Annotated in this window: 110 protein-coding genes, 6 pseudogenes and 1 riboswitch (1 of these 117 cut by a window edge); of the genes and pseudogenes, 59 read left to right on the top strand and 57 right to left on the bottom strand. The window is 62.6% G+C overall.

Going from position 1 to position 112,522, the window contains the following annotated elements; translation table 11 throughout:
* The 4 genes and pseudogenes from ASPU41_RS20445 to ASPU41_RS20435 all read right to left on the bottom strand — a co-directional run.
* On the bottom strand, positions 1-222 hold the 5' portion of the coding sequence (locus ASPU41_RS20445; RefSeq protein ID WP_083266736.1) for a hypothetical protein. The gene continues 54 nt to the left of window position 1, outside the view; only the first 222 of its 276 coding nucleotides appear in the window; its start codon is at positions 220-222; its stop codon lies off the left edge, out of view.
* Positions 216-434, bottom strand: coding sequence for a hypothetical protein (locus tag ASPU41_RS20440; protein WP_069952916.1), 219 nt, complete (start codon positions 432-434; stop codon positions 216-218). The genes ASPU41_RS20445 and ASPU41_RS20440 overlap by 7 nt, the downstream gene beginning before the upstream one ends.
* A 96-nt stretch (positions 435-530) precedes the next feature.
* Positions 531-750, bottom strand: a pseudogene (locus ASPU41_RS23600) (aldehyde dehydrogenase family protein); the annotation flags it as partial.
* 104 nt (positions 751-854) lie between these two features.
* Positions 855-1,754: a helix-turn-helix transcriptional regulator gene (locus ASPU41_RS20435; protein WP_069952915.1), complete on the bottom strand. Its 900-nt coding sequence runs from the start codon at positions 1,752-1,754 to the stop codon at positions 855-857.
* Between the two features lie 591 nt (positions 1,755-2,345).
* Here ASPU41_RS20435 and ASPU41_RS20430 point away from each other — a divergent pair.
* From ASPU41_RS20430 to ASPU41_RS20410, 5 genes are all read left to right on the top strand, one after another.
* Entirely contained in the window at positions 2,346-2,564 is a 219-nt protein-coding gene (locus tag ASPU41_RS20430) for a hypothetical protein (protein ID WP_069952914.1), read from the top strand.
* 77 nt (positions 2,565-2,641) lie between these two features.
* Positions 2,642-3,688, top strand: coding sequence for an L-glyceraldehyde 3-phosphate reductase (gene mgrA / locus ASPU41_RS20425; protein ID WP_069952913.1), 1,047 nt, complete (start codon positions 2,642-2,644; stop codon positions 3,686-3,688).
* A gap of 154 nt (positions 3,689-3,842) precedes the next feature.
* A complete protein-coding gene (locus ASPU41_RS20420; protein ID WP_069952975.1) occupies positions 3,843-4,688 on the top strand; it encodes an aldo/keto reductase in 846 nt (281 codons plus the stop codon).
* A 479-nt stretch (positions 4,689-5,167) separates the two neighbouring features.
* Positions 5,168-5,560, top strand: a complete 393-nt coding sequence (locus tag ASPU41_RS20415; RefSeq protein WP_069952912.1) for a hypothetical protein — start codon at positions 5,168-5,170, stop codon at positions 5,558-5,560.
* A gap of 3 nt (positions 5,561-5,563) precedes the next feature.
* Positions 5,564-6,271 carry an RES domain-containing protein gene (locus tag ASPU41_RS20410; RefSeq protein WP_083266735.1) on the top strand — a complete coding sequence of 236 codons (708 nt, stop codon included), beginning with the start codon at positions 5,564-5,566 and terminating at the stop codon, positions 6,269-6,271.
* Positions 6,272-6,664: 393 nt separating this feature from the next.
* On the opposite strand, the gene ASPU41_RS20405 is transcribed toward ASPU41_RS20410, so the two are convergent.
* Complete coding sequence (locus tag ASPU41_RS20405) at positions 6,665-7,159, bottom strand: hypothetical protein (RefSeq protein ID WP_331712781.1); 495 nt, start codon at positions 7,157-7,159, stop codon at positions 6,665-6,667.
* A gap of 92 nt (positions 7,160-7,251) precedes the next feature.
* On the opposite strand from ASPU41_RS20405, the gene ASPU41_RS20400 reads away from it, so the two are divergent.
* Positions 7,252-7,944: an ArsR/SmtB family transcription factor gene (locus ASPU41_RS20400; protein ID WP_069952910.1), complete on the top strand. Its 693-nt coding sequence runs from the start codon at positions 7,252-7,254 to the stop codon at positions 7,942-7,944.
* A pseudogene (locus ASPU41_RS20395) lies at positions 7,914-8,212 on the top strand (integrase core domain-containing protein); the annotation flags it as partial. The gene ASPU41_RS20400 and the pseudogene ASPU41_RS20395, both read left to right, overlap by 31 nt.
* 66 nt (positions 8,213-8,278) lie before the next feature.
* Here the strand turns inward: ASPU41_RS20395 and ASPU41_RS20390 are convergent.
* The 4 genes from ASPU41_RS20390 to mobC form a co-directional block, all read right to left on the bottom strand.
* Positions 8,279-8,527 (bottom strand): SCO4226 family nickel-binding protein, encoded by a 249-nt coding sequence (locus tag ASPU41_RS20390; protein ID WP_069952909.1) that lies wholly within the window; start codon positions 8,525-8,527, stop codon positions 8,279-8,281.
* 420 nt (positions 8,528-8,947) lie between these two features.
* A complete protein-coding gene (locus ASPU41_RS20385) occupies positions 8,948-10,180 on the bottom strand; it encodes a hypothetical protein (protein ID WP_069952908.1) in 1,233 nt (410 codons plus the stop codon).
* 29 nt (positions 10,181-10,209) lie between these two features.
* The gene (locus tag ASPU41_RS20380; protein WP_069952907.1) at positions 10,210-11,826 is read right to left on the bottom strand and encodes a relaxase/mobilization nuclease domain-containing protein; all 1,617 of its coding nucleotides are present in this window, start codon (positions 11,824-11,826) and stop codon (positions 10,210-10,212) included.
* 2 nt (positions 11,827-11,828) lie between these two features.
* Positions 11,829-12,221 carry a plasmid mobilization relaxosome protein MobC gene (gene mobC, locus ASPU41_RS20375; RefSeq protein ID WP_197515871.1) on the bottom strand — a complete coding sequence of 131 codons (393 nt, stop codon included), beginning with the start codon at positions 12,219-12,221 and terminating at the stop codon, positions 11,829-11,831.
* 222 nt (positions 12,222-12,443) lie between these two features.
* Between mobC and ASPU41_RS20370 the strand changes: the two genes are divergently transcribed.
* Positions 12,444-12,743, top strand: a complete 300-nt coding sequence (locus tag ASPU41_RS20370; protein WP_069952906.1) for a hypothetical protein — start codon at positions 12,444-12,446, stop codon at positions 12,741-12,743.
* Between the two features lie 336 nt (positions 12,744-13,079).
* Here ASPU41_RS20370 and ASPU41_RS20365 read toward each other — a convergent pair whose 3' ends face one another.
* The 5 genes from ASPU41_RS20365 to ASPU41_RS20355 form a co-directional block, all read right to left on the bottom strand.
* Positions 13,080-13,370 carry a helix-turn-helix domain-containing protein gene (locus tag ASPU41_RS20365; protein WP_083266733.1) on the bottom strand — a complete coding sequence of 97 codons (291 nt, stop codon included), beginning with the start codon at positions 13,368-13,370 and terminating at the stop codon, positions 13,080-13,082.
* A 120-nt stretch (positions 13,371-13,490) separates the two neighbouring features.
* Positions 13,491-18,413: a DEAD/DEAH box helicase family protein gene (locus ASPU41_RS20360; protein ID WP_231941550.1), complete on the bottom strand. Its 4,923-nt coding sequence runs from the start codon at positions 18,411-18,413 to the stop codon at positions 13,491-13,493.
* A gap of 182 nt (positions 18,414-18,595) precedes the next feature.
* A complete protein-coding gene (locus ASPU41_RS23595) occupies positions 18,596-18,907 on the bottom strand; it encodes a hypothetical protein (RefSeq protein WP_231941542.1) in 312 nt (103 codons plus the stop codon).
* A 189-nt stretch (positions 18,908-19,096) separates the two neighbouring features.
* A complete protein-coding gene (locus tag ASPU41_RS24140; RefSeq protein WP_197515870.1) occupies positions 19,097-19,312 on the bottom strand; it encodes a YfbU family protein in 216 nt (71 codons plus the stop codon).
* A gap of 24 nt (positions 19,313-19,336) precedes the next feature.
* Entirely contained in the window at positions 19,337-20,149 is an 813-nt protein-coding gene (locus tag ASPU41_RS20355) for a DDE-type integrase/transposase/recombinase (RefSeq protein ID WP_069952972.1), read from the bottom strand.
* 315 nt (positions 20,150-20,464) lie between these two features.
* Here ASPU41_RS20355 and istA (ASPU41_RS20350) point away from each other — a divergent pair, with 315 nt between their 5' ends.
* Positions 20,465-21,931: an IS21 family transposase gene (gene istA / locus ASPU41_RS20350; RefSeq protein ID WP_083266303.1), complete on the top strand. Its 1,467-nt coding sequence runs from the start codon at positions 20,465-20,467 to the stop codon at positions 21,929-21,931.
* Entirely contained in the window at positions 21,928-22,659 is a 732-nt protein-coding gene (gene istB, locus ASPU41_RS20345; protein WP_197515653.1) for an IS21-like element helper ATPase IstB, read from the top strand. Before istA (ASPU41_RS20350) ends, istB (ASPU41_RS20345) begins: the two co-directional genes overlap by 4 nt.
* 241 nt (positions 22,660-22,900) lie before the next feature.
* Here istB (ASPU41_RS20345) and ASPU41_RS20340 read toward each other — a convergent pair whose 3' ends face one another.
* The 3 genes from ASPU41_RS20340 to ASPU41_RS20330 form a co-directional block, all read right to left on the bottom strand.
* Entirely contained in the window at positions 22,901-23,329 is a 429-nt protein-coding gene (locus tag ASPU41_RS20340) for a hypothetical protein (protein WP_157357156.1), read from the bottom strand.
* Positions 23,330-23,386: 57 nt separating this feature from the next.
* Positions 23,387-23,974 carry a YfbU family protein gene (locus ASPU41_RS20335; RefSeq protein WP_069952903.1) on the bottom strand — a complete coding sequence of 196 codons (588 nt, stop codon included), beginning with the start codon at positions 23,972-23,974 and terminating at the stop codon, positions 23,387-23,389.
* 105 nt (positions 23,975-24,079) lie between these two features.
* A complete protein-coding gene (locus ASPU41_RS20330) occupies positions 24,080-25,492 on the bottom strand; it encodes an aminotransferase-like domain-containing protein (protein ID WP_069952902.1) in 1,413 nt (470 codons plus the stop codon).
* On the opposite strand from ASPU41_RS20330, the gene ASPU41_RS20325 reads away from it, so the two are divergent.
* On the top strand, positions 25,491-26,426 hold the full coding sequence (locus tag ASPU41_RS20325) for a DMT family transporter (protein ID WP_069952901.1): 936 nt from the start codon (positions 25,491-25,493) through the stop codon (positions 26,424-26,426). The genes ASPU41_RS20330 and ASPU41_RS20325 overlap by 2 nt on opposite strands.
* A 127-nt stretch (positions 26,427-26,553) precedes the next feature.
* Here the strand turns inward: ASPU41_RS20325 and ASPU41_RS20320 are convergent, their stop codons facing one another.
* Complete coding sequence (locus ASPU41_RS20320) at positions 26,554-27,807, bottom strand: hypothetical protein (RefSeq protein ID WP_069952900.1); 1,254 nt, start codon at positions 27,805-27,807, stop codon at positions 26,554-26,556.
* A 382-nt stretch (positions 27,808-28,189) separates the two neighbouring features.
* Between ASPU41_RS20320 and ASPU41_RS20315 the strand changes: the two genes are divergently transcribed.
* Positions 28,190-29,185, top strand: coding sequence for a PIN domain-containing protein (locus ASPU41_RS20315; protein ID WP_069952899.1), 996 nt, complete (start codon positions 28,190-28,192; stop codon positions 29,183-29,185).
* 129 nt (positions 29,186-29,314) lie between these two features.
* Here the strand turns inward: ASPU41_RS20315 and ASPU41_RS22350 are convergent, their stop codons facing one another.
* From ASPU41_RS22350 to ASPU41_RS20295, 6 genes are all read right to left on the bottom strand, one after another.
* On the bottom strand, positions 29,315-29,569 hold the full coding sequence (locus ASPU41_RS22350; RefSeq protein WP_231941575.1) for a helix-turn-helix domain-containing protein: 255 nt from the start codon (positions 29,567-29,569) through the stop codon (positions 29,315-29,317).
* A 68-nt stretch (positions 29,570-29,637) separates the two neighbouring features.
* The gene (locus tag ASPU41_RS20310) at positions 29,638-30,183 is read right to left on the bottom strand and encodes a DUF3800 domain-containing protein (protein WP_083266729.1); all 546 of its coding nucleotides are present in this window, start codon (positions 30,181-30,183) and stop codon (positions 29,638-29,640) included.
* 131 nt (positions 30,184-30,314) lie between these two features.
* Complete coding sequence (locus ASPU41_RS22345; protein ID WP_083266728.1) at positions 30,315-30,536, bottom strand: DUF2188 domain-containing protein; 222 nt, start codon at positions 30,534-30,536, stop codon at positions 30,315-30,317.
* 367 nt (positions 30,537-30,903) lie between these two features.
* On the bottom strand, positions 30,904-31,476 hold the full coding sequence (locus tag ASPU41_RS20305) for a recombinase family protein (protein WP_069952970.1): 573 nt from the start codon (positions 31,474-31,476) through the stop codon (positions 30,904-30,906).
* A gap of 352 nt (positions 31,477-31,828) precedes the next feature.
* The gene (locus ASPU41_RS22865; protein ID WP_069952898.1) at positions 31,829-32,494 is read right to left on the bottom strand and encodes a hypothetical protein; all 666 of its coding nucleotides are present in this window, start codon (positions 32,492-32,494) and stop codon (positions 31,829-31,831) included.
* 118 nt (positions 32,495-32,612) lie between these two features.
* Entirely contained in the window at positions 32,613-33,380 is a 768-nt protein-coding gene (locus ASPU41_RS20295; RefSeq protein ID WP_069952897.1) for an NlpC/P60 family protein, read from the bottom strand.
* A 3-nt stretch (positions 33,381-33,383) separates the two neighbouring features.
* Positions 33,384-33,579: riboswitch (cyclic di-AMP (ydaO/yuaA leader) on the bottom strand.
* 530 nt (positions 33,580-34,109) lie between these two features.
* Between ASPU41_RS20295 and ASPU41_RS20290 the strand changes: the two genes are divergently transcribed.
* The 7 genes from ASPU41_RS20290 to ASPU41_RS20260 all read left to right on the top strand — a co-directional run bounded on the left by ASPU41_RS20290 (position 34,110) and on the right by ASPU41_RS20260 (position 39,211).
* Entirely contained in the window at positions 34,110-34,577 is a 468-nt protein-coding gene (locus ASPU41_RS20290; protein WP_157357161.1) for a hypothetical protein, read from the top strand.
* A 153-nt stretch (positions 34,578-34,730) separates the two neighbouring features.
* Complete coding sequence (locus ASPU41_RS20285; RefSeq protein ID WP_069952969.1) at positions 34,731-35,363, top strand: DUF305 domain-containing protein; 633 nt, start codon at positions 34,731-34,733, stop codon at positions 35,361-35,363.
* Positions 35,364-35,447: 84 nt separating this feature from the next.
* Positions 35,448-36,323, top strand: a complete 876-nt coding sequence (locus tag ASPU41_RS20280) for a F510_1955 family glycosylhydrolase (RefSeq protein WP_069952895.1) — start codon at positions 35,448-35,450, stop codon at positions 36,321-36,323.
* A 43-nt stretch (positions 36,324-36,366) separates the two neighbouring features.
* A complete protein-coding gene (locus tag ASPU41_RS20275; RefSeq protein ID WP_069952894.1) occupies positions 36,367-36,867 on the top strand; it encodes a hypothetical protein in 501 nt (166 codons plus the stop codon).
* Positions 36,868-37,019: 152 nt separating this feature from the next.
* Entirely contained in the window at positions 37,020-37,433 is a 414-nt protein-coding gene (locus ASPU41_RS20270; protein WP_069952893.1) for a four-helix bundle copper-binding protein, read from the top strand.
* 161 nt (positions 37,434-37,594) lie between these two features.
* Positions 37,595-38,230: a DUF3105 domain-containing protein gene (locus ASPU41_RS20265; RefSeq protein ID WP_069952968.1), complete on the top strand. Its 636-nt coding sequence runs from the start codon at positions 37,595-37,597 to the stop codon at positions 38,228-38,230.
* Positions 38,231-38,596: 366 nt separating this feature from the next.
* Positions 38,597-39,211, top strand: coding sequence for a recombinase family protein (locus tag ASPU41_RS20260; protein WP_069952892.1), 615 nt, complete (start codon positions 38,597-38,599; stop codon positions 39,209-39,211).
* Between the two features lie 287 nt (positions 39,212-39,498).
* On the opposite strand, the pseudogene ASPU41_RS20255 reads toward ASPU41_RS20260, so the two are convergent.
* Positions 39,499-40,502 (bottom strand): annotated as a pseudogene (locus ASPU41_RS20255) (TerC/Alx family metal homeostasis membrane protein).
* A gap of 102 nt (positions 40,503-40,604) precedes the next feature.
* On the opposite strand from ASPU41_RS20255, the gene ASPU41_RS20250 reads away from it, so the two are divergent.
* The 3 genes from ASPU41_RS20250 (at position 40,605) to ASPU41_RS20240 (ending at position 42,018) form a co-directional block, all read left to right on the top strand.
* Positions 40,605-40,943: a helix-turn-helix transcriptional regulator gene (locus tag ASPU41_RS20250; protein ID WP_069952891.1), complete on the top strand. Its 339-nt coding sequence runs from the start codon at positions 40,605-40,607 to the stop codon at positions 40,941-40,943.
* Positions 40,944-41,073: 130 nt separating this feature from the next.
* The gene (locus ASPU41_RS23145) at positions 41,074-41,394 is read left to right on the top strand and encodes a hypothetical protein (RefSeq protein WP_197515880.1); all 321 of its coding nucleotides are present in this window, start codon (positions 41,074-41,076) and stop codon (positions 41,392-41,394) included.
* 141 nt (positions 41,395-41,535) lie between these two features.
* The gene (locus ASPU41_RS20240; RefSeq protein WP_197515879.1) at positions 41,536-42,018 is read left to right on the top strand and encodes a universal stress protein; all 483 of its coding nucleotides are present in this window, start codon (positions 41,536-41,538) and stop codon (positions 42,016-42,018) included.
* 68 nt (positions 42,019-42,086) lie between these two features.
* On the opposite strand, the gene ASPU41_RS20235 is transcribed toward ASPU41_RS20240, so the two are convergent.
* Together ASPU41_RS20235 and ASPU41_RS20230 are read right to left on the bottom strand one after the other, a co-directional pair.
* Positions 42,087-42,389, bottom strand: coding sequence for a P-II family nitrogen regulator (locus tag ASPU41_RS20235; protein ID WP_069952889.1), 303 nt, complete (start codon positions 42,387-42,389; stop codon positions 42,087-42,089).
* A gap of 5 nt (positions 42,390-42,394) precedes the next feature.
* Positions 42,395-43,339, bottom strand: coding sequence for a sodium-dependent bicarbonate transport family permease (locus tag ASPU41_RS20230; protein ID WP_069952888.1), 945 nt, complete (start codon positions 43,337-43,339; stop codon positions 42,395-42,397).
* 352 nt (positions 43,340-43,691) lie between these two features.
* On the opposite strand from ASPU41_RS20230, the gene ASPU41_RS20225 reads away from it, so the two are divergent.
* The 3 genes from ASPU41_RS20225 (at position 43,692) to ASPU41_RS22860 (ending at position 47,549) form a co-directional block, all read left to right on the top strand.
* Complete coding sequence (locus tag ASPU41_RS20225) at positions 43,692-44,567, top strand: DUF6671 family protein (protein WP_157357159.1); 876 nt, start codon at positions 43,692-43,694, stop codon at positions 44,565-44,567.
* 82 nt (positions 44,568-44,649) lie between these two features.
* Positions 44,650-46,353, top strand: coding sequence for a dihydroxy-acid dehydratase (ilvD, locus tag ASPU41_RS20220; protein ID WP_069952887.1), 1,704 nt, complete (start codon positions 44,650-44,652; stop codon positions 46,351-46,353).
* An 806-nt stretch (positions 46,354-47,159) separates the two neighbouring features.
* A complete protein-coding gene (locus tag ASPU41_RS22860) occupies positions 47,160-47,549 on the top strand; it encodes a DUF7793 family protein (RefSeq protein WP_157357158.1) in 390 nt (129 codons plus the stop codon).
* A gap of 478 nt (positions 47,550-48,027) precedes the next feature.
* Here the strand turns inward: ASPU41_RS22860 and ASPU41_RS20215 are convergent, their stop codons facing one another.
* From ASPU41_RS20215 to ASPU41_RS23585, 3 genes are read right to left on the bottom strand one after another with little or no spacing between them, the layout of a single operon-like run.
* Complete coding sequence (locus ASPU41_RS20215; RefSeq protein ID WP_069952886.1) at positions 48,028-48,546, bottom strand: hypothetical protein; 519 nt, start codon at positions 48,544-48,546, stop codon at positions 48,028-48,030.
* Positions 48,547-48,583: 37 nt separating this feature from the next.
* Positions 48,584-49,570, bottom strand: a complete 987-nt coding sequence (locus ASPU41_RS20210; RefSeq protein ID WP_231941082.1) for an IS3 family transposase — start codon at positions 49,568-49,570, stop codon at positions 48,584-48,586.
* 17 nt (positions 49,571-49,587) lie between these two features.
* A complete protein-coding gene (locus ASPU41_RS23585) occupies positions 49,588-50,091 on the bottom strand; it encodes a transposase (protein ID WP_197515666.1) in 504 nt (167 codons plus the stop codon).
* Positions 50,092-50,325: 234 nt separating this feature from the next.
* Here ASPU41_RS23585 and ASPU41_RS20200 point away from each other — a divergent pair, with 234 nt between their 5' ends.
* Both ASPU41_RS20200 and ASPU41_RS23820 read left to right on the top strand, forming a co-directional pair.
* Positions 50,326-51,033 (top strand): hypothetical protein, encoded by a 708-nt coding sequence (locus tag ASPU41_RS20200; protein ID WP_069952885.1) that lies wholly within the window; start codon positions 50,326-50,328, stop codon positions 51,031-51,033.
* A gap of 20 nt (positions 51,034-51,053) precedes the next feature.
* Complete coding sequence (locus tag ASPU41_RS23820) at positions 51,054-51,176, top strand: hypothetical protein (protein WP_269450087.1); 123 nt, start codon at positions 51,054-51,056, stop codon at positions 51,174-51,176.
* Between the two features lie 482 nt (positions 51,177-51,658).
* Here ASPU41_RS23820 and ASPU41_RS20195 read toward each other — a convergent pair whose 3' ends face one another.
* Entirely contained in the window at positions 51,659-52,969 is a 1,311-nt protein-coding gene (locus tag ASPU41_RS20195; RefSeq protein WP_069952884.1) for a competence protein CoiA family protein, read from the bottom strand.
* Positions 52,970-53,260: 291 nt separating this feature from the next.
* Positions 53,261-53,587, bottom strand: a complete 327-nt coding sequence (locus ASPU41_RS20190; RefSeq protein WP_069952883.1) for a histone-like nucleoid-structuring protein Lsr2 — start codon at positions 53,585-53,587, stop codon at positions 53,261-53,263.
* Between the two features lie 351 nt (positions 53,588-53,938).
* On the opposite strand from ASPU41_RS20190, the gene ASPU41_RS20185 reads away from it, so the two are divergent.
* Positions 53,939-54,487, top strand: a complete 549-nt coding sequence (locus ASPU41_RS20185) for an AAA family ATPase (RefSeq protein ID WP_069952882.1) — start codon at positions 53,939-53,941, stop codon at positions 54,485-54,487.
* A 607-nt stretch (positions 54,488-55,094) separates the two neighbouring features.
* Entirely contained in the window at positions 55,095-55,598 is a 504-nt protein-coding gene (locus ASPU41_RS23140) for an abortive infection family protein (RefSeq protein ID WP_197515878.1), read from the top strand.
* Between the two features lie 149 nt (positions 55,599-55,747).
* On the opposite strand, the gene ASPU41_RS20175 is transcribed toward ASPU41_RS23140, so the two are convergent.
* From ASPU41_RS20175 to ASPU41_RS20165, 3 genes are all read right to left on the bottom strand, one after another.
* Complete coding sequence (locus ASPU41_RS20175; RefSeq protein WP_069952880.1) at positions 55,748-56,320, bottom strand: AAA family ATPase; 573 nt, start codon at positions 56,318-56,320, stop codon at positions 55,748-55,750.
* Positions 56,321-56,418: 98 nt separating this feature from the next.
* On the bottom strand, positions 56,419-59,385 hold the full coding sequence (locus tag ASPU41_RS20170) for a Tn3 family transposase (RefSeq protein ID WP_069952879.1): 2,967 nt from the start codon (positions 59,383-59,385) through the stop codon (positions 56,419-56,421).
* 274 nt (positions 59,386-59,659) lie between these two features.
* Positions 59,660-60,247 (bottom strand): recombinase family protein, encoded by a 588-nt coding sequence (locus tag ASPU41_RS20165; protein ID WP_069952878.1) that lies wholly within the window; start codon positions 60,245-60,247, stop codon positions 59,660-59,662.
* A gap of 1,246 nt (positions 60,248-61,493) precedes the next feature.
* Between ASPU41_RS20165 and ASPU41_RS20155 the strand changes: the two genes are divergently transcribed.
* On the top strand, positions 61,494-62,045 hold the full coding sequence (locus tag ASPU41_RS20155) for a flavin reductase family protein (protein WP_069952965.1): 552 nt from the start codon (positions 61,494-61,496) through the stop codon (positions 62,043-62,045).
* 459 nt (positions 62,046-62,504) lie between these two features.
* Here the strand turns inward: ASPU41_RS20155 and ASPU41_RS20150 are convergent, their stop codons facing one another.
* Positions 62,505-62,939: a hypothetical protein gene (locus ASPU41_RS20150; RefSeq protein ID WP_069952876.1), complete on the bottom strand. Its 435-nt coding sequence runs from the start codon at positions 62,937-62,939 to the stop codon at positions 62,505-62,507.
* 241 nt (positions 62,940-63,180) lie between these two features.
* Here ASPU41_RS20150 and ASPU41_RS20145 point away from each other — a divergent pair, with 241 nt between their 5' ends.
* From ASPU41_RS20145 to ASPU41_RS22330, 8 genes are all read left to right on the top strand, one after another.
* Positions 63,181-63,411 (top strand): hypothetical protein, encoded by a 231-nt coding sequence (locus ASPU41_RS20145; RefSeq protein ID WP_069952875.1) that lies wholly within the window; start codon positions 63,181-63,183, stop codon positions 63,409-63,411.
* A 218-nt stretch (positions 63,412-63,629) separates the two neighbouring features.
* Complete coding sequence (locus ASPU41_RS20140) at positions 63,630-63,950, top strand: YegP family protein (RefSeq protein ID WP_069952874.1); 321 nt, start codon at positions 63,630-63,632, stop codon at positions 63,948-63,950.
* 465 nt (positions 63,951-64,415) lie between these two features.
* A complete protein-coding gene (locus ASPU41_RS20135) occupies positions 64,416-66,911 on the top strand; it encodes an ATP-dependent Clp protease ATP-binding subunit (RefSeq protein WP_069952873.1) in 2,496 nt (831 codons plus the stop codon).
* A gap of 516 nt (positions 66,912-67,427) precedes the next feature.
* Positions 67,428-67,589, top strand: coding sequence for a hypothetical protein (locus ASPU41_RS22850; protein ID WP_157357157.1), 162 nt, complete (start codon positions 67,428-67,430; stop codon positions 67,587-67,589).
* Positions 67,582-69,330: an AAA family ATPase gene (locus ASPU41_RS20130; protein WP_069952872.1), complete on the top strand. Its 1,749-nt coding sequence runs from the start codon at positions 67,582-67,584 to the stop codon at positions 69,328-69,330. The genes ASPU41_RS22850 and ASPU41_RS20130 overlap by 8 nt, the downstream gene beginning before the upstream one ends.
* A gap of 34 nt (positions 69,331-69,364) precedes the next feature.
* Positions 69,365-69,793: a hypothetical protein gene (locus tag ASPU41_RS20125; protein WP_157357156.1), complete on the top strand. Its 429-nt coding sequence runs from the start codon at positions 69,365-69,367 to the stop codon at positions 69,791-69,793.
* Positions 69,790-70,797, top strand: a complete 1,008-nt coding sequence (locus tag ASPU41_RS20120) for a DDE-type integrase/transposase/recombinase (protein ID WP_083266726.1) — start codon at positions 69,790-69,792, stop codon at positions 70,795-70,797. The genes ASPU41_RS20125 and ASPU41_RS20120 overlap by 4 nt, the downstream gene beginning before the upstream one ends.
* Positions 70,752-71,402 (top strand): AAA family ATPase, encoded by a 651-nt coding sequence (locus ASPU41_RS22330; protein WP_083266725.1) that lies wholly within the window; start codon positions 70,752-70,754, stop codon positions 71,400-71,402. The genes ASPU41_RS20120 and ASPU41_RS22330 overlap by 46 nt, the downstream gene beginning before the upstream one ends.
* A 209-nt stretch (positions 71,403-71,611) precedes the next feature.
* Here ASPU41_RS22330 and ASPU41_RS22325 read toward each other — a convergent pair.
* From ASPU41_RS22325 to ASPU41_RS20095, 4 genes and pseudogenes are all read right to left on the bottom strand, one after another.
* A pseudogene (locus tag ASPU41_RS22325) lies at positions 71,612-71,941 on the bottom strand (integrase core domain-containing protein); the annotation flags it as partial.
* A gap of 90 nt (positions 71,942-72,031) precedes the next feature.
* Complete coding sequence (locus ASPU41_RS20105; RefSeq protein WP_069952869.1) at positions 72,032-73,072, bottom strand: tyrosine-type recombinase/integrase; 1,041 nt, start codon at positions 73,070-73,072, stop codon at positions 72,032-72,034.
* Positions 73,069-74,028: a tyrosine-type recombinase/integrase gene (locus tag ASPU41_RS20100; protein ID WP_069952868.1), complete on the bottom strand. Its 960-nt coding sequence runs from the start codon at positions 74,026-74,028 to the stop codon at positions 73,069-73,071. The genes ASPU41_RS20105 and ASPU41_RS20100 overlap by 4 nt, the downstream gene beginning before the upstream one ends.
* Positions 74,028-75,230 carry a tyrosine-type recombinase/integrase gene (locus ASPU41_RS20095; protein ID WP_069952867.1) on the bottom strand — a complete coding sequence of 401 codons (1,203 nt, stop codon included), beginning with the start codon at positions 75,228-75,230 and terminating at the stop codon, positions 74,028-74,030. The genes ASPU41_RS20100 and ASPU41_RS20095 overlap by 1 nt, the downstream gene beginning before the upstream one ends.
* Positions 75,231-75,491: 261 nt before the next feature.
* Here ASPU41_RS20095 and ASPU41_RS20090 point away from each other — a divergent pair, with 261 nt between their 5' ends.
* The 3 genes and pseudogenes from ASPU41_RS20090 to ASPU41_RS22320 all read left to right on the top strand — a co-directional run.
* Positions 75,492-75,782, top strand: coding sequence for a transposase (locus tag ASPU41_RS20090; protein ID WP_069951590.1), 291 nt, complete (start codon positions 75,492-75,494; stop codon positions 75,780-75,782).
* Positions 75,783-75,802: 20 nt separating this feature from the next.
* Positions 75,803-76,672, top strand: a pseudogene (locus ASPU41_RS20085) (IS3 family transposase); the annotation flags it as partial.
* A gap of 47 nt (positions 76,673-76,719) precedes the next feature.
* Positions 76,720-76,968 (top strand): annotated as a pseudogene (locus tag ASPU41_RS22320) (integrase core domain-containing protein); the annotation flags it as partial.
* Between the two features lie 154 nt (positions 76,969-77,122).
* Here the strand turns inward: ASPU41_RS22320 and ASPU41_RS20080 are convergent.
* Both ASPU41_RS20080 and ASPU41_RS20075 read right to left on the bottom strand, forming a co-directional pair.
* Positions 77,123-78,466 carry a ParB/RepB/Spo0J family partition protein gene (locus ASPU41_RS20080; protein ID WP_069952866.1) on the bottom strand — a complete coding sequence of 448 codons (1,344 nt, stop codon included), beginning with the start codon at positions 78,464-78,466 and terminating at the stop codon, positions 77,123-77,125.
* Between the two features lie 345 nt (positions 78,467-78,811).
* A complete protein-coding gene (locus tag ASPU41_RS20075) occupies positions 78,812-79,240 on the bottom strand; it encodes a hypothetical protein (protein ID WP_069952865.1) in 429 nt (142 codons plus the stop codon).
* A gap of 510 nt (positions 79,241-79,750) precedes the next feature.
* Between ASPU41_RS20075 and ASPU41_RS20070 the strand changes: the two genes are divergently transcribed.
* Positions 79,751-79,987, top strand: a complete 237-nt coding sequence (locus tag ASPU41_RS20070; RefSeq protein ID WP_157357155.1) for a hypothetical protein — start codon at positions 79,751-79,753, stop codon at positions 79,985-79,987.
* A gap of 274 nt (positions 79,988-80,261) precedes the next feature.
* Positions 80,262-80,960, top strand: a complete 699-nt coding sequence (locus ASPU41_RS20065) for a PAS and ANTAR domain-containing protein (protein ID WP_069952863.1) — start codon at positions 80,262-80,264, stop codon at positions 80,958-80,960.
* Between the two features lie 188 nt (positions 80,961-81,148).
* Here ASPU41_RS20065 and ASPU41_RS20060 read toward each other — a convergent pair whose 3' ends face one another.
* Positions 81,149-82,354, bottom strand: coding sequence for an IS110 family transposase (locus ASPU41_RS20060; RefSeq protein ID WP_231941568.1), 1,206 nt, complete (start codon positions 82,352-82,354; stop codon positions 81,149-81,151).
* Between the two features lie 599 nt (positions 82,355-82,953).
* On the opposite strand from ASPU41_RS20060, the gene ASPU41_RS23135 reads away from it, so the two are divergent.
* Complete coding sequence (locus ASPU41_RS23135; protein ID WP_197515877.1) at positions 82,954-83,112, top strand: hypothetical protein; 159 nt, start codon at positions 82,954-82,956, stop codon at positions 83,110-83,112.
* Between the two features lie 221 nt (positions 83,113-83,333).
* Here the strand turns inward: ASPU41_RS23135 and ASPU41_RS20055 are convergent, their stop codons facing one another.
* Entirely contained in the window at positions 83,334-83,927 is a 594-nt protein-coding gene (locus tag ASPU41_RS20055) for a DNA-binding protein (protein WP_069952862.1), read from the bottom strand.
* Positions 83,928-84,144: 217 nt separating this feature from the next.
* Between ASPU41_RS20055 and ASPU41_RS20050 the strand changes: the two genes are divergently transcribed.
* Positions 84,145-84,699: a helicase-associated protein gene (locus ASPU41_RS20050; RefSeq protein ID WP_157357153.1), complete on the top strand. Its 555-nt coding sequence runs from the start codon at positions 84,145-84,147 to the stop codon at positions 84,697-84,699.
* A gap of 45 nt (positions 84,700-84,744) precedes the next feature.
* On the opposite strand, the gene istB (ASPU41_RS20045) is transcribed toward ASPU41_RS20050, so the two are convergent.
* The 4 genes from istB (ASPU41_RS20045) to ASPU41_RS23580 all read right to left on the bottom strand — a co-directional run bounded on the left by istB (ASPU41_RS20045) (position 84,745) and on the right by ASPU41_RS23580 (position 88,610).
* Positions 84,745-85,476 (bottom strand): IS21-like element helper ATPase IstB, encoded by a 732-nt coding sequence (istB, locus tag ASPU41_RS20045; protein ID WP_197515653.1) that lies wholly within the window; start codon positions 85,474-85,476, stop codon positions 84,745-84,747.
* Positions 85,473-86,939: an IS21 family transposase gene (gene istA, locus ASPU41_RS20040; protein WP_083266303.1), complete on the bottom strand. Its 1,467-nt coding sequence runs from the start codon at positions 86,937-86,939 to the stop codon at positions 85,473-85,475. Before istA (ASPU41_RS20040) ends, istB (ASPU41_RS20045) begins: the two co-directional genes overlap by 4 nt.
* 163 nt (positions 86,940-87,102) lie before the next feature.
* Entirely contained in the window at positions 87,103-88,089 is a 987-nt protein-coding gene (locus tag ASPU41_RS20035) for an IS3 family transposase (protein WP_231941082.1), read from the bottom strand.
* A gap of 17 nt (positions 88,090-88,106) precedes the next feature.
* Positions 88,107-88,610, bottom strand: coding sequence for a transposase (locus ASPU41_RS23580; protein WP_197515666.1), 504 nt, complete (start codon positions 88,608-88,610; stop codon positions 88,107-88,109).
* Positions 88,611-88,781: 171 nt separating this feature from the next.
* On the opposite strand from ASPU41_RS23580, the gene ASPU41_RS23895 reads away from it, so the two are divergent.
* The 5 genes from ASPU41_RS23895 (at position 88,782) to ASPU41_RS20010 (ending at position 90,505) form a co-directional block, all read left to right on the top strand.
* Positions 88,782-88,955 (top strand): helicase associated domain-containing protein, encoded by a 174-nt coding sequence (locus tag ASPU41_RS23895; RefSeq protein WP_331712783.1) that lies wholly within the window; start codon positions 88,782-88,784, stop codon positions 88,953-88,955.
* Positions 88,956-89,183: 228 nt separating this feature from the next.
* Positions 89,184-89,516, top strand: a complete 333-nt coding sequence (locus tag ASPU41_RS20025; RefSeq protein ID WP_069952860.1) for a hypothetical protein — start codon at positions 89,184-89,186, stop codon at positions 89,514-89,516.
* A complete protein-coding gene (locus tag ASPU41_RS20020; protein ID WP_231941562.1) occupies positions 89,497-89,808 on the top strand; it encodes a hypothetical protein in 312 nt (103 codons plus the stop codon). Before ASPU41_RS20025 ends, ASPU41_RS20020 begins: the two co-directional genes overlap by 20 nt.
* A gap of 6 nt (positions 89,809-89,814) precedes the next feature.
* The gene (locus tag ASPU41_RS20015) at positions 89,815-90,189 is read left to right on the top strand and encodes a hypothetical protein (protein WP_069952859.1); all 375 of its coding nucleotides are present in this window, start codon (positions 89,815-89,817) and stop codon (positions 90,187-90,189) included.
* Positions 90,190-90,232: 43 nt separating this feature from the next.
* Positions 90,233-90,505, top strand: a complete 273-nt coding sequence (locus ASPU41_RS20010; protein ID WP_069952858.1) for a hypothetical protein — start codon at positions 90,233-90,235, stop codon at positions 90,503-90,505.
* 270 nt (positions 90,506-90,775) lie between these two features.
* Here the strand turns inward: ASPU41_RS20010 and ASPU41_RS20005 are convergent, their stop codons facing one another.
* From ASPU41_RS20005 to ASPU41_RS19995, 3 genes are all read right to left on the bottom strand, one after another.
* Positions 90,776-92,188, bottom strand: a complete 1,413-nt coding sequence (locus ASPU41_RS20005) for a DUF2130 domain-containing protein (RefSeq protein WP_069952857.1) — start codon at positions 92,186-92,188, stop codon at positions 90,776-90,778.
* A gap of 207 nt (positions 92,189-92,395) precedes the next feature.
* The gene (locus ASPU41_RS20000; protein WP_069952856.1) at positions 92,396-93,052 is read right to left on the bottom strand and encodes a DUF4352 domain-containing protein; all 657 of its coding nucleotides are present in this window, start codon (positions 93,050-93,052) and stop codon (positions 92,396-92,398) included.
* A 42-nt stretch (positions 93,053-93,094) separates the two neighbouring features.
* The gene (locus tag ASPU41_RS19995) at positions 93,095-93,754 is read right to left on the bottom strand and encodes a PspA/IM30 family protein (RefSeq protein ID WP_069952855.1); all 660 of its coding nucleotides are present in this window, start codon (positions 93,752-93,754) and stop codon (positions 93,095-93,097) included.
* Positions 93,755-93,991: 237 nt separating this feature from the next.
* Here ASPU41_RS19995 and ASPU41_RS19990 point away from each other — a divergent pair, with 237 nt between their 5' ends.
* From ASPU41_RS19990 to ASPU41_RS19970, 5 genes are all read left to right on the top strand, one after another.
* Positions 93,992-96,055, top strand: coding sequence for a hypothetical protein (locus ASPU41_RS19990; protein WP_069952854.1), 2,064 nt, complete (start codon positions 93,992-93,994; stop codon positions 96,053-96,055).
* Positions 96,055-97,683, top strand: coding sequence for a type I restriction-modification system subunit M (locus ASPU41_RS19985; protein ID WP_069952853.1), 1,629 nt, complete (start codon positions 96,055-96,057; stop codon positions 97,681-97,683). Before ASPU41_RS19990 ends, ASPU41_RS19985 begins: the two co-directional genes overlap by 1 nt.
* Positions 97,680-98,783, top strand: a complete 1,104-nt coding sequence (locus ASPU41_RS19980) for a restriction endonuclease subunit S (protein WP_197515876.1) — start codon at positions 97,680-97,682, stop codon at positions 98,781-98,783. Before ASPU41_RS19985 ends, ASPU41_RS19980 begins: the two co-directional genes overlap by 4 nt.
* 94 nt (positions 98,784-98,877) lie before the next feature.
* On the top strand, positions 98,878-102,072 hold the full coding sequence (locus ASPU41_RS19975) for a type I restriction endonuclease subunit R (RefSeq protein WP_269450086.1): 3,195 nt from the start codon (positions 98,878-98,880) through the stop codon (positions 102,070-102,072).
* Between the two features lie 215 nt (positions 102,073-102,287).
* Positions 102,288-102,881 carry a hypothetical protein gene (locus ASPU41_RS19970; protein ID WP_157357152.1) on the top strand — a complete coding sequence of 198 codons (594 nt, stop codon included), beginning with the start codon at positions 102,288-102,290 and terminating at the stop codon, positions 102,879-102,881.
* A gap of 218 nt (positions 102,882-103,099) precedes the next feature.
* Here the strand turns inward: ASPU41_RS19970 and ASPU41_RS19965 are convergent, their stop codons facing one another.
* Positions 103,100-103,912, bottom strand: coding sequence for a hypothetical protein (locus tag ASPU41_RS19965; RefSeq protein ID WP_069952849.1), 813 nt, complete (start codon positions 103,910-103,912; stop codon positions 103,100-103,102).
* A 680-nt stretch (positions 103,913-104,592) separates the two neighbouring features.
* Between ASPU41_RS19965 and ASPU41_RS19960 the strand changes: the two genes are divergently transcribed.
* Both ASPU41_RS19960 and ASPU41_RS19955 read left to right on the top strand, forming a co-directional pair.
* Positions 104,593-105,297 carry a hypothetical protein gene (locus ASPU41_RS19960; protein ID WP_157357151.1) on the top strand — a complete coding sequence of 235 codons (705 nt, stop codon included), beginning with the start codon at positions 104,593-104,595 and terminating at the stop codon, positions 105,295-105,297.
* Between the two features lie 17 nt (positions 105,298-105,314).
* Complete coding sequence (locus ASPU41_RS19955) at positions 105,315-105,632, top strand: DUF6804 family protein (RefSeq protein WP_069952847.1); 318 nt, start codon at positions 105,315-105,317, stop codon at positions 105,630-105,632.
* Positions 105,633-105,898: 266 nt separating this feature from the next.
* Here ASPU41_RS19955 and ASPU41_RS22315 read toward each other — a convergent pair whose 3' ends face one another.
* The gene (locus tag ASPU41_RS22315) at positions 105,899-106,000 is read right to left on the bottom strand and encodes a helix-turn-helix domain-containing protein (protein WP_083266720.1); all 102 of its coding nucleotides are present in this window, start codon (positions 105,998-106,000) and stop codon (positions 105,899-105,901) included.
* A 4-nt stretch (positions 106,001-106,004) separates the two neighbouring features.
* Positions 106,005-106,523 (bottom strand): hypothetical protein, encoded by a 519-nt coding sequence (locus tag ASPU41_RS19950; protein ID WP_069952846.1) that lies wholly within the window; start codon positions 106,521-106,523, stop codon positions 106,005-106,007.
* Positions 106,524-107,404: 881 nt separating this feature from the next.
* Here ASPU41_RS19950 and istA (ASPU41_RS19945) point away from each other — a divergent pair.
* Together istA (ASPU41_RS19945) and istB (ASPU41_RS19940) are read left to right on the top strand one after the other, a co-directional pair.
* Entirely contained in the window at positions 107,405-108,871 is a 1,467-nt protein-coding gene (istA, locus tag ASPU41_RS19945) for an IS21 family transposase (RefSeq protein ID WP_083266303.1), read from the top strand.
* Positions 108,868-109,599 (top strand): IS21-like element helper ATPase IstB, encoded by a 732-nt coding sequence (istB, locus tag ASPU41_RS19940; protein WP_197515653.1) that lies wholly within the window; start codon positions 108,868-108,870, stop codon positions 109,597-109,599. The genes istA (ASPU41_RS19945) and istB (ASPU41_RS19940) overlap by 4 nt, the downstream gene beginning before the upstream one ends.
* 138 nt (positions 109,600-109,737) lie before the next feature.
* On the opposite strand, the gene ASPU41_RS19935 is transcribed toward istB (ASPU41_RS19940), so the two are convergent.
* The 3 genes from ASPU41_RS19935 to ASPU41_RS19925 all read right to left on the bottom strand — a co-directional run bounded on the left by ASPU41_RS19935 (position 109,738) and on the right by ASPU41_RS19925 (position 111,693).
* On the bottom strand, positions 109,738-110,286 hold the full coding sequence (locus ASPU41_RS19935) for a recombinase family protein (protein WP_069952845.1): 549 nt from the start codon (positions 110,284-110,286) through the stop codon (positions 109,738-109,740).
* Positions 110,287-110,567: 281 nt separating this feature from the next.
* Positions 110,568-110,828 carry a hypothetical protein gene (locus ASPU41_RS19930; RefSeq protein ID WP_069952844.1) on the bottom strand — a complete coding sequence of 87 codons (261 nt, stop codon included), beginning with the start codon at positions 110,826-110,828 and terminating at the stop codon, positions 110,568-110,570.
* 502 nt (positions 110,829-111,330) lie between these two features.
* On the bottom strand, positions 111,331-111,693 hold the full coding sequence (locus tag ASPU41_RS19925; RefSeq protein ID WP_069952843.1) for a cupin domain-containing protein: 363 nt from the start codon (positions 111,691-111,693) through the stop codon (positions 111,331-111,333).
* Positions 111,694-112,522 lie beyond the last annotated feature (829 nt).

Here is a 112,522-nt window from a genome sequence, read left to right as displayed (position 1 = left end):
CACCAATCGGCGGGGACGGATTCCTTCCTGTGCAAGCCACAGAATACATCCGTCCTCGGTTACGGCTTCTACTCTGCCGTGGTCAATGAGCTTTCCGTTTTCATGAATGTCGACACTCAGTCCTTCGAGGAGCACCCATTCATCGGCGGGTTGCCACGTCGTGGCGCCGTCCGGCATGTCGCCGGCCGTTTCGACGTATCCGTTGCCGGGCTTACTTACCACGCCTGTTTCTCTCTCGTAAGGCCAAACGGGACATCCTCGTGGAGGGCAACGGTGAAGCGGCCGGGTGCCTCATGAGTGACGAGGATTCCTCGAAGGCCTTCCGTTATGGCTTTTTCCTGGGTCAGTTTCACAACATGGTTGAGCTCGCGTTCCAGTTCGTCCTTGTTGGTTGCGGTGATGGTAATGGGGCGGTCCTGGGTGTTTTCGTTCATCGTGCTTCCTTTCCGTATGGCTGTGACTGAATGCTTCCGTATCTCCAAATCACTTCGTAGAGCCAGTCCTCGCAGTTCCCGGGGTGTTGGCTGGGTTCATGATTCGGACCGCCAGGTCCATGGTGCGCTGTTCGGCCAGTCAGCATAGGGGTCCGCGGTCCCGATGTAGTGCAGGTGGTGTATTCGGCGATGCGTTGGGAGCCGCCCTCGCGGCCCGGTCCGGAGGGCTTTTGACCCCGCCGAACGGGGCGGCCACGTTGGAGATGATTCCGGGTCGGAAGCACACCACGCCGAGTCCGATCTGTTCGGTCACGCGCCGGACCCCCATTGAAAGCAGACTGAGTCATTTGCTCCAGAACCGGGTTAGCGGCCGGAGGGATTCAGCCGTGGGTTCCGTGACGGGCGGGCTTGCAGGCTATTTCAGTGGGTCTGGGTGTCGGATGCTTTGGTGATTTCGAGTACGTGGGAGGCTTCCGGGGCGGGGCTCTGTCCAGCGCCGTAGCTGCCAAGCAGTGCCAGGGAATCGGCCGAGGGTGAGCCGGGTTTGGCGGAGAACACCCGCAGCACCTGGTCGGGGTCCTCACGCAGGGCCAGGTCTTCAAAGTTCAGTTCCAGGTCACCGACGACCGGGTGGTGGAGTCGCACAGTGCCTGCGGACGCGGCGGCCACGCGGTGTCCGGCCCACCACCGGCGGAAGTGTTCGCTTTGTACTGCGAGTTCGCCGACGAGCTGGTTGGCTTGGGCGTCGTTGGGGTGTCGTCCGATATCGGCGCGCAGGCCTCCGACTGCTTCGGAGGCGACTGTTTTCCAGTCCCCGAAGAGTTCCCGCGCCCTTGGCTCGAGGTGGATCCAGCGGGTGAGGTTCCGTTCGGCCGCGGGCATGGCGGTGAAGTCGGCGAGCAGGAGGAAGGCCAGGCGGTTTCCGGCCAGGACATCGGTGCGGCGGCCCAGGACCAGGGCGGGCACGTTCCCGACGGCGTCCAGGAGCTGCTGCAGCGCTGGGCGTACGGTCTGGGCCGGGTTGGAGGGCCGGGAGTTGGCACAGTTTTCCAGGAGATCAATCATGTGTGACTGTTCCCCGGGGTCCAGGTTCAGTGCCCGGCCCACTGAACCGAGCACGGCCCGGGAGGGGCGGATGTTGCGGCCCTGTTCCAGCCTGGTGTAGTAGTCGGTGCTGACGTCGGCCAGCCGTGCGACCTCTTCACGGCGCAGCCCGGGGACCCGCCGGGCTGCGCCGCTGGAGGGCAGCCCAACCATCTCAGGCGTGATGCGTGAACGCATTGCCTTCAGGAACTCCCCGAACTCTGCACTTTGACCCATATCTCCCATTCTCCATGCCCACGCTTCCGCTTTCCATGGGTGAGGGTAGGACTGCCAGTCCTAGGAAAAGCAGGGCGTGGCGTACCTGCTTACATGGCGGGCGCAGGCGCATAGTCTTTATCGCGTGGCCGGTCAGGTAGTCCGGCGCTCCGCCGGACTTATCCGGTCGGCGGGTTTTGTGGCTGAACAATCGTTTCCCTGCGGCTAATAGAGCCGGACACGTTAAGATAAGAAGACAACTATGGACTTTTCCTTTGTGATGGCAGCCCACGTCAACAGGACAATGAACCACGAGGGCTACAGTGCATTACCGGACGCGCCGGTTGTTGCACCCCAAACACCCCGGCGGCCAAGCCGAAGCGTCGCGTTCGCACGCAGACGCCTCGCGCCGCTGAAGGGGTGGTTGGCGGGTGCTCTGCACCGGGCCGCCTGGGCAATTGAGCCTGACCTGCGGGCTGTGACCGGTCCGGAATGTTTGAGCGCAGCTGCCGCGCTTGCGGCGGCCCGGCAGAGTGACACCAGACCAGGCAACCGGTGACAGGGGATGCCCTGAATCCCGCAAACGCCGTTCAGTCGGAGGGGTAGAGCTCGTTGGGCGGGGCGATCGAAGTCCTCGGCTCGTCGTTGTTGGTCCAGCTTGTGGTGGGCGCTTACGCAGGCCTCGTCAGCCGGGGCTGCTTAATTGCCAAGGGCCGGGTGGACCTTGCGGCAGCAGATGGGAATACCGCGTGGGTCTGGCTCGACGGGGGAGTTGGGCGCCGCATCGTGCAGGCCCAGGACGGGATCGGCCTCACCGTCCTGGAGGAATAGATCCGAGGTCGCCCACATCCACGCTGCGAGTATCCAACCCCCCGGAATCGAGACAACAACTAAAGGACACTGAACACATGAGCTATGCCCCAGCGCAGGACCGATACGATTCTATGCCGTACCGCAGGGTCGGGCGCAGCGGACTGAAACTTCCGGCCGTTTCGCTTGGCCTCTGGCACAACTTCGGCGATGACAAGACCTTCGAAACGCAAAGGGCCATCCTTCGTAGGGCTTTCGACCTTGGCGTCACGCACTTCGATCTGGCCAACAACTACGGCCCGCCGAGCGGCAGCGCGGAAACGAATTTCGGCCGGCATCTGGCGGATGACTTCAAACCGTACCGTGACGAACTCGTCATCTCCACCAAAGCCGGATACCGCATGTGGCCGGGGCCCTACGGGGAGTGGGGATCGAGGAAGTACCTGCTGGCCAGCCTGGACCAGTCACTGGAACGCATGGGCCTGGATCATGTGGATATCTTCTACAGCCACCGCCCGGACCCGGACACACCGCTGGAGGAAACCATGGGCGCGCTCAACACAGCGGTCCGCTCGGGCCGGGCACTGTACGCCGGCATCTCCTCATACTCACCCGAAAAAACCATCCAAGCCGCGGAAATCCTCGCCGATCTCGGCACACCGCTGCTCATTCACCAGCCCTCGTACTCCATGCTCAACCGGTGGACCGAACACGGTGACCCCAACCTGTTCCAGGCCCTCGAACAGGTCGGGGCGGGGTCCATCGCCTTCTCACCGCTGGCCCAGGGATTGCTGACCACACGCTACCTGGACGGCGTCCCGGAAGACTCCCGGGCAGCGGCGGGCAAGTCATTGGCAAACAGCCATCTCTCCCGGGAGAACCTGGCCCGAATCCGCGGCCTGAACGAGATCGCCGCCCAGCGGGGGCAGAGCCTGGCCCAGATGGCCATTGCATGGGTCCTGCGCCCTCAGGAGAAGGGGACACCGGTCACCTCAGCCCTGATAGGAGCCAGCAGCGTCCGGCAACTCGAAGAGAACCTCGCGGCAGTCTCAGGCCCGGAATTCACCAGCGAAGACCTTCAGAAGATTGACGAATTCGCGATCGAATCCGACATCAACCTCTGGGCTGGAGCGCTCCAGGCCTAGAGTCACGCATTCCTCCAGAGCACGAACCCACCAACAGCGGCACGCAACTACCCGGTCACATCAAGGACGGGCTCTGCCACACCCGTCCGGGTTACCCGGGCACCGGGAGCGCCCGGGTAACCCGATGCCGCCCCCACCGACGAAAGAACTGATGATGTCCCAGACGCAAGAAACAACCATCCCCACGGTCACCCTGAACAACGGCGTCAAGATCCCTCAACTCGGCTTCGGCGTGTTCCAGGTCCCCGAAGAGGACACCCAGCGCATTGTTGAGGACGCTCTGGAATCCGGCTACCGCCACATCGACACCGCGGCCGCATACCGGAACGAAGCCGGCGTGGGCGCCGCGATCGCCGCGTCGGGGATTCCGAGAGAGGAAATCTTCGTCACGACCAAACTCCGCAACGGCGAGCAGGGGCTGGTCTACGAGGCGTTCCAGAACAGCCGAAACGCATTGGGCCTGGATTACGTGGATCTGTATCTGATCCACTGGCCGGTCCCGTCCCAGGGGCTCTTCACCGGAGCCTGGAAGGCCATGGAAAAACTGTACGGCGACGACCTGACACGTGCTATCGGGGTGTCCAACTTCCTCGAACCACACCTGGACACCCTCCGCGCGTCGTCAGACATCATCCCGGCCGTCAATCAGATTGAAATCCACCCCACCTTCCAGCAGCGCGACCTCGTCGCCACGAGCCGATCCCGGGGCATCGCCGTCGAGGCATACAGTCCCCTGGGCCAGGGCGCGGATCTGGACTGCGGCACCGTGAAGGACCTTGCTGCCAAGTACGCGGTCACGCCCGCCCAGATCGTGCTCGCGTGGCACCTCGGCACCGGAAACATCGCCATCCCGAAAACCTCCTCGGCTGACCGCATGCGGCAAAACTTCGAGGCCGCTGCGATTATTTTGAGCCCCTCGGAACTGACAGCCGTCAACGCACTCGAAGAGGGCGCACGGATCGGGACGGACCCCGCCACAGCCGCCTTTACGCAGTTCTAAGACGCCTGCGGCGATGCCGGGGTGTGAGGACCCGCGAAGCGACTTGCCCCAATGACAACGAACCAGCCAGCTCCCGGTGGCGCCAGTTCTCGGGTTCGCAATCGACCAGCCGCACGCGGACTCCCACAATCGAATCCGCACCGGCTGCCGCCTCGGCTACAGCTTGTTCTATATTCGCATTCTGTCGACTCCCGCCATCCGCACAGCGACGCCCTCCAGTCGCCGGAGTGCCCCAGCCTGAAGAAAGTTACACTATCGGCCAGATAAATCGGCGCAGAACATCTTCGCGCGGTCAGAAAGAACTTGCGGCCCCGGGAAAGTTTAGAATTCTTCTTCATTTTCGGGCGTCTGCCTAAACGCCGATAATGGACCTTCCGTCAACCTAGGTTGACGTAATCGCTGTTATCGGTGATTGAGCATGTGATTTAGGATGTGTTCGGACCCTTGATCCAGTAGGCCTTTTCGTGGGACCATGAACTATGACTGCAGTGACAGGCGCCCGCGGCGGGCTGAAGGCGCACCAGAATTCCATCCGCTTACCCGACGACGTGCTGGTCCGGGATCTGAGGGACCTGCTGGGAGCAAAGCTGGTCGCCTACATCGGTTCCGTGAAGGAAACCCGGGCCGTCCGGCAATGGGCCGACGGGGAACGGAAACCGTCCGCCGACGTGATGCATCGGCTCCGCACGGCCTACCATGTGGCGGCCCTGCTCGCGGAGCGGGATTCCCGGGCCGTGGTGCAGGCCTGGTTCCAGGGGATGAACCCGCAGCTGGATGATGTCCCGCCGGCGCGGCTGCTCCGCGAAGGCCAGCTCGACGACGCCGGTCCGCAGGTGCTGGCCGCTGCACGCGCGTTCGCGGCCGCAGGCTGATCGGTGGTTTCTGCAGAACTGACCGCGGCCGAGGCCGCCGGGAGGGTCTGGCGCGTCGGTTTCCGGCCGGAACCGTGGGCCTGGAGCGGCTGGGAATGGGCCACCGACGGCCGGTTCCCCGGACGGTGGGATGACCTGCACGGCAATTTCCGCACCATCTACGCCGGCTCGAGCCTCTTGGCGTGCCTGTTGGAGGTTCTGGCGCATTTCCGCAAGGATGCCAGGCTGAGCGTGGAGCTGGACGAGATCGTTGAGGACGACGAGGACAAGGTTCTTCATCCCACCATCGCCCCGGGACAGGTCCCCAGGGAGTGGCTTGAAGTGCGCGCCGCAGCGTCGGCGGAGCTGTCCGGGCGGTATTGTGCCGTGACCGCCTCAGGCAGCGTCGCGGCCCTGTACCCGCACTTCATCGGACTGGCCCTAAGCCTGGGTCTGGCTGACTTTGACGCCGCGGCACTGAAGGACGCCCGGCCACGTCACCTGACCCAGGCTGTAGCCTCCTGGCTCTACGAGATGACAGACTTCGATGGCGTCACTTTTGCCTCCCGTCACGGTGACGATCTCCAGCTCTGGGCCGTCTTCGAGCGCCCCGGCGACCCAGCAATCGCGCCGAACATCCAAGATGTAATCGGCGAAGAACCACTGCAGTACAACAGCCCGGAAATCAGCAACGCCTTCCGCCTCCTCGGGCTGCAGTGGGAGAACGACTAAGGCGCCTTTTTCAACGGGCCCACTTCCACCCCGAAGCCCTTTCCCGCGTGGAAGCCCTATGGCTGGCCTGGGAACCGGCTCCTACATTGGGGAGGGCTTTGACTGTCCGAAGCTGAACACCTTGTTCCCTGCGGCACCTACTTCCTTCTAAGTCAGGCTGGTCCAGGGGTCCTTTGGTCCCTAAGTGTGCACGAGTTTTGACGAATTGGCCCTTTCGGAGGTTTGTTTTGATGGCTGCCGCGCTGTGACGGGGTGGCTCCTTCCCAGAGCTCTGGACGTCCGTGATTTACTGCTTCATGAGTCGCGCAGGGCCTGGGCAACATGAACTGATTCGCCCGGTGCATGACAGAGCGCCAGGCTGGATCAAGGGATTCAGTCCCCGTAGGGTGAGTGTCAGTGGTGTGTCATCGCGGGGCTTCGCATTCCGCTGTAGGCTGCCACCACCCCTACCAGGAAAATGAGAACGGCGAGGTAGATCAGGCCGAGGTGCCCAAGCGTGGCCAGACCCCATGGGTAGTGCGCGGGTAGGGCCACGGCGAGACCGACGACCGGGACGATAACGGCTGTGGCGAAGGCCCACCGTTCTCCACGGCGCACCCCATACCAGGACAGGCCTGCGACGGCCAGGACGGTCGCAGCGATGAAGCCGCTGACCGCGATGTGCAGATGGCTGATGTAGTGATACAGCTGCGGGCTGAACGCCTCGATCTCCGCCTTCCCCTTGTCCACTTGATCGGGGCCGATGCCCAGCTCGAGAAAGGCGTCCGTGAAGTTGAGTACCAAGAAGATTATGGAGTACCCCACGAAGGCCAGCCCGGCCAGCGTCATGAGAGCGGCTCCTGTCCGGAGGCTGGACTGTTTCCCTTGGGGAGTTTGGATGGTGGACACAGCCACCGCCCCCTTTCTTATTTAAGTGGGTACTTGAATAAGAATCCCCTGACGGTAGGCTTGTCAAGAGAACTCTTGAATAGGAGACGCGAGTGGGCGACCAGCAGGAAAAGGATGCGCTCTTCGACGCCCTCGTGGAAGCTGCCAAGGCGTTGGGGAACGGCAGGAGGGCGCAGCTGATCGATATCCTTGCCCAGGGCGAGCGGTCGGTTGACGAGCTGGCCGCAGAGATCCACCAGAGTATGGCCAACACATCCCAGCACCTGCAGCGCTTGCTGCGAGCCGGCCTCGCCTGCTCCCAACGCTCGGGGACGCGGATCTACTACTCTCTTGCCAGCCCGGCAGTGGAGCGGCTATGGCGAACACTTCGGGAGACAGCCGAAGCGCACTCGGGGGAGCTGGGCGATCTCGTCCGTGCCTACGTCGGCGATCGCGCCGACCTGAGCATGATCACGCGCGACGAACTGCTGCTGCGGCTGCGGCAGGGCGACGTCGTTGTGCTGGACGTGCGGCCGCAGCCAGAGTACGAAGCCGGACATATCCCGGGTGCACTTTCCGTGCCCTTCTCGGACGTTAAGTCTCGACTGCGCGAGGTTCCCCCGGGGAGCGAAATCATCGCCTACTGCCGCGGACCATACTGCCTGTATGCGGACGAGGCCGTGCGGCTGCTCACGGACGAAGGGCGCGTCGCCACAAGGCTTGAGGAGGGCTTCCCCGAGTGGAAAGCGGCAGGGCTCCCGATAGAACAGTCGGCCACGGCCCGGAATTCACCGCCGCAGCACTGATCGAGTGGTGCAACACCGCCGGCGTGGACAACGCGTTCATCGACCCGGGAGCACCCTGGCAGAACGGCTTCATCGAATCCTTCAACGCCCAGTTCAGAAGGGAACAACTCTCCGGAGAAATCATGGACTCCATGCCCGAAGCAAAGTATTTGGCCGAGGAATGGAAAGCTGTCTACAATCGTGAACGGCCCCACGGATCCCCGGACGGCATGACGCCGAAACGCTACAGGGAAACTGGACGCAAGCAAAACAAATAGCTATCGCATAAACGCTTAACAGGGGCAGCTTGGCCTGCCCCGGGGATTGGCAGGTTCAGCAGTCCGCGGCGGACGCACTACACCGCGAGCGGAACGGGATGTACCTCGTCCGCAGGGTGACCCGTGCGTTCATGAATGCGCTTCACAGCGTCCGCGGATGGGGCTTCCGACAGGCAATAGACAACGCCCGCCTCAGGGTCAGCCCAGGCGCTCTTGAAAACGACGTTTTCCTCGCCCTGAATGGCAAGGTCGGCATCGTGCGCTGCCTTCAGATCCTCCTTGGTTAGCCCCTTCATATTGCGGTGAACGTCCATAAATTCAGGCATGAAAATGCTCCTCAATCGTGGTCGATATTGGCCACAGTGGTGTAACGCAGACGTTAGACGCGTGGGTGTCAGTTCGTCAAGAGGCCCGCCCTGGGCGGATTCGCGAACGATTGCTCGGCTACTGGGGCGTGTCTCCTAACCTTCGCTTGGTATTCGGGGCGGGTCCCGGGACCCGCGGGGATGGGCGCGCCTGCCAATAGGGCTGCGAAAAACGAACCAGATAAGTCTGCGACTCGCAGCCCGTCCGAACCCGCCCGCCGTGTCTCATGAGTGGTGTGTCCACGACCTATGTAAAGGACGAGGCGATTGCGCTGCTTGCCCAAAACACGACGCGTCCCATATGCCGGTCCGCCGTAGAGCCACCAACAATGAAGGAACTTCAGACCTCCAGCGCCTGGTGATCTTAGAACCTCGCCCAGGTCAGCGGGCAGGGCCGCCTTTGGCCCTCCCCGCGCCCACAGTTGCACCTGTGCGCGACTTCCCGGCCTTGGCGGCGCCCTTGCCCATGGTCACCGCTGCGCTGGGGTGTGTGCCTTCGCTGCGGGCTGCGGCGAGGCGTCCGCGTATCTGGGTCTCATTCGCGCCGGTGTTTACCAGGGACTCAGCGAACTTCTCGTGGTGTTCGGCCGACCCGTAGCCGGCGGCCGACGTGCTTTCTGCTTTGAGGCCCTGGTCTTTCAAGCGGCTGCTGTCATTGCCGGTGACGCGGTTCTCAATCTCGCGACCGACCCTTTCCATGCGGGCGAAGAGTTCCTTCTCGGCTTGCTCGTACCGCTGCTCAATCGGCGTCCGTTCGGAGCCGTTGAAACCGCCATCAGCCAAAAGCTTGGCTTCGTGCATCTCCTTGGCGGCTTTGACGAACGCGGGATCCTCGAAGTGCGAATCGCCGGCGCCGTTGACGTTCGCGGAGGTTTCTTTGCGCAGCTGGTCAAGGTCGGGACCGTTGATGCCGTCCTTGCCGATGAGGAACATGCGTTCCTGCACGGTGGCATCTGCGGCCGCCACCGCTGCGGGGGTCTTGGCGCTGTGTGCAGTCTGCAATGCCTGGGCCAGTTCGGGGTTAGCCAGATACTCCGCGGGCACCTGGTGGCGTTCCATTTCCGGGGCCAGCTCGGCGGCTTGTGCGCGGAGTTCTTCGGCGCGGGCCGCGGCGAGCAGGCCCATGGCCTTCTCGTGTTCGGCGGCGGCCTTCCGTGTTTCTTCCTGGCTGCGGGCCAGCCCGTCCTGCCGGGCCTTGTCCATGGCTGCGGTCTGGATCCCTGACTCCAAGTAAGCGGCGTCCGTGCCGACGTCGTGGGTGTCGATGCCGTAGCGGGTGAAGACTTCCTGACGAATCCATTCTGAGGCCGCCAGGGCGGTCGGGTCGTGGTCTTTCCAGCCTTCAGCGACGGCGTGTGCCGTGGCGATGTCGTGGGGCTGGGCCTTGTCCCACCACTGGTCTTTGTTTATCGGTGCCAGTGCCGCGTGTGCGGCGCTGCGGTCTGCCGTGAGGCGGGCCTGCGCTTCGTGCGCTGCCTGTGCATCCTGGTGTTCCTGTTGCCGTTGGGACTCCTGCCGGCGACGGGCCAGCGTCTCGGCAATGCGGGACGCGATCATGAGGGACTGCCGCATCCCGCCGTCCAGAAATTCGTCCATTCCGTCTGATTCACTCATCGTGCTCCCCTTGCAGTTGGTGGTGGTCTTTATCGGTCCAGCACGGGCCCGGAATCACGGCCCGTGTGCTGGCGGGTCCTGGCCGGCGTTGGTGTGGTCGGTACCGCTGACCCTGGACGGATGGGTGCCATGCCGCGCAGTCCAAGCTCGACGGAGTTAGGAGCCGCGGCCTGTTCCGGTGCACCGACGGAGACCGGGCGGGGCATGGTGGCCGCGAACGGTTTCAGCTGCTCTGTGACGACGGCCCGGAGCCGCTGCGCTTCCCTGGTTCGTCCGGATTGTTGGTGCATTTCGTGAATGGCGAAGGCAGTGTTGACCAGCTGCAGCATGAGCGCCGATTGGGCGGCCGTCTTGTTCTTGCTGGACGCGGCCATGAACAACATGGCAGTGCCGGCAATGGACGGCAGGGCAACGGGCTTGCTGTGCTGCCGTGGCGACCGGAGCTGGGCGGTGCGGGACAGCTCGGCGGCGGTGGCCGCCAGCGGACCCGGCGTCGGTTCGAGCCGATGGGACCATGCCGCGAACGCGCCGGATACTTCCCTCGCTGCTTTCGCCCAGGTGGCGTGATCGTCACGGGGCAGTGTGCGCAGCTGCTCAACCAGTGCGGTCGCGTTCCGGGTGTATTCGACCCACATTTCCGCCGGGGGTGTTCCGTTCTCGGGCCCGGTCCTGGAGACGGTGCGCCTGTTGCGGGCGGCTGCGTTCCATTCCGCTGCGGCTTCGGTTGCCAGGTGCGGTGAGTCCATCCACTCTTCACGCAAGGCACCGAGTTTCAGATCGGACGCGAGGGTACCGCCGCCGAACCAGATAGGACGTTCGCCCTGCTTGGGCCGCTCCGCTACGGAGTACCCGACAATGACGTCAGTGGTGTTCTTCGCGTAGCGAGGACGAACCAATATGCCGGTGTCGCGGGCGCGCCGGACGAACTCACCCTCGGTAGCCGATGCACTGGCGCTGGCACGGACTTTCCGGGCCAAAGAGGACCGGTGCATCTCCCGCTCGTCCCGGACAGCGGTGGCTTTCTCGGCCCGGTCGTAGCCGCGGGTGGAGTGCACGGTGGAAAGCTGTTCCAGCCCGTACTTGACCTCCAGTTCGCGGCACGATTCCTGCGCCCTCTTGTAGTCCCCGTGCGTAGATGCTTTGGTGCCGTCTTCGCGGACAAGGGATACGGCCAAGTGGATGTGGTGGTTGCCGTTCTCACTCGTGCCGTGGTTGACCGCGACCCACCGGCAGCGCGCCTTGCTGCTGGTTTCGGTGAAGCCCATGGAGTCCACGAAGTCATTCGCGATGTCGCCCCACTGCTGGTCCGTCAGGGCGCCTTCTTCGGCGCGCAGGCTCAGCGAGCAGTGCCACACGCTGGCGTCCTTGTACCCGACGTGGACGCGCTCCTTCTTGGCCACGTCCCACTGCATGTCTTTGATCTGAACCGATACGCCATAAGCCTTACGCGGACGGTCAAGATGCTTGGCAATTGCCAGGGCATCGTGACGGTCCAGGACACCGTCGTCGTACCACGCCATGATCGCAGCGTCACCGGCCACCAGGTGCGGATCGGAGTGGGCGTTCTTCGTCTTGTCAGCGTCCGTCGAGGCCAGGTATACCATGAGACCGCCCATGCGAGAACCGCGGGTGATGTTCGGAATCATCCCTACATCAGCCCGTCTATGACGTCGTCAATGCGCATGGCAACGGAGCGGATATGTTTCAGTGCTTCATGCGCCTCGGCGGGGAACTCGCTCGTAGCGTTGGCCTGCCGTGCGAGCTGGTTGATGTTGTTCGAAGAACGGGCCAGCAGATTGTGCAGAGACATCAGCTCCGCAGCAATAGCACGCCGTTCCGTTGTCGTCTCCTGGGTCTCAGACAATGCCGAAGTAATCAGCAGATTCGGGACAGTGACCTTCTCCCGCTCGGCCCTCGCGACCAGCGCGGCTTCCTCTTCAACAGTGACCCACAAGTCACGGCGCTTCTTGCTGCCGGCAGGAGTGTTCTCCCGGCGTCGGCGCGACAGATTGAAACGGTGAGTCAATCCCTCATCCGACATTCAATCCATCCCTTCAAGGCCCAGCGCAGCGACCCCGGAACCGGGGACCACACTGACCAGTGTGCCGCACACGAACGCCAGAGTCGAGCGCGATAAGCCACTTACACCCGAGTAAATGTATAGCTTGCTCCGAACGGTCTTCTTTGAGGGTTTTTCGCCTTTCGCGCTTGATCACCGAAAACCTGCTTTGGGGGTGTCGGTCCTGCCCGATAGGGTTTGGGTATGGATATCAACAACATTGCCGCTAAAGCCGCCGCGAAGATCGACGCCGCCAGGGACACCAAAGTGAACGCCGTCAAGAGGGCCGCCGCCAGCGGAGTTGAAGTTCAGGAGGCCGCCCAGCTGCTTGCCGCAGCAGAGCAGAAGTACGCCAAGGAGTATCAGGCAGCGTTGCGCGCAGACTGGACCGAATCGGACCTGCGGGGCTTCGGTCTGGACGCTCCGGCTAAGAAGGCCGGCGGGCGTCCGCGTGGCCGGAAAACCACGCAGGAGTCCGTTCCGGTTGCCGGCGGACCTGAGTAGTAGCCCCTCGCCCCCATGGGTACGGCAAAAGCCCAATCGCTCCGCTGCTTTTCCCGCACACATGGGGACGACGGGACCCAGCTGATCGGCTGCACACAACCGCCAGGGAACCTCTGCCTCGCACCTCACCAGCGAGACCGGCGGCCATGCACAGCCTGGAAACTGGCCGGTCACCAACGGCAACGTTTCCCATGGTCCAAGACATGCCGCTTCCGACGTCGGCAGAGCGCTGTGGCTGGCTCTTTTCAGCCATAGACCAGATGCGGCTCCGGTGGGCAGATACGACGAAGGCCGGCACCTTTTCGAGGTGCCGGCCTTCGTCGTAACCGTGTTCTTTTAGTCTTCCGCGGTGACGTCGTCATCCTTGATCTGACCGGCCGCGATGCGCTCTGCGGTCTTCGCGAACGCGGCCTCGATGTACGCCGCGAGGTCACTTTCCCGGACCCTCCACACACCCCGTCCACCGAACTGCCCGGCGGGGAGCTCACCGCTGCGAACGAGCGAATAGACCAGTGCACTTTTGACGTTCAGGACCTCCTGAACTTGTTCCAGGGTCAGCATCCTGGGGAACACCGGTACCGTCGTCGACGCAGGTTCCTCGGTCACGTCCTCTGTCCGTTTCGGCATTCTCAGTCCACCTCGTTCCGGTGTTGCAGTTCGTCCCTGGCGCGATGTCCGCGGCAGAGGGATCCGGCCGCCGTGGAGCTTCCGGAGTCATTCCAGCCCAGCTCTTGACGGACGGATGATCTATCGTTCCAGCCCTCCGCTTCTCTCGTGGTGTGGATGTCTGGTTGAAGGCGCCTGGGTTGACGCCGGCGATGGCCGGCTGGGGCTGGGGCCTGTAGGGAAGCTGGCGTCGTGAAACTTTCTAAAGCGTGCCAGTGCAGGATCGACGACATCCGCAACGTCAGGCGCGTCGGCGGAGTTCTGCTTCGGTGGCTCAATGGAGGCCCTGAGCTTCCCGTCCAGTTCCGCGCACTTCGCGCGGGCGGTGACAAGTTTGGCCTCGTACTTGAAGGGTTTCCCGGCCTGGCTCTCGACGTCGGCAAGCACCGCCTGTTTGTCCGTGATGGTTTGGCGCAGCTGGGCTTCGTAATCGGGAAGCCCCGCTACTTTGTTTTCCAGCCGGGTGATGATCCCGGCACTTCCTTCCAACAGCTCCAGTCGGGTAAAGACAAGCGGTGGTGCCGGCACGTCTTTGAGGGTGACAGCGAGGTCCTGGTAAGAGCCGAGCCGGGAGTCGTCGGCCGCGTTTCGGACCTGCAGCTCGTGGCCGCCGAGGGTGGCCATCGTGCCGTGGTCCTGTTTTTGGCGGTAGTAATTTCCGTACTCCGGTGTGTGGGTACGGACCCATTCAGATATAGCCGTGACGGCCTCCGGACGTTTGGTGTAGCTCTTGCCGTCGATGGTCGCGGTGAAGGCATCCCCGGCCGTCGGGGTGATGCGCGGGAGAGCGGCCTGCAATGCGGGCAGCTTGCTTTCGGCTTTGGTGATGCTGGTTTCGGCGGCGGCCCGTGTCCAGGAGAGGGTGCTCTGTCCTTTCTCGTGGGCTCGTTTGAGCCGTTCGAGTTTGGTCCGGGCGGCGTCGGCCTCGATCTTGTCCATCACCAGCGGGTTGCCGCTGGTCGCTGCCTTGATCTGTGCGGCGTTGAGGGCAAGGTCTCCAACGTCCTCGATCTCGCGGATATCGAGTCGTCCGCGAAGGACCTGCTGGATCATGGTGGCCTTGCGCTGGATCCCGTCCCAGGCGGCACTGTCGTAGCTGCCGACGGTTGCGTATTGGAAGTTGTGGACCTCCGCGTTGGCGTTACGTTGACGGATGATGCGCCCGTCGCGCTGGGTCAGGTCAGCGGGCCGCCAGGGACACGTGACGTGGTGGATCGCTTTGGCGCGGAGCTGGACGTTGGCGCCGGTTCCCATCATGGCGGTGGAGCCGATCAGCACGGCCACCTCCCCGGTACGGCATTGGGCGAAGAGCTGGGCTTTCTGCTCGGGTTTGGGCGCGTCCTGGATGAACCGGATCTGATCTGACTGGATGCCTCCGGCGACGAGTTGGTCCTTGATCTGCTGGTAGGCGGTCCAGACCGGTTTGCCGTCGGGACCGGTGTTCTTGGAGGGCGTGCTGAGGTCGCAGAAGATGATCTGCAGCGCACCCTTTTTCGCCGAAGGGATCCCGGATTCGAAGCTGGTTTCGTACTCGTTCTCCCGGTTCTCCTCCCAGACTTTCAGGGTCTTGGCCACAACATGGTCCAGCTTCGTCCCGGATTCGGGTTCGATGCCGACCATGCGCAGGTCCAGCGCTGCTTTGCGGCCGTCGTTGTAGACACTCAGGGCGTTGTCCGCGCCTTTCTCAGCCCAGCCGGAGAGGGAGTCCAGCCGGTCAGCGAGGCCCTTCATGTATTCGGCCAGTTCGGGCGGCTGCGGGATCAACACCAGTTCCGGCTGCCGTTCCCCGTCTCCGGGCCGGCGGGCGAGGTCCGGCTTTTCGAGGTAGGTCAGGTCTTCGGAGAGCTTCACGTCGGCGAAGACGTGGAAGGACCGCAGCATCTCGGGGACGTTCTTGAATTTCGCGAAGCGCGGCTTGTTCTTCAGCCGGCCTCCGGCGTCCATCTCGATGGCGGTGACGGTTTCCCCGAATGTCGCTCCCCAGACGTCGAAGTTCTCCACACCGGCAGCCTGGAGCAGGTCCGGGCGCAGGTAGCGCTGCATGACGTGGGCTTCGGTGATGGAGTTGGCAATCGGTGTGCCGGTCGCCATCGTCACGACGCGTTCCCCGTGGGTGCTGCGCAGGTATTCCAGCTTCAGGTGCATGTCGGTGGCCCGGATGGAGCCCGCGATTTCTGCGCCCTTGATGTTGGTGACCGTGCGCAGGTTTTTGTAGTCGTGCGCTTCGTCCACGAACAGGTAGTCCACCCCGGTGTCCTCGAAAGTCAGTCCAAGATCCGGCGCGGTGTCCATGAGCTTCTTCATGCGCTCTTCTTCGGCCTGGAGCTTGGTTTCAAGCTTCTTCACCGTGGTCCGGTCTTCGCCTTCGGCCTGGGCGTTGACGATGGTCTGCCGGACGTCGGCGATGATCGACTCCTGGTAGGCCTCAATGGTTTCGGCTTTCACGCCGATGCTCTTGAAGGCCTGCTGGGTCATGATGATGCCGTCCCAGTCGTTCGCCGCGGCACGGGCGACGAACTGCCGGCGCGCGGCCAGGTCTCCGCTCTTGGTCTTGATGTCATCACTGCCGGCCGAGAGCAGGCGGGCCTGCGGGTACAGTTCCAGCCACTCACGGGTGAACTGCTCCAGCATGTGGTTCGGGACGACAACCATGGGCTTGGAGGCCATGCCCAGGCGTTTGAGTTCCATCGCTCCAATCACCATTTCGGCGGTCTTGCCGGCCCCGACTTCATGGAAGAGGCCCACAGCCGGTTCGGAGATGATGCGCGCCACGGCAGTGCGCTGGTGCGGGTGCGGAACGAAGGTCTTAGCCAGCCCCGGCAGGGTCAGCCGGCCACCTTCCTTGGTGTAGTCGCGCAGGGCCAGGGAGTTGAAGCGGCGGTTGTATTCGTCAATGAGCCGGCTGGCACGTTCGGGGTCTTCCCAGACCCACTCGGCGAAACGTTCCTGCAGGGCCTCGGCCTTTTCCTGGGCCGCCTCGGTTTCTTCGAGGTTGGCGACGGGTTTGCCGTCCTCGTTCTTGTCCTCGACCTGAATGCTCTTTTGTTCCAGGATGCTTTGCAGCAGGTCCGGGGCGGGCCGGCGGCCCGTTCCCCACTCGTTCGTGGAACGGACTGTTCCCCGGTTGGCTTTGACCCGCCAGATGCCGCTGCCGACGCTGGTCACGCTGGCGTTGGGATCGGCCAGGATGTCCTGGACGAAGCGTTGGTGTTCCTCGGGGGAAATCCAGACTGCACCGATGCGCGCCTCGACGTCTTCCATGCCGACCCGCGGCGGCTGGACTTCCTCCAGGGCAGTGACGTTCTCACTCAAGCGCTCGTCCTCGGCCGCCGCAGCGCGGGCAGCGTCGAGCTTGGTCCGGACATTCCCGGACAGGTATTCCGGTGCGGTGACGAGCTTGCCGGTTTCCGGGTCATCGAACACGGACGTGCCCAGCTGCTCGCGGGCTTCCTCTTCCGTGACGCCCAGCAGGTCCGCGATCTGATCCAGCTCCGGGGCGCCGTAGGTGTCCAGGGCGATCGCGAGGGCTTCGTCAACGGTGTCCGCGCCCATCAGGGGTTTGCGCGCCACCACCTGCCGGTGCTGAAGCAGGCCAGCCGGTGTCGCCGTCTGCGTTTCGTCATTGAATTTTTCCAGAGCACCGGGAAGCGCACCGAAAGGGTCCTCGGACATCAGCAGCCGGAATGCAGGCGATATGCGTCGGGTGACAACGTCATCGCCGGTCTCTTTATCCGTGCGAACCGATTCGGTGTAGCGGTTCACCGGCCCGTACTTGCCCACATAGGTGGCGTAACGGGCGGTCAGATCGGCCCGCAGGGCTTCCAGTTCCGGGGTGTCCTCGTTGTCCGATGCTTCCATTTCCAACAGCGACCGTGCACCGTCGCGCAGCCCCAGCAGGTCCCGCATCTCTGCAGCATGCTTCTTGGGCACGGGGAGTTCTTCTTGTTCCCCGCTGCGGGTGATGGTGAAGGTTCCGTCGGGTTGGGCGGTGATGGTGCCGTCCCATTGCTGCCCGGCGGCCGGCAGCAGAGCCACCGGGGTCTTCCCCGGGGCCGGCTCGGCAGGGGCATGGTTCAGGCCGCGGTCCAGCGCTTCCTGCACAACGACGTCGAGCCGCTGGGCGAGCAGCTGCGGGACAGCAGCGAGGTCGTCGACTTTGACGCTGACGGTTTCCTCCCCGTACATGCCGTTCCCAATGGTGATCTGCCCCAGGACATTTTGCGGGTTCAGATCAAAGTAGTTGTTGATCTTCACGTTACGGCCGTCGATGATGACGGGCCCGACAGATTCCCAGTCCGTGTTGGCAGGCTCCCGGCCCGGCTCGCGCTTGCGCAGCAGCAGCAGGTCAGTGAGTGCTTCGGTGCCGGCAGCTCGCCGGTGGGCGCCGGTGGGCAGACGCACGGCGCCCACCAGATCCGCCATGGCGCTCATCTCCCGCCTCGAGGTGGGGTTGGTTGCGTCCATGGTGAAGCTGGAGGTCAGCACGGCTACGTATCCGCCGGGTTTCACCGCGGCCAGGCCCTTGAGGATGAAGTGGTTGTGCATGGAATGCCGGGAGTCGGCATTGTGGGTCTTGTCGTACAGCGTGTTCTTGCTGAACGGGACGTTGCCGACGGCGAGGTCAAAGGAATTGGATTTGATCGGGGTGTCCGCGAAGGACTCGCTGCGGATCGTCGCGTCGGGATACAGGCCACGGGAAATTGAGGCTGTCAGCGGATCAAGCTCCACGCCGGTCATCCGGGCACCTTCCGGGGCGAAACCAATGAAAGTTCCCGCGCCGGATCCGGGTTCCAACACCTCTCCCCCGGTGAAGCCAAGCCGGTCAACGGCGGACCAGATCTCCTTCACCAGGGCGGCGTCGGTGTAATACGCGTTCGTCGTTGTCCGCGACGCTGCGGCGTACTCGCGCTCGCTCAGGACTTCCTGCAGCTGAGCGCGCTCGGCCGCCCATTCGGCCTTGTCGAACAGCTGGGGCACCGCTCCCCAGCTGGACCACCGCGCCAAGGAACGCTGCTCTACCTCGGTGGCCGGCCTCTGCTGGTCCTCCAGCTCCCGGACGATGCGGATTGCTTCAACGTTTGCTGCGAAGCGGGCCTTCTGTCCCGATGGTGCTAGGTCAGCCTGGGATGCTGGGTGGAACCGTCCAGCCGGCGCACCCGCTGACGGCTCCGGCTGAGGTTCGGTCTCTAGCTCTCCTCGTGCTCCTGGGCCCCGTAGGTCGGCTCCATCTCCTCCGGCTCCGCGGGAAGGCTGGCGTAGATCATCTCCTGATACACCATCTCGCGTGCCCGTAGCTTGGCCATGTTCACCATCCCGATGAACTCCATTGGCTCTTCCTGGCCCCGCATGGGTATCAGTTCTGCGCTCAGAGCCACGATCGCTTCCTGGATCTCCCTGCCCAAGGTCGAAAAGTGTGTCTCGGGGTCCGCTATCTGCGCGAAGCTCTCCGGGTCGTGATTCTTCATGGTTTCCATGGCGTGTCTGCCGTGCTCGTTCATTGACTACCTCTTCCGGTTCGGCCCACAATGACTCCAGACTCAGCTGACCCTCAATGTGGTTTTTAGATTTCCTCGGTGCCATGTGCGCCGTCCCCCTCCGTTTGCCTCCACGCTAGCGAAGGCACCGATGGATTAACAGCCGCACCCCTACTTACTGGAGCCGCTGCTGCGCTTCAAAGAGGCCGGCGGCTAGCGACGTGAAGGGTGAACCCGGGAAGCCGCAATCCTCCGGAGCTCTTCTTCGGTCAGGAGATAACTCTTCCTACCCGTTTTTCGGGACCTGTTTTGCTTCACTTCGCGGTACTCGGTCAACATCCGAGAGTAAATGGGAACCGACTGGTGATGAGAGTTCCCGCGATCCGGCCCAAGTACGAAGGCCTCCTGTTCCGTCCCGGAATCTGTCAAGCCGATTGAGACACCGTGTTTTGGTTAGGCGTGTGCAGCGACCTCGCTTTGCTGTGGCTGGTTGATCCACGCAGCTGAGGGGCCTGCCGGCGGCAGTGGCGTTCTGCTGAAGCGGTGCGGGGTGGCGGTGTAGGCATTCTGCAGGACAGTGGCGCGGCGGGCGTGGATCGCCATGTAGGTGCCGTCAAAGACCGAGGCCGGGGTGTGGAGCCCGATCCCGGAATGGCGGTGTTCGAAATTGTAGTAAAGGAAAAAACCGTTGGCCCAGGCGATGGCGTCCTGGCGGGAACCGAACCGGCCGGGGTAGGTGTGGTGGTACTTCGTGGTCTTGAACGCCGCCTCGGAGTACGGGTTGTCGTTGGACACGCGGGGCCTGGAATGGGACCGGTCGATGCCAAGGTCGATCATCAGGTCGGCGACCGGTTTGGACGTCATGGACGTCCCCCGGTCGGCGTGGATGACCCCGGGCGTGCCGTGGATCATCACGGCATCGGCGATGAACTCCTTGGAGCCCAGCCCGGACTCGCGGGTGGTGATGTGCCAGTGCACGACGTAGCGGGAGAACAGGTCGATGATGACCATCAAATCGTAGTAGACGCCCCTGATCGGGCTGGGGAGTTTGGTGATGTCCCAGGACCAGACGTCGTTGGGTTGCGCCGCGACGAGTTCGGGTTTCTTCTTTGCCGGATGGGTGGCCTGGCGGCGGCGTTCACGCACCTGGCCGTGGCCGCGCAGGATGCGGTACATGCTTGATTCCGAGCACAGGTAGGTGCCCTGGTCCAGCAGGATCGCCCCGACCTGGGCCGGGGCCTTGTCGGCGAATTCCTCGCTGTTCAACCGGTCCAACACCTGTACGACCTCTTCATCGGTGAGCTTTGTGTGTGATCGACTATCTGTAGGCCGTTTCAGCCAGGAATTTGAGCCATGTTGGTGGCTCGTTTCAGGCCAAAAGAGCGGTAAGAATTAGGCCAGTTTTTTCTTCCCGGAATCAGGTTTCGGGGGCTTGCCTGAAGTTAGAGATCACCCGGGTGGTCGGGGGCCTTTCCCAGAGTGTTGGGGACATGGGCCCGCCACCCCCAGATAGGTTCCTTACGGTGCTGCCATTGCGAAGCGTATGCGCCGGAAGGGCTGGAAAGTGAGATGACGGTACCCATGTCCGTTCAAGAAAATATCAGAAGACTCGACTCCCAGGGAGTCCCGGTGCGTCAGATCGCCCGAAGGCTTGGAGTGAGCCGGACCTCGGCGGCCAAGTACGCCGAGCAGGAGGACTTCTCCCCGGCGCCGCGGGCACCGCTGGCCAGGCCGGGGGCCTCGGTGCTGACCGGGTTCGAGCACATCATTGAGCGGTGGCTCATCGAGGATCAGCGCCGGAACCGCAAGCAGCGGCATACGGCGAAGCGGATCTTCGACCGGCTCGTTGACGAGCATGGTTTTACCGCCACCTATTCACCGGTCCAGCGGTACGTGAAGAAATGGTTGGCCGCCCACCGGCAGCCCGGTGAGGGGTTTACCGAACTGGTCTGGCCTGCCGGCACCGTGCAGGTCGACTTCGGTCAGGCCGAGGCCATCGTTGCCGGGATCCGGCAGGTCCTGCATATCCTGGTGGTGACCTTCCCGTTCTCGAACATGCGCTTCGTGCAGGCGTATCGGGGCGAGACCGCCGAATGCGTGGCCCACGGGCTGCGGAGGGTGTTTGAGCACATTCGGGCTGCGCCGCGGCACATGGTCTTTGATAATGCCACGGGCATCGGAAATCGGGTGGGAACCCGGGTGACCGAGACGAAGCTGTTTGGCGCCTTCAAACTCCACTACAGGTCCGAGTCACGCTATTGCAATCCGTACTCGGGCCATGAGAAGGGCAACGTGGAGAACGCGGTGGGGTTCCTGCGCCGGAACTTCATGGTCCCCGAGCCGGAGGCCGCCACCCTGGAGGGGCTGAACAAGGACCTCATGGCGCGCTGCGACGCGTTGGCCACCACCGTGCACTACCGCAAGGGCCTGCCCCTGGGTGAGCTGTTCGCCCAGGACGTTGCGGCGTCCATAGACCTGCCGGGGATCGGTTTCGATGCCGTGCGCTACGAATCGCGCAAGGCCGACAAGACCGGGAACCTGCTCATTGACGGGAACACGTACGCCGCCGGGCCCGCTTTCCACGGGCGAATGCTCACGGTGGGGTTGGGACACGACGTGGTGCAGATCCTTGATGAGCATTCCGAACCTGTCCGCACGTTCCCGCGCGTCTTCGGCAAGCAGGCCGAGACGGTCTTTGACCCTGCTTCCCTGGTGCCGTTGCTGGTGACGAAGCCCGGGGCGTGGTCCCATTCGCCGCTGCGGGCCCTGGTGACGGACCCGGTGCGTGACTGGTTGGACCGGGCCACGGCCACGGATCGGCGCCGGCTGCTCAACTCGGTGGATGCTGCCTCATCGGTGGCGGGATTCGATGCCGCGGTGGCCGCTGCCGACACCCTGATCCAGCGCGGGGATGCACCGGACATGGCCATGCTGGGCATGCTGGCCCGCCGTCTGGCTGATGGCACCGAACCGGAGGCAACGAACGTGGACCTGAGCGTCTATGACACCTTCACCACCCTGAACACCACCACAGGAGAAATAGCATGAGCACGATCACCGTCCAGGACCTCCTTGAGGCGGGCAAGCACGCCTCGCTGACCGGCAGCGTGTTGACCGATTGGGCCGAGAAGGGCACCCCGAAGCAACGTGAATACCTGCACGGGGTGCTGGTCGCCGAGCACGAATCCCGGCAGGAGTCACGGCGCCAGCGGCTGTTGAAGGCCGCAAGGTTGCCGGCCATGAAAACACTCACCGGGTTCGACTACAGCAGTGTCAGGTTCCCGGAGGACTACGGCCGCGGACCTCTCGAATCCCTGGATTTCATCAACCGGGCCCAGGACCTGGTCCTCTACGGCGACGTGGGCACCGGCAAAACTCACATGGCCACCGCCCTGGTGGCCGCCGCCTGCCGGCAGGGCATCCCCGCCAGGTTCTTCACCACCTCCGCCCTGGTCATGATGCTGCGCCGCGCCAAGGACGAAGACCGCCTCGACAAGGAACTGGCCTCCCTGGCCAAGAACCGGCTCCTGGCCATCGACGAGCTGGGCTACCTCCCGATCGACGCCGAAGGGGCCAGGCTACTCTTCCAAGTGATCGCGGACGGGTATGAAAAACGAAGCCTGATCATCACAACAAATTTGGAGTTTTCCCGCTGGGGCACCGTGTTCGGAGACGACAACATGGCCGCCGCCGTCATTGACAGATTGGTCCACCACGGGCGGCTTCTGCAGTTCCGCGGCGAGTCCTACCGGGTCAAAAATGCCCTCATGAAATAGCCAACCGCTGAAATGGACCAGAAAAGAGCCGACGTGGCCTAATTCTTAGCGCTGAAACGGCCTACTTAAACTTGACGAAACACAAGCTTGTTTACCGGTGCCGGGCGCCGGGGTTTGGGTCCGTGTACCCTCGGGGCCAGAGAGCGGTAGTGTGTGGCCGGGGACCGTCCCGTGAGGGCACAGATGGCCCTTACGGGCAACAGCCCATCAAGTCCGACGAAGGCCCCGTCCACGGCGGCGCTCACGGCTTCTCGTTGTCCGCTCTCGAGGAGATGCCCTCCAAGAGAGCGTGTAATTTTCCCATCACGCTCAACGCCTCCTCAGTCCGTGCGAGTTTCGCTTCGGCCCGTTCGGCGCGGGACTTCATGGCCTCAAGCTGGGCCTCGGGGCTGTGCTTCTTTGCGGGCCTGGCGGCGGTGGCGAGGCCGGTAAGGGCGACGGCGTCCCGGGCCCGGCGCCAGGTGGTGATCTGGGAGGAGAACAAGCCCTCGCGGCGCAGGAAGGCGCCCTTGGCCCCGGGTCCGTCGAGGGACTCGTAGGTTTCCAGGATCGAGAGTTTCTCCCCCGGGGTGAAGGAGCGGCGGAGGGGCCTCTCTGCCCTGGGTTTTTCGGGATCGGCCATGGCTCCACCATCGGTGATGGCAGTGGGGGAAGCAAGTGCGGTGGTCACAGGAAATCGGTTTCCAAATCTCGCCCTTAAGGAGTCAGTGGGAAAAGTGGCGGTGTCTCACCCAATGCTGACAGACAGGGTCCACTTATCGTCCTTCACAAGGAAACGCACGTAGTCGGACATCTGGCCTTCCAGCGCATCATTATGATCGAAACCGTCGAATCTCAGTGCTCGCTGAAGCGATTCATCAATCACTACCCCCTGCTCCTGCAGATCGTTGATGCTGTAGAGCGCTATCCGGAACATTTCGAGAACGTCCATGACGAACTCGCTGTTGCGTGGGCTCAACTCGGGGCGAAGGCCGGCGAACTCCACCCAGTACTCCTTGGTGAATCCACGCTCAAGAACTTTCGCCCGCTCAAGCTGGTACTCCCGGTCACCATCCACGTCGTTCGCGTCCTCGGGCAAAACCCGACCGAGAATTCGGTGCAAGAGTGACAGAGTGTGTCGGTCGAGAGCGGACAGCGTGTCAGGTCCCAGTTCCTTATCCCTCTCGCCCTTACCCCGTTCATCGTCTCGGAATGCAAACACTGCGTCCTGGAGACGGTCTCGAACAAAGTCGCTCAGTGTCTGGTGTTCCTCCTCCGCTTTAGCCTGCAAGGCGTCCCTTACTGCGTCGTCAATGCGCACCGTGATCGTAGCCACCAATTTTCCTTCCATTAGTCGTGTATTACAAAACATACTACACGTAAGACACGAATACGTGAGCTGCGATCTTGCGGAGGTCGTCTTCTTCGTTGGTGCCTGATTTTAGGGGCTGTTGCGTTCGATGGACTGGCCGAGGATGCGCGCACCTTCCGGGAAGGCGGCGGGGTTGGGCCCGGCGTAGTTGAGCCGGATGAATGGGCCTGCTGGTTCGGCCGGGAACCATTCGGTGCCGGCGGCGATGATGACCCCGGCGGCCTCGCAGTCGCGGGCCAGCTTTTCAAGGTCGGTCCCGTCGGGCAGGCGGGCCCAGAGGTTGAGCCCTCCTTTTGGGACGTGGTCGATGTGGGCCTGCGGGGCATACTGGCGGAGGCTGGTGAGCAGCAGGTCGCGGCGTGATTGGAGCTGATGGCGGAGGCCGCGCAGGTGGGTCTGCCAAGCAGGTTGTGTAACGACATCCAGTGCTGCGGCCTGGAGGAGGCCGCTGACGTACATCGATTCAGCTCCACGATCGGCGAGGATGCGTTCACGCGCCGGGCCGCGGGCGATGACGGCGGCTACGCGGATGGCTGGGGACACGCTCTTGGTCAGTGAGCGGAGGTAGACAACGTGGCCGGAATCGTCACGGGCTGCAATGGGCACGGGGGTGGTGGTGATGCCGAAGTCGTGCGCCCAGTCGTCCTCGACGAGGAACGCGCCGTTCTGACGTACGACATCCAGGACCTGTTCGCCACGCCGGGCCGGCCATTGCGCTCCGGTGGGGTTCGCGTAGTTGGGTTGTGCGTAGAACAGGCGTGCGCCGGTTTCCGCGAATGCCCGGGCCAGCTCTTCCGGGTCGGGGCCGTCTGGTCCGCTGGGCACCGGGACGATACGGACACCGGCCTGCGCCGCGGCGATGATGGCTCCCCAGTAGGTCGGGGATTCCATAAGCAGGGGCTGCCCCGTGCCGACCAGTGCCCTGAAGATGGAGCTGAGTCCGCTCTGGCTTCCTGGCAGCACGATGACATCGCCCGGTGTTGGCGGGGTGACCCCTGCGGGGGTCGAGTCGCCGAGTTCGTGCGCGAACCAGGACTGCAGTTCGGGAAGCCCCGCAGCCGGCGGGCGGAACAGTGCGGCGTCGCCCCGCGCTGCCCTGATCAATGCCGCGCGCACCAGGCGCTCCGGCAGGAGTTCCCGGTCCGGATAGCCGGAATGGAAGGCAATGGCATCGTTCGGTGCGGTGCGCATCGCGGTGGACATCGAACGAGGAGGCCCCTGAGGTGAACGCAGAGCCGCGGTCTGCCAGCCGTAATCTGACGGGCGCGCAGTCCGGACGGCCCGCACAAAAGTCCCGACGCCGGGCCGGCTCTCGATCAGCCCCTTCGCCGTGAGCGTCTGCAGGGCCTTCTGCACCGTCACCGGGCTTACCTGGTACTCGGCCACCAGCGACCTGGTGGAGGGCAGCTGTGATCCCGGCGAAGCCCCTGCGATCCATTCCTTGAGGCGCACCGAAATCCGGGAACTGCTATCGTTGTTCATGAGAGACAATAGTAGCGCTACTACGCTTATCCGCCCAGTGATACTGTCCCGTCATCCCAGCGGCCTGTGGTGGGGTCTTCTTGGAGTAGCGGCATTCTCGTTCACAGTGCCCTTCACACGGCTGGCTGTCGGAGGATTTTCTCCGTTGTTCATTGGCTCCGGCCGGGCGGTCCTGGCCGCAGTTCTGGCCGTCCTGGCCCTCGCACTGACACGCCAGCACCTTCCTCACGGCACACAGTGGGCCCGGCTCGCGGTGGTCGCTGGCGGAATCGTCGTCGGTTTCCCACTGCTCACCTCCTTCGCGCTCACCACCGCGCCCGCCAGCCACGGCGCCGTGGTTATCGCCCTGCTCCCGGCCGCGACGGCAACGGCTGCGGTTCTGCGCGGGCGGGAGCGTCCGCCGGCAGCCTTCTGGGTCATTTCCGCGGTGGGCGCGGTGGCAGCACTGGTCTTTGGCTTTTCCCAATCCGGCGGTTTCGGACAGGTGCATTGGGCGGACCTGCTGCTGCTCGGTGCCGTGATGGCCGCGGCCATCGGCTATGCCGAAGGCGGCCTGCTCGCCCGTGAGCTCGGTGCCTGGCAGACCGTGTCGTGGGCTCTCGTGCTTGCATCTCCCCTGATGGTGTTCCTGACAGCGCTCTCCATCGCCCAGCAGCCCCCGTCAGGAACACCGGTACAGTGGGCCGCCTTTGCCTACTTGGGCCTGGTGAGCATGTTCCTTGGCTTCTTCGCTTGGTACCGCGGCCTGGCCATCGGACCCATGACCCGGGTCAGCCAGATCCAGCTCCTCCAGCCCGTGCTGAGTATCTGCTGGGCAGGGCTTCTGCTGGGAGAGACCCTGACATGGCTGACCTTCGCCGGCGGCCTCGCCGTCATCCTCTGCGCCGGCACCGCGGTCCGCGTCCGGCTCAACCCGCACCCTACCGGAACATGAGCTTTTCGCCGTCGGGGCGCAGCTCCCCGGTGGGTGAAACGTGCCGGTAGAGGATAGGCTTACGGGACGGTCTGAGCGGGCGGTGTTCAAGGACTGTTTCGCGGTCTTTCGTGGCCAATGCGTATGGTCAGTCGCGGCGGAATGCGCTGTTAAGCGGAAGCCCATTCAATGCTTCCACGACCACTCGCCATTCGGGCCCCAGCCTCGTGGTTGATACAACTCGCCCGAGCACGGGCCAGCCAGCTTCGTCCCGGGCAAAGTGTCGCTGAAGTGATAAGCGTCTGCCATCGCTGGTTGCTGCCACGACCAAGAGAACTTCACCCCGGTCGGGTTTGACGTCATAGAACGTGCCCTTATGTTGGTGGACAGGGCGTTTGACGCCTGGGTGCCATGTTGTCCAAGCCTCAGCTGTGAAGAGGAAACCATCGGCTCCGGTCGCGCGGACCCTTTCAGCCATACCGCTAAACATGGCGAGCAGAGTCGGTTTCGAGACCGCACCAATTTGGAAAGTATCAACCAGGTTGCTGCCCTTGTACAGCAGCATCCAGGGCATCGCTTCGCTGTCGACCGTTAGGTAGAGGGAGGCGCGGCGCATCTGTTGTAAGGACTCTTTGATGGGGTCTCCGTCCAACTTGAAGAAGCGGCCATAGCGCTGCTCTAAGTCCTGTTGGCTCACAGATGGATCCCGCTTGACGGACATTATTTCCATGGCGAGTTCGTGGCGCGTTGAGAGGTCAACGGCTCGACTGATCGGCGCCTGGCCTCCCCACGCCATGCATTTTGGCTTGCTGCTGTCCCGATTTTGGTTGCAATCACGCTCCGGCAATCCGAGGTCAGAACATAACCATTCATCGTCAGAGTGAAATGCGGCGACTAGTACGGCCAATCTTCCGTACAGGTGGCTGGCTACCTCAAGCAGCTCCTTGTCAGGCAGGGAGTTATCTACCCATTTCCTGGACACTTTCACTACCCCTGACCGGATGCTCTCCGGCTTGTTCAAGAGGTATGCAGACAACAAATCGTCAGCGCTGGACTCAGGTGCCGCTTCCAGCTTCCCGCCGTACCTGCTGTGGTCTAACGCCGCATGCTCGACCCATGCGAGGCTGTGGAGGGACAGGTCGGCCTCGTGAACGACCAGGTTCCGAGCCTTCACCGCCCACTTGTAGAGGCGGTCGCCCTTGACCGTTGTTTCCCATTGCTTAAGCGTTTCCTCGCCTCCAGTTATGATCCGTTTTCGTCGGGCGATGGTGTCTATGGTGCTTTGAAACGAGGCGAGGAACGAGTTGAAGCTGCGCCGGAACCGATGAGGATCGAAGTAGGCATCGAGGGCATCGTGCCATTCCGCATGCGCGTCATCGAGGCGGCGGTGGGCATCAGGCACGGGGCAACTCATGAGTCCAGTATCCCGTGACCTCGGACTCCGCCGTCGGGTTGATCAGCAGACCATCGGTTGCTGAACCGCCTGCCAGCCCTCCGGTTCCTTGCCTACAGGTTCTTCGTTTTCAACGAAGAGCTGGCTTCCGACCCGGACTTACCTCCGACGCCCGGGGAAAAGGCTGACATGGCGGAGGTGCCACGCCCGGCAGTCAGGTAAGTCGGGACTGACATCGATTCGGTGACTCCCTGCCGGCGTGGCTGTCTGCCTCGAGGTGTCCCGTAGAGGGATCCGTACACGCATGCAATTGGGTCGCAACTTGGTCACGCTTGTGGCGTTGTGAGCGGACGATCGGGACGTACGAGAACGCTCCCCGTAGGCTGGCCTCGTGCTGCACCTCCTCATCGACACCTCCACATGTCTCGACCTTGCGCAACGTCGAGACGGCCAGCGCTGGATCGTCGCTCTGCGGATACTCATCCGCGAGGGGAAGCTAAAGCTGCTGGTCCCTCCCGTAGTCATTGAAGAATTCGACCGCAACGAAGCCCGCGTACAGGCGGCGATGACGTCCAGTATCGCGGGCCGGTTTAGGCAGATCCGACAGGATCTCGTGACCTACGGCAGCGACGACGATGGTCATGCCGTGGAGGTCATCGAAAACCTCGGCCGGCATCTCCCGCTCGTCGGAGCGATGACGACCCGGAACTTCCGGGAAGTCCGTGAGCTCCTCGTCACCGGTCAGGTCGTCGAGCAATCGGAGGTCGAGACGAACCGCGTCGTCGAGCGTGGGTTGAAAAAGGCCGCGCCATTCCACAGCGGGAAGAACAGTGTCGCCGACGCCGTCATATTCGAGCTCTACCAAACCGCCGCACAGGAAGCGGACCTCGCAAAGCACCCGCACGCCTTTATCACCACCAACCACACCGACTTTTCTCGGGCGAATGGCGATAAGCGGAAGCCACATGACGACCTTGCGGATGCGTTCGACGGAACCGGTAGCCGATACGCCCTCGGGGTGGATGGCCTCAACATGGTCCTGCGCGACCACTTCGGTGAGGAAATCGAGGAGCTCTTCGAGGAGACTGACTTCCAAGAAGAGCCCCGCCGACTGGACGAGATTCTCGCCGCGGAGACGGAGATGTTCGACCGTATCTGGTACCACCGATCCTTACAGCACGACTACCGTGCCGAACGGGAAGGGAACGCAAAGGAGCTTGAGCGCCACCAGGCCATCGCCGGCCCCGCCCGTGCGCGCGTCGAGGCTACCTATACCAAGTCCGGGCAGCTCGGGCCGTACACGGACTTCGAGATCGGGATGCTGAACGGGAAGATGAGCGCGCTGCGGTGGGTGCTAGGTAGCGAGTGGGACTTTCTCGACACCTGATCCGCCGTCCGTAAGCCGGTCGGCTAGCGGAACGCACCCCGCACTGACCTACTACATAAGAAATTCCGGGATTCACAGGAAGGTTGTGACTCGCAGCGATAAATGGCGGTCTTTTTGCGGCGCTATTTGTCACCTCGGCGGCGCGGTCGTTGCTCGTTGGATCGCGCGGTAGACCGTCGATCGAGCGATGCCGAATAGCTCGGCGATCTCGGTCGTGGTGTGGACCCCGCCCTGGTGGAGGCTAATAAGGGTACGCCTCTTGGGCTTTCGAGAGCTTTGGTTGTTCCCTCGGCGCCGGCCCTTGGCCTTTGCTACGTCCGAAATTCCTGCAACCGGCGGCCGCCTTTCCGAGGTCTTCCCTTTGAGGTAACATCGATGTTGCAAGGGGCAGTAGCCCTGAGAAGTGGGCCTGGCAGTCTTCCGGATGGTATGACGAGCCGGGCTTGCGTTGTTTAACCGTCGCAGTCAACGATCTCCTGAACCAGCGGGGCGGCCTTGCGGATCCAGTCTCCGCCCTTCTGGTAGCACCACGCTACGGCGTCGCTGACCCACAGAAGAGGCTCCTCGTGGGGTTTGCAGTGCATGTACTGCAAACCCTCACCACCGTGAGATTTCAGGTGCTGTGCGATGATCCGCCGGTCAGCCTGCTCCAGGGATTCGTCGCTTTCGAGCACAAGCTTAGTAGCGCCAGCAGCCAGTAGATCATCGAGCAGTCGCTCCAAGCACAAGGGCCTGGCAACCTTGTCAGGCATGTTCCTGGCGACATACACCCTAGTCTGGAGCCCGGATTGGATGGCGCCATTGAGGAACGTGTTCCTGGAGCTGTCGCTTTCGCTTTTGAAATGGACCCGGCGTTGCCCTGAACGTCGCAGGGTGGCGATCGCACGCCTTGCACCAGCAATGTCGGCGGGCGCAATCACAGACGCAGCCACGTAATAGGCCTTCGACTTCGATTCGTCCACGAAGACGTGCGCACCGGACGGGATCAGCGAATTCACTCACTGAACTCTAATCGAGGACCTGCACAACGGCTTCCAAAGCGGCAGGCATCCTGCGTCGAAGGACATCAGCAGCGAGGACATTGGCCCTTATCGTAAGACCGTGGGTCCTGGGAGGCGCCAGGCCCCTGCTATCCCCTTGTATTCCGTGGGTCATTACCCGGGTAGATCGTGTCCTTGGCCCTGATGGCACCGTTCATGCCGTGGATATTGAGCTCACCGCCACCATTCGCCGCCAAGTAATCCCGCGCAGCGTCCCATGCAGCGTCCTGCGTGAAATGACGTGAACGCTCGACGCTGTTGACCTTCACGAGCCACATCGAACCACTCGGAACCACATGTGCTGAAGCCATGACTACCCCCTGTAATCGGTACGGAAGTTCAGCCTACTTCAGCGCCGTCGACCGGGATAGCAATGAGAGCGACCATTTGCGGAGCGGCATGATCGCCGAGGCCGGGGATGTCTTCCTTGCCGCCGGTCGGGCGGGAGGGGCATCCTGTTCCGGCGTAGCTTCGGTGCCGGAACATGGGAGCGCCCCGATGCTATTGGGGGATACATCGAGGCGCCTGACAAAGCATATTAGGAGGATTTTTTCAAGTCAAACTTCCTTTGGCCGCGTCGGGAAGGGCCAGAACATTCCGATCCTGCAGGATATCTGGAGAGGGCTCTCGTCTCACGGATATTCCGGGGCGTCGTGTTCCACGACCGGGGCCGGCAGGTCATGGTTTCGCGAGGTGCCTGTAGATGGTGGGACGGGTGACACCGAATTCCTGGGCAATGTGTTGCACCGTGTGAGCCCGCTTCCCGTCTGCACCCTTTTCTTCATACATTTCCCGCGCCAGCTTTACTTGGCGCGGGCCGAGCTTGGGTTTCTGCCCGCCGGTCCGCCCCCTCGCACGCGCCGCGGCCAGACCATCACGGGTACGTTCGGACATCAGGGCATGTTCGAACTCGGCTATGGAGCCAAGGATCTGGAAGAACATCCGCCCCATCGCAGTGGACGTATCAATGCTTTGATCCAAAACCACCAAATCAACCCCGCGCTCCTGCAGAGTCTTGGAGACCTCGATGAGGTTCTCCAACGACCGACCCAGTCGGTCGAGTTTGGTCACCACGAGTTGATCCCCCGCCCGGTTAGCCGAGAGCAGGGCCTTGTCCAGTTCAGGTCGGCGGCCAAGCTTTCCCGAAGCCACATCCACGAACACCTGATCACAGCCAGCCGCGGTCAGAGCATCATGCTGAGCCTCGGGGTGCTGATCACGGGTAGAGACCCGCCCATATCCAACGCGCATCACCACAACGTATCACCAACCCTGCAAGGCATTACATAGGCGCGTACACGACAAACATTACAAATGTTGGACCGGAACTGCGCGGTCGGCTGAACACGTCCATAGATGTCTCGCGAACGTTCGTTGCCGGACGCAGCGCGTGCCTATACGCGGCCCTTCTGTGTCGCAAACGCATCAATGACGGATGCCAAGATCCGCTCATCCCAAAAGCTCCTCAACCAGGGAATACCGCTCCGGGAAGTCGCCGACACCCCAGGGGTCTCTGTGCCCACTCTCTACCGATGGGGCTTGGCAGCAGGCGGACCGAGGCGCCGGGCCCACGAATGTTCGGTTGAGCTTGCCGGGCTTGGCGTTAGTGGCTGTGCGACGTGTGGGTGTCGGGTGCGGGCGCCGCGGGGGCATCTGTCGGTTTGTCGAGGGTGGGGTCTTCGCTGGTCGGAGCCTCCGCGGGTGCCTGCGACGGTGCCGGCGTGGAGTCGTGGCTGTGGCCCTGGGAGTCGAGGGTGCTTGCGAGGGCGGACATGCCGAACCACGTCAGGCCGGCGACCAACACGACACCTGCGGCAAACGGGCTGACCAGGTGGCGCAGGCCGCCCTTGGCGTCCTTGGCGATGAACGCGACGTACGACATCAGCAGGCCGATCGGAGTCATCCAGGCGCTGCGCTCGGGGAACTGTTCGAAGTGCTGGATGCCGCCGCCGACCAGGCCAACGCCGAAGGAGAGCAGGAGCGAGAACGTGACGAGCGAGATGGCCCGGCCCAGCAGCGGTCGCTCATCGACGAGCACGAACTCGTTGACGATGGTGCCGAGGAGGAACACGACCGCACCGACGACGCAGATGATCGCGTATAGGCCCGGGTTCACCGGATAGTGCACGACGGCGCCGGCGATAAGGGCCGCGCCCATGAAGTAAAGCATCGCGCCGATGTAGCGCGAGTAGAGCGAGGGAGTCCGTTTCGCGAGCTCTGCCTCATAGGAGGCAATGTCTTCGCGGCTGAGGTCGTTCTGAACGGTCATGTCTGGTGAGTCCTTCGTTTTCGGGTGCGTGAGACCAGGCAGCCGTAACGCCGACACCGGAGGTTGGTGCGGCGTGGCGCTGCGCGTGCTGCTCAGCAGGGCAAAATTCAGTGGTTTGTTAGCCCGCGCGGACGAAGGTGACGGCACCCTTGGACGTCATCCAGGTCAGAGGGTGCACAGCGGTTTCATTCTTCCCGTTCAGGCCTGAGCTGAGGACCTGGCCGTTGCCGACGTAAATTCCTACGTGGCCAGGCTGCATGACCATGTCACCGGGCTGGGGGTCGGTGACCACGGTGCCGTAGTTCATGAACTGCATCGGGCCCAGGTCCCCGACGGGGATGCCAGCGGCGTTGAGGGCGTTTTCGACCAGCCGCGTGCAGTCCTGGATCATGCCGATCTGAGCGTAGGCGGAGGACACCATAATGGAGTTAATGTCACCGGCTGCGGGGGCGGGAGCCGGAGCGGGCGCAGGCGGGGTGACGGTGACTTTGGCCGAGACGGGTGCAGACGTCGTTACGAAGACCGCGGGCACCGCGGCCTTCGCGGTTTCCACAGCAGGTTTCGGGGCTTCCGCTACGGGAGCGGGCGTGGTTTCTACGTCCGGGCGCTCGAAGGAAATCTGGATGGTGGCATCGGCGGTCAGCGGGGCCTGTATCTGGCTTGCGACTTCGAGGTTGGCGGCCGGTTCAGCTTCGCGCTGGGCGGGGGCGTCGGCTGCCTGGGCGGCAGCAATACCGCTGGTCAGCACGAGACCGGAAGCTGCTGCGAAGACAGCGGCCTGGCGGCCTGCGCCGCCGGCCTTCGCGGTAACGGACGTGGTTAGTGCGGCAAGAGTGCTGGTCTGGGGGACCGCGCGGCGGCGGCCGTGAGTTTTGCGCATGGGCATGTAGGGGCCTCTCCCACTGCCTGCGAGGTTAGCTGTCGGATTCGGGTGGGAGGCACCCGGCCGCGTCAGGCGCAAAAGTGCACCAGGCACGGCTTCACCCCAAGACCTGCAAGAAGCGGGCCAATAATGGGTTCCCCGTCTCTGCCGGACGAAAAGCGAACGGATCCCGGGCAGCGGCAGAGTTAGGCAATCTGTTCGGGAGTGCCGCCTCAAGGAGAAACCGGCACGACTTAGACCGTACTTCACCCCAGCAATGTTTGTCACATTCCGGTAACGGCGCATCTGACATGTGCGGAACTGAAATCCGTCCCGAACTGCCCCTCGCTGCGTCCACGGAAGCCCCTGCCCCCCGGCAGCTGCCGGTGCCGCTGTTGAGTTCGGTGTTGAGGGCCTCAGCCGGTAGGGAAGGCCGTCTCCGCCCTCGGGGGCGTGGAATCTGCCTCTGTGCAGCTCGTCCCGGGCGGCCGTTCGCTGGTGGTTGTGGACGGTACGGCCGGCAGCGCCGCGGTTGGCGGCGGCTGTCACAGCCGCCGGCTACACGTTGGCCAGCAACTGACTGTTTAAGACATCCGGGTCCACGATGATGATGGGACTGAGCGCGCAGCTGCTGCTGCGTCGGGGGAAACTCAATGCCTCCCAGGTGCGTTGAAACAAAAGTGCTGACCGGCCGGAACGCTCCTGCCGGTACGCTGGAATAGCATCGGCCCTGCACGGAAAGGAGCAGACATCGTGACAACGGCATCCCGCGAAAGCCTCATCACGTACCTTCTCCGTGCAGGTTTCCTGGCTGCGGCGCTGGCCATCATCGCCGGGATTTTTGGCATGCACATCATGACCGGAGCCCACAGCACCGCGGCGCACGCCATGCCCGCGGCAGGTACCGGGAGCGCCCTGACGCAGCTGCATGACAGCACCGGCCACTCCGGCCACGGTGCCGCAAAACCAGCAGCCGGGGCGATGCAGGTGGCGGCCGCGGAATCGTCGTCGTCCTGTTCGTCGGCCGGCGCGTGCCCGGAGATGTCGGCCGGGGGTGCTGCCTGCGTGCTCGCGCCGGCGAACACCTTTCTGACCGCGCCGCTGCCGGGAACAGCACCGTACGCGTCGCCGGACTTTGGCGGCGCGGCCGCTGTCAGCACGAACTATTCCTATTCACCGGACAGCCCTTCCCCCGGTGACCTCTGTATCAGCCGGACGTAAACGAGCATTACTGCGCCGGGCCTGCCCTGGGCGCAACAGTCCAGCTATTTTGCACGCATCAACTGGCGCGTCCTTTTTGTGGGCGCGGCCGCCACTGCAGCAATACGGAGGCGCTCCACAGCGCCGCTGATACTTTTGAGGACCCTGATTTCCATGAAGAAGACCCTGACCATTTCCGCTGCCGCCTTTGCCGCAGTCATCGCCCTGGCCGGCTGCTCCGCCGGTACGGGTTCCGGCAGCTCGGACTCCACCAGCATGCCGGGCATGAACTACGGCGGCAGCACGGCAACGTCCACCAGCTCAGCCCCGGCAGCTGCTGCCGACTTCAACGATGCGGACACCATGTTCGCTCAGATGATGATCCCGCACCACGCCCAGGCCGTGACGATGAGTGAGACCATCCTGAAGAAGGAAGGCATCCCCGCCGAGGTGACGGATCTGGCCACGAAGATCAAGGACGCCCAGGGGCCCGAGATCGGGAAAATGACCGGCTGGCTTCAGAGCTGGGGCCAGTCCACCGCGATGCCGACGAACATGCCCTCCGGGCACAGCATGTCCGGGATGATGAGCGAGGACGACATGGTCAAGCTCGAGGCAGCGCAGGGCACCGAGGCAGCGAAACTCTTCCTGACCCAGATGATCGCCCACCATGAAGGCGCCGTAGAGATGGCCAAAACCGAGACCACTGACGGGAAGAATGCCGACGCGGTCCAGCTCAGCAAGGACATCGTTAGCGCCCAGGAAGCCGAGATCCAGGAAATGAAAGACCTGCTGGCCACCCTGTAGCCAGCACACCCAAAGGGCGCCGGCCCCTCCCCCTGGGACCGGTGCCCTCCCCAACCATTTCCCGGCCATCTTCTTGGAGTCCCCGTGCCCCTGCACTTTCTAACCCGACACCGGCCCGTGGCCGGCCTCGCCGCGGCAGCGGCCCTGATGTTCATCCTGTCCGCCTGCTCCTCCGGGTCCACGACCACCGCACCGTCCAGCGCCGCCTTCGCCCTTCCCAGCTCCCACGTCCATGGCCTGAGCGTGAACCGCGAAACCGACCAGGTGCTGCTCGCCACCCACGAAGGACTGTTCGACGTCACCAAATCCCCGGCCACCCAGATCGGGGACACTAATGACCTGATGGGCTTCACAGCCGCAGCTGGCCAGGGCGTCTTCTACGCCTCAGGGCACCCCGGCCCCGGCTCGGACCTGCCAAACCCGATGGGCCTGATCAGATCCGTGGACGGCGGAAAAACCTGGGAACAGCTCTCCCGCCAGGGCGAATCTGACTTCCATGCCCTCGCCGCCACCAAGTCCGGGATCGTCGCCTATGACGGGACGTTGCGGACCAGCCCCTACGGCAAAACGTGGGCCGATGCCCAGGTCGACTTCGTCCCCGCCGTGCTGGCCGGAACCCCCGAAGCCGACACGGTTCTCGCGACCACCCGCGACGGGCTCCAGCGCTCCACCGACGGCGGCAAAACCTGGGCCCTGGTCCCCGCGGCGCCTGTCATCCAGTTCGCGGCGTTCGCCAGCGGCACCGAAGTCATCGGTGTTGAACCCGGTGGTGCAGTCCAGTATTCAGCAGACGCGGGAAGCACCTGGATACAGACCGGTTCGATCGAGCAACAGGTCCAGGCGATAACTGCCGTCAAGGGAGCCGAAGGCAAACCATGGATCTGGGCCGCGACCACCGAAGGGCTTGTCGTCTCCACCGACGGCGGAACGATCTTCCGGGCCGCGGACGCCGTCCGATGAACACCACAGGGACGATGATCACGGCAACATAGGCGGCTCACTGATGGAGCATCAGGAAAGGATCTGGTTCGTGGACCCGGCGACGCTGCAGGACGCCGTGGTGGACCGGGCCGCGCTGGAAGCCCGGCTGGACGGCTGCAACGACCCGGACCGCGTCTGGGTGCTGTCCCTCCTGGGCAGAGGCGAGGAAGCAGTCAACGAAGCCCAGGCACTGCTTGCAGCCTCCCAGGACCCTTTCCGTGCGCTGCTCGTGCTCGGCTACGCCTACCAGCGCCTGTACAGGTGGCCGGACGCCGCCCGGGCACAGGAGAAAGCCCTCCGCACAGCACACACCAAGGTCAGGGAAGCCCAGGCACGCCATCAAATCGGACGTCGGCTCTTTGACGAGGGCCTTTACCTCGCTGCCGCTGCAGAGTTCGACTGGGCCGGGGACCTGTTCAAGGCCGCAGGCCGCTCCCGGGCCGCTCACACCTCCCACCACGCAAGGGACCGGGCCCGGAAGGTCCACCTGCACAACAGGATCTCCGACCAGAAAGATCACTGATACCCGCCAGGTCACCGCGTACGAAACGCACGACCGCAACAAGGAGCGAAAGGAGGGACGCAGCAACACAGGCCCGGACCACTGCGCAAAAATGCGCGCGGGTTCGGACAGTGATTCCCAGCCAAGTAACCCCTACCGGAAAAGAGAGCACAATGACCCACAAAACCACTCACACACTGCTCGATGCCTACCCGAAGGACCTTGGCGACATCGATCCGCACAAACTGGCCGAATGCATCGCGGCCTGTTTCGACTGCGCACAAGCCTGTACCGCTTGCGCCGACGCCTGTCTGAGCGAGGACATGGTCGCGGAACTGACCAAGTGCATCCGCACCGACCTGGACTGCGCCGACATCTGCACCACAACGGGCAACATCCTCTCCCGCCACACCGGCTACGACGCCAACATCACCCGCGCCGTCCTCCAGGCCTGCGCCACTGCCTGCAGAGCCTGCGCCGAAGAATGCGAACAGCACGAAAACATGCACGAGCACTGCCGGATCTGCGCCGAAGCGTGCCGGCGCTGCGAAACGGCATGCAACGAACTACTCGCATCCCTGGGCTGACTGGAGCCCGACCGATGAGGGCCCGCCACCGGGCGGGCCCTCAGCTTCTCCCTCAGCAAGCGTGCGTCTTCACTCAGCTCCCGACGGATTGTGCGGCCGTGAAGAGCAACAACCTCGACATGTACACTCCGCCCAGCACAACCCCTGTCAAAGGAAACATCATGAGCAATGCCAAGAAGCTGCGTAATGAACGCCAGGCCATACTGTCCGGCATCCGGGCCAGGCAAAAGGCGAAAGAACGCAGAACCAAAACCTTCCTCTACGGCGGCTTCGGCCTCGTCCTCGCCGCCATCATCACCGCAGTAGCCATCGTCCTCACCGGAGCAGTGCAGGAACGCAACGCGCTAGCCGAAGCAGCCAAACAACCAATCGAAGGTGTCAGCACCTATGACAATCTGTCCCGCAACCATGTGCAGGAAGCCGTGCAGTACCCGCAGGAGCCGGGCGTGGGAGGCGACCACTCAGCACGATGGGTAAATTGCGCGGTCTACACCGCCCCCGTCAACGAACAAGGCGCCGTCCACTCCCTCGAGCACGGTGCCGTCTGGATAACCTACACACCCGCCCTGCCGCAGGAACAAATCAACGCGCTCACCGAACTAGCCAAAGACAACCAATACGTCCTGCTCAGCCCTGATGACAACCAGACCGATCCCATCACAGCCACCGCATGGGGTCAGCAACTACCTCTCCAGAACGCGGACGACCCAAGGATCCGGGCCTTCGTCGCCAAAAATGCCAAGTCCCCGGATGCTCCGGAACCGAACGCTCCCTGCACCGGCGGGACAGACGGGTAAGTCAGCGAAGAAAGTGGCCGATAGGTCGAAAGGCACGGCGACGGCCAGCGCATGCCCAACTACAACCAGGAACCCCATCCCTGGCATCAAGCCGCTACGTCTCTCGTCCCCGCAACAGCATCCGGTCAGCGGCGCGCAGGCACACTCGACGTGGCGGTAGTATCCCCGGCTTTCCGCCCAAAACCGGGCTAAGGGATACGAGACGGAGGGACTAAGCCAAGGTCCTCGCTCCGCGATGGTTCTCCGCGCCATTTACCAATCACAGAACGCCGCCAAATAGCGCCGAAAGTCACAAAGTTGATGCCAGCCCGATTTGTAAGCGCGTTGTCACTTAAACGAACGTATAAATAACAGAGGAGAACTCCTGTGCTCGTCGGCTACATGCGCGTCTCAAAGGCCGACGGATCCCAAACAACCGACCTGCAGCGCGACGCACTCCTGACCGCCGGGATCGACACGGATTCCCTCTATGAGGACAGGGCCTCAGGCAAGAAGGAGGATCGGCCCCAGCTGGCAGCCTGCCTCAAAGCCCTGCGCCACGGTGACACCCTGGTCGTCTGGAAACTCGACCGGCTCGGCCGGGATCTGCGCCACCTCGTCAATATCGTCCACGACCTCACCGAACGCGGCATCGGACTCAAGGTCCTCACCGGGCAGGGGGCGGCCATCGACACCACGACCGCCTCCGGGAAGCTGGTCTTCGGGATCTTCGCCGCCCTCGCCGAATTCGAACGCGAACTGATCTCCGAACGCACCCTCGCCGGCCTCGCCTCCGCCCGCGCCAGAGGCCGGAACGGGGGACGTCCCTACAAGATGACCCCAGCGAAACTCCGTCTCGCTAAGGCTTCCATGGGCCAGCCTGGAACCAAAGTCAGTGACCTTTGCACCGAACTCGGAATCACCCGGCAGACCCTCTATCGGCACGTGTCACCCACCGGAGAACTGCGCCCTGACGGGGCAAAGGTCCTCTCAAGAGGCTAGACATGCGGAACCAAATTTTTGGAATGGAGGTTTTCGAGCGGGTCCGCCGGCGGATGGCCGGGCCCGTCACTCCCATGCTCGGTGCCCGGCATGCTACCCCGGTTTCGACTGCTGCTGGCCACCGCCAGCACTGGACTGATCGGGGCCAGAGGCGGGTAAAGCAGCCAATGGAGCAGGTATTTGGATCCCCGCAGGCGGCTCGTCAAATCTGCTGCTTCGAGCAGGGCACGTAGTGTCAGCCGGCCGCTAAACTGTTCCGCCGATGGGCAGCGAGTTCATGTGTCTGGTCAGCCGGTCCGGTCTGAATCGGACGGGTGCTCCGCTGTCAGCGAGCCGGAGTGGGCGCGTGCGGTGGGGTCTCTTCGGACCTTGATCAGGCTTGCTATTGTGGTCACTGTCAGGACGGCTGCGATGACGATGAGGCTGGTGTTGGTGCTGATCTCGGGCACTCGGCCTTCGATGCCGTGCCCCCAGTGCAGGACCAGTTTCACGCCGATGAATGCCAGGATGAGCGCCAGACCTGTGGAGAGGTAGACCAGGCGGTCCAGAAGCCCCTTGACGAGGAAGAACAGGGCCCGCAGCCCTAGCAGGGCGAAGGCGTTGGCGGTGAAGACAATATAGGGTTCGGCGGTGATGCCGAAAATGGCCGGGATTGAGTCGAGTGCGAACAGCAGGTCGGTGCTGCCAATTGCGAGCAGCACAATGAACAGGGGCGTCACTGCCCGGCGTCCGGCGCTGCGCGTGAACATCCGGCCGCCCTCGTAGTCCTTTGTGACGGTCAGCGCGCGGCGGGCTACCCGGACCAGCACGTTGTCATGGACATCCGGGTCGGCGTTGCGGTGCCGGTAAAGCTGCACAGCCGTCACAATCAGGATCAGGCCGAAGATCAGGAACATGAAGGAAAACAGCTGGAGCAGTGCTGCACCCAGTGCGATGAAGACCGCCCGCAGACCAGGGCCAGTGCTATGCCGAAAATCAGGACTTTCTGCTGGTACTTCTCTGGGACGGCGAAGGTCGACATGATGATCACGAAGACGAAGAGGTTATCGATGGACAGGCTTTTCTCGACGATATAACCGGCGAAGTATTCCGCGCCGTAGTCCCAGCCCACCTGCATTGCGAAGACCAGTCCGAAGGCAATGGCCACGGCAATATAGAGAATCGATGAAATTGCGGCCTCGCGGAACTTCACGACGTGCGGCCGTGCGGCAGCCAGTCCAAGATCCAGGGCGAGCAGCCCGAGAATAAGTCCGATGGTGATAGTCCAGCGAAGTACACTGACTTCGAGCATTGGTGGCCTTTCTTGTCATCAACTGAAACTGGCTGATTGCTTTCCCTGCGCTCCCGGCCGCCGACCGGGCGCCTGCGGGTCCGATGGACTATTGTCCTTGAAATGGCAACCAAGGATTTTGACTCAGGGACACCCGCCGGGGCCGCCGCCGAGACGCAGTGGACGTTCCTCACCAACCATGCCCACGTCCTGCTCACTATCGCCCGCGATCCGCAGATCCGGATGCGCGACGTCGCCACCCGGGTGGGCGTTACGGAGCGTGCTGCGCAAAAGATAACTGCTGACCTTGTGGAGGCCGGCTATATCACCAGAACCCGTGCCGGACGGCGCAATAGCTACACCGTCGCCACCGGTCGTCCTTTCCGCCATCCCGTCGATGCCGGCCACGAACTGGACGAACTCCTCGCGGTCCTCGTCCCGGAATCCACCTCCCAACCCTAGACACATGAACTACAGTTCGCTAATCTGAGTTCAGTAGTTGAATCATACGCTACCTGCATCAGGTGGCGGGATGGCCGGCCGGAGTGTCTTCGGCACGGCTGAGCTGAGTCGGTCTGGAAGGAGCTCGCTCTTGAATAATCGAGAGGCACATGTCAGACCGCCACCTCCAGCCGGTGTTCCCGCCACCACTGCGGATTCCGCAGGGCCGGTGCATCTCCTCGTCGTCGTGGCCGAGTCCGACGCCGCAGACATTCTGACCGCGGCGGCCGCACAGGCGCGCAGCGCCGGTGCCCGCCTGCTGATCGCTCTCGCCCGGCCCCGTTTGGGCTTCACGACCGACGCCGCCCTGGTCCGGTCCGTCACCGCACGCAGGCAACAGGAGATGCTCCGATTGGAGCGCCTCGGGCCCAGGCCTTGGACCACACCGGAGTCACATTTGAAACTGTCTTGATGACCTACCGGGGCGGCGGCTCTGCATTCGGGCGGACCCGTCGCATTGCCTCAGCAGTGAATCGCCTGGCCCTCGGCCGCGGGGCCATCGCCTGTCGGCAGCCGGCGTTGTTGCGACCTCCAACAGCATGGAGAACCATCAGTGAGCCATGAAAAGTCGGTTGATGGACTGAATCCGGCACCGGGCAACAGCATCGTGGTAGGGCACGATGGATCTGACGGTGCAGATTATGCATTGGCCACGGCTCTTGGGCTCGCGGACGAGCTGCAGGTCGCTGTCGTCATCGTCATCGTGCGGGCCTGGTCTCTCTCCACTGCCCCGCGGCCGCCCGATTGGGAGTTCGGGTACGTGTCGTCGTTTGATGAGTACGCCGCGGCCGTAGATGAGGGGCTCGTGGAGGATGTACGCATGATCGTCGACAAACACCCCATGGTCCCCATTAGCTACAGAGCCGTTCACTCCAGCGCAGCCAAGAGCCTCATTGAAATCTCACGAAACGCCCGCATGCTGGTTGTCGGATCGCGCGGTCGCGGCGGTCTCGCCGGGATGCTGCTCGGCTCCGTAGGTGACCAGTGCGTCCGGCATGCGGCCTGCCCCGTCCTGGTGGTGCGTCCCCGGAGCTGAAGCCACGGCACTCGGGCATCCATTGACTCCTTTGCATCGGTCCGGAGCGAGCGCCGCCCGATCAGGGTCTAGAATTTCTCCGGGCGCAAAACGTCGACGTCACTCACGAACAGAATCATGGCGTAGTCCTCGTAATAGTGCTCCTGAAGGTAGGCGGAAATTGCGCTGGCCGTCTCTTCGTCGCACACCACCTCAATGCGGATGTTGCTGTTCGCCTCCCAGCCGGCACTGCGGACGCCCCGGTGGCCTTTGCCGCGGGCGTCGGTGATGGTGTATCCGTGAGCATTGAGCCGGTCGATCTCACGGGTGAGAGTGGCCTCAAGTGCTGCTTCGGTGACGACGGTCAATAGCTTGCGTGTATGCCTTTGCATCGGTCTCATCCTTTCGCGAAAGTATGTGCCCACACGGCCAGTGCATGGTAGATCGGGATACCAAACAGTACATTGAACGGGAATGTGATCCCCAGCGAGGCTGCCAGCGACAGGGTGGGATTGGCCTCGGGTACGGAGATGCGCATGGCCGCCGGAACCGCGATGTACGAAGCACTCGCCGCCAGTGTCGCAAGAACGGCCGTACCGCCTATGGAGAGGCCCAGGACCCACCCTAGCCCGGTCCCCACCAGGGCGGAAAAGAGCGGCATGCCAATTCCAAAGGCCATCAGGAATGGCCCGTACCGGCGCAGGCTTCCTACCTGTGTCGCGGTGATCAGCCCCATCTCCAGAAGAAAAAGGGCCAGGATCCCCTTGAAGAGATCGAAGAACAGCGGCTCGATCGACGACAGCCCGTCCGGCCCGGCTGCCCAGCCGATGAGCAGCCCGCCCAGTAGCAGCACAATGCTTTTGCCCAGGAAAACCTCGTGGGCGACCGACCTCCACCGGGTTTCGCGTGAGAGGCCCCGCGCGAGGACAATTCCCACAATGATGGCCGGCACTTCCAACAACACCAGAAGCAGGGGCATGTGCTCTTCGAACGCGATCTGGCGGCTGCCGAGATAGGCGACCACCACGGCATAGGTGCCTACGCTCACCGAGCCGTAGTGGGCGGCGAGGGAAGCCGCATCCGCGCGTTTGAAGCGGCCCAGGTAGCGCAGCACGGGGAAGGCAGCCAGTGAAAGGAAAAAGCCCAGCGCCACCACGGCCAGCATTTGCGGCAGCAGGCTGCCGAAAGGCTGCCTGGCCAGTTCGATACCGCCCTTGAGGCCGATGGCCAGCAACAGGACGATGCTGACGAACTCGTAGATCGCAGCCGGTAGCCGCAACTCCGAACGCAGCAGGCCCGCCGTGGCGCCAAGCAGGAAGAAAAGGATGATGGGATCGATCATGCGGTGACTCTCTTGTTCGTTTCCAGCTGTTGTGAAACCGGAGCGCGGTCAACGGCCCGTACCTAGCATCGTTTGGCTGTAATCCGTTCGACGCCACCGGTATGCCGACAGTGCCATTAATACACGCTATATGATTCATGAGACAAACTTCATGTATTCTGGTACGTAACATCTGCGGTTGCGGGACGGCCACAGGGACTTTTCCACCTCATCGCGTGCACATGACAGGTGTGCTGTGAAAACGTCGGCATGGGGTGAGGAGAATTGCAGGAGCAGCAGCCGTCACCGGATGTGCCACTCATCCCGCAAACCTGCGGTTCCCAGTCGTTCCCCCTGGAGTGAAAGGTCAGTTGTGATCAGCACTGAGTCCGGCAATTCAACCCCGCCTTCCGTCTATTCCGGTGAACGGATTTCTCTGCTTACCCAGCATGGCAAGGAGCGGGTGATCGTCCCGGTGCTCGAGCGTGCGCTCGGCTGCCGGCTCGAACACGTCACGGGCTACGACACGGATCTGCTCGGTACTTTCACCCGCGAGGTCCCCCGCGCCGGCTCACAGCTCGAGGCTGCGCGCAAGAAGGCGCAGGTGGGCATGGAATTGTCGGGTTTGCCGCTGGGTATCGCCAACGAGGGCTCGTTTGGCCCGGATCCGGCCATGGGGATGTTCCCCTGGAACATCGAACTCATGATCTGGATCGACAGTGAGCGCGAACTGGAGGTCGTTGGAACAGCCGAAGGCAAGACGAACTTCTTCCACCTGCTGACCGCGGACTGGGCGGAGGCCCAAACGTTCGCCCGCGAATCGAAGTTCCCCGAACACCACCTGGTCGTTCGCCCGGACGGCGAGCACGACCCCCGCATGCATAAAGGAATCGCCGCCTGGCCCGAGCTGGAGCTCGCCTTTTCGAGGGCGCTGGCCCGATCGGCCAACGGCAAGGTTTTTCTCGAGACCGATATGCGCGCCCATGCCAATCCGACGCGCATGGAAACCATCCGTCTCGCGGCCGAAAACCTCGCACAGAAACTTCGCTCCAGATGTCCGTCCTGCGACACCCCGGGATTCTGGAAAGTGGAGCGAGTGGCAGGACTCCCGTGCACGGGCTGCGGCGAGCCAACGAGCGAGACCCGCGCCGAGATTCATGGATGCCTCACCTGCGGGCACCGCTCTACCCGCGACGTAACTGACCCACCACGCGCCGACCCGCGTTTTTGCAACGGCTGCAACCCCTAACACTGCCCATGACCTCGACGCGTCCCATTGCCCAACGCGTTCAGAGCGATACGTAGCTTCAAATCAACACCGGAGGAAAGATATGCAACCATCACATTTAGTGGACCTCAAGCCCCGCAGCCGGGTGGTTACCGACGGCATTCATGCGGCCCCCGCGCGTGGCATGCTCCGCGCTGTGGGTATGGGGGACGATGACTTCGCCAAACCCCAGATCGGCGTGGCAAGCTCCTGGAACGAAATCACTCCCTGCAACCTCTCCCTGAACCGTCTCGCCCAGAGCGCCAAGGAAGGTGTCTTCTCCGCCGGCGGGTTCCCGATGCAGTTCGGCACCATCTCCGTCTCGGACGGCATCTCCATGGGCCATGACGGCATGCACTTCTCCCTGGTCTCCCGCGAAGTCATTGCCGACTCCGTGGAAACCGTGATGCAGGCCGAGCGCATCGACGGCTCGGTCCTCCTGGCCGGCTGTGATAAGTCCCTGCCGGGCATGCTCATGGCAGCCGCCCGCCTGGACCTGGCCAGCGTGTTCGTCTATGCCGGTTCCATCATGCCGGGCTGGGTCAAGCTGGAGGACGGCTCAGAAAAGGAAGTCACCCTCATCGACGCCTTCGAGGCCGTGGGCGCCTGCGCCGCGGGCAAGATGAGCAGGGGTGACCTTGACCGCATCGAGCGCGCCATCTGCCCCGGCGAAGGCGCGTGCGGCGGCATGTACACCGCGAACACCATGGCCTGCGTCGGCGAGGCCCTGGGCATGTCCCTCCCCGGCTCCGCCGCCCCGCCCTCGGCAGACCGCCGTCGTGATCAGTTTGCGCGCAAGTCCGGCGAAGCCGTGGTCAACCTGCTGCGCCTCGGCATCACCGCCCGCGACATCATGACCAAGAAGGCGTTCGAGAACGCCATTGCTGTCACCATGGCCTTCGGCGGTTCCACGAACGCGGTCCTGCACCTGCTGGCCATCGCCCGCGAAGCTGAGGTTGAGCTGACGCTTGAGGACTTCAACCGCATCGGCGACAGGATCCCGCACCTGGGCGACCTGAAGCCGTTCGGCCGCTACGTCATGACCGACGTCGACAAGATCGGCGGCGTGCCGGTCATCATGCGCGCACTGCTCGATGCCGGCCTGTTGCACGGCGACTGCCTCACGGTCACCGGCAAGACCGTTGCCGAAAACCTCGCCGCGATCAACCCGCCGGACCTGGACGGCAAGATCCTCCGTGCCATGGACAACCCCATCCACAAAACCGGCGGCATCACCATCCTGCACGGCTCCATGGCGCCCGAAGGTGCTGTGGTCAAGAGCGCAGGCTTCGACGCCGACGTCTTCGAAGGCACCGCCCGCGTCTTCGAGCGCGAACAGGGCGCACTCGACGCGCTGGACAACGGCGCCATCCACAAGGGCGACGTGGTGGTCATCCGCTACGAAGGCCCCAAGGGCGGCCCCGGCATGCGCGAAATGCTCGCCATCACCGGCGCCATCAAGGGCGCAGGCCTCGGCAAGGACGTCCTTCTTCTCACGGACGGGCGCTTCTCGGGTGGCACCACGGGCCTGTGCATCGGCCACGTCGCCCCTGAAGCTGTCGACGGCGGACCCATCGCCTTCGTCAAGGACGGGGACCGCATCCGTGTGGACATCGCAGCACGGACCTTCGACCTGCTGGTGGACGAAGCTGAGCTCGAGTCCCGCAAGATCGGCTGGGAGCCACTGCCGGCCAAGTTCACCAAGGGCGTGCTCGCAAAGTACGCCAAACTCGTGCACAGCGCCTCCACCGGCGCATACTGCGGGTAAAGCACTAGCACCCATTTACAGATCCACGGACGGTGACTACGTTGAGAATCACCCCAGCTGGAGACGCGTGCAGAGGACTTCCGAAATTCCGTGCAGACCACTTCGGAAAATGACACATCGCAAGGGCGGTTTCCCACGGAACGGCGCCGGTGTGCAGCAGTGCGCGGCAGGCACCACCATTCTCGAATCAACCTGTTCTTGAAATCCTTCCTTTGTAAGAACGCCCCCGCTAGTGCATCTAATAAGCCTGCGTGTCTTCAAAAGGCATTGGCGAAGGGCTCACTGCCACCCTTGTCTGGAGCGGGCAGGTAGCGGATTATGTGTGGGTGGCGGTGTTCTACCTCGCTGGGGAGGGTCCTTCTAGCCTTCATCGGGGCTCCGCCAAGGGGCTGACTCCTGGTCTCAGGAATTTCAGGAGTCAGCCCCGCCTCTCGGTGCGCCGACTAATCGGTTCAGCGTAAGAGCGGCAGACAAGCGCGCCGCTGATCTCGCAGCGCGCACTGCACCCAGCAGGGCACGACCTGGGCGTGTGGGCCACTTCCGCTCTGCTACAGAAGCTACCGCACAATGCCCAGCACTACCCGTCGGCTTCAGGGGTTGGTCAATGATGACTTCCGCTCCTCAAGATTGGGTATGAATTGTCCAAGGATGCACACAATTTCTGAGCTTCTTGAGTGGGCATCCACGAGGAGCACCACCAAACTCAAGAACAAAAGTGCCAGCCCCGCGAGTGGTCACTGCCCGAGGCGCGCCATGGAATAGGGTCTTGACCTGGGGGAATCGAAAAATCACGCGGCAAGGACCCCATGCGCAGTATCGAAATCACTGATAAAGGCACTCTTGAACTGGCCGACGGAATCTTGCGGCTGTCCTGGCGAGAGGGCCAAACCATTGGGGTTGAGGATGCTCAATGTGCAGTCGCCGCCATAGACGCGCTCGGCCAGGGAACCAGCTTGCCGATGCTCATACTCCTAAGAGGGGTGAATTTCACCCGGGCAGCCCGAAAAGTCTTTCCGTCACAGGGAAGCGTTTCGCGGATTGCGCTGTTAGGTTCCTCTCCCGTGGACTACACCATTGCGCTCTTCGTTCTCCGTGTAAGTCCGCTGCCCTGCCCGGTCAGCTACTTCACCTCGTCGAGGAAAGCCATGAATTGGCTTCGCCGGGACGCCGGCCCCACACCGGAAGGAAAGTCCTGACGGCCCATCCGAGCGGCAGCAACTTCCGCTCTTCCTTGGGCGCGTCGGCTATGGAGAACGCCCGCCGAATGGGGGAAACGGCGGGCCTTCACAGCAAAGGTTATAGAGCGGAGACAAGAACAACGAATGGACAATCTGGTGCTCCCGATTTGCGCCTGTTTGCCTGGGACACGTGAACCCTGACGTTAGTCTCTGATCCGACGTGACCCGAGTCGAACTAGGAAACACGTCGCCTGCAATGAGCAATGGGCGGGTGTGCGCCACAGAGAAAGGAGGGCACCAAACAGCGATCGAATCCACGCACCAGGCTAGATTCCCAATTCAACCGTCCTCGAAATCCCTCGTTATTGAGAGTTCGGAAAACATTCCGCCTTCTCCGCTCGTGCAGACGACTTCGAACGCTCCGGGCAACGGCTTAGAAGACTGACAGTGGCTCGGGCAGGCCACCCACAGGAATGGGGGGACACCCCACCCGTCACTAGTGAACCGAGTTTCCATGGGCGTCCAGAGGCATTGCCTCCGCACCATAGAGCAGAGCGCGATAGCCGGCGGCGTCATCTTGGAGGTTGGCTGGCCAGACGCCAGGGTTGTTGCTGTACGTGATGTAGCTGGACGTGTAGATGATTTCTACGTGCACCATCACGTCTCCCACCTTGCGCCAATTAGTGCTGTCGTCTACCAATGCCTGCACTTGGAACGAGGCGGGCTCGGCTTGATTGAACACCGGCAAGCTGTCTACTGCGAAGTGGGCATGCTTAGTCACGACTTGTCGGGCGGGTATTGCATAGGCGTGTGCCATGTCCTCCATGTCTTCTGACGTCGGGTCTATGGTCTTCCTGAATGAGTGGCACTCCAGCACAATCCTTTTACCCTTGTCGTCTGTTGTTACCAGCCGCAGCGCAGTGATCACACGCGGGCGCGCACCGGAGTTGAACAGGATCACGGGCAGCCTGAGTACCAACCTCGACTTGTTCCAGTACCCACTGAAGGTGACCACGGGAAAGAGCTTCAGCCGGCCCTCGGAATTTGTCAAATCAAATGAGACGTAGTGGTTGTTGTAAATGCACCGAGGGCGCGGCTCTTTTTGCCGGGTCGTTGATCGCCGCCTTCAGCGGCAGCGGAGGTGCGGCAGGACGGCGGACAAACCGCTCGGGATGCGCGCCGTACGCCCGGTCCAGGGTGTGCTGGCGTTGTTCACGCACGTCCTCGGCTGTGCCGTAGTGCACGCTGGCCGGGGTGTGATAGCCGATCCCGGAATGCCTGTGCTCGTGGTTGTAGTAGGCGGTGAATCCTTCCATCCAGGTCCTGGCCTCGTTCACGGAGTCGAACCGTTCCGGGTAGTCAGAGGTGTATTTCATGGTCTTGAATTGGGCCTCGCTGAACGGATTGTCATTCGATGTATGGGCTCGGGAATGCGACCTGGTGATATCCATGTCCACCAGCATCGAGGCAAGGGCTTTGGACGTCATCGCCGCCCCACCATCGGCGTGCAGGTACCCCGGAGGGTTACCACCGGTCTCGGCGACAATCTCCTGCACGAGGTCCGCGGCCAGCTGGCCGTCCTCGATACGCTCGATGCGCCAGCCCACCACGTAACGGGAAAAAATATCCAGCACCACGTAGGCGTGATACCAGATTCCCTTCGCCGGGCCACGCATCTTCGTTATATCCCAGGACCACACTTCGCACGGTTTTGTGGCCATGAGCTCCGGAATCACCTTGGTCGGATGAGTGGCTTGCCGTCGGCGTTCCCCGCCCATCTTCGCGTCCGCCAGCACGCGATACATGGTGCGCTGCGAACACCAGTACCGCCCCTCGTCCAGCTCACGGACATAGACCTGGGTCGGTGAAAGGTTCGCGTAGTCTTGGCGGTTGAGCACCGACAGGATCTCGGCACGCTCGGCCGGCGAGAGCTCCGCCGGGTGCTGGGCCTTGGGCCAGGGCCCGTGCATCCGGGGCTTGGGCGCGGCCTGCCGGTGATGGGTGGCCCGGGAGCGGCCCACCAGCCTGCAGGCCCTCACCACCCCGAGGTGCCCGGTCAGTTCCGTTGCGGTTGCTGATTGCCACGACTGGTGTGCGGTGCTGGTGATTGCGCGTTCTTCGATGAGAGAGCTTCCAAGAACGCGACTCCTTTTCCCAAGGTATCCAGGGCGGCATCCGAGGAAGCCAACTTCCCGCGGGTCCGCTCGTGTGCGGCCCGCTCCGCGACCAGGTCCTTGGTCAGCTGGGCGATCTGGGCCTGCTCGTCCGTGTTCTTCGGCCGGCCCCGGCGTGCCGCCGGCTTCGCGAGCCTGCCCGCATCGAACGCGGCCCGCCATTCCTGGATATGGGAATCGTAGAGCCGTTCGCGGCGTAGCACTGCGCCCTTGGAACCGTTCGGTGCCGCATCGTATTCCTGGACGATCGCGCGTTTGAACTCGGCGGTAAAGGTCCTGCGTGCCGACCGGTTGGAACGCGGGCCCTGCTCCGCTGATCCTTGGTCCTGGCTGGCTATTTCTTCCGGTACGGGCTGTCCAGTCCCTGCTGGTGTGGATGTATTCATGGTGAAGTTTCCCTCCTGCCTCCAGCCTCTATTCTCGTTCAAGAAGCGGTCTCTAACGAGTCTGGCCGATAGGGCCTTCCGGGCCTGAAGCCAGTAGAACGAGCCAATGGTGAAGAGAAGGGCAAGGCAGGATATGAATACTGGGGAGGTCATATAGAGACAGTCTCACGAACCAAGAGGCCACCCGGAGTTATTAGCCACTGGCTACGGAGCGGTGGAGACAGGCCATGAAGCATGAAGGAAGCCCTACTGCTTGTTTCCCGCGGGCCTTTTGACAACGATGAGGGCATGGGGTTTATGGATGGTGCTGCAAACGATCTGAAGTTTCGCTTGGAGAGAGTGGGAGTACCACCCGCAATCGCCTTTTCGATAGGTCAGGTCGCCTACATCGGGCGAAAGAACCGCCCTCAATGGGTACCGGAACCTGTCATCGGGAAAAGCGAGGTCACCTGGCTAGTGACCCAATTCGAACCCGACCTTCGACGAGTGACTGACGCGGAGGCCAAATCTGCTTATGTGTTCCTTCTCTGCACGAAAATTTTTGGCCCAGACGAAGGAAACCTTATTTTCCAAGCCGGCTACGCTGGCTCTTCCCCAGACGAGCAAGACCCTAACAGGCTTATCGACGGCGCCTTGCGCTATTTCGACGAAATAGATCTCGCATTCCTTGGAGATCGACTGATGGTGCCAGCCGTCATGTTCCGCGGCAACGGTGACGACCAACAGCAGTGGCTCGGACTCGTCATGTCGAAGGACGGCATGTTCGGCTTCTTCGAAGAAAGCGATTGCTTAGTAGACGATGTGGATGATGGCGAGCCCGTCATATATCGCCTGAGTGATCTCCGAGCCTGCAAAGTAAGCGTTCCCGAGAGCATCTACGTCCCTCCAGGTCTGAAGCACGTTCTCCGATCCCCTTCACCCGTGAATTCAATGCGAAGTTGATATTTGGAGATGATGTCTCCGTGATGCATCTCGCGGTGCTTTTTTCTCAGATCGATGAAGAGATGCGGGAAGAGGTCGCACGACACATCCAGCAGTTGTTAGGACTTTTTGACAAGGCATTGAGCCTGCAAGAGTCCCACTGACTAACGCTCAACTCTAGGTGGCCAGCGTTGTGCAGACGACTCCTGACATCCGTGCAGACGACTTCTGAAAATGACACTATCCCGGAGTCGGCTGGAATCAGCAGATGTCACTTAAGCCGTTATTTATTCTAAGTAATGCAAAGGTGGACCACAACTTGTTTTGTGACAGGATGTCGAGGGATGTCGGAAGCCCCGCAAAGGTACCGGACTCCCGGGCATGGGTGAAAACTTTACGGATATGAACGACCCCTTTGGAATCTTGCAGTGAAGGATGTTCACGCGAGTTACAGTTTTCTGGCCGCTACCGTTCGGACCGGCCAGGACCTCTCTCCCCCCGACGCTTCTGCGTAGCCAGCGGTTGAAAATGGGTGCTGACGCGGAAGACGTTGTTTGCCGGTAGCGGGGCGGCCCGGGTGTCCGGCCGTCGTTCCCTATCCCTATTGTCTGGGACGAGACCTATGCCCGACTTTGCAAATGGAGCCTCAGTAGCGCCGGCCCAATCGCGGCGACGGCCGTTTCTGGCACCAGTCGCATTCTTCTTTTGGAGTCTCGTGGATGCGGCATCGTAAGGGCGTAGGAGAAGTGGTGGCCGCAGGGATTTTGATGACCGGAACCGGCGGCGGTACGGCGGCGGGGCTGCCTAGGACTGACCACTTCTCCGGACGGATGCACGCAATGAAAAATTGGCCCATTGTGCTGTCGCAGGATGGACAGACGAAGGCGCTGTAGAGCCGGCCGCTCGCCAGGGTATGCCGCTTTTTGATAACTGCTTTCGGGACATCGGGCTTTGCAGCCCGGATCCAGCCATCGACCGCGCGATGAACCTCTGGGTGGTTCTCTAGCCGCTTCTGATCGACCTCGGACTTCACTTGCAGCCTGGGCATCCCGCCGCCCCAAGACCACGTGCGCGCGTCCCAGACCAGCATCGGTTCTTCACACTCCCAACAGCAGGTGAGGCTGCCCCAGACATGAACATCTAAGCGGGTGCGCACCGTATGGTGGCCGAATGCCGATTCGGGGGAAGCGGAGAGATCATTCATCGCCTCAATTTGCTGCTTGATTGTTTCCTGCTTCATGCGCTCGGCCTCTGCAGCAACGGCCGCCGCCTCTTCAGCCGCCCTCTGAGCCTCCGCTTGGGCATGCGGGGTCCCGTGTATCCAGGAGTGACCCTTCCGGAGTAGGGCCTCAACGAAGGCACCGACACTGTCTCCGGTCAGGAGGAAATTTTGGTCTGCGGGCAGGGCGAGCAGTTCGGCGGGGTCATCCGGAACTTCGGATGTCTTGCCAAAGCCCGTCACTACTACTGGGACCTTGGTCTCGTGATACTCGAGCTGTCGTGGGATGAGCCAGACCGGAAACGCTCCGCTGTCAAAGTAGCGCTGGGACCGTGCGAAGTAGTTCTCCGGCGTCTGGGATGACAACTGCACCTCGAACGCGACCCGCTTGGTGAAGTCATCGGACTCGGCCAAGACGTCGATGATCCATTCCCGGGACGGGTGAGGGTGCTCGACGATCGCGTGCCAATCAGGTACCCGATCAATGCAGAGCCTCAAAGCCTCTTTCATGGCCAGATGTTGAGGCGATTCCCCGCCATGGTCAACCTTGCAGCCGTCCCTCCTGTGATGCGCGAAATAGCGGGTGAAGGGTCCGCGGGTCTTGGCGACGGCACGCACGTTACAAACCGGCATGACCATCCGTTTGCGGTCCTCTGACCTCTGAAGCTCCACCCACGCTTCAGAGGTAAACGTTGCAGCTTCGACCCGGTTCCCATCGAGCATTGCAGTGAGCAGCATGGTCCCCCAACCTCAGCGGCCAGCAGCTCCGGCCTTCCAGAGGATTTCACCACACGGCGGCCAATCTGCAGGGTAACAGACAGCTTCTTCTTGAACGCGCCCGCGAAATGGCCGGCAAGACTCATCACCCCAAGGGGGCGAACCCGCTGCCCAGGTTGCCCGGATGCTCCCGGCCTGACGACTTAGAGGCTCACGGCCGCCGCTCCCCTACCTCGGGCGAATCGATGCGGCCCTGAGCCCTCTGCTCAGTCGGCCGCAGCTCAGCCACGGGATAGTCAGGCCGGACGGCCGCTAGTGGGCCTCGTCGTACGCTTTCTTGATGTCCTGGCTAATGCGGCCACGGGCGCTGGGGCTGTACCCGTTCACCTCGGCCCATTCCCGGATCTGCTGCGTCTGTTCCCGGCTGGACGTCGTGCCCCTGCCTTTCTGGCCGGCTGAGGAGCCGCGAACACGCCGGCCGTGGGCAATGTAGGGCTCCAGCGCCTTGCGCAGCCCGGCTGCGTTCTCTTCGGTCAGGTCGATTTCGTACTCGATACCATCGAGGGCAAAACCGACGGATTCCTGGGCTTCCTCGCCTGAAATGTCATCGATCAGCTGAACATGAACTTTGCGGGCCAATGGGGTTCCTTTGTTCGGATTAGCGGTGCTGCTCCCCCATGCCAACGCCTGTCTTCGAGCTCAACACTATTTCACTAGCGGATCATCGTCGTTCGTCCCCGCCGGACACTTCAAAACTCATCTCTCCAGGGATTTTCCGTAGAAATCTCTCCGTAGGTTCCGTAGTCGAGTTCTGCCGCTGCGCATGAGCGCGGAACGGAACGCTTGGGGCTGGTCCAGACGCTCTCGTCAACTAACGCATAATGGGTCGTTTTTGACCTGTGCTCTAACGACGGCCGTGCAGTCGGTCGACTAAGGATCGGTTGTAGGAGGGGCGGTGAAGGAAACTCCTTTGGCGCTAGGCTTCGGTCCATGATTGTTTGGCTCAACGGCACCCACGGGGCGGGAAAAACGACGACGAGCGCGCTCGTGCAGCAATTGCTGCCCGACGCGCGTATCTTCGACGCTGAGAAGGTCGGCGAAGTGCTGATGGATATCAAACCGGGGCTTCCCCCTACGGATAACTTCCAACACTGGGAACCTTGGCGGACGCTCGTTGTCGAAACCGCACGGCGAGTGCTCGAGTACACCGGCGGCACACTCGTGATGCCGATGACTGTTCTGGTTGAGAGCTACTGGCGGGAGATCAGCGATGGACTGACCGAGCACGGCATACCGATACAGCATTTTGTTCTCCACGCCGACCAGACCACGCTCCGCGACCGCATACAGAACGACAAGGACCTCGGCCCTTCGACGTTCCGCTTCGCATATCTGGAACCGTACGCCGAAGCAGCTCGTTCCTGGCTGCACAATGAAGCCGAGGTCATCGACACCACGCACATCACGGCGGACCAAGCCGCGCAGCGGATCGCAAATTCGGTGCTCAGCCCTGCCTTGCCGCTTAGAGCGATGGACTAGCGCCGATCTCCTGGCCATTGGCCCGCTGAAAGGTCCGTTATGGGACCCGGAACCGCCAAACCTATCCTGCGAACTAATCGCCATCGACGGCCAACCGTCACATCGAAAGGAGCGCTACGTACCCCCGAGTAGGGTCTAGTCAGGAATCCCTCGGTGACAAGACAGCATCAGGATTGGGAGATGAATGAGCGCTTTGAACCTTTTCAAAGACGTCAGGGTGGGTAACCCCTGGAGCATGAATGGAGGGGACGAAACTTGGGTCAGCGAGCTCGACGAGAATCTTGTGCGGACTCTCTTAGAGGGCAGGACCGGGGACCTCAGCGACGTCGCAGGGGCCATGGCACTTCTCACGCTTTCCGATAGCGAGCTCCGCGGGTTCGGAACCGACGGGACCAACAAGCTCAGTGAGCCTCAAATCACGCTCGTCCTTCGTTCCCTTCGGGCGGTCTGCAGTCGTATAGGCATTAATTTGGAGATCCCATTTCGAGATTTCTCCGGCTTTCGTTCTTATTGGATGCGGCGGGGTGCGTCCGGGTCCGGAGGATGGCAGGCGCGACGAGATCTTGTCCATGAACTTTTCGGTGAGGTCTTTCGGAAGCTCGAGACTATGGAGATGCAGCCCCGGGGCCCACGTCTGGAAGAGTCCTCGCTTGCTGGGCTGACGGACCCTGGAGTTATTCAAGAGCATCTTGATCGTCTTCAACGAGCGGTCAATGACGACCTCGCCTTGGCTATCGGCAGCGCAAAGGAACTCATCGAGAGCACAGCCAAAACGGTGCTCATTGAGCGAGGAACGGCCGTAGACGAACGGACAGATTTGCCGGTGCTCGTTAAGGAAGCACAACAGGCGCTTGGCCTCCATCCGTCATCCGCGACCTTGGGGCCAGACGGAACTGAGGCTGTCAGAAAGATTCTCGGAGGTGTTTCGAGTATCGCCATCGGTGTGGCAGAACTGCGCAACCGCGGATATGGGACCGGACACGGCGGCGCGGGAGCACGCGCTGGGCTCAGCAAACGCCATGCTCATCTGGCGGTTAATGCAGCGATCACCTGGTGCCAGCTCATGCTCGATACGCTCACCGATCCGGCCGCTCCATGGCGGCAAACTTGAGCAACAGCTAGTCAAAACCCGTAATTGTTCGGTTTCGAACCGTGCTGAATGCGATAACGGTCGATATCTTTAGTCCCGCTCGTTCAACGCTGTGATGGCGGGGCCAATGCGGTGTGGACACTGTCCGCGACGGGACGGACCGTGTGCTGCTAGGACTCGGGCGACGCTTGTTCAGGAGCAAGTGCGTTCATCAGGTTCGCGTAGGTCTCCTCAGGAGCTCCGTGAGTGCTGTGAATGAGGGTTGCGGATGGGCGCGTATGAAGTCCGTTGCTCAGGCCGTCATACATGGACTCGAGCAGTTGCATGCCGCCGCCTTGTTCCACGATTGCTTTGATCTGCCCGTGCCAGGGAATATCCTGCCCTGCTCCACGGCCAGCGAACCGCGCGACGGAATTCTCTCTTGTGTCCATGATGACAACCTCTTGGAAGCTACTGCCGGTGTCCTCGGCGACGGCCCGGAAGCCCGCGATCTCGTCCTCCGCGTCCAGGAACTGCGGCATGATGACGTCACGGCCTGCGGCGAGGTGAGTGGCAGCCATGCTTACGGCCACGGGGCGGACTATCGCCCCGGTGGCCTGGAAGTCGTCCTGCCACCCGCCAATGAGGCAGCGCACCTGATCGATGTCCAAATTCAATGTGCCCGGGTGGCGATCAGCGTACATTCTGGCCAGCGTTGATTTCCCGATGCCGGGCGGCCCGTTCAAGAGGATCAAGTCAGGCATGACTGGTCCGGGTTGTTAGGGATAGAACTGAAAGCTCCGGTGGTCGCATAGAGGTCAGCCTAGTGGGGGGCGCTTCAGAAAACGGAAAAAATACCACGCTAAGCCTTGGAAGCTGATCGTAGGGGCCTGAATTTGCCCGTGCCGATCCTGGCGCTGCTGCGCCAGGTGTAGTCGCCGGTGAGGTTGATGTGTTCCCAACCCAGTGGTGACAGGTATTGCAGGAGCGCGTCGTGGGATTCCGGGTCCTGGTCGCGTCGCGCGTTTGCGGCTCGTTCGAGGTAGACGGTGTTCCAGAGCACGATGGCGGCGGTGAGGAGATTGAGGCCACTGGCGCGATAGCGTTGCTGCTCGAATCCACGGTCCCGGATTTCGCCGAGCCGGTTGAAGAACACGGCCCTGGCGAGGGCGTTACGTGCCTCGCCCTTGTTGAGCCCGGCGTTTACCCGGCGCCGGAGTTCGACGCTTTGGAGCCAGTCCAGGATGAACAGGGTGCGTTCGATCCGGCCCAGCTCGCGCAGGGCCACCGCCAGGCCGTTCTGGCGGGGGTAGCTGCCGAGCTTGCGCAGCATCAGTGAGGCCGTCACTGTGCCTTGTTTAATCGAGGTGGATAGCCGCAGGATCTCGTCCCAATGGGCGCGGATGGCCTTGGTATTGAGGGCGCCACCAATCAGGGGCTTGAGTGCGCCGTAGGGGGTGTCCCCTTTGGGGATGTACAGCTTGGTCTCGCCCAGGTCGCGGATGCGTGGGGCGAAGCGGAATCCCAGCAGGTGCATCAGGCCGAAGACGTGGTCGGTGAACCCGTTTGTGTCGGTGTAGTGCTCCTCGATGCGCAGGTCCGACTCGTGGTAGAGCAGGCCGTCGAGGACATAGGTTGAGTCGCGGACGCCGACGTTGACGACCTTGGCACTGAAGGGCGAGTACTGGTCCGAGACGTGGGTGTAGAACATCCGCCCGGGATCCGTGCCGTACTTGGGGTTGACGTGGCCGGTGCTTTGGGCCCTGCCGCCGGCCTTGAACCGCTGGCCGTCGGATGACGAGGTGGTCCCGTCGCCCCAGTTCCCGGCGAGAGGTTGCCGGAATTGGGCGTTGACCAGTTCGGCCAGGGCGGTTGAGTAGGTTTCGTCCCGGATGTGCCAGGCCTGCAGCCAGGACAGTTTGGCGTAGGTCGTGCCGGGGCAGGACTCGGCCATCTTGGTCAGCCCGAGGTTGATGCCGTCGGCCAGGATCGTTGTCAGCAGGAGTTTCTTGTCCTTCGCGCTGTCGCCGGTCTTCAGGTGCGTGAAGTGGCGGGTGAAATCTGTCCACCCGTCCACTTCCATGAGCATGTCGGTGATCTTGACGTGCGGCAGCTGCATCGCCGTCTGATCAATCAGTGTTTGCGCCGCGTCGGGGACGGCCGCGTCGAGCGGGGTGATCTTCAACCCGGACCCGGTGATGATGGCGTCGGGCAGGTCGTTGGCTGCGGCCATCCGGTTGACCACCGTCAACTGCTGCTCCAGCAGTGAAAGCCGGCCATGCAGATACTCCTCGCAATCGGTGGCCACGGCCAACGGCAAGCCGCCGGACGCCAACAGATCGCTGAACACCCCCGCCGGGACCAGGTATTCCTCGAAGTCCTTGAACTGGCGCGAGCCCTGCACCCAGACATCGCCCGAGCGCAGCGCATTCTTCAACTCCGACAGCGCACACAGCTCGTAATACCGCCGGTCGACCCCGTCTTCGGTGACGACCAGTTTTGCCCAGCGCGGCTTGACGAATCCCCGTGGCGCATCGTCCGGCACCTTACGGGCGCTATCCGCGTTCATGGTACGCAGCACCTCGATGACCTTGAGCACGTCCTTGGCGGCCGGTGCCGCCCGGAACTTGAGCACGGCCAGGAATTCGGGGGCATAGCGGCGCAGCGTGGCGTAGCTTTCGCCCACGCGGTGCAGGAAGTCGAAGTCCCCGGGCCGGGCAAGCTTTTGCGCCTCGGTCACGCTGGTCGTGAAGGCATCCCACGACAGGACGGACTCGATGGCAGCGAAGGGGTCGGTGCCGCTTTCCTTCGCCTCCAGCAGCGCCTTGCCGATGCTCCCGTACAGGCGCACCTTGTCGTTGATCGCCTTGCCGGACGCCTGGAATTGTTGCTGGTGCCGGTTTTTGGCGGTGTTGAACATCTTGCCGATGATGCGGTCGTGCAGGTCGATGATTTCATCGATGACCGTGGCCGTGCTTTCTACGGCCACCGCGACCAGGGTCGCGTAGCGGCGCTGCGGCTCGAACTTGGCCAGATCAGCCGGCGTCATCTGCCCGCCCTCACGGGCGATCTTCAGCAGACGGTTCTGATGGACCTGCCGTTCGATGCCGGCGGGCAGCTCCAGCGCCTGCCAGGCTTTGAGCCGCTCAATATGTTCGAGCATGTGCCGCGAGTTCGGTTTGACCGGCGACTGGCGCAACCAGGCAAGCCGGGTGGACTTGCCTTCCTCCCTGCGCTTGAGCAGACCATCCAACCGGTGTTTGTGATCATCTGAAAGGTCACCGGTCAATGCCGCGTAGATGCGCCGGTTGGCTTTGGTGATCGCCTCGGCACAAACCCGCTCGATGACATCCGCTGCCGGGACGACGATGCGCTGGCGGCGCAGGCTTTCCACCAGGGCGCCGGCCAGCACGATGCCTTTGTCCGTTTGCAACGCCAGCTCAACCAGCTCATGGACCGCCGCCCGGTACTGGCTCAGTCCGAATAGTTTGAATCCGAAACCCGTTTGCAGCTCGTTGAGATGCTCGTGCCGGGTCTGTTCGCGCCGGCCGTACTCGTCCCAGCTCTCGACCGGAACGCCGAGCTGGGCGGCCACCATGGCCAACACCGGTGGGTCCGGTGTTTGGTCGGTGCCAAGGATGGCGCCGGGAAATCGCAGGTAGCAAAGTTGGATGGCAAAGCCCAACCGATTCTCCGGCTTGCGATGCTGGCGAATGAGGGCCAGATCGGCATCATTGAGGGTGTAGTGCCGGATCAGCTCTTCCTGGCCCTCGGGCAGGGCGAGCAGGGTGTGCCGCTCGGCGGCGGACAGGATTGAACGACGGGGCATTGGCCCTCCTTCTGAAAACCTGGGTTCTCGATAAGCCCGGCCATGCCACCAGTCGGACACGGAGAATCAAGTCATTCACATTTGCCACTGGTAGCCCGGGTCGACGGTTTTCCCAGCGTCCGGACTGCGGTTCCGGGGCCGCACGTGCGGGCTCCTCCGGCGTTGTTTTGAACGTCGGACGGTCTGGGCATCTGCGCCGATGGCTCCGGGGCCGATGGGATTGAGGCAGTCGTGGATGGAGGGTCTGGCCTTCCCAGTTCCATGCCGGTCCCTCTCAGTCCTTCAGCCGGACGTTGGCTTGCTGGTGCCGGTACAGGGTGGCCCGGCTCCAGCCGACGAGTTGGGCGGCCTGTTGTGCGGTTTTTCCTTCGGCACGGGCCGTGGCGACGATCTGGAGCTTTTCGGCGGTGAGGGCGGGGTCGGTCACGGGGCGGCCGAAGATGGTCCCGGCGGCGCGGGCGGCGGTGATGCCGGCGTTGACGCGTTCGACGATGAGTTCGCGTTCGTACTCGGCCAAGGTGGCGAGCATGTTCAGCATCAGGCGTCCGGTATTGGTTTCCGGATCGATGCCGTCGGCGATCGAGCGGACCTTGATTCCCTTGTCCCGGAGCCCGTTGACGGTGTACAGGACATCGAGCAGGGATCGGCCGAGCCGGTCGATGCGCCACACCACGATCGTGTCGCCGCTTTGGGCGTAGCCCATGAGTTTTTGCATGCCGGGGCGGCTTTTGGCTTCCTTGCTTCCGGAGGTCACATCGGAGTAGATGTCCCGGGCCTGGACGCCTGCCGCGGTGAGGGCGTCGCGTTGGAGCTGGTCGTCCTGGCTGGCGGTGCTGATCCGGGTGTATCCGAGAAGTGCCATGACCGTAGTCTGCCCCATAAACCCCTAAAGACGTGCCTGAGACACGGCGCTCTATGAGACGACTTGTCAAGACATTGCCGTTCCGTGCCACGGCGCGAAATTTTCTCTGTCTTCCTGGGGTCGGATCGGGTGTCTTGAAAATCTAAAGCTTTGCAAGACACTCACCGATGTGCCGTTGCTCGGCAACGGCCGTCGAGCCTACCCGCCCAGCCCTCGTCGTCGTCAGGACAGTGCCCAGGCCCAAGAGCTTGTGTGGGCCCGGAACGCAGGAGAGCGCGTCCAGCAGCGTCGCCAGCGTGACGCCCGGGTCCATTGTCACCAGCCCTGGGTGCCGAGTCGGGGCAGGGCTAGCGTGGGATTTTTTCCGTTTCCAGTAACCCGGATGAGATTGACATAGACACAGCATCGGGTTGGTTGACTGTTACTGACGCGCCGTCAAGGGCACCGACGCGGCACTCCGTGAAACGCATCTGTCCCACCGATGGCGGTTCTCAGGCGCTTCGCTGTGCCGCTGCCGTCCCGGATTGATAAGGTCCCACACCTGCCTGTGAGCCGCCGCGCAGCAGGGCCGTCACCGGCCGGGCGCTGCTGCCAGGATAGTCGCCGGGCCCGGCAATGCTGGGGGCCGCGCCCGGTGACCAGACCCGAGGTGCGCGGACACCGTGCAACATCAGGACGGGGCAAGTCTGGTCGAAACTCCTTGTGAAAACCCCGAACGTAGACCCCGCCCGCGGGCAAGGTTTGAAGGACGTGCCGCCGTTCACCGTATGCGGTTACGAACGTTCAGACCATGAGTCCGGGGCCAATCAATGCCTGGACTTCCTCGCTTCGGTTCCTCAAGCGCCGACGCACCGTTGACGAAAAGCCCGCCTCAAGCCGCTCAAAGGCCGTTACTGGCTCGCCGAGGGTTCCTCGGAGCCGTCTTCGGCTTCGGTCTTGTGGCGGGCCTCCTGCTGATGCTCCTCAAGCTTCTGTTCCGCATCCCGGCGACGCTGGCCCACGGTGCGCATCCCCTGGGTGGGCGGCGCTGCCTGATGTTCCCTGCTTGCCGGCGCCCGGTCATTCCTTCCCCCTCCATCAGTGGCGGGGGGCGCCGGACCATTGTTTTCACTTTCGCTCATGCAGGCATGGTCCCACGATGGGGCCACGGGGAAAAGCGGCGCTCAACGCAGAAGGTTGATGCGGGGATGTCCAGTGCAGGGAATAACAGCACTCCTACGGTTCGGCGCGTGAAACGATGTACTTTATGGAGAGTCCAGGGACGTTGGACGCGCACCGCCTTGACGGCGAACAGCCTTCCCAGGCGGACATCGATCTGTACCGCGTGCTCAGCGCGGACATCTCCGCCGGCGTCGCTGTTGTTTCCACATCCCTGCGCAAGCGCGACTACGCGGCAACGGTGACTGCTTTTCTCTCCGTCTCCTATGACCCTCCCACGATGCTGGTCAGCCTCTACGCGGGCTCACGCATCGGCGAAGCGGTCGCCGCGACGGGTACATGGGCGTTGAGTCTGCTGCGCAGCAAACACCAAGGCGCGGCGGACTGGCTGGCCAGTCCAGGGACCCCGGTTGAGGGCCTGCTGGCCCAGGTCCCGTACCGCCGTGGCCCGGCCACCGGATCGGTGATCCTCGACGGATCGATCGCGTACTTCGAGCTGAGAACGGTTGCCATCCATCCGGCAGCTACACATCTGCTCGTCGTAGGAGAGGTAGTCGCGTTGGGCGGTGACGCTCCGGGCTCGGAGGTACCGGATCCGCTCATACATTTTGCCTCCGCCTACCACCGCCTGGCGCCTTAGCAGCTGCCCGCCCAGAAGTACTAACCCGGTACGTTGGTGACGCGTTTGGTGGGTGAGGCGACTTTTGAGCGCCGTGTGGGGCCTGTTCTGATTGTAGTGCTCGATGAAGTCCTCGCCTGGGGGCGGTGCCGAAACCACAGTTCCAGCAGAGTGAAGTGGTGACATCGCCGTCGTCGTGGCAGGCGGCGCCGACGAGGGAACCGTTGCTACCGACGCTTCCCGCCGGGCGTTCAAGTTTTTGTTCAGCGTCCTTGCGCCGTTGCCCCATAGCCTGCAGCTGTTCTCTGGTCAGGATCTCCTGATGGTGACTGTGTCCGGTGTCGGCGTAACCGCGGGCGGGACGGCCCGCCGAGCGGGAGTCGTTCTGATTCATGCGGGAATCGTCTCATGCCGGGCACTGTCGGCACAGCGCCGCCGGCCGCCCCGGGACGTGCCATAACTGTTCATGTGGATCCGGGTTCAGTCCGGTATTTCCATCTGGAAGCCACAGGAGCATTTCAGAACCCGGGTGCGGAGATAGACGTCCAGAACGGGTTCGCTGGACTGTTCGGTGCTCATCGGGGCATAGATGCTGTGCTCGTCGGAACCGGCGGTGTGCATGGGTTCACCGCAGTGGATATACGCTCCGCCGAACTGCAAAATTCCCGGCGTCCTCGCCGGGCCCGGCCGGTTGAGGATGGCTGCGGCCTGCGCAACGGTGGCGGCGTGGGCGTAGAGGAAATCGCAGCCCACGCAGGTGTAGGAGACCTCGACCAGTTCTTGTTCAGGAGGAGAGGGCTGCTCGATGGCATCGATGGCCAGGTGCTGGTCCGTGCGGCACCTGGGGCACCACAGCCGCTGCCCGTAGGGCTGCCGGGAATTGCCGGGCCTGTGGGCATGGGAGATGGTCGACATTGACGTGCTCCTTAATCGTGGAGAGCTTCGGCCTGTCTGTGGGGCTGTACCCCGCAGACCCAGGCAATGAGCTGTGTTCCGGACTTCAGGCTAATCCCGGACGCAGAACCTGACAAGGAAACCCGTCACTCCCCTTCGCCGTCCGGGAAGCCGGTTGATGGCCCCCTGCCACCGGGCTTGCCTTGCCCGGAGCCCTCAGGAGCACCTGTCGTTCCCCGGCGGCCTGTGGCATGCTTCCACCATGCCGTTCTACCTTGAGTACACCGCCAATCAGAATGCCGAGATCCGCTCGGCCGTGGACGGCAGCGACCTCCACGAGGCCCTCGTCAGGGCTGTCGGCGCGGTGCGGGAGGCCGGCTGCAGAACAGCGTTGCTGCGCTTCAGCCCCGAGCCCAGCCGCGCCTTCGGTGGCGGCGATGTGGTCGCCGGCTACACCGAAACCGACGGCTGGGAAATCCCGGAACAGGCCTGAATCAGCGGGTGACCAGTCCCTGGCGCTAAAACTTCTACTGGCCGGTACCCGGTTTCCCGGGTAGCTTTGGGGGCGGACGTGTGGCCTGCTTCACACTTTTCGCCATCCGAGATTCCGTGCCTTTACCAGACCGTCGGGGCGGCAGCCCAGCGCCGTGTTTCCGCCCCGACGACAAACCATCGCAGCCAAGGCGGGCGGTCACCGCCGGGAGGAGACCCATGGCAGGCATGTTCGAACTCTTCAACGACGAAGACTCGGGCTTCAGATTCAGCATCACGGCACCCGACGGGACGGTGATGGCAGTCTCCCGGAGTTTTCCCGACAAGCAGTCCGCCGTCACCGGAATCCGGGACGTCCGCGAATACGCCGGAATGGGCCACATCACCGACAGGTGCCCGGCTCCTTCCGCCGACACGGCAGCCGGGCCCGTACCCTCGCCGGATCACAGAACCAGGACCGCCGCCCCCGGCCGTCCCGGTACACGGCCCACCCACTCCCTGGCCCGTCCCCGCGCCCCCGCCATCACCACAGCCGCCTGAGCGGCCGGCCGGGACCTGGCCCGGACTCCATAAGCCTCTTTCGGCGCCGCCGCTTGGTCCGTCTTCTCGGGGATGGTGGCCCCGATCCCGGAACCGGAAATGACGATGTTCAGCTGGCAGACTCCAACCGTCGTCTGCCTCACGTCTCAAATACGACCGATTACGGCGCGCGGAAGTCAGCGGATGACGAAGGCACCGGATGCGCTGCCTGGGCCCACTGCATCTTAAGAGTCGACGCTGGAACCGATTCGCTGCGGTTCCGCATTGGTGCGCGCACACTACAGGAGGTGTCATTGCGGCGGAGGTCACTTGCTGTGGCTCGCCAGATAGCGGTGTGAAAGCCTGCCCCTTACCCGGGAAGGTCACATGAATCTGGCTCTGTAATATCCTGCCTGCCGCGAACACCCCCAAGGGGGCCTGAGGCGACGTAGCATCAAGGCAGGCGGCAGCCAGGAGTGTGGCGAAATGTTTGAGCGATTTACGGACCGTGCCCGTCGCGTGGTTGTGCTTGCCCAGGAAGAGGCACGCATGCTGAACCACGGTTACATTGGTACCGAACACATCCTCTTGGGTCTGATCCGCGAGGGTGAAGGTGTTGCCGCCAAAGCCCTTGAGACCTTGGGTATCTCGCTCGAGGGCGTCCGCGAGCAGGTGCAGGAGATCATCGGCCCGGGCCAGCAGTCCCCCTCCGGCCACATCCCCTTCACGCCGCGCGCCAAGAAGGTGCTGGAACTCGCCCTGCGCGAGGCCCTGCAGCTGGGACACAACTACATCGGCACCGAGCACATCCTGCTCGGCCTCATCCGCGAGGATGAAGGTATTGCCGCCCAGGTGCTGGTCAAGCTCGGCGCTGACCTGAACCGGGTCCGCCAGCAGGTCATCCAGCTGCTGTCCGGTTATCAGGGCAAGGAAACCACCGGCGCCGGCGTCGGCCAGGACCAGGCTGAAGCGACTCCGGCCGGTTCCGTGGTGCTGGACCAGTTCGGCCGCAACCTGACCCAGGCTGCGCGGGAGAACAAGCTTGACCCGGTGATCGGTCGCGAATCCGAGATGGAACGCGTCATGCAGGTCCTGTCCCGCCGGACCAAGAACAACCCTGTGCTGATCGGTGAGCCGGGCGTCGGCAAGACCGCCGTCGTCGAGGGCCTGGCCCAGGCAATTGTCCGCGGCGACGTCCCGGAGACTCTCAAGGACAAGCAGCTGTACACGCTGGACCTGGGCTCCGTGGTTGCCGGTTCCCGGTACCGCGGTGACTTCGAGGAGCGGCTGAAGAAGGTCCTGAAGGAGATCCGCACCCGCGGGGATATTCTTTTGTTCATTGATGAGATCCACACCCTTGTCGGTGCCGGTGCGGCCGAGGGTGCGATCGATGCGGCTTCGATCCTGAAGCCGTTGCTGGCCCGGGGCGAGCTGCAGACCATTGGTGCGACCACGCTCGATGACTACCGCAAGCACATCGAGAAGGATGCTGCCCTGGAGCGCCGCTTCCAGCCGATCCAGGTCCCGGAACCCTCCGTGGCCGACGCAATCGAGATCCTCAAGGGCCTTCGTGACCGGTACGAGGCACACCACCGGGTCACCATCACCGACGGCGCGCTGGTCGCCGCCGCGAACCTCTCGGAGCGTTACATCTCGGACCGCTTCCTGCCGGACAAGGCCATCGACCTGATCGATGAGGCTGGCGCCCGGCTGCGTATCCGGCGCATGAGCGCACCGCCGGAGCTCAAGGCGATGGACGAGCGCATCGCTTCTCTGAAAATGGAGAAGGAGTCCGCGTTGGATGCGGAGGACTACGAAGGTGCCGCAGCGCTGCGCGACCAGGAGCAGAAGCTCGTCGCCGTGCGCAGACAGAAGGAACGCCACTGGAAGACCGGCGGCATGGACGATATCTCCGAAGTTGATGAGGAACTGATCGCCGAGGTGCTGGCGAATTCCACCGGCATCCCGGTGTTCAAGCTCACTGAGGAGGAGTCCTCCCGCCTGCTGAAGATGGAAGACGAGCTGCACATGCGCGTCGTGGGCCAGGAGGAGGCGATTAGGTCCGTTTCGCGGGCTATCCGCCGCACCCGTGCCGGCCTCAAGGACCCGAAGCGTCCCGGCGGCTCGTTCATCTTCGCCGGCCCCACCGGCGTCGGCAAAACCGAGCTCGCCAAGGCACTTGCCGAGTTCCTGTTCGGCGAGGAGGACGCCCTGATCACCCTGGACATGTCCGAATACTCCGAGAAGCACACGGTGTCGCGGCTCTTCGGTGCCCCTCCCGGGTACGTGGGCTACGACGAGGGCGGGCAGCTGACCGAGAAGGTCCGGCGTCGTCCGTTCTCCGTGGTGCTCTTCGACGAAGTCGAGAAGGCCCACGCCGACCTCTTCAACTCACTGCTGCAGATCATGGAAGACGGCCGCCTGACCGACTCCCATGGCCGGGTGGTGGACTTCAAGAACACGGTGATCATCATGACCACCAACCTCGGCACCCGCGACATCTCCAAGAGCGTGGCCACCGGCTTCCAATCCGGCACGGACACGCAGACCGGCTACAACCGGATGCGCGCCCGCGTCACGGAGGAGCTCAAGGCCCACTTCCGCCCCGAGTTCCTGAACCGGGTTGACGACGTCATCGTCTTCCCACAGCTGACCCAGGACGAGATCATCGAGATCGTGGACATGTTCGTGGGCCGGCTGGAGAAGCGGCTGGCGGACAAGGACATGGGCATCGAGCTCACGCCCGCGGCCAAGGTGCTCCTGGCAACCCGCGGCTACGACCCGGCCATGGGTGCCCGGCCGCTGCGCCGCACCATCCAGCGCGAGATCGAGGACCAGCTCTCCGAGAAGATCCTCCTCGGCGAGCTGCACGCCGGCGACATCGTGGTGGTGGATGTGGACGGCGAAGGCGAGGACGCCAGGTTCACCTTCGCCGGAAACTCCAAGCCGCGGATCCCGGACGCACTGCCCGCCGCGAGCTAAACGGAAAACCGCCGCTGGCCACCGCCGAGGCGGGCTGAAATCTGGTGTCTCACCTCATTGTCCTGCAGGCCGCACAGGATCGGCACAGGCAAATTCATGCCCCATACGATCACCTTCCAAGGCTTAGCGTGGTATTTTTTCCGTTTTCTGAAGCGCCCCGTAGTGGCCGCCCACGCCTCAACGGTGCGGGCGCTTGGCCAACAATCGATGCCGGCTCCCGCGCCCCCACCGCCGGCTACCCGGCTCCCGTCCGCTTCGTGGATGGACTAGACGTCGGTTCGTCCACCACGCTGTAACCGGAGCCCCGGACCTTCATGGAATACATGACGGACAGCAGCCGGAGGACCCAAGATATCGGTCGTATTTGACGGGTGCAGATTCGTTTTTGTGCGGTCCGAGATATAGCCGCTCCCCGGCCCATCGAATTCTCACCGGTACCAATTCCTGATTCTCTCCCGTGAGTCGCCCGGCGTTGTATGTAAATCCGATGGAGAATCTGATCGAAAGGAGCAAACATTGCCCACCAAAGTTCAGGTTCAGTTCAATCCTCTCGGCGCGGCGGTCCCTGCAGAACGTAGGAACCAGGCGGGTTTCACGAGGCTCGACATCGTGAAACTTCACACCGAGATTATGAAGATATCGACGTTCCTCCCCGCAGGCGGCATCATCGATGCTTGATGCGCTGCAGTTGAGGGGCACTCCCGCATTTGGCTCAGAAGGTGACACCACCATTGGTCCGCTCACACCGGTCACTTTCATTTTCGGCGCGAACGGATCCGGCAAGACAACTATCAGCCGCGCATTCGCTGACCCAGGTCGCTTCCCAGGGACCGAGCTCGTATGGAGTCCGCAAACGGACGCGCACGACATCAAGGTCTACAACCGTGACTACGTCACCAATACCCTGAAGCAGGCCGCGAATCTTCCTGGGGTGTTCACGCTCGGTGTGACGAACGGCAATCTACGGGCTGAGATTGACGAGCTGACCACGCCCTCCGGGATCATAAGCACCACGAAAAAACGACTCGGACAGCTTCGCGACGATCTAGCGAAAAAGCAGGCGGAGATCGAAATTGCTAGGGACACGCTAAAAGACGCTGCTTGGAGCAAGCGCACTGAAGTCCCGTCCGGGCTCCGACAGATGTTTGTCGGATTCAGCAACAACAAGGAGAAGCTGCTCAACCGGCTACTCCAAGCCGCGACCGAGAACAAATCGTCTGCCGAGAGTTTCGATGCGTTGGAAACCGAAGCGACGGCTGTACTGGATGAGGGAGCCGCTCAGATTGCGGAAATTCCTCTTGGACGACATATCCGTCTCGAAGATGAGCCCGGATTCTTCCTTCTCGCAACTCCAGTTGTTGGCAGTACTGACGTGCACCTTGCACCGTTGATCCAACAGCTTCAGAACGCAGATTGGGTAGAGCATGGGCGTCACTATCTAGACAAGGCCGCGGACGTATGCCCCTTTTGCCAGCAGAGGGTTCCAGCCGACCTCATCGAGCAACTGGACGCCTACTTCGATAGACGATATGCGCAGCAGATAGAGCAGTTGAAAGGGTTGCAGCGGCACGCCCGGTCCTGGGTCGACGCCTGGCAAATCTACTTTGACGACGTCCTGGGGCACCCGAGGGTGGCGGATCATCTCAACGCCGAGCGTTTCCACGCAGCACGGCTAGAACTTGAGCAAGCACTTGAGCAAATGGCATTGACACTCGCGACCAAACTGAGCGGGCCGTCCGCCATCGTGACCACCGTGTATCCCGCTGCCGAGGTGGATGCAGTGAATACCCTCGTGGAGGAGGCCAACGCCTCCATAAGAACGTTTAATCAGCGCCTGCAGAACCGAGCAACCGCAAAAAAGGCACTCATTGACCGCTGCTGGATCAGCTTCGCCCATATAACACTAGGAACAGAAGTGGCACACCTTGAAGGTGCCATGCCTGGCTTGGTCAAAGGCAAGGAAGGACTGGAAGCCAAGATCGCATTGCAGGACAGCACCCTACAAGCGAAGGAGGCACGCCTCCGTGAACTCCAAGCAAAGATCACCTCCAGCCGACCGATTATCACCACCATCAACAGTCTCTTGAAATCGGTCGGCTTCCACAGCTTTTGGCTGAAGCCATCCACCGCCGTGAAAGACGGATACTCGCTGGTGCGCGAGAACGGCGAGATCGCTTCCGACACTCTCAGCGAAGGCGAGCAGACATTCATCACATTCCTGTACTTCGCACAGTCACTTCACGGCACACCTCAGGACAGCAACGAGCGAAACGAACTTGTCGCAGTCATCGACGATCCGATCTCGAGCCTCGATAGCGAAGTGCTCTACTCCGTGTCGACGCTCGTTCGGCGCATAGTCGCTGACATCGCCGGCCCTGTCTGTCAGCATTGGGTGAGACACCGCCACTTTTCCCACTGACTCCTTAAGGGCGAGATTTGGAAACCGATTTCCTGTGACCACCGCACTTGCTTCCCCCACTGCCATCACCGATGGTGGAGCCATGGCCGATCCCGAAAAACCCAGGGCAGAGAGGCCCCTCCGCCGCTCCTTCACCCCGGGGGAGAAACTCTCGATCCTGGAAACCTACGAGTCCCTCGACGGACCCGGGGCCAAGGGCGCCTTCCTGCGCCGCGAGGGCTTGTTCTCCTCCCAGATCACCACCTGGCGCCGGGCCCGGGACGCCGTCGCCCTTACCGGCCTCGCCACCGCCGCCAGGCCCGCAAAGAAGCACAGCCCCGAGGCCCAGCTTGAGGCCATGAAGTCCCGCGCCGAACGGGCCGAAGCGAAACTCGCACGGACTGAGGAGGCGTTGAGCGTGATGGGAAAATTACACGCTCTCTTGGAGGGCATCTCCTCGAGAGCGGACAACGAGAAGCCGTGAGCGCCGCCGTGGACGGGGCCTTCGTCGGACTTGATGGGCTGTTGCCCGTAAGGGCCATCTGTGCCCTCACGGGACGGTCCCCGGCCACACACTACCGCTCTCTGGCCCCGAGGGTACACGGACCCAAACCCCGGCGCCCGGCACCGGTAAACAAGCTCACCGATGAAGAGGTCGTACAGGTGTTGGACCGGTTGAACAGCGAGGAATTCGCCGACAAGGCCCCGGCCCAGGTCGGGGCGATCCTGCTGGACCAGGGCACCTACCTGTGCTCGGAATCAAGCATGTACCGCATCCTGCGCGGCCACGGCCAGGTGCGTGAACGCCGCCGCCAGGCCACCCATCCGGCAAAGAAGAAACCCGAACTCGTCGCGGCGCAACCCAACGACGTCTGGTCCTGGGACATCACCAAACTCCCCAGCCCGATCAGGGGCGTCTACTACGATTTGATGGTCATCATCGACCTGTTCTCCCGCTACGTCGTGCACTGGCACATCACCACCCGCGAGTCCGGGCTGGGCTCCAAGGAGTTCATCGCCGATGCCGTGATGATCCACGGCACGCCCGGGGTCATCCACGCCGACCGGGGGACGTCCATGACGTCCAAACCGGTCGCCGACCTGATGATCGACCTTGGCATCGACCGGTCCCATTCCAGGCCCCGCGTGTCCAACGACAACCCGTACTCCGAGGCGGCGTTCAAGACCACGAAGTACCACCACACCTACCCCGGCCGGTTCGGTTCCCGCCAGGACGCCATCGCCTGGGCCAACGGTTTTTTCCTTTACTACAATTTCGAACACCGCCATTCCGGGATCGGGCTCCACACCCCGGCCTCGGTCTTTGACGGCACCTACATGGCGATCCACGCCCGCCGCGCCACTGTCCTGCAGAATGCCTACACCGCCACCCCGCACCGCTTCAGCAGAACGCCACTGCCGCCGGCAGGCCCCTCAGCTGCGTGGATCAACCAGCCACAGCAAAGCGAGGTCGCTGCACACGCCTAACCAAAACACGGTGTCTCAATCGGCTTGACAGATTCCGCGGCGGCAAGGGCCGAGTTCGGCAGCTGGTCCTGCTGACGCACAACGCGTACTTCCACAAAGAAGTCACATATAAGGCCCGAGGCGAAAAGAACAGCGGATGGCAGTACGGGATTGTCCGGAAGCGGAGCGACAAACCGAGCGAGTTTTCCCTGGATACGAAAAACCCGATTCAGACTGCTTACGCCTCGTTGTGGGCAGAGGTCAAACAGTCATCGCAGGATCCATCCTCATCGGTGGGGGGTCTCCAAAACATTCTGCGCAGGATCCTTGAAACGTACTTCAATGTGCTCGGTGGTGTAGACAACTCCTCGATAATAGAAAAGTTTAAGGGTGAGGATCAAGCCGTCTGCCGCGCTTTGTTCTCCTGGATAAATGCCGGTTCACACGCGATTTTTGATGACCTTGACTACTCACCCACAGCAACAACAATCGAGACGAATCTGAGCGTGTTCCGCCGAATCTTCGAGGCACAAAACCAAGAAGGGCACTACCTAATGATGATGGGCCTGTCGACGGACCCGTCGACGACGAAGGAGGAGACGCTAGACATCGACGAAGCGGCGTAAACGCCGCCAGACCTCGTCGGATAAAAGGGTTAGACACCCTTAAAGCGCAGGGCCGGCACAGATAAAAGTGTGCCGGCCCTGCCTGGGTTCCCTCTGCAAAGACATCTGTGTCAGTCCGTGGAGTTGGCCATCAAACGATGGACCAACAACACGTCCGGCAAGAACTGGGCTGCTGCGGGGATCTCGGACAGCGGAATGAGTGGATTCTTCTACGCTGCCAAGGCTGGCTGTTGATAACCATAGTGGACTTCGTTGGGCCGGCGGTAACCGAGCGCGGAGTGACGGCGCCGGCTGTTGTAAAACCCCTCGATATAGCGAATGACGTCGCTCCGGGCTTGTGATTTAGTCGCGTAAACGGTCCGATATACACGTTCGTTTTTCAGGGCAGAGAAGAACGATTCGGCCATGCTGTTGTCCCAGCACACGCCGGTGCGTCCCATCGAGGAGCGCATGCCCAGACCGGCCACCAGGGCCCTGAAATCGGTCGAGGTATACACGCTGCCCCGATCGCTGTTAAGCCGAATTCGGCTTAACTCCGATTATGCCGAGAAAACCGTTAAGCCGAGGTTGCGGCTTCTGCTCTTGTGATTCCTGGGTCACTGACCCGTTCCTCGGCTTAATGTTTGGTGTTATTTCAGTGAGTAGAGCAGTTGAAGTTCATCGTCGCTGAGCACATCGGTGCTCGTTTCGCCGATTGCAGGGGTGGCCGCTTTCATCGCTGCCCGCATCATGTCGAGGGTGGCGAAGGCGTAGAACGCCGAGGTGGTGCTCATGCTTTCGTGTCCGAGCAGCTGCATGATGATCGGCAACGGTATGCCTTGCTTATAGAGGTCCATGGCCTTGGTCTTCCGCAGCATGTGGCAGTGGAGATTGCCCGGGACCGAAGGGCACCATTCGCGGGCGACGTCCCCGGCTTTCTTGAGCACCGCGGCAACGGTGTCGCTGGAAGGGGCAATCGGTTGACCGCGGTGGAAGCTATAAAACAGGGGCCGCGTCGCGGGCCGGTTTGCGCGTTGCGGGTGGAACTCGTCGAGATAGACCTTCAGGTGTTCCACGGTCTTCTCGCCCAAGGGGACGACGCGGCTCTTATCCCGTTTGCCCGTGAGGGTCAGGTGGGCCGGTCTTGTCAGTGCCAGGTCGTCAATGGTTAGCGCGGTGATCTCGCCGACGCGGGCACCGCTGTCGTAGAGCAGGATGAGCAGCATGCGGTTCCGGCGTGACTTCACGTCGTTGCCGTCGTAGGCGGCGAGAATCGCTGCCGTCTCGTTCTCTTGGAGGTATTCGATGGGTTTGCGCGGTGTGGTTGGTGCCTTGATGTTCTTGGCAGCCTGGTAAACAGCGACCAGGGTGAGGTCTTCCGCGGACGCGAAATTCAGGAAGGCCTTGACGGCGCTCAGGCGCAGGCCGATGGTTGCGGGCAGGTATTTCTTGGTTTGCCGCATCCATACCAGCCAGTCCTTGAGGAATTGCCGGTCGAAGTGATCAAAGCCGATGTTCTGGCGGCGGACCTGCTTCTCCGTGACCAGGTAATGGAGGTAGCTTTCCAGACTGATCCGGTATGCCTCGATGCTGCGCGGCGCCATTTCCCTGACGTTGGGCAGGAAGTCGTGCAGGTAGTTCCGTGCGTAACCCCAGAAATCAGGTGCCGGTTCGTGGGTTGTGCGTTTCATTCGAATCCCACCTCGGGGAACACGCCTGGGCCGTCGTGGGTGAGTGCTGCGTAGCCATCCATGAAGTCCGGTGATGTGTGGATGTAGTAGAAGGTGCTGTCCAGCGATGCATGCCCCATATACCGGGCGAGGTAGGGCAGCATCGCATTGACGTCGGTGCCTTCGGCCATCCATCGTTCGATGTTGGCGTAGGCGAAATGGTGGCGGAAGGAGTAGGGGTGAGGCTGTCTGCCACCAACTGCCCGTGGCAACCCGGCTTGGTCCCAGATTCGGTTAAACGTGACCCCGATCGATGCCGGTGATACCGGGGCTGCGGTCGAGGAGACGAAGAACCCGGGACGTTGTTGCCCGAACCTCTTGCGGGATGTCCGGTCGCAGTCTGCGAGGACATCGATGACCTGGCCCGTGATTGGCAGGCGCCGGCTCCTGTTGGCCTTGGACCACAGGACATCGATCTCCCCTTTATCGAGGTCAACATCCCGGGGTTGCAGCCTGCGGGTTTCGCAGGTCCGAAGCCCGCACGAGTGCATCAGCGCAAAAAAGGCGACGGACTGCCATTTCCACGGCGAAGTGGTCTCCAGCTCGGTAGCGGATTGGAAGAACAACGAGATTTCCTCGCGGCTCAACAAGTAGGGCTGGGAGCGGAAGAAGCCGCTCTTCCAGGACTCGGCAAGCACATACGCTTCCGGGTTGTCGTGGGTCCGCATCCAACGGCCGAAATCCCTGATGTATGACATCCAGGACGGGCTGGAGCCCGGCTGGGAGGACTTCTTGAACATGACCCAACCTTCTACGGCCTGCTGGTCGAAAGACGCCACCTGGTGTTCCGTGCAGTAGGTGTCGAAACTGCGCAAGTACCAGATGCGCGAATCGCCGTAGCAGCCCATGCCCTGTTTGAAGGCGAGATACCGCGTCAGTTCCCGGGCGAACACGCTGGTGAATTTATACGTGCTCATCACACTGCCCCTTCCGGCAGCGGAAGGACGCATGAGCGCAACCGCTCGGTATCCGCGCTCAGATACACATTGGTCGAGTCACTGTGGGCATGGCCGAGGATCGCCGAGATCGTCGGCAACGCGGTGCCTGCCTGCAACAGCTTGGACGCCGCGTTGTAGCGAAGGGCACGCGTTCCAACCTTCACATCCGCCACCCCGGAAGCATGAAAGACCTTGTTGACAACCACGTAAATCGCCGCATGGTCAGCCAAGGCAACATGCGGAGCCTTCAGCCTCAAGAAGACTTCCTCCTCGGCGGAGACCGGCCGCTCGTCAAGCACGTAGTGCCCAAGCTTGGCCAGGATCAGTGGCGGTAACGGCAGGGTCAGTGGGTTGCCGGTCTTTTGTTGCACGATTCCGATCGTGCCGCCCCGCCAGTCGATGTCCGCCAGCCGCAGGCCGCGGATATCGCACGCACGAAGACCGGTGGACAACGCGAGCAACGCAATCGCCGCGTCCTGTGAGGACACCAATCCTTGCCGGCAGGCGTCAACAACTTCTCCTTCAACTCCGGAATCGAGCAAGGCAACAATCTCGTGGTGCCGTCTCGCCCGGACCAGTGCCAATGCATCGAGCAGATCCGTGCGGGATGTGAATTTCAGGAACGGGCGGAAACTGGCCACCGCCGACCACATGCTCGAATCAGCCCACCGGCTTCGAAGAGACTCGAGAAATGCCAGGACACTGGATCCGTCGGCGTCATCCCACGAGGAAATCCCGCAAGCCTCCAAGAAGATCAGATACTCGCAGGCCAATCCGCCGAAACAATCTTGTGTGGAACGCGCGAGGCCACGCTGCTCCATGTCCTGGGACCACGACACCAGTAGCTTGGAGAATTCCGGGCTGCTGGGCTTTTCCTTCTGCCTGCCCCGGGGCCTCATGGAAAGATCCACGGTGCCGGTAAGCACATAGGAGTCAAATAACCACACCAAGCGGCCGTAATCGGTATGGCGCTGGGCGCTGTACCGCCCGGTCCGCGGGCTCGTCGTCATCGAGGCGAATTCCGCACCCAGCTTGCTTGTATAGAAGCCATCTTGTTTCTTGGCCAGAACACCCAGCCATTTGATGGACTTGCGAACCTGGCCGATCGTGGACTGCATATAGCCGGCGTCTTCCAACGCGGCCACAACGACATCTCCGATGGCCGTGACTGTCGTAACCATTGCCTTGTCCTTCTGCTAGGAGCATGGATACAAGGCAGGTTAGGCGGAAACATTAAGCCGAGGAACGGGTCAGTGACCCAGGAATCACAAGGGCAGAAGCCGCAACCTCGGCTTAACGGTTTTCTCGGCATAATCGGAGTTAAGCCGAATTCGGCTTAACAGCGATCGGGGCAGCGTGTATACCTCGACCGATTTCAGGGCCCTGGTGGCCGGTCTGAGGTGTATTACTGATGTGAGACAGTCTTTGAAAGGATTGTTCCCATGTCTTCCCGTCCCACGTTTTCTGATGAGTTCAAGGCTGATGCTGTAGATCTCGTGATTACTTCCGGCCGTCCGATCGCGACTGTTGCCTCCGAACTTGGGGTCTCCGTGACCGCGTTGCGCCGGTGGGTCCGCTACCACCGAGAAGGTCACCCCGATACCGCGATGAAAACTGACGAACCCATTGATCCCGCGAAATTCTGGGCCATGGAGGCCAGAATGCGGGAACTTGAACGGGAGAACGATTTCCTAAAAAAAGTTTCAGCGTTCTTCGCCAAAGAACAACGGTAGAAGATTCCTACCGGCTTGTTCAGGCGAAGAGCGCAGAGTTTCCAGTCGCGTGGATGTGCGCGGAGCTGGATGTTCCGAGGGCCTCGTACTACCGCTGGCTGAACGCCGAAGAAACCCCGACGGCTGCCCGGCACGCTGAGCTGACCGGGCAGGTGAAGTCGATGTTTGATTCGTCCGAGGGGATCTTCGGTCACCGCATGGTCCACGACAAACTCACCGCCGAAGGCGTCCAAGTATCGTTGGGGACCGTCGCTGCGATCATGGCAGAGAACGGCTGGCAAGCGCGGCGGATGCGTGCCTTCAAACGCACCACGATCCCCTCGGATCCGGATAAATGTTTCGAGGATCTGATCGGGCGTGACTTCACGTCCGCCACACCAGGCACCCGCCTCGTTGGGGACATCACGTACCTGCGCACGGATGAGGGCTGGCTGTATCTGGCCACCGTCATTGACCTGTGTACCCGCATGATCGTGGGCTGGGCGATGGCCGATCACATGCGTGCATCACTGGTTACGGGCGCCTTGACTATGGCCAGGGACCGCGGACATCTGGAGCCGAACACCATCTTCCACAGCGACAGAGGGACGCAATATACATCCCGTGAAATGGGCAAATGGTGCGCCGGGAACAATGTCCGGCAATCCATGGGAGCCACTGGGGTTTGTTGGGATAATGCCGTGGCCGAATCGGCGTTCTCGTCCCTGAAGAACGAGTTCTACCATCACCACAGCTTCGCAACCCGCCAGGACGCCAGACGGGCCACCATGCGCTATATCGAGGTGTTTTACAACCGCTGGCGGCCGCACAGCAATAACGCCGGGTTGCCGCCGGCCACCGCGATGGCCAATTTCAAAACAAAAAACCAGCCACAAACCGTGGCCGCTTAACCGACCAGAAACTACCCGGCTGTCTCACATCCTTGACACACCTCAGTCTGGGCATGCGCTCCTCGATGGGACGCACCGGCGTGTGCTGGGACAACAGCATGGCCGAATCGTTCTTCTCTGCCCTGAAAAACGAACGTGTATATCGGACCGTTTACGCGACTAAATCACAAGCCCGGAGCGACGTCATTCGCTATATCGAGGGGTTTTACAACAGCCGGCGCCGTCACTCCGCGCTCGGTTACCGCCGGCCCAACGAAGTCCACTATGGTTATCAACAGCCAGCCTTGGCAGCGTAGAAGAATCCACTCATTCCGCTGTCCGAGATCCCCGCAGCAGCCCAGTTCGCCCTGGGCGGCGGACCGCCCGACCTCTGGGAGGTTCGGGGCCCTTGCTGGGGTGAGTGGGCCGGGCGGCTGCCTCTGGGGTACAGCCGCCCGGCTCACTGTCCGGTTACTCGGTGGCGGTGGTGTGCTTGTCGAGGATGATTTTCTCCACGGCACTTGCCGTGTATCCCCAGTCGGTGAGCTGGTTCAGGTAGTGGAAGTGCCGCTTCTCGGCGGACCGCCATGAGTCTTTCTGGATGGTCTTTTCATACCCGGCGCAGATCAGTGCGATGAGGGAGAACTCGGGCCGTGCGGTGGTTTTGGCGGTGTGGTCCCGCAACGGGTTCCAGCCCCACCGGTCGGTGTCCTCGCCTGTCTTGGCTCCGATCATTTCGGTGGCGACCTTGCCGTCGTATCCGCTGGCGGTTTCGGGGTCGTGGGTGATGGCGTGGACGGTGAAGTACTGCCAGCCCTTCGGCGCGGTCTTGCGCGACAGCAGGGTCTTCACGAATTCACGCCTGACCTTGCTGGCACTTTCCATCTCGCGGTTATTGGCTATCAGGGTTTTCCGCTCTGCTTTCTGTTCCTCGGTCATCGGGCCTTTCTGGGCCTGGGTGCCGCCGTCGTAGCGTTCGTACTTCGGGGTGAAGCCCAGGTTCTTCCAGCCGGTGATGACGGGGTTGGCTTTGTGCTGGCCCCGGTAGTCGGTGCTGATCAGGTAGGCGTTGGCGTCCTCGTCGGTGGCTGCTTCCCCGTCGGCCCGCTTCGCGGCCGAGACGTACAGGTTCTCTTCGTTGGCGTAGTGCCCGGCGTCCTCCACGACGGTCTTGCCCTGAGCTTCCAGCTCGGCGATGAGTGCGGCGAGGGCGGCGGCGCGGGCGCGGCGGTCCCGGAGCATCTGCGCGACGTGCAGGAGCTGATCGGGTTCGTCCGCGATCACGGACTCCAGCTCCTCCGTGGCGTCCTGGTCCCCTTCGAAGTCGGCCATGATGAGCGCTTCATCAATGGTGTATCCCTTGCCCAGGGCGGCAGATCCGGCGGTCGATGACTTGGCTTTCAGCGCCCCTTCCACGGTGGTCTTGGTCCGCCCGGTCTTCTTGGCGATCGCGGCGGCTGAAACGCCGATCAGGGACAGCTGGTGGTAGGCGTCGGCCTCGTCCGCTTCGGTCAGTTCGGCGCGCTGGATGTTCTCCACGACCTGCGTCACGATCCGTTCGGCTTCCTCGGGGGACTCGATGATCATCACCGGGATGCTGGTGCGCCCGACTTCCACGGCGGCGCGGGTGCGGCGCTGTCCCATCAGGACATGCACCGTGCCGTCGTCCTTGCGGTGGGCGATGACGGGTTCCATCACGCCGTGCTCTTTGATGCTGGCGATGAAGTCGGCGGTCAGGGCGGCGTCTTTGCGGACGTTGATGTCCACGGTCAGGGTGGCCGGGTCGAGCATTTCGAGGGTGGGTGTGGTGTTCATGGTGTTGCTCCTTTTGCAGAGGATTTCGGTGGGTGGGGCGGCTCAGGTGACCGGCCAGCTTCCCCTCTCCCCCCGTTGTTTTTTGGTTGCTGGCAAGCTCGCTTGCTCGGCGGCCGACGGAGCCCTGTCTACCCGCAGGGCAAGGTGCAGGAAATTCCCGGAGGAAATCAGCGACGAAGGAGCGCCGGAGGGACATTTCCTGCACCGCAGGCCCCGACGAAGGAGGGGCTAGACGGGGTGGAGCGGACGCCTAGAATCCGAAGGAATCTCAATGATGTTGTCAACGGATGTTTGCAGTGCCGCGAGGTGTGCCGGCCAGTTGTGGCCGGGACACCTCGGGCGCTTCTAGTCCGTCCAGCCGGGGTAGGGTTTCCGGTCCTGGTCGGAGAGTTCTTCGGCGGTGGTGGGCAGGTTGTCCGGGCCGTCGGACTGACCGGATGCCCAGTGAAAGAACACCTCGGCCGTGATCGCTGCGAAGCAGGCCTCCTGGGACCGGAACCAATACGTGGAGGTATCGCCTTCTACGTACGTGCCATAGCCGAACAGCTCCCCCGTGCTGTCGCGAGTGCGGGCGACGGCGAAGATGATGTAGGGCCATGATCCTGCGTCCCATCCCTCGCTGCCCCAGTTCGGCAGCACCGACCAGCCGGTGCCTTCGAGGGTGTCCATCCAGTCGTACCCGTCCCCTGCCAGGTCCTCGGCGGGAAGGACCGGTGCGGTGACCGGTTCGGCTGTGTCGGTCATGACCGTGCGGGGCCTGGGTGCTGTGCTCATGAAGTGACGCTCCGATTCGCTCTGGCGGGGCGGACGCCGGAAGAACCGGCTAACCCTCTCCCCCACCATGTTTTTTGCCTGCTGGCGGAGCATCGCGTAGCTGTGCCCGACGGAGCCGGGGCAACCCGAAGGGCAAGCAGCGGATGGGTTGGGTGAGGAAACAAGCACAGCGCCGACCACAAACCATCCGGTGCGCGGCCGTCCGCAGGACGGTTGCGCCGGTGGAGCGGGCACGTAGGATCCAACGGACAGCAGCAAAAAAATAGGGAAAATGCTTCTACTGTCCGAGCGCAGCGAGGCCCGTATCGGCCCCTGGCTGTCGCCTGTCATGCCAGCTTCCGGCCACCCGGGACAGAACACTGCAGTGCGCGCTGGCCCGACGAAGAGACAGTGGCCGCTATGCGGGCGCAGTTGTAGCCTTGGGATACCGCAGGAATGCTTGTCCTGCGATCAAGCAGCGGCTTGAAATCCAGCACTTATGCGAATTTCGGGAGGTCAGCGTGGGCTCTGATGGATGAAAACCAGCAGGCACTGACGCACGTTGCGTTCCTGCTCGCAGACCTCGAGGTCCATGAAGCGTGGTTGGAGTACTTCGCGTACGGGGGCAACCAAGGCCTATGGGTGGTCGATGCCTATCTGAACGGACTGGCTCCGCTGCCGGCCCACGACTGCGACGTGCTGGCGTTGGTCCTCAATGAGCGACTGAGTGACCTCCGCTTGCCGCACCTCGCCTCCTACAGCGGCTAAGAATGCCTCGCGCATCCTTCGGTCCCGCAGCAACAGGAGTGTACGTGGCGCCGTCGCGGCGCATGGCATGGATGCGGGTTTCCCTTGTTCGGCCGCTGCCGCGCTGCTGCGGGGACCGTGTTTGTTCAGCCAGGCATGCAGCCGAACCGGGGTTATTGCCGCGGTCACCCCGTCACAGCGTGCATCCCGGCGGGTGATTGATGTTCTGTGCGACCATACTGAGGATAGACGGTGACATGCCGAGGGATTCCCACGAAGGTTCGGTGCGACCGGTATGAGTTCTTTTGACAGCATGTTCACGTACTCCAGCGCGCTGGGGGCCAATGACTACACCGCGGGGACGTTTCTCATCGATGCCGCGACCGGTTTGATCACGTGGTCCGATACGCTCTACCGGATCCACGGATACCAGCGGGGAGAAGTCGTACCCACCGTCGAACTCGCCATGGCGCACAAACATCCGGACGACAGGGCAAAAATACTGGAAATGAACGCCGCTCTGTCTCAAGCCGGAGGGCACTTCTCTTGCTATCACCGCCTCATCGACTCCTTCCAGCGCGAGCACAGAGTGCTGGCTTCCGGGGAGGCCGTTCTCGACGCGGATGGCAGGCTCTTCTCCATCGTGGGAATCATGGTGGACCTGACCTCAACAGTCCACTCCGAAACTGAACGGGCCACCAGGGATGCCGTCGCCGGAGCCGTCCGCGCCCGCGCCGTCATCGAAAGAGCCCGCGGCATCCTCATGGGACGGCTCAGTATCGGCGCCGATGCAGCGTTCGCCCTGCTCTGCATCCACAGCAACTACACCAATATAAAACTGGCCGCCATAGCCTCCCAGCTTGTCGGCCTCGCCGAAGACCCCCGCAACGCGGCCGCTTTCGCTACCCTCGTGCATGACCTTCAATGCCATACAGCTCATGCCCCTGCGATACGCCGGGAGAAGGTCAAGCAGCCGGCCGCTCATAAATCGTAGGAACATCGTGTCCGTGGACGGGTTGCTGCACTTCACTGCAGGCATGGGAGCCCGCCCTCGAATATCACGACCGCTGGACCGCCCAGCGCCACGTACCCCCCGCCCCCGTCGGGACAGGTCTTCCCTACCCGCCGATGACCCAAGACGCCGACGGCCGAGCTGGACCGGCGGTTCCGGAGTCGAGTCGGTCAGGCAGCCAGACGGGCTGTCGGCGCTGGGACCGGGGTGTAGGTGGTGCCGTCGCGGAACATGGCCCAGAGGACGTTCAGTCGGCGGCGGGCCAGGGAGAGCATGGCCTGGATGTGGGTTTTGCCTTCAGCGCGTTTTCGGTCGTAGTAGGTCCGTGAGGCGGGGCAGCTTTTCAGGGCAGATAGGCCGGAGAGGTAGAAGACCCGCAGGAGCCTGCGGTCGTAGCGGCGGGGCCGGTGGTGGTTGCCGGTGATCCGTCCGGAGTCCCGGGGTGCGGGTGCGAGCCCGGCGACGCCGGCGAACCGGTCTGCGGTTTCGAAGACGGTGAGGTCTCCGCCGGTGGCGCCAAGGAACTCCGCGGCGAGGACGGGGCCGAAGCCCGGCATGCTCAGCAGCACCCGGGTGTGGCGGTGTTCGGTGACCTTCTCGCTGATCAACGCGTCCAGCTCGGCGAGTTCCTCGTTCAGGGTGATGATTTCCCGGGCGAGGGCCGCGACAATCAGTTCCCCCACATGCTGGGCGGGGACGGTCGTGTGCTGGGACTTCGCGGCATCGACGGCGGCCTGCGCGACCGCGGCGGAGGAGCGGGCGCCGTGTTTCTTCAGCCAGGCGTGGATCCTGGTTTGGCCGGTGCGGCGGATCCCGTCCGGGGTCCGGTGTTTGGTCAGCAGCAACAGGGCCGCCTTGGAGCGGCTGTAGTCAAAGGCCCGCTCCAGCGCCGGGAAGTATTCCAGCAGCTGGGCCTGCAGGCGGTTGATCGCCCGGACCCGGTCCGCGGATTTATCGGCCCGCCGGGCGGTGAGGATCCGCAAGCCCGTGCTGATCTCATCCCCGGCCCGCAGCGGCTGCAAATCCCGGCGCATCCTGGCCTGGTCAGCGATCACAGCGGCGTCTTTGGCGTCCGTTTTGCCCTCGCCGCGGTAGAGCTTGGAGGCGTGGTGGACGATCCGGCCCGGGATGTAGAGGACGTTCTGGCCGTGGGCGACAAGGATAGCGATCAGCAGCGCCGGGCCGCCGTGGTTCAGGTCCGTCGCCCAGATGACCTCGTCCCCGTCGGCGAGTTTGAGGACGTTGGCGATGAGGTCCAGCAGGGCCGGTTCGTCGTTGGGGATTTTCTGCGAGAGCAAACGGTTTCCGTCTGCGTCGATCACGACGCAGTGATGATGGGCTTTGCCGGCATCGATACCGGCCCACAATTTTGCCAAAACAGCCTCCAGTCTGTCGGATGGGTGGAACCCGGCAGATAACCGCGCCGTCGTGTCCTTATCCGGCGATTCAAGTCGCGTCTCTCAATCAGCGGTCGGGTCATCGCGGAGAGCGCGGGCGGCCAATCCTTCGGAGCCGTCACGGATGAAACCGTCCGGCCACAGCAATCCAAGCCATACCCGCCTCCCCCGGGTAGCCACGACCCTACAACGGCCACGGAACCACCCGTCAACACCATAAGGACAGCAACCAAAAAACGTCGCAGACGTAAGAAAAGGGCCAGGGCTGGCCGGAGCCCTGCGACGGACAGCACTGGACCCCACAGCCGGCCGCGCCAGCGGACGCCCGCTAACTGGTTGGAGCGCAGCGGAAATCAGGGCCTGGCTATGGTGGAACGGTCCCGCCGGTTGCAGCTACTTCTCCCCCGAGCAGACCTCCTGGTGGGCTATTTCAGCCAGCGGGGCAGCGCATGGGGTTACGGAGTATTTTTGGGAAACGCCCGGCAGCGGCGCAGACGGGCGATGCCATGTCCGTGGCGGACGGCCCCGGAGCCGGTGGAGCCGCTGACAGCCGAACAGATCCGGGAACTGGAAGAGGCATGGCCGAGCTGGCCGCGACCCAGGATGCACCGGAGCTGACGAACTTCCATGCCTGCACCCGCACGGGCCGGCCCTGGACCGAAGACCCGGCAGCCGTCAGGGCGGTAGCGACAACGCCGCGGGAGTTCCCGGCACCGGAATACCAGCCGCCAAGGTAGCAACGGCAAGGCCGGCCGCCGGCCCCGCGCCGGTCTAAGAGTCCCTGCCCAGAACCGGGTCCCCGGGAACGGCCTGATAAGGAGGTAGTCGAGGCCGCCAGGGCTGTCTGTGACAGCAGGAAGTTCACGAGAGTCAGCGGGTCCATGAGGGGCCTGTTGCTTCCCCTCAAGAGGTAGGACCCTCCCGCGCAGCTCAGAGCTGGGGGGCCTCCGCCACTGGTCTACTTGGCCTGGTCGTTCTTGTCCGGGGTTTCCGGCACGATGCGCTGCAGGAGCGCGTCGTGCGCCTTTTGCAGGGTCTCTGCTCTGGCTTCGGCCGCGGCCACCCTCGCCGCTGCGTCGGCTGCGGTGTTGCTGGCCTGCTGTTCGGCGGTGCGTGCCTGCTCCAGCTGCGCCTTCATCGCCGCGGCCTGGGTGTCCAGTGCCGTGATCCGTGCGGTGAGTTCGGTGACGGCGGCGTCTTTCTCGCCCGTGACCTTGTCCAGGTCAGCGACGAGTTCGGAGATCTCCAGCGCCAGGTCCTTCTTCTCCTGCGCCCAGACCGCTTCCTCGGCGGCGTGCCGCTCATTGGCCACGGCGGACGCTTCGGCCCAGCAGGCACCGGCCAGGCGCGCGGCCTGTTCCAGCACTGTTGCCGGCGTCGCGGCGACCTGGCCGCCCGCGGCCTGCTTCTCCTCCACCCATTCCTTCAGGTAACGGGTGGCATCGGCGTTGCTCACACCCGCCGCTGCCCGCACCGTCGAGACGGTCGGCCGGCGCTCGGCACTGATCTGCTCCGCAGCAGCAAACACACGGTCTTTCACACTCAACGCCACGGCGACAACCTCAAAAGTAGTAGTAGGAGTAGTAGCAAAACTACTACTCCTACTACTTTCTGGCAATACCGCCGCCCCGAACTGCCTCATCGGCTTCTCGTTTCCGCCGGATCCGGGAACGGGGGGCCCGGCGGACGCCCGGGACCGGCGCGTCCGGGGGCCTCCAGCATTTGCGCGCGCGCCCTGGCGGGAGGGCCGTGGCAGGATGGGGTCCATTATGGACAGGCGGTTACGGCGCGCTCCGGACGCGGAATGGGTGTTGATGTACCGGCACGGGCTGAGCCGGAAACGCATCGCTGAGCTCGTGCGCGTTCATCCCGCCGTCGTCGGCTATCACCTGGTCATCGCCCGCCGCCGGGATCTGGATCTTGAGGCCGAACACCAGGCCGCTGCGGGCGCCAGAACCGGCCCCTCCCCCAGGAGCCTTGCCCGCATGGAGGAGGTCATCGCCTGGATTACGGCCAAGAGCCGGCTCCCCCGCGGCCACTCGGAGAACAGGGGTGAACGGTCCATGGCCCGGTGGCTCTCGGAGCGCCGGCGCGAAGCAGCCGAAGGAACCCTTGACCCGGCATACCGCGACGGACTCGCACGGGTTCCGGAATGGGCCGGGAACCACAGGGCAGCTGCGGACGAAGCCAGGTGGCACGACCGTCTCGCCCAGCTCGTGGAGTTCCGACACGAAGGCCACGACTGGCCACGCCACCACGACTATGACTCAGAGCGCGAACACACCTGTGTTTCGTCAAGTTTAAGTAGGCCGTTTCAGCGCTAAGAATTAGGCCACGTCGGCTCTTTTCTGGTCCATTTCAGCGGTTGGCTATTTCATGAGGGCATTTTTGACCCGGTAGGACTCGCCGCGGAACTGCAGAAGCCGCCCGTGGTGGACCAATCTGTCAATGACGGCGGCGGCCATGTTGTCGTCTCCGAACACGGTGCCCCAGCGGGAAAACTCCAAATTTGTTGTGATGATCAGGCTTCGTTTTTCATACCCGTCCGCGATCACTTGGAAGAGTAGCCTGGCCCCTTCGGCGTCGATCGGGAGGTAGCCCAGCTCGTCGATGGCCAGGAGCCGGTTCTTGGCCAGGGAGGCCAGTTCCTTGTCGAGGCGGTCTTCGTCCTTGGCGCGGCGCAGCATCATGACCAGGGCGGAGGTGGTGAAGAACCTGGCGGGGATGCCCTGCCGGCAGGCGGCGGCCACCAGGGCGGTGGCCATGTGAGTTTTGCCGGTGCCCACGTCGCCGTAGAGGACCAGGTCCTGGGCCCGGTTGATGAAATCCAGGGATTCGAGAGGTCCGCGGCCGTAGTCCTCCGGGAACCTGACACTGCTGTAGTCGAACCCGGTGAGTGTTTTCATGGCCGGCAACCTTGCGGCCTTCAACAGCCGCTGGCGCCGTGACTCCTGCCGGGATTCGTGCTCGGCGACCAGCACCCCGTGCAGGTATTCACGTTGCTTCGGGGTGCCCTTCTCGGCCCAATCGGTCAACACGCTGCCGGTCAGCGAGGCGTGCTTGCCCGCCTCAAGGAGGTCCTGGACGGTGATCGTGCTCATGCTATTTCTCCTGTGGTGGTGTTCAGGGTGGTGAAGGTGTCATAGACGCTCAGGTCCACGTTCGTTGCCTCCGGTTCGGTGCCATCAGCCAGACGGCGGGCCAGCATGCCCAGCATGGCCATGTCCGGTGCATCCCCGCGCTGGATCAGGGTGTCGGCAGCGGCCACCGCGGCATCGAATCCCGCCACCGATGAGGCAGCATCCACCGAGTTGAGCAGCCGGCGCCGATCCGTGGCCGTGGCCCGGTCCAACCAGTCACGCACCGGGTCCGTCACCAGGGCCCGCAGCGGCGAATGGGACCACGCCCCGGGCTTCGTCACCAGCAACGGCACCAGGGAAGCAGGGTCAAAGACCGTCTCGGCCTGCTTGCCGAAGACGCGCGGGAACGTGCGGACAGGTTCGGAATGCTCATCAAGGATCTGCACCACGTCGTGTCCCAACCCCACCGTGAGCATTCGCCCGTGGAAAGCGGGCCCGGCGGCGTACGTGTTCCCGTCAATGAGCAGGTTCCCGGTCTTGTCGGCCTTGCGCGATTCGTAGCGCACGGCATCGAAACCGATCCCCGGCAGGTCTATGGACGCCGCAACGTCCTGGGCGAACAGCTCACCCAGGGGCAGGCCCTTGCGGTAGTGCACGGTGGTGGCCAACGCGTCGCAGCGCGCCATGAGGTCCTTGTTCAGCCCCTCCAGGGTGGCGGCCTCCGGCTCGGGGACCATGAAGTTCCGGCGCAGGAACCCCACCGCGTTCTCCACGTTGCCCTTCTCATGGCCCGAGTACGGATTGCAATAGCGTGACTCGGACCTGTAGTGGAGTTTGAAGGCGCCAAACAGCTTCGTCTCGGTCACCCGGGTTCCCACCCGATTTCCGATGCCCGTGGCATTATCAAAGACCATGTGCCGCGGCGCAGCCCGAATGTGCTCAAACACCCTCCGCAGCCCGTGGGCCACGCATTCGGCGGTCTCGCCCCGATACGCCTGCACGAAGCGCATGTTCGAGAACGGGAAGGTCACCACCAGGATATGCAGGACCTGCCGGATCCCGGCAACGATGGCCTCGGCCTGACCGAAGTCGACCTGCACGGTGCCGGCAGGCCAGACCAGTTCGGTAAACCCCTCACCGGGCTGCCGGTGGGCGGCCAACCATTTCTTCACGTACCGCTGGACCGGTGAATAGGTGGCGGTAAAACCATGCTCGTCAACGAGCCGGTCGAAGATCCGCTTCGCCGTATGCCGCTGCTTGCGGTTCCGGCGCTGATCCTCGATGAGCCACCGCTCAATGATGTGCTCGAACCCGGTCAGCACCGAGGCCCCCGGCCTGGCCAGCGGTGCCCGCGGCGCCGGGGAGAAGTCCTCCTGCTCGGCGTACTTGGCCGCCGAGGTCCGGCTCACTCCAAGCCTTCGGGCGATCTGACGCACCGGGACTCCCTGGGAGTCGAGTCTTCTGATATTTTCTTGAACGGACATGGGTACCGTCATCTCACTTTCCAGCCCTTCCGGCGCATACGCTTCGCAATGGCAGCACCGTAAGGAACCTATCTGGGGGTGGCGGGCCCATGTCCCCAACACTCTGGGAAAGGCCCCCGACCACCCGGGTGATCTCTAACTTCAGGCAACGGAATTTGTCAAATCAAATGAGACGTAGTGGTTGTTGTAAATGCACCGAGGGCGCGGCTCTTTTTGCCGGGTCGTTGATCGCCGCCTTCAGCGGCAGCGGAGGTGCGGCAGGACGGCGGACAAACCGCTCGGGATGCGCGCCGTACGCCCGGTCCAGGGTGTGCTGGCGTTGTTCACGCACGTCCTCGGCTGTGCCGTAGTGCACGCTGGCCGGGGTGTGATAGCCGATCCCGGAATGCCTGTGCTCGTGGTTGTAGTAGGCGGTGAATCCTTCCATCCAGGTCCTGGCCTCGTTCACGGAGTCGAACCGTTCCGGGTAGTCAGAGGTGTATTTCATGGTCTTGAATTGGGCCTCGCTGAACGGATTGTCATTCGATGTATGGGCTCGGGAATGCGACCTGGTGATATCCATGTCCACCAGCATCGAGGCAAGGGCTTTGGACGTCATCGCCGCCCCACCATCGGCGTGCAGGTACCCCGGAGGGTTACCACCGGTCTCGGCGACAATCTCCTGCACGAGGTCCGCGGCCAGCTGGCCGTCCTCGATACGCTCGATGCGCCAGCCCACCACGTAACGGGAAAAAATATCCAGCACCACGTAGGCGTGATACCAGATTCCCTTCGCCGGGCCACGCATCTTCGTTATATCCCAGGACCACACTTCGCACGGTTTTGTGGCCATGAGCTCCGGAATCACCTTGGTCGGATGAGTGGCTTGCCGTCGGCGTTCCCCGCCCATCTTCGCGTCCGCCAGCACGCGATACATGGTGCGCTGCGAACACCAGTACCGCCCCTCGTCCAGCTCACGGACATAGACCTGGGTCGGTGAAAGGTTCGCGTAGTCTTGGCGGTTGAGCACCGACAGGATCTCGGCACGCTCGGCCGGCGAGAGCTCCGCCGGGTGCTGGGCCTTGGGCCAGGGCCCGTGCATCCGGGGCTTGGGCGCGGCCTGCCGGTGATGGGTGGCCCGGGAGCGGCCCACCAGCCTGCAGGCCCTCACCACCCCGAGGTGCCCGGTCAGTTCCGTTGCGGTTGCTGATTGCCACGACTGGTGTGCGGTGCTGGTGATTGCGCGTTCTTCGATGAGAGAGCTTCCAAGAACGCGACTCCTTTTCCCAAGGTATCCAGGGCGGCATCCGAGGAAGCCAACTTCCCGCGGGTCCGCTCGTGTGCGGCCCGCTCCGCGACCAGGTCCTTGGTCAGCTGGGCGATCTGGGCCTGCTCGTCCGTGTTCTTCGGCCGGCCCCGGCGTGCCGCCGGCTTCGCGAGCCTGCCCGCATCGAACGCGGCCCGCCATTCCTGGATATGGGAATCGTAGAGCCGTTCGCGGCGTAGCACTGCGCCCTTGGAACCGTTCGGTGCCGCATCGTATTCCTGGACGATCGCGCGTTTGAACTCGGCGGTAAAGGTCCTGCGTGCCGACCGGTTGGAACGCGGGCCCTGCTCCGCTGATCCTTGGTCCTGGCTGGCTATTTCTTCCGGTACGGGCTGTCCAGTCCCTGCTGGTGTGGATGTATTCATGGTGAAGTTTCCCTCCTGCCTCCAGCCTCTATTCTCGTTCAAGAAGCGGTCTCTAACGAGTCTGGCCGATAGGGCAAGCCCCCGAAACCTGATTCCGGGAAGAAAAAACTGGCCTAATTCTTACCGCTCTTTTGGCCTGAAACGAGCCACCAACATGGCTCAAATTCCTGGCTGAAACGGCCTACAGATAGTCGATCACACACACACACCCTCGGAGTGTGGATCCACGCCCAGCGATACAAACGCCGCCGCGGCGATCTCGACCCCACCAGGATCAGGCTTCTGGATGAGGCCGTTCCCGGTTGGCAGCCCGGGAGAACCAGAGGCCGCCCTCCCCGCCGGTGACTGGTTCGGGTTGTGCCCATTGGGGGCAGGTGGAGCCCTCCGCACAGCTCAGGCTGTCCCCACTGGCGTTCAACCCCGCCCGCCGAAGGCCCGCGCCGGCGCCCGGGTCGCTGACTGTCGTAGCCGCCGAGCATAATGAGATCTGCGTGATCATGCATCAGATGCACTTCGACATGATTGCGCTTTTTCTTGGTGTGTCGATTCGAACATATATTCTAAAGTGGTGGTATGGGACCGGATCAGGCGGGCAGGCTGCAGGCGCAGTATGCGCGGCGGGCATCCCCGATTGGGCTGACGGTGGAAGAGCTCGATTTCGAGCACTTCCCGTCCAAAAACGGGTTCCCCGGAATCCCGGTGAAGGCGTGGATCAGGTTTCCGAACTGCGCCGAGCTGGTGGACGGCGAGGTGTACGCCTGGACGACAAAAGCCGTCGAAGTGACCTGGTGCGACGGGCCACTGACCCGCCGGACCTGGGTATGGAGTTCGGCGGTAACCCGCCGGGAAGAAATGATGAACAGGAACCTGGGAGAACGCGTAAACCGTGACAGCAGTAGCGAATGAAACAACCCTGGACGTTGACGTTGACGTCCGGTTCACCCCGGCCGGCACTCCACTGGCCGTCCGGTTTGATGACCGGATCTGGGCCGTGGCGGCCGACCCGGTGCACTGGTTCACCCGGGACGCCTGGTGGAACACCCGGCGTACCGCGGCCGTCGGCAGCGGCGACCTGGTGAGCATCGAATATTGGAGGATTCAGGTGCGTCTGGGCACTTCAAGCTCGGCCCTGCTGACGTTCACGCTGCGCCGGAATCCGCTCTCCACCCAGTGGCTGCTGGAAAGCATCAGCGACTAAGCCACAGTGACCCCTCAGACGATCAGCGATCAGACCTGGGCCGGCATCCGGACCGAGTTCACGCTGCCGGCCCTCGCGCAGGTGCACCGCCGGCTCTCCGAACTAATGGAAGACCCGGAACCGCTCATGCGGCAGCTCGTCCGCGTCTTCATCGACGACGGCACCTTCTGCCCGGGATTCCAGTTCCTCCCCGGCGGACAACTCCAGCCAACCGTCACGGCACTCTTCCGCAGAGCCATGGAGCTGGAGATCCCCCACAACTACTTCACCCTCTGGATGATCACCCCGTCCAGGGACCTGGCCGGGACCCGCCCCGTCGACCACCTGAAGACGAACACCGCTCCCCTACTCCGGGCACTGGAATCCTACCGCTGGCGCTAACGCCGGCCCTTGACGGGACCGGCCGGGTGCGTAGCGTTGGCCCATGGGACTCATCTACGACAACCCTGACATGGCAGCCCTGACGCTGACGCGGCTCGCCGCCGAAGAATCCGAGGGCCCCGGCGCCCTGGAGGGGCGAATGCGTGACTACCTGGACGACCTCGAACAACGCAACGGCACCGCATACCTCGAGCTGGTGGCCATCACCCTCGCCCGGGTCCACTTCAAAACCCTGGACGACCTGGCCCGGACCACCGGTGCCGACGCCGCCGAACTTCTTGACGCCGCGGAAGTCGAGGCGCTAGAGGGTTCCTAGGCGCAACACGGCATACGGTGTCCAGGTGGATTACCGGCACGATCCAGGCACCCGACGGCCGCCACACACCCCGCCACCGCATTGAATTTGGGCGGGTATTTTCAGCCGTGGAGACCAGGGATTGAGGGCACGCAGAGGCAGTGAAGGCCGGCACCTCTTCGAGTGCCAGCCTTCACTGTTTCAGGAGCTGTTGATCAGTCTTTCGCGGCTACGGCGACTTCCGGGATCTGTGCTGAAGCAATGCATTCAGCGGCTCCTGCAAAAGGCGCGTCAGTTGGCTTCCCACTCGGCCGTCTTAGCCTCCAGCTCGACGAACCTGGCGGCCATTGTTGCGTTGCCTCGTGTGAGCTTCCTAATCGTTAGGTCTTCGGCCTTGGCGTTCGCAAGCCGCAGGTTGTTGGCCGACTTGTGCAACGCCTCTTTCGTCTTCTCCAAGTCTTTGATTGCTTCGTCGATGCGCTTGATTGCCTCCACGAAACCGTCGGAGGCGAGCCGCCAGTTCCGGCCGAACGCGTCCTTGAAATCATCTACCTGCTGCTCGAAGTTCGTGATATCGATGTTCTGCGCCTTAACCAGCGCGAGCTCGGCCTTGTACTTGAGCGAGTTCATCGCGGCGTTCCGCAGCAGCGCGATCAACTGGATAAAGAACTGCGGCCGGATGACATACATCTTCGGGAAGCGGTGAGAAACGTCGACGATCCCCGTGTTGTAGAGCTCGCTGTCGGGCTCGAGCAGAGAGACCAGCACGGCGTACTCGCACCCCTTCTCGGTGCGGTCTTTGTCCAGCTCCTTCAGGAAGTCTTCGTTCTTGTGCTTTGTCGCGGTGCCGTCGTTCTCGTTCTTCATCTCGAACATGACCGAGACAATCTCAGTACCAGCACTATCGGAGTCGCGGAATATGTAATCGCCCTTGCTACCGGCCCGGGCATCGTTGTCCTTCTCGAAATAGGAGAGCGGGAAGGCTGTGGCACGGATGCGGTTGAACTCGATCTCGCAGTGCTGTTCAAGAGTTTCACCGACCATCTTGGTCGACAGCTTCGCCTTCAGGTCCCGCAGTCGCTCAATCTGTTCTTCACGGTCCTTGATCTGGGTTTCGTACTTGTCCTTCAGGGACGCCTCCCCGAGCTGCTTCGCAAGCTCGGCTCGTTCGAGACCACTCTTGAATTCGTCCCGCTCCTTTTCCACGGTGCTGACTGCCTCGGTGATCGCAAGTCTCTGCACGATCTCAATAGCCTCGAGCTTCGCCGTGAGGTCTTGGATCGCGGTGTCCTTCGTCGAGGCGGTCTTCTGAAGTTCGTTGACGAGCCTCGCTTCGGCCAGTTCTACCGATGACTGTTTCTCCTGCTTCGTCTGTTCGAGCTCGTTCACGAGCGCGTCGCGCTCCTTTTCGACGGCACTAAGCGCCTCGGCTACAGCGAGCTTCTGTGCGACCTCACCGGCATCGAGCTTCGCCTTCAGCTCCTGGATCGCGGCATCCTTGGCCGCCGCAGTCTTCTGAAGTTCACTGGCGGCCTTCGTCTCCGCGAGTTCGAGAGCCGTGGCCTTGTCTTGCTCGGCCAGCTCGAGCCGCTCGTGGAGCTGCTGTTCGAACTCAGCATCGCGAACCTGCTTGACGATGTCGGCGTAGCCGGCCCCATCGATAGTGAACGTCCGTCCGCAGTGCGGGCACTTGATTTCATGCATAGCTGGAACCTCAATCAGGCTATGTCGACCCCGAACGGCCGCACTTGTGTGCCCCTCTGATCTTTCAGAGGGGAGAAGAATTGTCGAGATACGCCGGTCTCCGGCCTGCACAAGCCGGCGTTCGGCGCAGATATTGGTGATGTCTCGGGGGCTGTTGATGGCTTAGCTGTCGGCTTGTCAATCAAATCTTCAGCAGTCCCATCTGGTTTACCCGGGGATCTGGATCCGTGCGGCTTCCTGCATCAGCGGGGTGGAGATCATCACGGTCGAAGCGCCGGGCGCAATATCGAAAGCAATGAATCCGCGAGTCTTGTCACCCGGCAGAACGTCGCCAGAGCCAAGCTGGTTGTCCGCGAAGAGGCTCAGATCGGCTTTGCGCCCATCAGCGTCCTTGGCCGAGAAGTAGAACGGGTTGGAGCTGGTCTTACCCGATTCTGTTTCCCAGAGGACGTCCAAGAGCAAATAGCTGCCATTCTTCGCCGCGGTGGCGAATGCCGTGGTGGTGACAGCGTCAGTACGCACTGCGGACACGATCGTAATCTTGGCGACGTCTCCGTTGCCCATCTTGACGCTGAACGGAGTACCAACTGCGGGGCCGGCAGGAGCGGCTGAGGCCGCCGGCGCCGGCGCGGCAACTGCCGGAGCAGCAGTAGCGGCCGGGGCCGCCGCAGCCGCAGCAGACGACGGCGCCGCGGCAGGACTCACGTCACTGGCCGTGGTGGTACCGCCGGAACAGGAACCAAGGGCAATGCCCAGAACCAGGACGCCTGCCGGGACGAGGAACCGCTTCTTCTTGAAGAACGGCCGCGGCTGAGGCGCTGCAATTCCAGCGGTCACGGGCTGTTCTGAGATCTCGTGGGACATGTGGTGCCTTTCTAGGTGCATGAATGATGGGAGTGCGGGAAGTTACTGCTTTTCCCATTTGCCGCAGCGGGTTGAATTGAAGTCCTGGCCAGCGGAGAGGGCCACGACAGGGCGCCCTCCCCCGGGAATGTCGTTCTCGATGATGTCGCCGCCGTTGCTGCCGCTCCGGTAGATGCCCCAGTAGCAGGACGACCCCACGGCCTCGACCGCGCGGTAGGTGCCCGGCTCGATATCGGATCCGACAGTCCAAGTACCGTCGCTGACGGTGTTGGCCGCTTTGGCCTTCTCGGCGCCAGTGACAGCCTCCTCGCGAACCTTGACGGCGGCGTCCGCTGTCTTCACAGCAGCATCGGCTTTGCCCACCTCGGCCTCCCGAGTAGTCACCTTGGCTTCACGGGCGGCGATGCCGTTCTGCAGCGAGTCGTACTTCGACTTCATCGACTCATAGCTGGACTCGGCCGAGTCCCGCTCGGACTCCACGGATGCCTTCTCCCCCGCCAGCACCGCGTAGGCGTCGCTGGATTTCGGATCCGGCAGCGTGGTGCCGATGGCGGTGGCCCCGGCCAGCAGGGCGACGACGGCGACTGCAGCGAAGATCCGTCGCTTCCGTGCCGGCTTTGCCTGGCCAGAAGGAGACTTCCCTTCGTGCAGCACGTCTTTGATGTGCGTTTCCGCTGGCTCGTTCGTCTCGGTGTTCAACATGCTCTCTTCCTCTGATCTCGGGTAGCTGCTGAACGGCGGCGGGATACCGATCCCCCAATGCGTGGTTCCCCGCCGCCGTCGCAGCCCCTGAGGATTCCCTGGCAGCTGCAGAATCGAAACTACGGCGGCCCGGCTTCGGCATCACCGAAGATTGCTGATAACCCCGGTTATCAGGACTTCCAAGGTGGGATTCGCCCGTCCGGTTAGGCTGGGGGTCGACGTCGTAAGGAGGCGGAAATGAATGAAGCAGAAGCCCTGCACATGACGCTCTCGGATGTGGCTGCCCTGGGGCAGGTCCAGCGCCCGGTCGTGTCGATGTGGCGCAAACGCAGCGCCGGGTCAGCTCGTCCGTTTCCCGAGCCCGCCGCACAGGAGGGTGGCCGTGAATTGTTCGACGCCGACCAGGTCGCCGGCTGGTTGGCGGCCACGGGACGGGGGAACAACCCGGAAGCCGTGAGCGATGCCGCCGCTTTCGCCCGGGTGCCCGGTGCAGCAGCCGGCAGTGCCCAGGGAACCACGCTGGACGCCCTGACCGCCCTGCTGACGCTCAAGGCAATGACCGGCCACGCGCTGGGGACATTGAGCACAGCTGAACTGCTGGATCTGGCGGACGAATGCGACCCCGACGACTGGTTCCTCTATTCGGAACTGGAGGCCAAGGGCGCGTCGCTCTCCTCCACGGCAGCGTTCGCGGACCGGCTGGTGGACAGTGCTTACAACGCGCCTGCTGCTTTCGAGCAACTCCTGACGGCGCGGTTCCGGACGGGGCAACGGGAACCCTCGGATACCGCCCTCACCGACTCTGCCGTGGGGCTGGTTGCCGCTGCTGCCGTCGAACTGGCTGCAAACCTGGGCGGGAGCCCTGTCTTTGCCGACGCCACGAGTGGCGGCAGCGACCTCCTAATGGGGGTCGTGCGCGCAGCCGGCGAGAGTTCTTCCGTCACCTTTCTGACAACGGACGACGACGACGGCGCAGGCCGCCTGGTGCGCCGGCGCCTGCGGGTGCACGGCGTGGAGGCCGGACAGACCCGTGTCGATCCCGGCGGCGAGTTCGCCGTTCACGGACCTGTAGTACACGTGGCGCAGTACCCGTCCCCCGGTGAATCCGGCATGGACGCGGGGCAGATTCTGTCAGCGGTGGAAGACCTTCTCCTGGAGATGGACGATCAGCAGCGGGCTGTCATCATCGCCCCGGCAAGGGTTCTCTGCGATCTGCCGCTGGACGGCGGCCCTGCAGGGCTCCGTGCGGGGCTGCTGCGGATCGGCCGGGTGCGCGCCATCGTGCGGCTGCCCCAGGGCCTGCTGCGTGCCAAGCCCCGCGAAGCACAGGCGCTCTGGGTGCTGGGACCGTCGTTCGCTGAGGTTCCCATTGCCGAACGCTGGACCATGGTGGCGGACCTCAGCACCCAGGACCTCACAGAAGACGTGAAGCAGGACCTGGTCAGCGACATCGTTGCCTCCATGGGAAACGGCGCCACGGTGCGCGCCCACTCCTTCCGCTTCGCCCGGCTGGTGCAGACCCGTCTGCTGCTGGCCAGCAGGAAGTCGTTGGTGGCAGCGCCACCCCACCGTTCGGCTCGGATGCCCGATGGTGCCGAGGCAGCACTCCGGGTGGAGGAACTCGTGCGCCTGCTGCAGTCCAGCGAATCCAGAGAATCGGTTGCCTGGAACGTCCTGCCCGCAGAGTCGAACGCGAAGGCCCAATCCGCCTCCGTTCAGGAACTCATCGCCGCCGGCTCCCTCAAGTACATCAAGGGCAACCGGGTGGAGGATGCGGACCTGGCTCCGCAGGAGGGGACCCGGGTCTTGGGTCCGGCGGAGCTGCTTGACCCGCACAGCGCACCACCCCGGCATATCGGATTGCTGGACCTTGCAGCAAACTATCCCGCGAGCCGTCTGACTCAGCCCGATGATGTTGTCTTCTGCACCAGCCCCCGACCCGCGGCGGTGGTCGATAATCAAGGCGGCTCCGCCGTCGTGTTTCCCGCCCGGGTGCTGCGGATCGATGCCGGCGACCCCAATGGGCTGTTGTCCGACGTCGTCGCTGCGGACATCAACGGCCTTTCCGCAGCGGACAAAGCCTGGCGCCATTGGCGCCTGCGCCGCACACCGGATGCCCAGCGGAACAAGCTGGGCGAAACTCTCGCCCGGCTGCAACACGAGCAGCAACAAGCCCGCGAACGCCTCGGGTGGCTCGATGAACTCGCTACCCTGATTACGGACGGCGTAGCCGGCGGAAGCCTCACCCTGACAGACCCCAGCACTAGGCTCGCCGAATCCCAGACCAAAGGAACCCAGTAATGCCCCCGAAATTGAAGGTGGAACTCGCCCCGTCCACCATGAAGGAACTCAAGGACACCCTCTGGAAGGCCGCGGACAAACTGCGCGGCTCCATGGATGCCTCCCAATACAAGGACGTGATCCTGGGCCTGGTATTCCTGAAGTACGTCTCGGACGCGTTCGAGGAACGCCGCGGCCAGATCCAGACCGAGCTGGAGGCCGACGGGCTCAACGAGGAGCAGATAGCCCAGCTGATCGACGACGTCGACGAGTACACCGGCCGCGGCGTGTTCTGGGTCTCCGAACGTGCCCGCTGGACCTACCTGGCTGAAAACGCCAAGGGCCTCCCGCCGTTGGACGGCACCGAACCCAAATCGATCGGCCAGCTCATCGATGAGGCCATGGAGCTCATCATGGCCGACAACAAGTCCCTCGCCGCCACGCTCCCCCGCATCTACAACCGCGACAACGTGGACCAGCGCCGCCTCGGCGAGCTGCTGGATCTGTTCAACTCGTCACGCTTCACCGGTCAGGGCGCCAGCAAGGCCCGCGACCTGCTGGGCGAGGTCTACGAGTACTTCCTAGAGAAGTTCGCCAAGGCCGAGGGCAAACGCGGCGGCGAGTTCTACACCCCCGCCGGCGTGGTCCGCGTCCTGGTCGAAGTACTGGAACCCCACCAAGGCCGGGTCTACGATCCCTGCTGCGGATCCGGCGGCATGTTCGTCCAGGCCGAGAAGTTCCTGGCGGCCCATAACATGGAGGGCTCGGACATCTCCGTCTACGGCCAGGAGCTCAACGAGCGCACCTGGCGGATGGCCAAAATGAACCTCGCCATCCACGGCCTCAACGCCAACCTCGCCTCCCGCTGGGGCGACACCTTCGCCCGGGACCAGCACCCGGAACTGACCGGCAACAACGGCGCCGACTTCATCATGGCCAACCCGCCCTTCAACATCAAGGACTGGGCCCGCTCCGAGTCCGACCCCCGATGGAAGTACGGCGTCCCCCCGGCCGGCAACGCCAACTACGCCTGGATCCAGCACATCATCTCCAAGCTTGCCCCCGGCGGCAGCGCCGGCGTGGTCATGGCCAACGGCTCCATGTCCTCCAATTCCAGCGGCGAGGGCGAGATCCGCGCCCAACTGGTCGAGGCTGACCTCGTCTCCTGCATGGTGGCACTGCCCACCCAGCTCTTCCGCAGCACCGGCATCCCTGTCTGCACCTGGTTCTTCGCCAAGGACAAGACCGCCGGCAAGAACGGCTCCGTGGACCGCACTGGGCAGGTGCTCTTCATCGACGCCCGGAACCTCGGCTTCATGGTGGACCGCGCCGAGCGCGCCCTCTCCGATGAGGACATCGCCAAGATCGCCAATACCTACCACGCGTGGCGCGGGACTGCTTCGGCGGTCGAGGCCGGCCTGACATACGACGACGAGGCCGGCTTCTGCTATTCGGCCAGTCTTGCGGAGGTCAAGGCTGCGGAGTACTCACTGACGCCTGGCCGGTATGTCGGTGCGGCTGACGTGGAGGACGACGGCGAGCCGATCAAGGAGAAGATCGCACGGCTGTCTAAGGAGCTGTTTACGCAGTTTGAGGAGTCGGAGCGGTTGGCAGCTGTGGTGCGAGAACAATTGAGGAGGGTTTCGTGATTGCGCCAACAGGTTGGCAGATCAAGGCGCTAGCAGAAGTCGTTGCCATCCAGCGTGGCTTCGACCTGCCCCATCACGCTCGACGGCCAGGTAATTTTCCGGTACTAACCTCCGGCGAAACAGGGGGCTTCCATGACGAGGGCCCGATCAGGGGCCCGGGAGTGACAATCGGACGGGCAACCAACCTCGGGCAACCAAAATGGTCCGACGGGGATTTCTGGCCCCACAACACCACAATGTTTGTTAAGGACTTCATGGGAAATCTCCCACGATGGGTCTTTCACTTCTTTGAGAACACCGACCTGGCCGGTTATGACTCGGGTTCGGTGCAACCGATGTTGAATCGAAACTATATAGCCAAGGTGCCGGTGCTGGTGCCACCCCCCGAAGAACAACAGGCCATCGCAGAGGTCTTGGGTGCCCTTGATGACAAGATTGCCGCCAACACCAAGCTCATCTGCGCCGCCGACCAGTTGTCGCACGCCATCTTCCTGTCAATGAACCGCTCCGAAGGTCCTCAAATTCCTTTGTCGACCACGGCAAAATTTGTGAATGGCAAGGCCTTCACGAAGAATGCGAGTGGTACGGGCCGAGTTGTCATCCGCATCGCCGAGCTGAACTCGGGGATTAGCAGTTCGACGGTATACAACGACCTCGAGGTCGGTGATCAGCATGTTGCCCGCCCAGGTGATCTGCTGTTCGCTTGGTCAGGCTCGCTGACCCTGCATAGGTGGTTCAGGCCTGAGGGTGTCGTCAACCAGCACATCTTCAAAGTCATACCCAACAACGGCTACCCGCGTTGGCTCATCTATGAGTTGCTCCGCCACAAGCTCGATGAGTTCAAATCCATCGCGGCGGACAAAGCCACCACTATGGGTCACATACAGCGCAAGCATTTGGACGACCTGGTGGCCGCACCGTCCCTCGGGGAGATCGGCAAGCATGACCAGCTCATGACAGCACTATGGGACCGAGCGCTGGCGGCAGAGGTCGAGAACCTACAGCTTGCCACCACCCGTGACGCTCTTCTTCCCCAGCTGATGTCTGGCGCGCTTCGCGTCAACGACACCGACAAAATGCTGGAAAACGTGGGTCTATGACTTCGCGCCTGAAAGCACACTTCAGCTGCCAAAGCGGAAGCTGACTCTCACACAACGTTTGAGAATTACATTCTTTCAACCAGGGGGAACCACCGTGACAGCAGCACCCGCAGTAGCCTTTTCGGAAGCCGACTGGGAGGGGATGGCTCTTGAGCTTCTGGCAGAGCCGCTCGGCTGGACGCCAGTTTCCGGGCAGGATATCGCGCCGGGCACCGGCGAACGGGAATCCTGGGATGAGCTGCTTATCCGGTCCCGGCTTCTGGCCGCCCTGCAGCGGTTCAACCCGACGGTGCCGGCCCAGTACCTGCAGCAGGCCGTCGCCGAGATCGCCTCGCCCAAATCCAACGACGCCATCACCGAAAACCACCGCATCCACAACTACTTGGTGGACGGCTACCGTCTTAGCTACATCGATTCGGACGGCAACGAGGCCAACCCCACTATTCACCTGCTCAGCTCGGACCCGGATCAGAACGACTGGCTCGCCGTCAACCAGGTCACCGTCGTGCAGGGCGATTACAAGCGCCGCTTCGACGTCGTTCTCTACTGCAACGGCATGCCCGTCAGCGTCATCGAGCTGAAGAAGGCCGGCAGCGCCACGGCCGACGTCGCCTCCGCCCACGCCCAGCTGCAGACCTACCTGCGAGAGTTCCCCATGGCGTTCCGCTTCTGTGTGTTCACGCTCGCCTCGGACGGGATCCAGGCCAAGTACGGAACACCGTTCACTCCCCTCAACCACTTCTCACCGTGGAACGTCGACGACGACGGCGAGCCGGTGGCCCCGGGATACATGGAAGACGGCGAAGCCGTGACGGCGCTGGAGACGACGCTCCAGGGTCTCTACAACCAAGAGCGGTTCCTGCAGCTAATCCGCAACTTCACCGCCTTTGATGGAGGATCGGACGGTCTGAGCAAGCGCATCGCGAAGCCGCACCAATACTTTGCCGTGACCAAAGCGGTGGGCAGCACAGTCCAGGCTGTGGAAAGCAACGGCAAGGCCGGGGTTGTCTGGCACACGCAGGGTTCGGGCAAGTCCATGGAAATGGAGCTCTACGCCAACTTGGTGGCACGGCACCCGAAGCTGAAGAACCCGACCGTTGTGGTCATCACGGACCGCAACGAACTCGACGGCCAGCTGTTCGAGGGCTTCGACCGCAGCCTGCTGCTGGCAGAGTCCCCAAAGCAGATCAAAAAACGCTCCGAGCTCCGAGAGGAACTGAGCAACCGCACCACCGGCGGCATCTACTTCACCACCCTGCAGAAGTTCGGCCGCAGCAAGTCCGAGAAGGACGCCGGCGCCGACCACCCGCTGCTGTCGGACCGCCGCAACATCATCGTGGTGGTGGACGAGGCCCACCGTTCCCACTACGACGACCTGGACGGCTACGCCCGACACCTCCGCGACGCCCTGCCGCACGCGACGCTGATCGCGTTCACCGGCACGCCGATTTCCTTCGATGACCGCAACACCCAGGACGTGTTTGGTGAGTACATTGACGTCTACGATCTCTCCCGGGCGGTGGAGGACGGCGCCACGGTGCCGGTGTACTTCGAACCGCGGCTGATCAAGGTCGGGCTTGCCTCCGACCTTACAGAGGAGATTCTGGACCAGGCCGCAGACGAAGCCACGCTGGGGCTGGACGACACCGAGCGGGCACGCATCGAGGCTAGCGTCGCCGTCGTGAATGCCGTGTACGGTGCGCCGCAGCGGATCGCGGCGTTGGCCGCGGACCTGATGGCGCACTGGGAGAACCGCAGCGCCAGAATGGGCAAATTCATCGAGGCTCCGGGCAAGGCGATGATCGTCGGCGGCACGCGGGAAATCTGCGCAAAGCTGTACACGGCGATCGTGGAGCTGCGGCCCGAGTGGCATTCCGACGACCTCGCTAAGGGCAAGATCAAGGTGGTCTACTCCGGGACCGCGTCCGATGTGCCGCCGGTCTCCAACCACGTCCGCCGCGACTCCCTGAATGCGACCGTGAAGGAACGACTCAAGGATGTGGACGACGAGCTGGAACTGGTAATCGTCAAGGACATGATGCTCACCGGCTACGACTCCCCTCCGCTCCACACCCTGTACCTGGACCGGCCGCTCAAAGGCGCGCTGCTGATGCAGACCCTGGCGCGCGTGAACCGCACCTTCCGCGGTAAGGAGGATGGGCTGCTGGTGGCGTACGCGCCGCTGGCGGAGAATCTTGCCAAGGCGCTGGGCGAGTACACGCAGTCCGACCGGAAGAACAAGCCAGTGGGTAGGAACATAGATGAGGTCGTCGGCGTGACGCTTTCGCTGGTGGACTCCCTGCGGGAGTTGCTTGCAGGGTACGACTGGAAGGCCGTGCTGCTGAAGGGCGGGCCGAAGGCGTTCCTGAACGCCGTCACCGGTGCAGTCAGTTACCTGCGGAGCCCTGGCACGCCAGGCAACCAGCCTGCGGAGGGCGAAGAGTCGCGGGCCGCGAAGTACCGCAGGTTCTCCAGCCAGTTGTCCCGGGCGTGGGCTTTGTGCTCAGGATCTGAGACGCTGGCCGAGCTGCGGCCCGAGATTCAGGTGTACGAGGAGATCCGCGTTTGGATGGCAAAGTACGACGCCGCCGACCGGCAGGCCAGCGGCGAGCCAGTGCCGGAGGAAATCCAGCGGTTGCTGGGAGAGCTGATTGCCTCCGCAACTTCGTCCGGTGACGTGCTGGATATCTACGAGGCGGCGGGCATGCCCAAGCCGTCGCTGGATGACCTGACGCCGGAATTCATCGCCAAGACCCAGCAGGCCCGAAATCCGCAGCTGGCCATCGAGGCGCTGCGGAAGCTAATCGCCGACGAGTCCGCCAAGACGACACGGAACAACGTGATCCGCCAGCGGGCGTTTTCCGAGCGGATCAGTGAGCTGATGAAGAAATACACGAACCAGCAGCTCACGTCCGCGGAAGTGATAGCGGAGCTGGTGGAGCTGGCCCGCGAAGTGGCCGCCGAGGGGCAGCGTGGTGCCCAGTTCGCTCCCCCACTGAACTCCGATGAGCTGGCGTTTTACGACGCGGTGGCCCAGAACGAGGCCGCGGTGAAGATCCAGGGCGAAGGGAAGCTGGCCGAGATCGCTCGGCAGCTCGTTGGCGTCATGCAACGCGATGTGCGCACCGACTGGACGGTTCGGGACGACGTCCGGGCGAAACTTCGCGCATCCATCAAACGGCTTCTGGTGATCAACGGGTATCCACCGGACAAGCAGCCCGAGGCAATCAAGCTGGTCATGGAACAAATGGAATCGATGGCGCCACGGTTTGCAGAGGCCCGGCTTTAGCCAGCAACCATCGACTCGTGGGTGGTCCTGGTTCAAGCCGTCACACCGGTCCTGAACCAAACTGCCATATTCAACCGACCGTGGTGAGTCGCACCTCCGGCGACAGATCGGTTGGTGCTGCCCCGCCGTAGCACCTGGCCGCCTGGCCGTCCCTTGGACGCTCCTAAAGCTGTCTATTCACCTCGACGTACAGCGCGACGTGAGAGGGTTTCCATATGGGAATTGCGGACCTCCCGGAGGCCATGTCACTAGCACATCAAGGTTTGACCGGCGCCGCCTGGCGGACACTCGACGCCGCCCGCCGCAAGCACCTGCTGTCCTGTGCCGTAGCTGCCACGGAAGCGCTGCACTGGATATGCGCCTTGGACGAGCAGCTTGAGAAGGGCAGCCCAGGATACAAGAGCCGACGCAACCAGGATACGGACGGTAGCGTGCTGCGTGGCCTCCGGCATGTGCGGGACCGCGCGATGCACCAGGTTGTCATTTGCACAGCGCAGGACGTGAGGTCATTTTTCGATCCTCCCCCCGGCGGAGTGGTCTATATCGCGTCGTCGTTTCCCATCTGGACGCCCGCCGAAATGCTCCCACAAGCTGAGGGACGGTACCGGAACGAGGAGCGCGAAAAGGCGTATGCGGAACAAATTGCCGAGCGCGCAGCATCCAAGCCCATCTTCCAAGCCCTTGGATTCTTGACACGGGAACTGACGGACAAGGTCACACTAGTGTCAACCGAGGAGCCAGGCTGGTTTCAGGAGCTATCTGACAAGGAACGTCTGGCAATCAGCCAGAGCCCCATGCTCAACTTGTAGGCCGAAAGCAACAGGAGTGCGGGGCGCACGATGTGCCCGTGAAGCGGGAACCGCGCCACACGATTCCCGCTTCATTTGCCGAAAAGACCCAAACTCACAAGACTCTGGCTGAAGACCAGAAGACCGCAGCTTAGGGAGAACCTTGTCGCGACCAGCCGCGCTGCCCGCGTCAGCTGGACTCATGGTCTGGGTCAGCTCTGACGGCTCGGCTTTTTCCTCTAGTTCCCGACAACCTCCATATTGATGACTTCGACGTCGATGATCTCGACCTCTTCGGTCCGGTGTCCTGGCTTGGTCAGCTCCAGGCTGGCGAGGTGCTTTTGCAGCCGCTTGGACATGTGAAGGAAGGTGCCCAGGGTGAGGCCTCCGGAGAGAAATGCACCGACGACGGGGATAGCTTTCGCGACCCCGTTGGCGAAGAGTTGTTTGGTCATGTTTTTACCGAGATGGCCGGCGACGTTTTTCACGATCGGATAGATAAGCCCTTTAGTGAGTGCCTTCTGCGGTAGTTTCTTAACCACATTGGCGGCGATCATGTTCGCGACTTTTGCCACTCCACCTTGGGCGATCTGCACGCCGAACATCACACCCACGAACAGGGTCAGCATGCTCTCGGTTGCTTCATCGATTTCTTCGCCATTATCGGCGAACAGATCAGGCCAGCTGTAGATGTAGGCAAGCTTCTGGGCAATTCGAAGCATGTGGCCCATGTACTGCGCCAGGTCGGCCGGGACAGTGCCGATCATTGCCCAGCCGCCGGGGAGACCTGCGAGGGCTGAGAGGCCGGTGACCTTGCTCGTCTCGTAAGCGATAGAGGTGTTTGCGATCTCAGCGATGACCTTGAGTGGGATACCCGCTGCCGCTGGACTGTCGGCGATTGCCCTCTTGATCTGTTCCTCGGTGCAGTAGCGCTTGAGTGCTGTTCGGAGGTAGGCGGCTCTATTGATCCTCACGCCCGGCAGCTTCGCCGCAGCGTCCAGCACCTGGGTGAAATTCGATCCAGGGTTATCAAACTCTTGGGTTTCGGTCATTGGTAGATCGTATCGGTGGGCTCCGACCTACACCCGTATCTGCGAGCCCGTAAATGCTGCACTCCCGTTCGTCCCACTTCCTAGGAAGTGGGACGCCAGGGGCTGGTCTTTCGACCAGGGACGACACGCCACCCGATTCCGTTCCACAACTATTCTCCTCAAGACGTCTCATGTGAAACGTACAGAAAAACCTTCGGTATTCGCGGCGGGGAGCGGGCGGAATGTATCGCGGTGGGAGACTGCCTTGCGCAGCAGCCACGGCCATTCTCCCGAAGCTGACTGCTGGAACGTATGCTTCAGAGCCAACCCAGCATCGGCTCGTCACGGCGGGACAGCCTCGCCGCCGCCATTGACCGCTGGATAAAGTGGTCGGCAACCTTCCCCTTGGCGAATACAACAAGCGAAGTCTTGAAGGTGCTTCGCGACTGATGGACCAGGGCACCTGGTGGGTGTTTGCCGGATTCCATGGGCGTTGCAACTTCCGATTATTCTGGTGTTGCAACCATCGCTTGAACCCGCCTGCCCGTCTGGAAAACCAGCCGCCCCTTATCGGCCGTTTCACCACCGACAGGGTGCCGAGTCGCTGTTACAGTTCCTTGGACACGGGTGCGTCTGCCGGCGAACACTCCCAAAGCCGGTCAATGTACGATGCTCAGAATGCTGTCGAGAAGGTAGCTCTTATGACGAACTCGGATTCCCACCTCCGCTCGCTGATCGCCGTCTTGTCCTCGTTTCGAGCGGGACATCCGGGCGTTGGATGTGATATTTCGCTGTGGAAAATCGATGGAGTAGAGCGCCCTGCGCTGGTGGTTTTCGGGAAGCCCTGGGTCGTCTGGCTGTACATCGACTCGATGTCGTTCATGCTTCGAGGAGGTCGTTCCAATCCGTACTTCCAGCCATCGGAGGCCACGGTAGCCCTGCATGTAGGTAGGGTCGGCGTTTCAGAGCCGGAGATGTCCGCCAAGATTGTGGCGCTGGCGCGCCAGCTTACTCTTGGCCACGAGCTGCAACTCAACGACGAACATTCGTGGGTTGATGCAGTCCGCTATATTCAGCAGATCGAGGGGCCCCGCGCCCCCCTCACCGGGAATTACAAGGACTTGCTCAAATCCCTCCTGAACCGCGCTCCGGACCCGGAAGGGACATTCCTCTTGGACCCGGCGGTCGCACAAGCGCGCCCCCACTCAGTTACTCCCACTACTGAACCACCTCGGCCAGCGACGTGGGAGGATCAGAACGTTTCAACGCTGGCCCGTGGTGCCGCCGTGCCGACGGTAGCTTCCACACAGCCCGAGCCCGTGAAATTCAGTCCATACCTTCACACTCGGGAGCGTCATCCTGCGGCAGTGGCTTCGCTGAGCAGCAACTGGACGACGTCCCGCTGATCACCGTATACCCGGCAGTGATCCCCGCTATTATCGGCGCATTCTTCCTATTGGTGGGGTTTCTCGGCGCGCCATACGAGTTTTACGTCGTGCTGCGTTGGGCCGTCACCTCGATGGCCATCTGGATGTGCACAATAGCCAGCGGACAGAAACGAACGGTCTGGCTGGTCGCCTTCATCGGTGTAGCACTGCTATTCAACCCCCTCATTCCCATCTACATGACACGGGAGTTCTGGGTTCTCCCCGACCTCATCGGTGTAGCCCTATTCGCAACGGCGGGAGGGAAACTGCGCGCCTCTAGGCCTGCGACCCACAACGACCAGCGCTCATTCTAAGACAAGGTCTCCTTTCCGGCACGGGATATGCGGCCGGAAATGAAGGCTACCGCCACCGCCACAATATTGAGCGCAGGAGCGTGTGACTGCCAGCGGGGCTCCAAGATTTTCACGAGGCTGCCGGCCTCGTGGCTGAGAAATACGCATTAGCCCCCGTTCGAGAACGGCGTTTTTCACTGGTCGGATGGCGGCTTTGGGCCACTGACAAGGCTTGAGTGGGCCGATCCGGTCACGTTGTGGGATCGCCTGATCTCTCTCCGCGGCGCCTATGTAAGGTATCGGTAGACCGTGGCGCGGGAGACTCCGAGCATCTTGCCGATGTCGGAGGCACTGATTCCAGTGTCTTTGAGCTCCCCTGGCGGGCGCATTCGGTTATGGTGTGCGGTTAGCGAAGGGAACCTTCCCGTACTTGTCTTTGAAAGCCAGAATCATGGCCTCCTCAAGCTTTCTTTCCGTTCCGCCTTGCACAACTTTCCAGGCCACCAGCAGATCCCTAGCATCGGCCAACTGCCAAATGTATTTGCCGCCACTGTGGCCGTGGCTTCGTCCCTGGCCCGCGACTGAGTATTCGTGGATCCGGTCCCACAAGCCTCCGCCGTTATTACGCTGACTTGCCTTGCCGAAGTATAAGACCGAAGCCCCGGGGACCCAGTTGGCTTCAAGCTCACTTATTGGCGAATCTGCTTTACGGGCCTTGTGGGTTCCGCCGAAACCCTTGGCCAGAAATTGTGGGGCCGAGGTGTTCGCCCGTATTACTACATAGACCCCCGGCGATTTCGGGATTCCACCATCATCCTGGGCGTACTGCTGCCGGACGTCCTGGAAGGTTTGAAATCCCTTAAAACCCTCGCCCACGAGTTCAAGGACAGTAAAGTGCTTCAGTTTGGCCATGCATCGGCTCCAATCGGACTGTTCTGCTGGCTGCTAATAGAGCCATCGTTGGTCGACAGTTCATGTCCTCGAAGCAACAAATACAGCGGTGGGTGTTAGATGAAGCTCAAACCGCCGACGTTCGTGCCAACGTCCCTCGAAAGCGGTGACTATTCGCGCCCGGTAGCCGGTCCTACTTCGAAGCTTCACTCAGTTTGACCAAGGGGCCCCATAAAACTTCGACTCTGAAGTCATCCCATTCTGTATATCCCGTGCCGTTCTCATGGATAAGGCCACGGACTTTCGTCACTACACGTGATGGTGCATCAAGCCGCGTTAATACACATTCCGCATCATCTGCTGTTGCGCCCCCGGACCAAACGGCTATACCAATATTGCCACTACCATCGTCAGGTAGAGCAAGGCCGGGGGCGTCAAGACTACCCATGCAGCCCTTCGCCGCGCCTCTCAACTGCTCTGGGGGCGAACTACACCCCACAAGCAAAACGGCCAATGCGCATGAGATAAATCCAAGATTCTTCACGCCCAAACACTACTCAAACGAACCCAACGTTCCTCACGAACCACGCGGAAGGGACTGCCTGCAAAAATGTCCGGTGAACGTGTGTGTGTGATCGACTATCTGTAGGCCGTTTCAGCCAGGAATTTGAGCCATGTTGGTGGCTCGTTTCAGGCCAAAAGAGCGGTAAGAATTAGGCCAGTTTTTTCTTCCCGGAATCAGGTTTCGGGGGCTTGCCTGAAGTTAGAGATCACCCGGGTGGTCGGGGGCCTTTCCCAGAGTGTTGGGGACATGGGCCCGCCACCCCCAGATAGGTTCCTTACGGTGCTGCCATTGCGAAGCGTATGCGCCGGAAGGGCTGGAAAGTGAGATGACGGTACCCATGTCCGTTCAAGAAAATATCAGAAGACTCGACTCCCAGGGAGTCCCGGTGCGTCAGATCGCCCGAAGGCTTGGAGTGAGCCGGACCTCGGCGGCCAAGTACGCCGAGCAGGAGGACTTCTCCCCGGCGCCGCGGGCACCGCTGGCCAGGCCGGGGGCCTCGGTGCTGACCGGGTTCGAGCACATCATTGAGCGGTGGCTCATCGAGGATCAGCGCCGGAACCGCAAGCAGCGGCATACGGCGAAGCGGATCTTCGACCGGCTCGTTGACGAGCATGGTTTTACCGCCACCTATTCACCGGTCCAGCGGTACGTGAAGAAATGGTTGGCCGCCCACCGGCAGCCCGGTGAGGGGTTTACCGAACTGGTCTGGCCTGCCGGCACCGTGCAGGTCGACTTCGGTCAGGCCGAGGCCATCGTTGCCGGGATCCGGCAGGTCCTGCATATCCTGGTGGTGACCTTCCCGTTCTCGAACATGCGCTTCGTGCAGGCGTATCGGGGCGAGACCGCCGAATGCGTGGCCCACGGGCTGCGGAGGGTGTTTGAGCACATTCGGGCTGCGCCGCGGCACATGGTCTTTGATAATGCCACGGGCATCGGAAATCGGGTGGGAACCCGGGTGACCGAGACGAAGCTGTTTGGCGCCTTCAAACTCCACTACAGGTCCGAGTCACGCTATTGCAATCCGTACTCGGGCCATGAGAAGGGCAACGTGGAGAACGCGGTGGGGTTCCTGCGCCGGAACTTCATGGTCCCCGAGCCGGAGGCCGCCACCCTGGAGGGGCTGAACAAGGACCTCATGGCGCGCTGCGACGCGTTGGCCACCACCGTGCACTACCGCAAGGGCCTGCCCCTGGGTGAGCTGTTCGCCCAGGACGTTGCGGCGTCCATAGACCTGCCGGGGATCGGTTTCGATGCCGTGCGCTACGAATCGCGCAAGGCCGACAAGACCGGGAACCTGCTCATTGACGGGAACACGTACGCCGCCGGGCCCGCTTTCCACGGGCGAATGCTCACGGTGGGGTTGGGACACGACGTGGTGCAGATCCTTGATGAGCATTCCGAACCTGTCCGCACGTTCCCGCGCGTCTTCGGCAAGCAGGCCGAGACGGTCTTTGACCCTGCTTCCCTGGTGCCGTTGCTGGTGACGAAGCCCGGGGCGTGGTCCCATTCGCCGCTGCGGGCCCTGGTGACGGACCCGGTGCGTGACTGGTTGGACCGGGCCACGGCCACGGATCGGCGCCGGCTGCTCAACTCGGTGGATGCTGCCTCATCGGTGGCGGGATTCGATGCCGCGGTGGCCGCTGCCGACACCCTGATCCAGCGCGGGGATGCACCGGACATGGCCATGCTGGGCATGCTGGCCCGCCGTCTGGCTGATGGCACCGAACCGGAGGCAACGAACGTGGACCTGAGCGTCTATGACACCTTCACCACCCTGAACACCACCACAGGAGAAATAGCATGAGCACGATCACCGTCCAGGACCTCCTTGAGGCGGGCAAGCACGCCTCGCTGACCGGCAGCGTGTTGACCGATTGGGCCGAGAAGGGCACCCCGAAGCAACGTGAATACCTGCACGGGGTGCTGGTCGCCGAGCACGAATCCCGGCAGGAGTCACGGCGCCAGCGGCTGTTGAAGGCCGCAAGGTTGCCGGCCATGAAAACACTCACCGGGTTCGACTACAGCAGTGTCAGGTTCCCGGAGGACTACGGCCGCGGACCTCTCGAATCCCTGGATTTCATCAACCGGGCCCAGGACCTGGTCCTCTACGGCGACGTGGGCACCGGCAAAACTCACATGGCCACCGCCCTGGTGGCCGCCGCCTGCCGGCAGGGCATCCCCGCCAGGTTCTTCACCACCTCCGCCCTGGTCATGATGCTGCGCCGCGCCAAGGACGAAGACCGCCTCGACAAGGAACTGGCCTCCCTGGCCAAGAACCGGCTCCTGGCCATCGACGAGCTGGGCTACCTCCCGATCGACGCCGAAGGGGCCAGGCTACTCTTCCAAGTGATCGCGGACGGGTATGAAAAACGAAGCCTGATCATCACAACAAATTTGGAGTTTTCCCGCTGGGGCACCGTGTTCGGAGACGACAACATGGCCGCCGCCGTCATTGACAGATTGGTCCACCACGGGCGGCTTCTGCAGTTCCGCGGCGAGTCCTACCGGGTCAAAAATGCCCTCATGAAATAGCCAACCGCTGAAATGGACCAGAAAAGAGCCGACGTGGCCTAATTCTTAGCGCTGAAACGGCCTACTTAAACTTGACGAAACACAGAACGTGCCCTAAGCGCTACGCTCCAGGTCGTCTCTCAACGCTAGGAGCACTGCCTAGAGAAGATATCGGTAGACAGTAGCGCGGGAGACTCCGAGCATCTTGCCGATGTCGGAGGCACTGATTCCTTTGCCTTTGAGTTCCTTGGCCCGGGCAGCGGCAGCGTCATCTACTTTGCGGGGTCTTCCGCCGTGGCGGTTGTTGGCCGCGGCCGCAGCGAGGCCGGCTTTGGTGCGTTCGATCATCGTGTCGCGCTCCAGCTGCGCGAATGCGGCAACAATCGTAAGCATCGCGGTGCCCATGGGCCCGGTCGTGTCCAGACCCTCGGTCAGGGAACGGAACCCTGCTCCCCGTGATCGCATGTTCTCGATAAGGTCCAAGACATGCCGGGTGTTGCGTCCCAAACGGTCGAGCTTCCATACGGTGAGTACGTCGCCGGTCTCCAGCCTGTCCAGGGCTTTGGACAGCTGAGGGCGTTCGGCTGCGGATCCACTGACGCCTTTGTCGGCAAAGGTCCGGGCTGCGCCGGCCGCATGGAGTGCATTGAGCTGCAGATCAAGGTTCTGTTCCGCGGTGGAAACCCTCGCGTACCCGATTACAGCCATGGACGTCCTCGTATTCTCTTAATGCCGAGCAATTTGCCGTTGTGAGACTATCTGTTGTTGGACGGCATTCTGAGACTTTGGAGGGGCGTGTCGAACCGCGAGTTCCTCGACATTCCTTACGTCTGTGACTGTTAGTCCAGAATGGCGGCTTTTTCACAGCTCAATTTGGCGGTTTCGCTGTCTTGTAGCCTTGGAATTCGCGACAGGTGAGTTATAAGACACGCACCTGGCCAAAGACCGGAGGGGTGTTTAGTTTCTCAACTTCTCGGCCCCGCGCCTTTTTACGGACTTGCGCTGGTCAGGTGGGGCGACTCATGCTCCGGCACGGCCCGCTCACCGGCAACAAACCCGCACAGCCCGAGCCGCTGCCGGATGCTGACGCCGAACTCGTCCGGGGAGGACAGCCGCCCGGTCACGAACCCGGCGACGGAAATGGCCCAGCTGGTGGCTGCTGGTTTTCGAATGTGCGAGTCACGGAATGAAACTTCTACCTGGTCGACAGATCGGGTCGCAGTGTCTATCTTCCCATCCTGTCGGCTCAAGGATTCCTTCTTTGACGCAGTACAGTCTCTGCCGTTCGATGGGTGACCAAACAGGCACTGCCATCCGGCGTGGAGAGGAGGCCATTGACCGCGGTGAATCACCATCCAGGGATTCAGCCACTTGGATGGTGATTTGTGCGCCGGGGAGTGGGATCGAGTTGTCGTGTTGGAGGGCCGGTTTGTAGGACGAGGGGTTTATGGCAAGGGCGCGAGGGGCCGGATTGCTGTCCAGCCTCGCTGGGAACCGGCGCAGCTTTCCGGCGGGAACCGCCTGCTGAGGCGGAACTGGCGCGGCGTTGTCACCGAGGCGAAGGCTGGAGGGATTATCATCGCGCCCTAACCATCCCCGCCGCGGCACGGCGGCAGGGATCCCCCGCGTTGTCCAGGGCCCCCAATGCCTGGGTCGGGGAGCGTGGGGATTACCGATGTTGCCGCCGGGGTGGTGGGAAGCCCGTGGCCCTGGCGGCGGACTTCGGATCCCTGGCGCGCGGGGTCCCTGGGGTCAGGGTTTGGCGTAGTCGGCGAATCCCTGCCAGTCGATCACGACACAGGGTTCCTCTCCCAAGACCCAGGCGTCGTGCCCGGGGGCCATGATGGCGAAGTCACCCGGCCCATACTCCATTTCTTCGCCGTCGTTCATGACGACCTTCATGCGACCGGAGATGAAATACCCCATGTGCGCGGCCTGACAGCTCTCCGTCTTGGCGATCGGTTTTACGTGCTCGGACCAGCGCCATCCGGGCAGGAAGGTGGCACGGCCCACGCCGCCCTGTTCCATGTTGACGAGTTGAAGTTGGCCCGTGCCACCTTCGAAGGGGCGTGTCTCCTCGGGTGAATCGAGGCTTTTACGAACTAAACCTGGCATCTTGACCTCCTATGGTTGGTACTGCTTGTTGTCGTCGTTATGCTCCGGCAACCGCGGGCTGTCAGTCGGATTCGGAACGCCCGGATGCGGGCGAATTTCAGCTGCTAGCGCCTGTGCAGGAGGGCCGGCAACGCACTGAACTGACGTGATGATATATAGACCCCATCACTCGTTTTGCCTAGAGCACAACGGTTACCGATTCAGCTGAGCCCGCGATTGACCGCGACACTTTTGCCGCGCCTCAGAAAGACCCCGCAAAGCTGACACTTGGCACGGTCTCGGCACTACGGCAGTTGGCCGTCCCCGACAACGTTTTGGACGATCGCAGGAATGACGAACGCAGGAATACCGTGCCGATGTTGTAATCGGCACGCGCTTGTTGGCTGAAACGTCGTCACTGGAGCCGTTGAGAAACGAGAGACGGTCGGCGGCGGAGACGAGCCATGAGTCCCGGGTTTGGCGTGGTGCTATCGGAGGGGTGGTATTGCCGCACCCGTGCCCGGTGCAGAGCATTGGGACCAGGCTCCCCGACGCTAGGGACAGACACGTCGGTCCCGTTGTACTGTGTCATCACAGGCGTCCGCTCGCCTTGCCCGGGAAGCCTGGCAGAGCGGAGCGGGCGGCGGTATGCGGATTCCGGGCTCAGCCGTAATCCGAAACAAAGGAATAACCAATGTCAATGGAGCCGCCGTCCATTCCGGGTCGCCCCGATGGTGCTGACTCTGCAGAGCAAGTTTCTGGATCGGAGCGGGACGCTGAGATGGCGGGGATCCGCCGACAGGCCGCCTGGATCATAGATGAGGTGCTGGCCGACCCGGCGCCGGGACAA

The organism is Arthrobacter sp. U41 (assembly GCF_001750145.1).
Lineage (GTDB): Bacteria > Actinomycetota > Actinomycetes > Actinomycetales > Micrococcaceae > Arthrobacter.
This window is presented reverse-complemented; position numbering and strand designations above follow the sequence as displayed.

Excerpts from the sequence above, each read along its gene's own strand:
- ASPU41_RS20075 (WP_069952865.1), bottom strand. The coding sequence starts at position 79,240 with ATGAGCACAGCACCCAGGCCCCGCACGGTCATGACCGACACAGCCGAA.
- ASPU41_RS19965 (WP_069952849.1), bottom strand. The coding sequence starts at position 103,912 with ATGACCGAAACCCAAGAGTTTGATAACCCTGGATCGAATTTCACCCAG.
- ASPU41_RS20095 (WP_069952867.1), bottom strand. The coding sequence starts at position 75,230 with ATGGTTACGACAGTCACGGCCATCGGAGATGTCGTTGTGGCCGCGTTG.
- ASPU41_RS19995 (WP_069952855.1), bottom strand. The coding sequence starts at position 93,754 with ATGTTGAACACCGAGACGAACGAGCCAGCGGAAACGCACATCAAAGAC.
- ASPU41_RS20140 (WP_069952874.1), top strand. The coding sequence starts at position 63,630 with ATGGCAGGCATGTTCGAACTCTTCAACGACGAAGACTCGGGCTTCAGA.
- ASPU41_RS23140 (WP_197515878.1), top strand. The coding sequence starts at position 55,095 with ATGGAGATGCAGCCCCGGGGCCCACGTCTGGAAGAGTCCTCGCTTGCT.
- ASPU41_RS23135 (WP_197515877.1), top strand. The coding sequence starts at position 82,954 with ATGGCCGAGCTGGCCGCGACCCAGGATGCACCGGAGCTGACGAACTTC.
- ASPU41_RS22860 (WP_157357158.1), top strand. The coding sequence starts at position 47,160 with ATGCGCAGTATCGAAATCACTGATAAAGGCACTCTTGAACTGGCCGAC.
- ASPU41_RS20270 (WP_069952893.1), top strand. The coding sequence starts at position 37,020 with ATGACCCACAAAACCACTCACACACTGCTCGATGCCTACCCGAAGGAC.
- ASPU41_RS23580 (WP_197515666.1), bottom strand. The coding sequence starts at position 88,610 with ATGAATACATCCACACCAGCAGGGACTGGACAGCCCGTACCGGAAGAA.
- ASPU41_RS22315 (WP_083266720.1), bottom strand. The coding sequence starts at position 106,000 with ATGCGCCCGCCAGGGGAGCTCAAAGACACTGGAATCAGTGCCTCCGAC.
- istB (WP_197515653.1), bottom strand. The coding sequence starts at position 85,476 with ATGAGCACGATCACCGTCCAGGACCTCCTTGAGGCGGGCAAGCACGCC.
- ASPU41_RS20155 (WP_069952965.1), top strand. The coding sequence starts at position 61,494 with ATGGAGAGTCCAGGGACGTTGGACGCGCACCGCCTTGACGGCGAACAG.
- ASPU41_RS20285 (WP_069952969.1), top strand. The coding sequence starts at position 34,731 with ATGAAGAAGACCCTGACCATTTCCGCTGCCGCCTTTGCCGCAGTCATC.
- ASPU41_RS20185 (WP_069952882.1), top strand. The coding sequence starts at position 53,939 with ATGATTGTTTGGCTCAACGGCACCCACGGGGCGGGAAAAACGACGACG.
- ASPU41_RS20275 (WP_069952894.1), top strand. The coding sequence starts at position 36,367 with ATGGAGCATCAGGAAAGGATCTGGTTCGTGGACCCGGCGACGCTGCAG.
- mobC (WP_197515871.1), bottom strand. The coding sequence starts at position 12,221 with ATGTCGGATGAGGGATTGACTCACCGTTTCAATCTGTCGCGCCGACGC.
- ASPU41_RS19960 (WP_157357151.1), top strand. The coding sequence starts at position 104,593 with ATGACGAACTCGGATTCCCACCTCCGCTCGCTGATCGCCGTCTTGTCC.
- ASPU41_RS19985 (WP_069952853.1), top strand. The coding sequence starts at position 96,055 with ATGCCCCCGAAATTGAAGGTGGAACTCGCCCCGTCCACCATGAAGGAA.
- ASPU41_RS19925 (WP_069952843.1), bottom strand. The coding sequence starts at position 111,693 with ATGCCAGGTTTAGTTCGTAAAAGCCTCGATTCACCCGAGGAGACACGC.
- ilvD (WP_069952887.1), top strand. The coding sequence starts at position 44,650 with ATGCAACCATCACATTTAGTGGACCTCAAGCCCCGCAGCCGGGTGGTT.
- ASPU41_RS20195 (WP_069952884.1), bottom strand. The coding sequence starts at position 52,969 with ATGCTGCTCACTGCAATGCTCGATGGGAACCGGGTCGAAGCTGCAACG.
- ASPU41_RS20090 (WP_069951590.1), top strand. The coding sequence starts at position 75,492 with ATGTCTTCCCGTCCCACGTTTTCTGATGAGTTCAAGGCTGATGCTGTA.
- ASPU41_RS20145 (WP_069952875.1), top strand. The coding sequence starts at position 63,181 with ATGCCGTTCTACCTTGAGTACACCGCCAATCAGAATGCCGAGATCCGC.
- ASPU41_RS20100 (WP_069952868.1), bottom strand. The coding sequence starts at position 74,028 with ATGAGCACGTATAAATTCACCAGCGTGTTCGCCCGGGAACTGACGCGG.
- ASPU41_RS20200 (WP_069952885.1), top strand. The coding sequence starts at position 50,326 with ATGAAGGAAGCCCTACTGCTTGTTTCCCGCGGGCCTTTTGACAACGAT.
- ASPU41_RS20175 (WP_069952880.1), bottom strand. The coding sequence starts at position 56,320 with ATGCCTGACTTGATCCTCTTGAACGGGCCGCCCGGCATCGGGAAATCA.
- ASPU41_RS20390 (WP_069952909.1), bottom strand. The coding sequence starts at position 8,527 with ATGCCTGAATTTATGGACGTTCACCGCAATATGAAGGGGCTAACCAAG.
- ASPU41_RS20165 (WP_069952878.1), bottom strand. The coding sequence starts at position 60,247 with ATGGCACTTCTCGGATACACCCGGATCAGCACCGCCAGCCAGGACGAC.
- istA (WP_083266303.1), top strand. The coding sequence starts at position 107,405 with ATGTCCGTTCAAGAAAATATCAGAAGACTCGACTCCCAGGGAGTCCCG.
- ASPU41_RS20250 (WP_069952891.1), top strand. The coding sequence starts at position 40,605 with ATGGCAACCAAGGATTTTGACTCAGGGACACCCGCCGGGGCCGCCGCC.
- ASPU41_RS20000 (WP_069952856.1), bottom strand. The coding sequence starts at position 93,052 with ATGTCCCACGAGATCTCAGAACAGCCCGTGACCGCTGGAATTGCAGCG.
- istB (WP_197515653.1), top strand. The coding sequence starts at position 21,928 with ATGAGCACGATCACCGTCCAGGACCTCCTTGAGGCGGGCAAGCACGCC.
- ASPU41_RS20385 (WP_069952908.1), bottom strand. The coding sequence starts at position 10,180 with ATGAGTGAATCAGACGGAATGGACGAATTTCTGGACGGCGGGATGCGG.
- ASPU41_RS20105 (WP_069952869.1), bottom strand. The coding sequence starts at position 73,072 with ATGAAACGCACAACCCACGAACCGGCACCTGATTTCTGGGGTTACGCA.
- istA (WP_083266303.1), bottom strand. The coding sequence starts at position 86,939 with ATGTCCGTTCAAGAAAATATCAGAAGACTCGACTCCCAGGGAGTCCCG.
- ASPU41_RS20365 (WP_083266733.1), bottom strand. The coding sequence starts at position 13,370 with ATGCCGAAACGGACAGAGGACGTGACCGAGGAACCTGCGTCGACGACG.
- ASPU41_RS20135 (WP_069952873.1), top strand. The coding sequence starts at position 64,416 with ATGTTTGAGCGATTTACGGACCGTGCCCGTCGCGTGGTTGTGCTTGCC.
- ASPU41_RS20235 (WP_069952889.1), bottom strand. The coding sequence starts at position 42,389 with ATGCAAAGGCATACACGCAAGCTATTGACCGTCGTCACCGAAGCAGCA.
- ASPU41_RS19935 (WP_069952845.1), bottom strand. The coding sequence starts at position 110,286 with ATGGCTGTAATCGGGTACGCGAGGGTTTCCACCGCGGAACAGAACCTT.
- mgrA (WP_069952913.1), top strand. The coding sequence starts at position 2,642 with ATGAGCTATGCCCCAGCGCAGGACCGATACGATTCTATGCCGTACCGC.
- ASPU41_RS19990 (WP_069952854.1), top strand. The coding sequence starts at position 93,992 with ATGAATGAAGCAGAAGCCCTGCACATGACGCTCTCGGATGTGGCTGCC.
- istA (WP_083266303.1), top strand. The coding sequence starts at position 20,465 with ATGTCCGTTCAAGAAAATATCAGAAGACTCGACTCCCAGGGAGTCCCG.
- ASPU41_RS20230 (WP_069952888.1), bottom strand. The coding sequence starts at position 43,339 with ATGATCGATCCCATCATCCTTTTCTTCCTGCTTGGCGCCACGGCGGGC.
- ASPU41_RS20370 (WP_069952906.1), top strand. The coding sequence starts at position 12,444 with ATGGATATCAACAACATTGCCGCTAAAGCCGCCGCGAAGATCGACGCC.
- ASPU41_RS20295 (WP_069952897.1), bottom strand. The coding sequence starts at position 33,380 with ATGCCCATGCGCAAAACTCACGGCCGCCGCCGCGCGGTCCCCCAGACC.
- ASPU41_RS23585 (WP_197515666.1), bottom strand. The coding sequence starts at position 50,091 with ATGAATACATCCACACCAGCAGGGACTGGACAGCCCGTACCGGAAGAA.
- ASPU41_RS20080 (WP_069952866.1), bottom strand. The coding sequence starts at position 78,466 with ATGAACACCACACCCACCCTCGAAATGCTCGACCCGGCCACCCTGACC.
- ASPU41_RS20325 (WP_069952901.1), top strand. The coding sequence starts at position 25,491 with ATGAGAGACAATAGTAGCGCTACTACGCTTATCCGCCCAGTGATACTG.
- ASPU41_RS20025 (WP_069952860.1), top strand. The coding sequence starts at position 89,184 with ATGGGACCGGATCAGGCGGGCAGGCTGCAGGCGCAGTATGCGCGGCGG.
- ASPU41_RS20150 (WP_069952876.1), bottom strand. The coding sequence starts at position 62,939 with ATGTCGACCATCTCCCATGCCCACAGGCCCGGCAATTCCCGGCAGCCC.
- ASPU41_RS22865 (WP_069952898.1), bottom strand. The coding sequence starts at position 32,494 with ATGACCGTTCAGAACGACCTCAGCCGCGAAGACATTGCCTCCTATGAG.
- ASPU41_RS22345 (WP_083266728.1), bottom strand. The coding sequence starts at position 30,536 with ATGGCTTCAGCACATGTGGTTCCGAGTGGTTCGATGTGGCTCGTGAAG.
- ASPU41_RS20070 (WP_157357155.1), top strand. The coding sequence starts at position 79,751 with ATGGATGAAAACCAGCAGGCACTGACGCACGTTGCGTTCCTGCTCGCA.
- ASPU41_RS20265 (WP_069952968.1), top strand. The coding sequence starts at position 37,595 with ATGAGCAATGCCAAGAAGCTGCGTAATGAACGCCAGGCCATACTGTCC.
- ASPU41_RS20005 (WP_069952857.1), bottom strand. The coding sequence starts at position 92,188 with ATGCATGAAATCAAGTGCCCGCACTGCGGACGGACGTTCACTATCGAT.
- ASPU41_RS20420 (WP_069952975.1), top strand. The coding sequence starts at position 3,843 with ATGTCCCAGACGCAAGAAACAACCATCCCCACGGTCACCCTGAACAAC.
- ASPU41_RS20065 (WP_069952863.1), top strand. The coding sequence starts at position 80,262 with ATGAGTTCTTTTGACAGCATGTTCACGTACTCCAGCGCGCTGGGGGCC.
- ASPU41_RS20440 (WP_069952916.1), bottom strand. The coding sequence starts at position 434 with ATGAACGAAAACACCCAGGACCGCCCCATTACCATCACCGCAACCAAC.
- ASPU41_RS19970 (WP_157357152.1), top strand. The coding sequence starts at position 102,288 with ATGGGAATTGCGGACCTCCCGGAGGCCATGTCACTAGCACATCAAGGT.
- ASPU41_RS20330 (WP_069952902.1), bottom strand. The coding sequence starts at position 25,492 with ATGAACAACGATAGCAGTTCCCGGATTTCGGTGCGCCTCAAGGAATGG.
- ASPU41_RS20010 (WP_069952858.1), top strand. The coding sequence starts at position 90,233 with ATGGGACTCATCTACGACAACCCTGACATGGCAGCCCTGACGCTGACG.
- ASPU41_RS23595 (WP_231941542.1), bottom strand. The coding sequence starts at position 18,907 with ATGAACGAGCACGGCAGACACGCCATGGAAACCATGAAGAATCACGAC.
- ASPU41_RS20435 (WP_069952915.1), bottom strand. The coding sequence starts at position 1,754 with ATGGGTCAAAGTGCAGAGTTCGGGGAGTTCCTGAAGGCAATGCGTTCA.
- ASPU41_RS20050 (WP_157357153.1), top strand. The coding sequence starts at position 84,145 with ATGGACAGGCGGTTACGGCGCGCTCCGGACGCGGAATGGGTGTTGATG.
- ASPU41_RS20305 (WP_069952970.1), bottom strand. The coding sequence starts at position 31,476 with ATGCGCGTTGGATATGGGCGGGTCTCTACCCGTGATCAGCACCCCGAG.
- ASPU41_RS20380 (WP_069952907.1), bottom strand. The coding sequence starts at position 11,826 with ATGATTCCGAACATCACCCGCGGTTCTCGCATGGGCGGTCTCATGGTA.
- ASPU41_RS19950 (WP_069952846.1), bottom strand. The coding sequence starts at position 106,523 with ATGGCCAAACTGAAGCACTTTACTGTCCTTGAACTCGTGGGCGAGGGT.
- ASPU41_RS20170 (WP_069952879.1), bottom strand. The coding sequence starts at position 59,385 with ATGCCCCGTCGTTCAATCCTGTCCGCCGCCGAGCGGCACACCCTGCTC.
- istB (WP_197515653.1), top strand. The coding sequence starts at position 108,868 with ATGAGCACGATCACCGTCCAGGACCTCCTTGAGGCGGGCAAGCACGCC.
- ASPU41_RS20130 (WP_069952872.1), top strand. The coding sequence starts at position 67,582 with ATGCTTGATGCGCTGCAGTTGAGGGGCACTCCCGCATTTGGCTCAGAA.
- ASPU41_RS20415 (WP_069952912.1), top strand. The coding sequence starts at position 5,168 with ATGACTGCAGTGACAGGCGCCCGCGGCGGGCTGAAGGCGCACCAGAAT.